This is a genomic window from Vibrio sp. 10N.222.49.A3 (assembly GCF_041475145.1).
In the GTDB taxonomy this organism is placed as follows: Bacteria; Pseudomonadota; Gammaproteobacteria; order Enterobacterales; family Vibrionaceae; genus Vibrio; species Vibrio tasmaniensis_A.
Map to the genome: position 1 here is coordinate 1 of NZ_JBFRVM010000038.1, position 90,944 is coordinate 90,944.

General features: G+C 43.4%; 88 protein-coding genes, 1 tRNA gene and 1 pseudogene. 61 read left to right on the forward strand and 29 right to left on the reverse strand.

The window, feature by feature from the left end; translation table 11 throughout:
- Positions 1-365: 365 nt before the first annotated feature.
- Positions 366-767, forward strand: a complete 402-nt coding sequence (locus AB4589_RS07830) for an ACT domain-containing protein (RefSeq protein ID WP_012604152.1) — start codon at positions 366-368, stop codon at positions 765-767.
- 106 nt (positions 768-873) lie between these two features.
- On the opposite strand, the gene AB4589_RS07835 is transcribed toward AB4589_RS07830, so the two are convergent.
- The 3 genes from AB4589_RS07835 to AB4589_RS07845 all read right to left on the reverse strand — a co-directional run bounded on the left by AB4589_RS07835 (position 874) and on the right by AB4589_RS07845 (position 3,981).
- Positions 874-2,760 carry a methyl-accepting chemotaxis protein gene (locus tag AB4589_RS07835; RefSeq protein WP_122046683.1) on the reverse strand — a complete coding sequence of 629 codons (1,887 nt, stop codon included), beginning with the start codon at positions 2,758-2,760 and terminating at the stop codon, positions 874-876.
- A 477-nt stretch (positions 2,761-3,237) separates the two neighbouring features.
- On the reverse strand, positions 3,238-3,381 hold the full coding sequence (locus AB4589_RS07840) for a hypothetical protein (RefSeq protein ID WP_017096974.1): 144 nt from the start codon (positions 3,379-3,381) through the stop codon (positions 3,238-3,240).
- A gap of 84 nt (positions 3,382-3,465) precedes the next feature.
- The gene (locus AB4589_RS07845; RefSeq protein ID WP_017096975.1) at positions 3,466-3,981 is read right to left on the reverse strand and encodes a cytochrome c; all 516 of its coding nucleotides are present in this window, start codon (positions 3,979-3,981) and stop codon (positions 3,466-3,468) included.
- Positions 3,982-4,149: 168 nt separating this feature from the next.
- Between AB4589_RS07845 and AB4589_RS07850 the strand changes: the two are divergent.
- A pseudogene (locus AB4589_RS07850) lies at positions 4,150-4,772 on the forward strand (cytochrome b/b6 domain-containing protein).
- Between the two features lie 86 nt (positions 4,773-4,858).
- Here AB4589_RS07850 and AB4589_RS07855 read toward each other — a convergent pair.
- On the reverse strand, positions 4,859-5,575 hold the full coding sequence (locus AB4589_RS07855) for a DUF1826 domain-containing protein (RefSeq protein WP_102258556.1): 717 nt from the start codon (positions 5,573-5,575) through the stop codon (positions 4,859-4,861).
- A gap of 435 nt (positions 5,576-6,010) precedes the next feature.
- Between AB4589_RS07855 and AB4589_RS07860 the strand changes: the two genes are divergently transcribed.
- The 4 genes from AB4589_RS07860 (at position 6,011) to AB4589_RS07875 (ending at position 8,065) form a co-directional block, all read left to right on the forward strand.
- Positions 6,011-6,706 (forward strand): VC0807 family protein, encoded by a 696-nt coding sequence (locus AB4589_RS07860; RefSeq protein ID WP_017096977.1) that lies wholly within the window; start codon positions 6,011-6,013, stop codon positions 6,704-6,706.
- Positions 6,707-7,098: 392 nt separating this feature from the next.
- The gene (locus AB4589_RS07865; protein ID WP_009846966.1) at positions 7,099-7,374 is read left to right on the forward strand and encodes an HU family DNA-binding protein; all 276 of its coding nucleotides are present in this window, start codon (positions 7,099-7,101) and stop codon (positions 7,372-7,374) included.
- A gap of 26 nt (positions 7,375-7,400) precedes the next feature.
- Complete coding sequence (locus AB4589_RS07870) at positions 7,401-7,544, forward strand: hypothetical protein (RefSeq protein ID WP_009846967.1); 144 nt, start codon at positions 7,401-7,403, stop codon at positions 7,542-7,544.
- Between the two features lie 317 nt (positions 7,545-7,861).
- Positions 7,862-8,065 (forward strand): hypothetical protein, encoded by a 204-nt coding sequence (locus tag AB4589_RS07875; protein WP_012604160.1) that lies wholly within the window; start codon positions 7,862-7,864, stop codon positions 8,063-8,065.
- Here the strand turns inward: AB4589_RS07875 and AB4589_RS07880 are convergent.
- Positions 8,046-8,537, reverse strand: coding sequence for a PaaI family thioesterase (locus AB4589_RS07880; RefSeq protein WP_017099735.1), 492 nt, complete (start codon positions 8,535-8,537; stop codon positions 8,046-8,048). The genes AB4589_RS07875 and AB4589_RS07880 overlap by 20 nt on opposite strands.
- Before the next feature lie 44 nt (positions 8,538-8,581).
- On the opposite strand from AB4589_RS07880, the gene AB4589_RS07885 reads away from it, so the two are divergent.
- Entirely contained in the window at positions 8,582-8,860 is a 279-nt protein-coding gene (locus tag AB4589_RS07885; protein ID WP_009846970.1) for a DUF134 domain-containing protein, read from the forward strand.
- Between the two features lie 64 nt (positions 8,861-8,924).
- Here the strand turns inward: AB4589_RS07885 and nqrM are convergent, their stop codons facing one another.
- Positions 8,925-9,122 (reverse strand): (Na+)-NQR maturation NqrM, encoded by a 198-nt coding sequence (gene nqrM, locus AB4589_RS07890; protein WP_009846971.1) that lies wholly within the window; start codon positions 9,120-9,122, stop codon positions 8,925-8,927.
- On the reverse strand, positions 9,119-9,565 hold the full coding sequence (locus AB4589_RS07895; protein WP_017088152.1) for a NifB/NifX family molybdenum-iron cluster-binding protein: 447 nt from the start codon (positions 9,563-9,565) through the stop codon (positions 9,119-9,121). The genes nqrM and AB4589_RS07895 overlap by 4 nt, the downstream gene beginning before the upstream one ends.
- Before the next feature lie 279 nt (positions 9,566-9,844).
- Between AB4589_RS07895 and AB4589_RS07900 the strand changes: the two genes are divergently transcribed.
- Positions 9,845-10,348, forward strand: a complete 504-nt coding sequence (locus AB4589_RS07900) for a YcxB family protein (RefSeq protein ID WP_371704787.1) — start codon at positions 9,845-9,847, stop codon at positions 10,346-10,348.
- Between the two features lie 158 nt (positions 10,349-10,506).
- Here the strand turns inward: AB4589_RS07900 and AB4589_RS07905 are convergent, their stop codons facing one another.
- Complete coding sequence (locus AB4589_RS07905) at positions 10,507-12,318, reverse strand: PLP-dependent transferase (protein WP_372100035.1); 1,812 nt, start codon at positions 12,316-12,318, stop codon at positions 10,507-10,509.
- A 142-nt stretch (positions 12,319-12,460) separates the two neighbouring features.
- Here AB4589_RS07905 and AB4589_RS07910 point away from each other — a divergent pair, with 142 nt between their 5' ends.
- Positions 12,461-12,916, forward strand: coding sequence for an Lrp/AsnC family transcriptional regulator (locus tag AB4589_RS07910; protein WP_012604166.1), 456 nt, complete (start codon positions 12,461-12,463; stop codon positions 12,914-12,916).
- A gap of 285 nt (positions 12,917-13,201) precedes the next feature.
- Positions 13,202-14,209, forward strand: coding sequence for a tetratricopeptide repeat protein (locus AB4589_RS07915; RefSeq protein ID WP_372100037.1), 1,008 nt, complete (start codon positions 13,202-13,204; stop codon positions 14,207-14,209).
- A gap of 191 nt (positions 14,210-14,400) precedes the next feature.
- Here AB4589_RS07915 and AB4589_RS07920 read toward each other — a convergent pair whose 3' ends face one another.
- On the reverse strand, positions 14,401-14,739 hold the full coding sequence (locus AB4589_RS07920) for a hypothetical protein (protein ID WP_009846986.1): 339 nt from the start codon (positions 14,737-14,739) through the stop codon (positions 14,401-14,403).
- Positions 14,740-14,908: 169 nt separating this feature from the next.
- On the opposite strand from AB4589_RS07920, the gene folK reads away from it, so the two are divergent.
- The 4 genes from folK (at position 14,909) to folM (ending at position 17,289) form a co-directional block, all read left to right on the forward strand.
- Positions 14,909-15,406 (forward strand): 2-amino-4-hydroxy-6-hydroxymethyldihydropteridine diphosphokinase, encoded by a 498-nt coding sequence (gene folK / locus AB4589_RS07925; protein WP_372100039.1) that lies wholly within the window; start codon positions 14,909-14,911, stop codon positions 15,404-15,406.
- 142 nt (positions 15,407-15,548) lie between these two features.
- Complete coding sequence (gene folX / locus AB4589_RS07930; protein WP_372100040.1) at positions 15,549-15,920, forward strand: dihydroneopterin triphosphate 2'-epimerase; 372 nt, start codon at positions 15,549-15,551, stop codon at positions 15,918-15,920.
- A gap of 17 nt (positions 15,921-15,937) precedes the next feature.
- Entirely contained in the window at positions 15,938-16,576 is a 639-nt protein-coding gene (gene folE / locus AB4589_RS07935) for a GTP cyclohydrolase I FolE (RefSeq protein ID WP_009846989.1), read from the forward strand.
- Entirely contained in the window at positions 16,573-17,289 is a 717-nt protein-coding gene (folM, locus tag AB4589_RS07940) for a dihydromonapterin reductase (RefSeq protein WP_009846990.1), read from the forward strand. Before folE ends, folM begins: the two co-directional genes overlap by 4 nt.
- A gap of 88 nt (positions 17,290-17,377) precedes the next feature.
- On the opposite strand, the gene AB4589_RS07945 is transcribed toward folM, so the two are convergent.
- A complete protein-coding gene (locus AB4589_RS07945) occupies positions 17,378-17,734 on the reverse strand; it encodes a hypothetical protein (RefSeq protein ID WP_372100042.1) in 357 nt (118 codons plus the stop codon).
- Between the two features lie 525 nt (positions 17,735-18,259).
- On the opposite strand from AB4589_RS07945, the gene aspS reads away from it, so the two are divergent.
- The 18 genes from aspS (at position 18,260) to AB4589_RS08035 (ending at position 36,053) form a co-directional block, all read left to right on the forward strand.
- The gene (gene aspS, locus AB4589_RS07950; RefSeq protein ID WP_372100044.1) at positions 18,260-20,038 is read left to right on the forward strand and encodes an aspartate--tRNA ligase; all 1,779 of its coding nucleotides are present in this window, start codon (positions 18,260-18,262) and stop codon (positions 20,036-20,038) included.
- A gap of 169 nt (positions 20,039-20,207) precedes the next feature.
- Positions 20,208-20,729, forward strand: a complete 522-nt coding sequence (ruvC, locus tag AB4589_RS07955) for a crossover junction endodeoxyribonuclease RuvC (protein ID WP_009846369.1) — start codon at positions 20,208-20,210, stop codon at positions 20,727-20,729.
- Positions 20,730-20,924: 195 nt separating this feature from the next.
- Positions 20,925-22,385: a methyl-accepting chemotaxis protein gene (locus tag AB4589_RS07960; RefSeq protein WP_372100046.1), complete on the forward strand. Its 1,461-nt coding sequence runs from the start codon at positions 20,925-20,927 to the stop codon at positions 22,383-22,385.
- A 92-nt stretch (positions 22,386-22,477) separates the two neighbouring features.
- Complete coding sequence (ruvA, locus tag AB4589_RS07965) at positions 22,478-23,089, forward strand: Holliday junction branch migration protein RuvA (protein WP_009846371.1); 612 nt, start codon at positions 22,478-22,480, stop codon at positions 23,087-23,089.
- A gap of 103 nt (positions 23,090-23,192) precedes the next feature.
- A complete protein-coding gene (gene ruvB, locus AB4589_RS07970) occupies positions 23,193-24,209 on the forward strand; it encodes a Holliday junction branch migration DNA helicase RuvB (protein WP_009846372.1) in 1,017 nt (338 codons plus the stop codon).
- 551 nt (positions 24,210-24,760) lie between these two features.
- The gene (gene cydA / locus AB4589_RS07975) at positions 24,761-26,347 is read left to right on the forward strand and encodes a cytochrome ubiquinol oxidase subunit I (protein WP_009846373.1); all 1,587 of its coding nucleotides are present in this window, start codon (positions 24,761-24,763) and stop codon (positions 26,345-26,347) included.
- Positions 26,348-26,360: 13 nt separating this feature from the next.
- Positions 26,361-27,497 carry a cytochrome d ubiquinol oxidase subunit II gene (gene cydB / locus AB4589_RS07980; RefSeq protein ID WP_372100048.1) on the forward strand — a complete coding sequence of 379 codons (1,137 nt, stop codon included), beginning with the start codon at positions 26,361-26,363 and terminating at the stop codon, positions 27,495-27,497.
- Positions 27,498-27,528: 31 nt separating this feature from the next.
- Positions 27,529-27,636, forward strand: a complete 108-nt coding sequence (gene cydX, locus AB4589_RS07985; RefSeq protein ID WP_000270284.1) for a cytochrome bd-I oxidase subunit CydX — start codon at positions 27,529-27,531, stop codon at positions 27,634-27,636.
- The gene (ybgE, locus tag AB4589_RS07990; RefSeq protein ID WP_102250075.1) at positions 27,629-27,931 is read left to right on the forward strand and encodes a cyd operon protein YbgE; all 303 of its coding nucleotides are present in this window, start codon (positions 27,629-27,631) and stop codon (positions 27,929-27,931) included. Before cydX ends, ybgE begins: the two co-directional genes overlap by 8 nt.
- 172 nt (positions 27,932-28,103) lie before the next feature.
- Entirely contained in the window at positions 28,104-28,541 is a 438-nt protein-coding gene (ybgC, locus tag AB4589_RS07995; RefSeq protein ID WP_372100050.1) for a tol-pal system-associated acyl-CoA thioesterase, read from the forward strand.
- The gene (gene tolQ / locus AB4589_RS08000; protein ID WP_009846377.1) at positions 28,531-29,214 is read left to right on the forward strand and encodes a protein TolQ; all 684 of its coding nucleotides are present in this window, start codon (positions 28,531-28,533) and stop codon (positions 29,212-29,214) included. Before ybgC ends, tolQ begins: the two co-directional genes overlap by 11 nt.
- 3 nt (positions 29,215-29,217) lie before the next feature.
- Positions 29,218-29,661 carry a protein TolR gene (tolR, locus tag AB4589_RS08005; RefSeq protein ID WP_372100052.1) on the forward strand — a complete coding sequence of 148 codons (444 nt, stop codon included), beginning with the start codon at positions 29,218-29,220 and terminating at the stop codon, positions 29,659-29,661.
- 13 nt (positions 29,662-29,674) lie between these two features.
- Positions 29,675-30,742, forward strand: a complete 1,068-nt coding sequence (gene tolA, locus AB4589_RS08010; protein WP_372100053.1) for a cell envelope integrity protein TolA — start codon at positions 29,675-29,677, stop codon at positions 30,740-30,742.
- Between the two features lie 12 nt (positions 30,743-30,754).
- Complete coding sequence (gene tolB / locus AB4589_RS08015) at positions 30,755-32,107, forward strand: Tol-Pal system beta propeller repeat protein TolB (protein ID WP_372100055.1); 1,353 nt, start codon at positions 30,755-30,757, stop codon at positions 32,105-32,107.
- Positions 32,108-32,218: 111 nt separating this feature from the next.
- Positions 32,219-32,761 (forward strand): peptidoglycan-associated lipoprotein Pal, encoded by a 543-nt coding sequence (pal, locus tag AB4589_RS08020; RefSeq protein ID WP_009846381.1) that lies wholly within the window; start codon positions 32,219-32,221, stop codon positions 32,759-32,761.
- Positions 32,762-32,794: 33 nt separating this feature from the next.
- Positions 32,795-33,577, forward strand: coding sequence for a tol-pal system protein YbgF (gene ybgF, locus AB4589_RS08025; protein ID WP_009846383.1), 783 nt, complete (start codon positions 32,795-32,797; stop codon positions 33,575-33,577).
- A gap of 208 nt (positions 33,578-33,785) precedes the next feature.
- Positions 33,786-34,847 (forward strand): quinolinate synthase NadA, encoded by a 1,062-nt coding sequence (nadA, locus tag AB4589_RS08030; protein ID WP_372100057.1) that lies wholly within the window; start codon positions 33,786-33,788, stop codon positions 34,845-34,847.
- A 174-nt stretch (positions 34,848-35,021) separates the two neighbouring features.
- Positions 35,022-36,053 (forward strand): potassium channel family protein, encoded by a 1,032-nt coding sequence (locus AB4589_RS08035; RefSeq protein WP_004736489.1) that lies wholly within the window; start codon positions 35,022-35,024, stop codon positions 36,051-36,053.
- Positions 36,054-36,128: 75 nt separating this feature from the next.
- On the opposite strand, the gene AB4589_RS08040 is transcribed toward AB4589_RS08035, so the two are convergent.
- Positions 36,129-36,698 (reverse strand): UPF0149 family protein, encoded by a 570-nt coding sequence (locus AB4589_RS08040; RefSeq protein WP_372100059.1) that lies wholly within the window; start codon positions 36,696-36,698, stop codon positions 36,129-36,131.
- A 171-nt stretch (positions 36,699-36,869) separates the two neighbouring features.
- Here AB4589_RS08040 and AB4589_RS08045 point away from each other — a divergent pair, with 171 nt between their 5' ends.
- The 15 genes from AB4589_RS08045 (at position 36,870) to AB4589_RS08115 (ending at position 53,978) form a co-directional block, all read left to right on the forward strand.
- Complete coding sequence (locus AB4589_RS08045; protein ID WP_372100061.1) at positions 36,870-39,323, forward strand: ATP-binding protein; 2,454 nt, start codon at positions 36,870-36,872, stop codon at positions 39,321-39,323.
- A 248-nt stretch (positions 39,324-39,571) separates the two neighbouring features.
- Complete coding sequence (locus AB4589_RS08050) at positions 39,572-40,021, forward strand: L-alanine exporter AlaE (RefSeq protein ID WP_004736492.1); 450 nt, start codon at positions 39,572-39,574, stop codon at positions 40,019-40,021.
- Positions 40,022-40,201: 180 nt separating this feature from the next.
- Positions 40,202-40,292, forward strand: a tRNA-Ser gene (locus tag AB4589_RS08055).
- 254 nt (positions 40,293-40,546) lie between these two features.
- Positions 40,547-41,761 (forward strand): sodium/glutamate symporter, encoded by a 1,215-nt coding sequence (gltS, locus tag AB4589_RS08060; RefSeq protein ID WP_372100063.1) that lies wholly within the window; start codon positions 40,547-40,549, stop codon positions 41,759-41,761.
- Between the two features lie 974 nt (positions 41,762-42,735).
- Entirely contained in the window at positions 42,736-43,677 is a 942-nt protein-coding gene (locus AB4589_RS08065) for a hypothetical protein (RefSeq protein WP_372100065.1), read from the forward strand.
- Positions 43,678-43,688: 11 nt separating this feature from the next.
- On the forward strand, positions 43,689-44,405 hold the full coding sequence (locus AB4589_RS08070; RefSeq protein WP_372100067.1) for a hypothetical protein: 717 nt from the start codon (positions 43,689-43,691) through the stop codon (positions 44,403-44,405).
- Positions 44,405-45,583: a hypothetical protein gene (locus AB4589_RS08075; RefSeq protein ID WP_372100069.1), complete on the forward strand. Its 1,179-nt coding sequence runs from the start codon at positions 44,405-44,407 to the stop codon at positions 45,581-45,583. Before AB4589_RS08070 ends, AB4589_RS08075 begins: the two co-directional genes overlap by 1 nt.
- Positions 45,565-46,965, forward strand: a complete 1,401-nt coding sequence (locus tag AB4589_RS08080) for a hypothetical protein (protein ID WP_372100071.1) — start codon at positions 45,565-45,567, stop codon at positions 46,963-46,965. The genes AB4589_RS08075 and AB4589_RS08080 overlap by 19 nt, the downstream gene beginning before the upstream one ends.
- Positions 46,966-47,112: 147 nt before the next feature.
- Entirely contained in the window at positions 47,113-47,724 is a 612-nt protein-coding gene (locus AB4589_RS08085; protein WP_128160030.1) for an LPP20 family lipoprotein, read from the forward strand.
- A gap of 78 nt (positions 47,725-47,802) precedes the next feature.
- Positions 47,803-49,269, forward strand: coding sequence for a transglycosylase SLT domain-containing protein (locus tag AB4589_RS08090; RefSeq protein ID WP_372100073.1), 1,467 nt, complete (start codon positions 47,803-47,805; stop codon positions 49,267-49,269).
- A gap of 64 nt (positions 49,270-49,333) precedes the next feature.
- A complete protein-coding gene (locus AB4589_RS08095; protein ID WP_086713668.1) occupies positions 49,334-49,504 on the forward strand; it encodes a hypothetical protein in 171 nt (56 codons plus the stop codon).
- 2 nt (positions 49,505-49,506) lie between these two features.
- On the forward strand, positions 49,507-50,313 hold the full coding sequence (locus AB4589_RS08100) for an ETEC_3214 domain-containing protein (protein ID WP_372100076.1): 807 nt from the start codon (positions 49,507-49,509) through the stop codon (positions 50,311-50,313).
- A 58-nt stretch (positions 50,314-50,371) separates the two neighbouring features.
- Entirely contained in the window at positions 50,372-51,349 is a 978-nt protein-coding gene (locus tag AB4589_RS08105) for a bifunctional oligoribonuclease/PAP phosphatase NrnA (protein WP_372100078.1), read from the forward strand.
- A 223-nt stretch (positions 51,350-51,572) separates the two neighbouring features.
- Entirely contained in the window at positions 51,573-52,499 is a 927-nt protein-coding gene (locus tag AB4589_RS08110; protein ID WP_372100079.1) for a LysR family transcriptional regulator, read from the forward strand.
- A gap of 225 nt (positions 52,500-52,724) precedes the next feature.
- Positions 52,725-53,978 carry a D-amino acid dehydrogenase gene (locus AB4589_RS08115; protein WP_372100081.1) on the forward strand — a complete coding sequence of 418 codons (1,254 nt, stop codon included), beginning with the start codon at positions 52,725-52,727 and terminating at the stop codon, positions 53,976-53,978.
- 80 nt (positions 53,979-54,058) lie between these two features.
- Here AB4589_RS08115 and AB4589_RS08120 read toward each other — a convergent pair whose 3' ends face one another.
- The 4 genes from AB4589_RS08120 to AB4589_RS08135 all read right to left on the reverse strand — a co-directional run bounded on the left by AB4589_RS08120 (position 54,059) and on the right by AB4589_RS08135 (position 57,943).
- A complete protein-coding gene (locus AB4589_RS08120) occupies positions 54,059-54,796 on the reverse strand; it encodes a dienelactone hydrolase family protein (RefSeq protein WP_009846412.1) in 738 nt (245 codons plus the stop codon).
- Between the two features lie 117 nt (positions 54,797-54,913).
- Complete coding sequence (locus AB4589_RS08125; protein WP_371702739.1) at positions 54,914-55,843, reverse strand: 1-aminocyclopropane-1-carboxylate deaminase/D-cysteine desulfhydrase; 930 nt, start codon at positions 55,841-55,843, stop codon at positions 54,914-54,916.
- 127 nt (positions 55,844-55,970) lie between these two features.
- Positions 55,971-57,269 carry a HAMP domain-containing sensor histidine kinase gene (locus AB4589_RS08130; protein WP_009846414.1) on the reverse strand — a complete coding sequence of 433 codons (1,299 nt, stop codon included), beginning with the start codon at positions 57,267-57,269 and terminating at the stop codon, positions 55,971-55,973.
- Positions 57,266-57,943 (reverse strand): response regulator transcription factor, encoded by a 678-nt coding sequence (locus AB4589_RS08135; protein ID WP_009846415.1) that lies wholly within the window; start codon positions 57,941-57,943, stop codon positions 57,266-57,268. Before AB4589_RS08135 ends, AB4589_RS08130 begins: the two co-directional genes overlap by 4 nt.
- A gap of 125 nt (positions 57,944-58,068) precedes the next feature.
- Between AB4589_RS08135 and AB4589_RS08140 the strand changes: the two genes are divergently transcribed.
- Genes AB4589_RS08140 through AB4589_RS08150 form a run of 3 tightly spaced genes read left to right on the forward strand, consistent with a single transcriptional unit; the run spans position 58,069 to position 61,023 of the window.
- Positions 58,069-59,088, forward strand: coding sequence for a glycosyltransferase family 2 protein (locus tag AB4589_RS08140; RefSeq protein ID WP_017098516.1), 1,020 nt, complete (start codon positions 58,069-58,071; stop codon positions 59,086-59,088).
- On the forward strand, positions 59,085-60,572 hold the full coding sequence (locus tag AB4589_RS08145; RefSeq protein ID WP_372100083.1) for an ArnT family glycosyltransferase: 1,488 nt from the start codon (positions 59,085-59,087) through the stop codon (positions 60,570-60,572). The genes AB4589_RS08140 and AB4589_RS08145 overlap by 4 nt, the downstream gene beginning before the upstream one ends.
- Positions 60,559-61,023, forward strand: coding sequence for a GtrA family protein (locus AB4589_RS08150; RefSeq protein WP_371710648.1), 465 nt, complete (start codon positions 60,559-60,561; stop codon positions 61,021-61,023). The genes AB4589_RS08145 and AB4589_RS08150 overlap by 14 nt, the downstream gene beginning before the upstream one ends.
- 125 nt (positions 61,024-61,148) lie before the next feature.
- Here the strand turns inward: AB4589_RS08150 and AB4589_RS08155 are convergent, their stop codons facing one another.
- Positions 61,149-63,554, reverse strand: coding sequence for a YgiQ family radical SAM protein (locus AB4589_RS08155; protein ID WP_408063589.1), 2,406 nt, complete (start codon positions 63,552-63,554; stop codon positions 61,149-61,151).
- 237 nt (positions 63,555-63,791) lie between these two features.
- Between AB4589_RS08155 and AB4589_RS08160 the strand changes: the two genes are divergently transcribed.
- Entirely contained in the window at positions 63,792-64,472 is a 681-nt protein-coding gene (locus AB4589_RS08160) for a hypothetical protein (RefSeq protein WP_009846420.1), read from the forward strand.
- A 121-nt stretch (positions 64,473-64,593) separates the two neighbouring features.
- Positions 64,594-64,794: a DUF4250 domain-containing protein gene (locus tag AB4589_RS08165; RefSeq protein WP_004736508.1), complete on the forward strand. Its 201-nt coding sequence runs from the start codon at positions 64,594-64,596 to the stop codon at positions 64,792-64,794.
- A 154-nt stretch (positions 64,795-64,948) separates the two neighbouring features.
- Here AB4589_RS08165 and AB4589_RS08170 read toward each other — a convergent pair whose 3' ends face one another.
- Positions 64,949-65,860: a LysR substrate-binding domain-containing protein gene (locus tag AB4589_RS08170; RefSeq protein ID WP_086049155.1), complete on the reverse strand. Its 912-nt coding sequence runs from the start codon at positions 65,858-65,860 to the stop codon at positions 64,949-64,951.
- A 278-nt stretch (positions 65,861-66,138) separates the two neighbouring features.
- Between AB4589_RS08170 and metE the strand changes: the two genes are divergently transcribed.
- Positions 66,139-68,487, forward strand: coding sequence for a 5-methyltetrahydropteroyltriglutamate--homocysteine S-methyltransferase (gene metE, locus AB4589_RS08175; RefSeq protein ID WP_372100086.1), 2,349 nt, complete (start codon positions 66,139-66,141; stop codon positions 68,485-68,487).
- Positions 68,488-68,588: 101 nt separating this feature from the next.
- Here metE and AB4589_RS08180 read toward each other — a convergent pair whose 3' ends face one another.
- From AB4589_RS08180 to AB4589_RS08205, 6 genes are all read right to left on the reverse strand, one after another.
- On the reverse strand, positions 68,589-68,987 hold the full coding sequence (locus AB4589_RS08180) for a GspS/AspS pilotin family protein (RefSeq protein ID WP_029223165.1): 399 nt from the start codon (positions 68,985-68,987) through the stop codon (positions 68,589-68,591).
- 1 nt (position 68,988) lies between these two features.
- Positions 68,989-69,285: a YciI family protein gene (locus AB4589_RS08185; protein WP_012603655.1), complete on the reverse strand. Its 297-nt coding sequence runs from the start codon at positions 69,283-69,285 to the stop codon at positions 68,989-68,991.
- Positions 69,286-69,479: 194 nt separating this feature from the next.
- On the reverse strand, positions 69,480-69,878 hold the full coding sequence (yciA, locus tag AB4589_RS08190; RefSeq protein ID WP_009846426.1) for an acyl-CoA thioester hydrolase YciA: 399 nt from the start codon (positions 69,876-69,878) through the stop codon (positions 69,480-69,482).
- A gap of 195 nt (positions 69,879-70,073) precedes the next feature.
- Positions 70,074-70,694, reverse strand: coding sequence for a septation protein A (locus AB4589_RS08195; RefSeq protein ID WP_009846427.1), 621 nt, complete (start codon positions 70,692-70,694; stop codon positions 70,074-70,076).
- Positions 70,695-70,855: 161 nt separating this feature from the next.
- Positions 70,856-71,104 (reverse strand): hypothetical protein, encoded by a 249-nt coding sequence (locus AB4589_RS08200; protein ID WP_372100089.1) that lies wholly within the window; start codon positions 71,102-71,104, stop codon positions 70,856-70,858.
- A gap of 285 nt (positions 71,105-71,389) precedes the next feature.
- The gene (locus AB4589_RS08205; RefSeq protein ID WP_372100091.1) at positions 71,390-72,277 is read right to left on the reverse strand and encodes a LysR substrate-binding domain-containing protein; all 888 of its coding nucleotides are present in this window, start codon (positions 72,275-72,277) and stop codon (positions 71,390-71,392) included.
- 181 nt (positions 72,278-72,458) lie between these two features.
- Between AB4589_RS08205 and hisC the strand changes: the two genes are divergently transcribed.
- Entirely contained in the window at positions 72,459-73,592 is a 1,134-nt protein-coding gene (gene hisC, locus AB4589_RS08210; RefSeq protein ID WP_017104259.1) for a histidinol-phosphate transaminase, read from the forward strand.
- Between the two features lie 10 nt (positions 73,593-73,602).
- Positions 73,603-74,376: an ABC transporter substrate-binding protein gene (locus AB4589_RS08215; RefSeq protein WP_372100093.1), complete on the forward strand. Its 774-nt coding sequence runs from the start codon at positions 73,603-73,605 to the stop codon at positions 74,374-74,376.
- A 225-nt stretch (positions 74,377-74,601) separates the two neighbouring features.
- Here the strand turns inward: AB4589_RS08215 and AB4589_RS08220 are convergent, their stop codons facing one another.
- Entirely contained in the window at positions 74,602-75,966 is a 1,365-nt protein-coding gene (locus tag AB4589_RS08220) for a hypothetical protein (RefSeq protein ID WP_372100095.1), read from the reverse strand.
- 19 nt (positions 75,967-75,985) lie between these two features.
- Entirely contained in the window at positions 75,986-76,258 is a 273-nt protein-coding gene (locus AB4589_RS08225) for a hypothetical protein (protein ID WP_009846433.1), read from the reverse strand.
- 370 nt (positions 76,259-76,628) lie between these two features.
- Between AB4589_RS08225 and AB4589_RS08230 the strand changes: the two genes are divergently transcribed.
- The 6 genes from AB4589_RS08230 (at position 76,629) to AB4589_RS08255 (ending at position 86,282) form a co-directional block, all read left to right on the forward strand.
- Positions 76,629-80,771: an ATP-binding protein gene (locus AB4589_RS08230; RefSeq protein ID WP_372100097.1), complete on the forward strand. Its 4,143-nt coding sequence runs from the start codon at positions 76,629-76,631 to the stop codon at positions 80,769-80,771.
- A complete protein-coding gene (locus AB4589_RS08235) occupies positions 80,768-81,973 on the forward strand; it encodes an EAL domain-containing protein (RefSeq protein ID WP_012603664.1) in 1,206 nt (401 codons plus the stop codon). The genes AB4589_RS08230 and AB4589_RS08235 overlap by 4 nt, the downstream gene beginning before the upstream one ends.
- A 103-nt stretch (positions 81,974-82,076) precedes the next feature.
- Entirely contained in the window at positions 82,077-83,696 is a 1,620-nt protein-coding gene (locus AB4589_RS08240) for a methyl-accepting chemotaxis protein (protein WP_009846436.1), read from the forward strand.
- A gap of 12 nt (positions 83,697-83,708) precedes the next feature.
- The gene (locus tag AB4589_RS08245; protein WP_372100099.1) at positions 83,709-84,974 is read left to right on the forward strand and encodes a hypothetical protein; all 1,266 of its coding nucleotides are present in this window, start codon (positions 83,709-83,711) and stop codon (positions 84,972-84,974) included.
- 11 nt (positions 84,975-84,985) lie between these two features.
- Positions 84,986-85,381: a phosphate ABC transporter substrate-binding protein gene (locus AB4589_RS08250; protein ID WP_017104256.1), complete on the forward strand. Its 396-nt coding sequence runs from the start codon at positions 84,986-84,988 to the stop codon at positions 85,379-85,381.
- Between the two features lie 319 nt (positions 85,382-85,700).
- Complete coding sequence (locus AB4589_RS08255; protein ID WP_017104255.1) at positions 85,701-86,282, forward strand: TetR/AcrR family transcriptional regulator; 582 nt, start codon at positions 85,701-85,703, stop codon at positions 86,280-86,282.
- Positions 86,283-86,688: 406 nt separating this feature from the next.
- On the opposite strand, the gene AB4589_RS08260 is transcribed toward AB4589_RS08255, so the two are convergent.
- Genes AB4589_RS08260 through AB4589_RS08275 form a run of 4 tightly spaced genes read right to left on the reverse strand, consistent with a single transcriptional unit; the run spans position 86,689 to position 90,784 of the window.
- On the reverse strand, positions 86,689-87,306 hold the full coding sequence (locus AB4589_RS08260) for a CDP-alcohol phosphatidyltransferase family protein (RefSeq protein ID WP_371710357.1): 618 nt from the start codon (positions 87,304-87,306) through the stop codon (positions 86,689-86,691).
- Positions 87,296-87,946, reverse strand: coding sequence for an ATP-binding cassette domain-containing protein (locus AB4589_RS08265; RefSeq protein WP_371710358.1), 651 nt, complete (start codon positions 87,944-87,946; stop codon positions 87,296-87,298). Before AB4589_RS08265 ends, AB4589_RS08260 begins: the two co-directional genes overlap by 11 nt.
- Positions 87,912-89,612, reverse strand: a complete 1,701-nt coding sequence (locus AB4589_RS08270) for an ABC transporter permease (protein ID WP_371710359.1) — start codon at positions 89,610-89,612, stop codon at positions 87,912-87,914. Before AB4589_RS08270 ends, AB4589_RS08265 begins: the two co-directional genes overlap by 35 nt.
- Positions 89,613-89,617: 5 nt before the next feature.
- On the reverse strand, positions 89,618-90,784 hold the full coding sequence (locus AB4589_RS08275) for an ABC transporter substrate-binding protein (RefSeq protein ID WP_372100102.1): 1,167 nt from the start codon (positions 90,782-90,784) through the stop codon (positions 89,618-89,620).
- Between the last annotated feature and the right edge of the window lie 160 nt (positions 90,785-90,944).

Below are 90,944 nucleotides of genomic sequence, written 5' to 3' on the forward strand. Positions count from 1 at the left end.
TAAGTGAACGGCATTACCCTACATAGGAGCTCTTTTCGTTTTTTGATACTTCCTGTATCCATAGACAAGTCCAATCTGTAGTACTTTCACTGAAAGCCAGATCATCGATATCTCCAGTTGTGTATCAACTTAAATGTAACACACAATCTCCAGGCTGTTCTAAAACACAGCCGAGATAATGAGTTTAGTGCCACTCCATCTCAACACTCAGCACTTGTTCGATGCCATCAAGATGGAAGGAATCTCGACATTAATAATACTGATGTGGAATAAGTATTATTAATTTTACTTATGCAGAACTAAATTCTATCTTGGCTGCATTATACAACACCATAAACAAACGCAATTACGCAGGGAAAAAGACGATGACCGCCATTACCGATTTAGACATTCTGCTAAAGTCCATGTCACCAGAGCTCATTGAAGGTGATTATGTTTTTTGTACTGTAGACGGGGGATTGGGAGATTATGTTCAACTCGAACCAATCGCGACCTTTCGTGAAAAGGAAAGTTTAACACTGGTTCTTGAAGAAGGCGTTGCGACCAAAGCTCAGTTAGACTTCGACGGTGTATTTAGCCTGATAACTTTATCGGTCCACTCGAGTCTTGAAGCGGTTGGATTAACAGCGGCTTTTGCCACCAAGCTAGGTTCATACGGCATTAGCGCCAACGTAATTGCTGGTTATTACCATGACCATATCTTCGTTCAGAAAGAGAAAGCAGAAGCTGCAATGAGTGCGCTGAAAGAGTTTTCAGAAACTGATTAATAAATAATTTGATTACTCACAAATACAAAAAAAGCGACGTAATCTACGTCGCTTTGACTTATTGCTTAACAATCACTCACTGATCAGGCATCAGTGAGTGAAACAGTTAAGCAAGCTTAAAAGTCGCCACTTTGTCACTTAAACCAGCGGCTTGGCTCTTAAGTTCGTTCGACTCAGTTAAGCTGTCCTGTGCGCCCACAACTAAGTGGTCCGTAACATCTTTAATGGTCGTAATGTTCTGAGTAATTTCACCCGTCACGTGCGTTTGCTCTTCTGCTGCGGTAGCAATTTGAGTCGCCATATCACTAATCAAAGCCACCGCTGTGTTGATCTCTTCTAGCGCATGTGAAGCTCGGTCGGCATCTTCGACGGAATGTATTGCCAGTTTCGAGCTGCTCTCCATAAGATCAACCGCTTGAGCCGTTGTGCGTTGTAAAACATCAATCGTTGACTTTATCTCTTCTGTTGAAGAGTGAGTTCGTTGAGAAAGCACACGTACTTCATCTGCAACTACAGCAAAACCACGACCTTGTTCACCAGCACGCGCCGCTTCAATCGCAGCATTCAAAGCAAGCAAGTTAGTTTGCTCTGCAATACCTTGAATCGTAGCAAGTACCGTCGAAATCTCTTGAGCATGCTTGTTTAGCTCACTGATCACATTACCTGCTTCATTCACTTCATTGGCAAGGTTATTGATAGAACCTTTGGTATCGACAACCAGGGCGTGACCGCTATTAGTGCTTGTCGCAGAGTCTTGTGCCGCTTTTGCTGTTTGCTCAGCATGCGATGCAATCTCTTGCGTTGCACTCGCCATTTCCGTTACAGCCGTCGCCACCATGGTGATCTCTTGCTGTTGATGATTAAGCTCATCCACCGAACGATTCGCTCGCTGAGTACTTTTCTCTGACTGGCTGTTAAGCTGCTCTGATTGCCCACGAATATGACCAATCAACTGCTGTAAACTTCCTACAAAAGTGTTGAAGTTCTGTGCTAGTTCTCCTACTTCATCTTGGTTCTCAACATGAATACGCTGAGTTAAATCACCACTACCATTAGCGATCTGCGCCAGTGCTTGAGACACATGGTTCAACGGACGGAACAGAATAGTACACAGCAGGTTAAACAATATGGTACATACAATCACAACCAACAGTGTCACCAACACTTGACCGATCACCGCATCAAATAACGGTGCAACCAAAGAGTCATGATTAACAACACTGATAGTAATCAGGCTTGTACCATCAATCGCACGTGCGTACAGAACATAGTCGCTGCCATTTAACTCGATAGCCGTGTCTTTACCGCTAGTCAGTGCCTTCTGTACATCAGAAAAATCTAGCCCTAGCGAGCTAATGTTCTCATTCAGCAACTTTGTATCAGCGTGCGTGTATACCGTGCCTTTGTTGGTCGCGATAAACATGTAGCCTTCGCCTGGAAGAATCACTTTTTCAAGGCTGTTTAGAATGTCGGTAATTTCTACATCGGCCCCCAAAACGACCTGCTGGCCATGCAGTTGCATTGCAGTACCCAACGACACAACGTTCGCCCCAGTTGCCGCGGCAACCGTTGGGTTATCCATGAACACCTTACTTGGGTTCGCAACCGCATTGGTGTACCAACCCCATACGCGTGGATCATCATTGCCCGGTGGCAACACTACGCCATTCGCATTTTTTTGCGAGCCATCTGGGAACGCTAAGAACACATTATCAAACGCCCCTGAATCACGAACCTGCTTCAGGTGAGTCACCAAGCTTTCTTGTGTTGACTCCTTCGAAAGTGAAGTAAGCGCACGTTCTTTGGATAAGATCCAATCCGATACATATTGATTGTAAGAAGCTGATGCACCTTCTAAGCGCTGTTCAACTTCAATATCTAACCGTTGCAATGAAGCACGAAAAGACAATACCTCGACCAAAATCCCCCCCAGGATAATGGCCATGCTGGCAGAGATCGCCAGCTTATTTTTAAGCGAGAGTTTCTTGAACATAGGAAACCTATAATTTGGAAGTAAAAACCGCGGTGACAAATTTGTCACCAATGCGGTTTGCAAGCACCATTTATTTTACGCTTTAAAATAAATTAATAAACCATCCAAGGTTAATATCAGCAATATATGTGAGTAGGGGCACGTATAGCGAGACATTCACCAATCAAATCATTGATTGTATGAGAAATCATACCGAGCAGCCTGTTGAAGGGTAATTAAGTTAAATACGCTCAACATAGTGTTGTTACCTAGACGAAAAATAGAAAAGGACCCAACACATAACGTTCAGCCCTTTATTTCTCGTCATTTAAACCCAACGGCATTCTTATTTCCATCAGATCAATATTTATATTCGATTACTTAGATTTCACCGAAGTTGGGGTTAGTTAATAATCGCTTTAATTACTTTACTAACTATTAGTTTTGTCAGTTATTGTATTTTCACTTACCCAATACTAACTCAACAACCAACGACTACTAGTTGTTCGTCACAGAAAGTTTGTAGCCCAAATGTTGAACATTCACATCAGCGTAGCCTAGAGCAACGGCATAGTCTGCTGCGTTTGTGAAAGCAGAAAACATGATTGAAACGGCTAGTGTTATAAACACACTCATTTTCATATTTTGTTCCTTTTTGGCTAAATAGTTTTAACTGGTTAAATGGGGTTAGTTAGTTAGTTAGTTAATTGAGCGAACTGAATGTTATTACCAACGTGAGCGATATGAACGATGGCAGCTTTTGCAAGTCGCCTGCGCTGCTTTTAATCCTGATTCCACCAGTGATACATCACCTTGTTGGCTACCTTGATAGAGTTCTTGGAACCCTTGATTCATTTGACTTAGTAGTCGTTCGAATTTTTCAGGCTCACTCCACACACTCTCTTTAGCTTTACTTCCCTCTTGGCTGCCCACCGGAAATGACGTCAGTAACAATTCGCTATGAGCTGTTAACTCTAAACTCGTTTCTTCTAATACCTGCCAACTCGTATCGTTGCCATCTAATAAGTCTTTGGCTTGCTCAATCAAGGTTTCAACTTGTGTAAATGCGTATTGGCGCTGTTCAATTTGGTTCGAATGATCTTGTGATGCCCAAGCGTGGGTACTAAGTAAAACGGTTGTAGTGCACAGTAGGCTCACCAATCTCTTGTGAATCATTCTCTTGTTCATATTGATCTCTCCTCGCTTCATATAGCTTTTGTTGTCTGGTTTCGATACAGACATCGATGATTCGTTTCGGTGTTCCGTTTTGCTCTGATGTCTGTGTTTCTTTGATGCCTGTGTTTCCTTGATAAAGTCAATTTACACAGCAATAGTTGCAATTGCAACTATTGCTGTGTAAATTACTGTAAAGCGAACAGAGATTAAATAAACAAAAGAGAGAGTGAAACTATGAAGATTTGGGATCTATCAACTCGCCTATACCATTGGACGCAAGCGGCGCTTTTCATGGGGTTAATGGCATCGGGCATTTCAGGTAATGGACCCCACGTTCAACTTGGGCTAGCACTTATGACATTAATCGTTTGGCGATTGGTCTGGGGTTGGGTGGGTAGCGAAACGAGCCGGTTCAGACAGTTTTTACGATCACCTAAATCAGTAGTTCGTTATTTATTAGGAAAAGAAAAAGAAAAGCCAGGCCATAATCCTGCTGGCGGTTGGATGGTTGTTACACTGTTACAGCTTTAACTATTCAGTGTGTTTCTGGTTTAGCCTTAGCTGGGCTTCTTGATCACTTACCCTATGCAAATATCTGGTTGAATGACTCCGTGTTTTCATTATTAGAAAACATTCACCTCACTATGATAAAAGTACTTCCAACTCTGATTGCGGTACACGTCCTTGCCGTTTTGTTCTATAAATTACGCTCAAAACCATTAACTTGGGCAATGGTCACTGGCTTCCAAAGAAAAATCGAACTTAATGGCAGTGTTGCGTTTGTTTCTCAATGGCGTGCGTTAGGCGTACTAGCTTTAGCGGCGCTGCTCATCATTATGCTGACAGTGTTGGCGTAAATTAATAGGTTTGACGAGTATAAAACCGGATGTACAAAAGGGGTAAGCCGACGACTTCTAAAAATCGTCTCGCGAATAGAGCGCGACTAACCAAAATCTAACGTCAGCAACAATCGCGTCTCGTTAAATGAAGTTACGGGTGAGCAATGCACCAGACCCGCGTTTTCGTTGCCACTCCATCGCTCCCCTTTAAGCAATGCCACATCACCACTCGAAAGTTGCTCGATATCCGACTCATGACTGTACAAGCCTGACTCTGAATCTGGCTTTCCGTTACTCCCTCTTCCTAGCTTCGTACGGTCGACCAAGTCGTTTGGCAGCCATTGAGTGGCAACACCATGATAGGTAGTCACTAAACGGCAAGGGACTTGGTCAACATGGAAGCGTGGACACATCGCTTTATTCAGAACCGCTAAACGGAGCCCTACTTCTTCAAGATCAAACAAACAACAGAACATATCCACCAGCTCTACCATGTTTTCTAGTAGTGCTTTAGATGCGGTTTCGTCGGTAGCAAACTCCAATTTCTCATAGGCGTTGTCTGGAGACAGGCTCATAGATTTACTGAAGTTTGGATTCAAGGCGATAAATTCACTGATTGCCATTGTTAAATCTTCATCAAATGTACGCTGCCAAATCGCAATATTGACATTGCTTTGATAGATGTCTGCCAGTACCGTTGGCTGCTCAGAAGCGCTATAGCATGGAGCATGATTCGCATGAACCTTGATACTTGCAGCAGAACCAATGTTAAGTGGCTGATTATTATCGGTTGTCACAGGTTTCGTTAACACGGCATTCATTACGTCATCTCCTTGATACATGCTTGTTGTTTTCCTCTTACCGATACGAACGTTATTCTCAGTAAGAGTGATATTTGGGTTATGTTATAACATAACCCAAATATCACAAGCAACTTGGCATACATGTTTCCAATTATATGGATATGCGTTTGCAGCCTTAGGTAACTTGATGAATGTGGATCACTGCAGAAAAACGCGAAAGCTTAGCTATGGCGTTCATATAAATTGACTCAGCAAGCAACGGCTTTCACACCATAAGCCCCAAGTTAATCGAGAACTCAGACACGAAAGTGTTGAATTACGCGTTCTATAAGTTCAGAGATGTCGTTGATGTCACATGTCGTTACACAGCATGACGTCTTAAGGCTTTACATCTTGAGCGAGGTAAACAACAATCCCTGAGAATAAATCCATAACATAATGTATTTAGAAATTATGAGCAGCACAGAAAACAAAAAATCGAGTCCTCTTTTCGAAGTCGTATTTAACGTCTTTCTTCCTTCATTCATCTTAATGAAGTTCAGTGGAGAGGAACACCTAGGAACTGGCTTAGCACTACTTGTCGCGCTTGCCTTCCCTATTGCTTACGGTGGTATGGAGTTAGTCCGCAACAAGAAGTTTAACTTCATCGCGGCACTTGGCTTTGTCAGCGTATTATTAACCGGCGGTATCGGCTTCTTCGAACTTGATACTCGTTGGTTAGCATTAAAAGAAGCATTAATACCCGGCCTAATTGGTTTAGCGGTTCTTGGCTCAACCTTCACTCGCTACCCGTTTATCCAAAAAGTTATCTTCACGCCTGCACTGTTAAACATATCTCTAATCGAAGAGCGTTTAAGAGAGTTTGGTAACCAAGCAGAGTTTAATCGTTGCCTAATGAAGTCAAACTACCTATTCGCTAGTACCTTCGCATTTTCTTCTGCGATGAACTACTTTCTAGCGACTTGGATTGTGACTAGCCCAGCAGGTACTGCAGCTTTTAATGAAGAATTGGGGAAGTTGACACTTTACAGCTACCCGGCCATCGCTATACCAAGTATGTTGATGATGTTAGGTATCTTCTACTACATTTGGCGCCAAGTTCGCTCGATGACTTCGCTAAAAACGGAACAGATCTTTATTACTAAATAATTTTCGTTGCGTTAGCTCCGAGTACAAAACCACTTCAAATACTCGATTGCTTTAAAAAACAGATTGCTTCAAAAAAGCATGAGCCCAGCACACACGCTGGGCTTTTTTGTCTGTTCTACATACAGCAAAATATTAACTTTCAATTGATATCATGAATTAATTTAAACAAAACGATGTTCATTTTCATGACTCACTGTCCATAACTGGCCGAAAACAAGTAATAGTCAATGATTTGCATTGAATGAGGCGTGATATGTTTTTATAATCAACTTCGTTTGTTACTTTACAAAGTTCAATCCTAGCAATGACATAACTTCAGTTCATATTGGTCATATTTAACCAATAGTTTGCAAAAACCAAACGCCAGACGAACTCGACAAGGAATTTAAAACATGAACAAATCTCAATTAGTTGAACACATCGCAACTTCTGCTGACATCTCAAAAGAGCAAGCAGGCACAGCACTCAATGCGCTCGTTGAAGGCATCTCGACTACGCTTGCTAATGGCGACGATGTATCTATCCTTGGATTTGGTAGCTTTAAAGTGAATAGCCGCGCTGCTCGCACTGGTCGCAATCCAAGAACTGGAGAAGAGATTCAAATCTCAGCGTCAAAAACACCAGCATTTAAAGCAGGTAAAGCACTAAAAGAGACATGCAACCTGTAAGATAGAAAATACAAGGAAGGTTACCGATGACAACTAAGGAAAAAACAAAAACGAGCCGCAGTAAAAAAGCCGGCAAGTCAACCAAAGCACAAGCAGAAGGGCCTAAGGCTCGTCAACGCATTGAAGAGCTGCTCGAAGAGCGTGAATTAGCCAAACTGTTAGAGCTGTAGTATGTGTTAGAGCTGTAATTAAAGATTTACATGATGGTTTGTTGTCATTCAAATGCCACTGCAGATTTGCGGTGGCATTTTAGTTTGAAGAACAAGCCCTAGCGGATCACTCTTCTTCCCCCTTTCAATCCCCTCTTCACTTGCAATCCCCCTCGCTTTCAAAAACGAAACTTTAGCTTACTGGCTTTAAGCTGATATCGCGTTGACGACCAAGCTTGAGAAGCGCATGATTTTATTTCGAGCAGAATAGTTTTTTGGCCGTGTAACCCACCCCATAACTGTTTCTGTGCAACGTACCCTATTGAACGGCAGGTCACATGAATAAAATTGTTATGTTAGTAATGGGGCTGCTTTTTACCAGTCGATTGTTCGCTAGTATTGTGCCGCATGTTAGTCAACTTGAGCATGATGCACCTATTCTACTCCGCTCAGCGTTGATCGTAGGTGTTTCGGCTTATGCCGTCTGGACAGCGTTCAAATACTTCAAAAAGAACAAAGCTTCTAGTTCAGATCAAATCTAGGCGGTGCTGACATGAACTGGCTCTTTGCCGACGAACATAACTTCCCGCACTGCGTAATTTGGCTTTCGAGGAAATAAAGATTACGTCTGCTTTTCACCCATTGAGCGCGAATTTCGAGTTCCTGACCAATGGCGATTGGATGGTGAAAGCGAGAAGTTAAACTCACCGTCATCGCATTGATATTGTTATGGAACAAGCAATACAACATCGCGCTGTCGTGTAACGCAGTAACAATGCCCCCCTGCATAATACCGTCGTAGCCCTCAGCTTTATCTGTTGGTACAATCTTGGCTATAGCTTCATACTTAGCTAAATTTTCATGCTTAACTGGCGTTTCATGCTTAGCTAGCGTTTCGTACTGAGCCAAAGTCTCACCTTCGCCAATAGCTTCAAAACAAATGGGACTGTCTGTGAAAAAACCTTGGCTGCACACTTGGCAACGGCGATGGTTGTGAGGAATGAAAACCTTCATACTTACCCTTATTCCTGTGAACCCTTAGATTCCTAGAGATAGATATGGCTCGACCAAAAAAACATCGTCAATTATGTACCCGTGCGGCTTACTCATGTTTTAAGCCTAATGGCGTTCCTATGGACGAGCTTCATAAAGAAGAATTGCTATTAGAAGAGTTAGAAGCCTTACGCTTAGCTGATCAAGAAGGATTGAGCCAGCTTGAAGCCGCCGAGCAGATGCAGGTGTCTCGCCAAACGTTCGGCAACATCATCAAGCGTGCAAGAGCCAAAGTCGCCAAGTGCATCGTCAACGGCCATGCGTTGGTGATTCAAGGCAGTTAATTCACGTGTTAGCCAGAAGTTATTTAACTCAGCGAGCGAGAACTCTTGATACTTAACTTGATACTTAGCTTGATGGCTCAGTAATCTGATACAACTTTCGGCTTTGCCCTTCACACACATCCTTGCAATTGCATTCGCGCTCAATGTCTAACTGTGCGAGTCCTCCACAACTGCCTTTGATTGGCTTGCGCGAAAAAATCACGCCTATCGCCATCAGTGTAACGACTCCGACAAACCCCAATAGCGTCAACAAAAAGGTCATTTACGGAACCCTCGAATAGCGCCTAGCTGATTAGGCTGTGCCATTAAAATCGAAGCTTGTTTTTTGTGCCCTTTCTCGCCGCACGTTTTATTGCTACACCCGCTATTTCGCGACTCGCGACCATAATCGAGGTCGGTTACTTCTTGTAGATTGCTAAAATCCAGAGTGGTAACTTCGGCTTTTCCTTTAGATGTAAAAACGCGAACATCATGATTGAACAAGTGCGACAGCATTTTCTTCCCGATGTGACGAACCACAACAGCTTTCACATCATAAGATTTAACGACGGACATCCATTGCTTCTTCTTATTGCACGGGCTGTCTGACTCAACCAAAGGAATAAGATGCTTTATTTGTTGTTGCTCATCGACAATCGCGATCTGTGGAGAACGGGCAAAATGGTTGCCGACATGAAGGTCACGACAAGGTATTGCGTATAACATAGTAACTTCCTGTTATTGATAATCAGGAATTCAGAATACGCCCCATTACTAGCATATGCCAATAACCATCGTATGAGAAATAAGATTTACAGAATGGATACTTAAGTTAAGAAGTAAATCCTCAACAACATCATTTAACACCAATTGAAATAACAACTGACTCTGGCATGAACAAGCGCATTCAGTATTATTGATTTACAAAAGGGAATGAAACCGCTAAGACAAACCAGCGTGAAGCGATATAATGCGCCTCAACAAAGAACTACAAAGTAGCCACACATGCCTAAAGATCCCGGTTTCACCACAGAATACATCCTCGACAAAACGTTTTTCGCAGAGTGTTATGATCAAACGAGCCTTCCGACGCAATTTCCAAAAGCCTATTTAAAGGCATTTTTGTTTCTTATTTTTGGTTGGGTTCTATTGGAGTTTGAACTGTTACCTAGTGGCTACGTAGGCTGGTTTTTTATCGTTTTGAGTGTGATTGAAGCGTTCAGTGTATATTGCAAGAGAACCTGGTGGTTATGGCGACAAAAAATCAGCTCAGGTGCTGGAAGCAAAGTGGTCTTTTCAGGGGATACTGATGGTGTGAGTTATAAAAACCGTAAAGCCACCAATACTATCGCTTGGCGTGACATCGACCAACTTGAACAGACCGATCTCGGCTTTATCCTTCATATTGGAAAGCAGCGCCAATATGTGAGTAAATCTTGTTTAAGCGATGAAGCCATTGCCTTCATGATTGAACAACACGAAGTTTCCAAAACATCCAAAGCTTCCTAAGCTTCCTAAGCTTTCTAAGCTTTCTATGCAAATTAGCATCAATTAATGCCTGCCAACTTGGTGGGCATTTTTACATCACCCTAAGTGTCATGACTGGACTACAACAATGGCCACCGTATACCAAATAAGTGATTGTCACCTTTCCTTAATAACTCAGCTTACTGAGTAAGTTGCTCAAACTTCGGTAAACTCTTCACAAACATCTGATGCACATCCATGTAGGTTTGCATATAAATTTCATCGATACTGTCACCACAGGGGAAACTAGATGAGAAGTCGAGATGTTTACGGTCAATCGACAATTTGGCGGCCTCGATAATGTGAGCGATGAACATTCGCGGATCTTCCAAGCCGATAGAGATACGCATTGTGGTTGGCTTGATGCCTGCTTCATTTAACGCTTCATCGCTGAGCTCTGAGTGCGTGGTCAGTGCTGGGCACAAGGCCACGGTGTTGGTTTGCCCTAAGCTCACTTGCATGCCGATTGCTGGCTCAAGCATGTCGAAGAACTGTTTAAACCCATCTCGATTGATTGGTGCACGGTCGCCGTTACCTTCCATATCGATTGTGAAAAGCGCCGCTGGTAAACCCAAGTACATGTTGTTCTGGCAGTGTTCATAGTTATCGCTGTCTGGCAAAGCTGGACATGACACATTGATGTCTGGGTGGGCATCGAAGATCTTCGCCAGAGCCAGGGTATTAATCGTTTTTTGCACCACTCGCATCTCATACGTTTTCATACCATTGAGCACTTCAAACGCTTTGTCTGCGTCTAGGAATGCGCCCTTAATGTAGTACACATTCCAAAACAGCGTTTCGTTCCATGGAATGGTGACCTCATCGCCGTTAGGTTTGGTGAAAGTGACCTCCTCTCCTTTTGGAATAAACATGGTCTCGTTACGGCCAATCACAACCCCAGCAGTTGTGGTGCCAGAACCCGCCAGTTCTTTGGTGTAAGAGTGAATAACATAATCGGGTCTTTCCATCACATCATCACGTTTCAGTACTGGGTGTAATAAAGGCGTGCCCACTGTCGAGTCAACAATCACATCCCAACCACGAGAGTGACCTGCTTTACTGATACTAGCAACATCTAACACGTGTCCATGCGGGTTACACGGTGACTCTAGGTAGACGTAGATTTTCTTACCCGCAGCGATGCGATCTGCGTATTTATCGGCAACCTCATCAAGTCGCGTCGCAAACTCATCCCCGGAGTAACCATCCACCCACTCTACCGCGACATTCAGGTTCGAAGGCTTGCCAAACCAATCTTCCAACAGTTGGTAAGAACCGCCGTAGATATTGCGTGAAGCTAAGACAATGTCTTCATACCCAAGTAGATGGCTCAACAACCCATCAATAGCGGCCATCCCCGAGTTAAAGTTCCATGCGAGGTACTCATTGGCTCTAGAGCCTGCCTCAATATCAACCATGTGGTTAGCCAGTGAAATCGATGTTGGGTTAAGCAGTCGAGAGTAAATATCGTGCAGCGGCTCCTTACCATTAAACGCATCTTCAATCCATTCTGTACACGCAAACAAATAGGTCGCGGTACGTGTAATCACAGGGCTCGCAGAGAAAATAGCAGCGACATTATCGAAGATAGGATACGCACCTTTGGATGCAAAATTACCATTATTGGTGGCAATAGACTGGTAAGTGGCGCGCATTGGGTTTTGCAGATTGTCGAGGATCTTAGCGATCTGGAATGACAAAAAACGTTTGGCGTTAAACCAAGCGATTCGGTCGCTCTTATCGAGCTCTGAAAGGCCATCAACCGTCAATGCCCAAAGATCGTGTGTCTTGGTATTGGCTTTGTACAGTGTCGTCGCCAGTTCGATAAGCGTGACGCCGTAATCACTGTTTGGGTCGATACCAAAATGCTTGGCTTGCTCAATGGCAAGGGCTTCTGCTTGTTCGTGTTTGGTAGTTTTACGCAGCGGGCTAAGTTGAGTTGAAGTATTCATAGTTCCTAAGTCATTCCATGCTGGTTGTTCCTCCTTTAATTTTAGCTTTGTGCAGATGCTAAAAATTGCTATTTACGAAGTAAGACATACACTTTGAGCAATAATATTGCCAAACTAAATTCAATATTGATGGAATATGCCAATGGATGAGATCGATAAGAAAATACTGGCTGAACTGCAAAGCAACGCTCGGCTGACTAATCAAGAGTTGGCCGACCGAGTAGCACTGTCGCCCTCTCCTTGCTTACGCCGAGTTCGAGCATTAGAGAAACAAGGGATTATTCGCGGCTATCACGCCAGTGTTGACCAAGAAGCGTGTGGCCTGCCAGTCAATGTGTTTGTGTTGGTGAAACTTGAAAAGCCGACAGAAGAGAACATGCGAGACTTTGAACAGCACATCGAAGTGATTGATGAAGTGTTAGAGTGCTTTCTAATGACGGGCAATCACGACTACCTATTGCATGTAGTCAGCGAGTCGCTCAAAAGCTACGAGCAGTTCATCCGTAAACAACTAACTCGCCTGCCCAATATTGCTTCTATTGAATCCAGCTTCGCCTTCGGTCAGGTAAAAACTAAGACCAAGCTGCCAGTCAGGTAATGAGTGTCACGATAACTTGGGTTTAAAGACCTCTAGATCATTATCGGCACATATAGAGCTCTGTCCATTGCTACTGAGTCAGTGCCACCTAGTTTCCGCGCCTAAGCCATAGAGTTAATCGCTTGGGTCAACGTTTATTAACCAGTCTTGGTTGCTTCCAGTATATTGAGATGCCCTAGGTCTCATTGTCGTGAATTCGGTTTTCGATATCCCGAAATTTCCTTTATTTTCAAAGCTGTTTTGTTATATTCATGTGAAACATTACTAATATAAGAAATGGCTTAAATGATAAAACAAAGTTGTACTTTTTTAACGTCACTGTCGCTGCTGCTATCCGCTAGCACTTTTGCATACGATCTTGAGATAGAAGCTTTTGAAGGCGAAGAACTCGCACTTTTAAAGAACGCAGAAACGTCTAGCGATAACGAATTGCTAATGCAGGCTGCTAACCTTTTAATTGAAGATTCAATGTATGAAGAGAACTTACAACGCGGATATGAGTACATGAATCAAGTAGCGGAATCTGGTGAGGTAAAAGCGATGATTACCTTGGCAGATAATTATTACTACGAAGAGCAATACGAAAAAGCACTGGCTTGGTACCACAAAGCTGAAACCAGCAAAGACCCTTATGTGCTCTACTCATTAGGCGTAATGTATTTTGATGGTGAAGGTACACCTGTCGACCTAAAGAAAGGCAACGATTATTACCTAGCTTCTGCAAAAGCGGGGTATTCTGACGCTATGTATCAACTCGCATTTTCATACGATGAAGGTCAAGGCGTCACTCAAGACTTCTCCAAATCTGCGTATTGGTTTGAGCAATCGGCTAACTTAGGCGATGCAAGTGCTATGTACAATTTGGGTATTTCTTACCTAAATGGACAAGGCGTTGAAAAGAGTTGCTCTAAAGCGATGCAATTATTTAGCAAAGCCATTGAAGAAGATGAACATACACTTTCTTATGTGAAGATGGGTGATATTTACTCTTCTACGCGATACAAAAAACCGTGTGGTTTCAAAACTACAGACGCAAAAAAAGCATTAGAGTATTACACTCACGCCGCAATGCAGGGCAACGATTATGGTCAATATTCCGTTGGTTACGCCTACCGTAATGGTCACGGTACATGGAGCGATTTTGTTAAAGCGCTAGCATGGTTTGAAGTCGCACAGGAATACGGTAACTCGGATGCAGAGAAAGAGATAATAGACGTGAAACAGTACATGTCGAAAGAAAACATTGCCGCAGCTGAGCAGCTTAAAGACTCTTTAATCGAAGATATCTGGTAAGGACAGTAACGACTCTAATTGTCATGGACTAGAACACTTCTATCCAATTATCTGTTAGAGATCGGTTTATTGTAATAGCCTCAAAACTAAGGCCTCGCACACGCGAGGCCTTAGTTTTATCTACAGAGCAGCTTATTCGCAATCAATTAATCAATTAACCAATCAACCGCTCCAAACCCACTGAATCACTCTCAGTCCATTCGAGTAATGAAGGTTTGCTCGTCATCGACAAAAGCCACATAGTCGCCGTGATAGATAAACACTCGACCTCTCCCTTCAACGATGCACGCAAGCTGTGGGTTCAAATCTTCGTCAAGATTTTCACTTTGATACGTGCCGGTATCGGTGATCACACCGCGGAGTTTAGGTAAAAATCCATAGCTGCGCTTGGCTTGATCAATCAGGCTCAATTCACTGGCGGTCGAGAAGTAAGATGGGATTGGGCCTGCATCTTCGATAAACATAGTTTTCAGTTCTTCAAAAGCTGTAATCACCAGCCAGTCGATGCCGTTAACGTGATGGATAAACATTGTCTATAAATACCTAGATTCTCGATAATTCTGATGCAGGGATTCTATCACTATCAGACGCGATTTGCGGCAGAACCGTATTTTCTTTTGTCCTCCAACCTCTAAGAGGATACATAGCTGATCTTCCTCGCGAGTTGGACGTATAGGCTCCTTAAAAGGAAGGAAAACTATGGCCAACGTCTACGTCAGCATCGGAAGCAACATTAACCGCGAACACCACGTCACAGAGTCTCTCAAAGCATTGAATGACCGCTTTGCACCGCTGCACATTTCTAATTTCTACGATTGCGAGCCTGTCGGTTTCGAGGGGGACAACTTCCTAAACCTTGTCGTTGGGTTTGAATGTGACCTCCCTGTCGCTGAACTGGTTCAGGTTCTACATCAAATCGAAGCAAAGAATGATCGCAAGCGTCAGACCAAAGCCTATGCTTCACGCACGATGGATATCGACATCCTTCTTTATGGTAATCAAGTCGGCATTATTGATGGCGTAGAGCTGCCTAGAGGCGAAATCACCGAGTACGCATTTGTACTCAGACCGTTAGTCGATATTGCCGCGCAAGAACGCCACCCCACTCTAGACATCTCATTTCAGCAGCTCTGGGAAAGCTTCGATCAATTGAGCCAAAAAACCGAACCCATCCCTTTCCAGGTCAGTTTCACTTAGCCTTTCCATGACTGAAAAAAGAACGGCTACAAAATGAACAACGGCTAAAGGAACGACTGAACTCTTAATCACCTGAGCTTTACTGATCTTTTCTTAAAACAAGCACGTAACTGACTTCACTTTCTAAGGATTGGACACTGTTATGAATCACAACGCCATTATCACTATTACGAACCTCAGACTAAGAACCTTCATCGGCTTCAACGAAGAAGAAAAGTCTAAGCAGCAAGACATCGTTATCAACGCAGAAATCCACTACCCCGCTAACAACCTTTGCCTCTCTGATGATGTGGAGAACGCACTCAACTACAAAAATATCTGCAAGAAGATCATTCAACACGTCGAATCCGGAAGGTTTCTGCTTTTGGAAAAATTGACCAGCGACGTACTCGGCATTTGTATCGATCACTCATGGGTGAAATACGCTCAAGTGAGAATTGACAAGCCTCATGCTCTTCGCTTCGCTGATTCCGTTTCGCTCACCCTGAGCTATGAAGCAGAACTCGAAAACTAATTAATAAGGAGTGCGTCATGCTGAATACAGAAGCCGAAAAAGTAAGAGAAGCTTTGCTCGCAAGAGGACTTGAAACTCCAATGACAGAGAGCGAAATGAACCCCAACCAGAAGTACAACCGCATCAAAGGACTGTTGACGGAAGTGGTCAGTACGCTTGGACTGGATTTAACCGATGACAGCCTTGCTGAAACACCTCATCGCATTGCAAAGATGTACGTCCATGAGATATTTTCAGGGCTCGATTACGATAACTTCCCGAAAATCAGTGTTATAGAAAACAAAATGTCGGTTGATGAAATGGTCAAGGTATCGGATATCGATTTAACGTCGACGTGCGAACACCACTTCATTACCATCGATGGTTTAGCGGAAGTGGCTTATATACCTGAAAACAAGATTCTTGGGCTGTCTAAAATAAACCGTATCGTTCGATTCTTTGCTCAGCGTCCTCAGGTACAAGAACGCCTTACTCAGCAAATCCTAGTCGCGATACAGACTCTAGTAGAGACAGAAAACGTGGCCGTGACGATTAAAGCCACGCACTATTGCGTTAAATCCAGAGGCGTCATGGATGCAAACTCTGAAACCTCAACAACCGCTCTCGGTGGTATTTTCAAAACTAACCCTCAAACCAGAGCTGAGTTTTTACGATGAGTGAAACGATATTGATAACCGGCGTGGGAAAGCGACTCGGATTCGCATTGGCGCAGCAACTTATAGCGGATGGATACAAAGTGGTTGGCACTTACCGCAGCGACTATCCTCAACTGCAACGGTTGCGCGACAATGGAGCCGACTTGCAGCAAGTAGACTTTTATCAACAAAGCAGCTTAGAGGGCTTTCTTGATTATGTTGGTCAAGAATATAAGACACTCAGAGCCGTCATACACAACGCTTCGGACTGGAAACCTGAGAGCAAGAAAGATCCCAGTGAAAATGCATCACACATCATGCACCAGATGATGACGATTCACGCTACCGTGCCTTATCTGTTCAATTTAACACTCAAAGACCAACTGATATCTGGCGATCAAACTTCAGACATCATCCACATCAGTGACTACGTTGCAGAAAAAGGCAGTAAAAAACACATTGCTTACGCGGCCAGTAAAGCGGCGCTCAACAACCTAACGCTATCGTTTTCAGCGATGCTGGCTCCCAAGGTCAAAGTAAATACCCTCTCTCCAGCCATGATTAAGTTTAATGAGCATGACGATGAGGCATACAAGACCAAAGCGCTGCAGAAAGCTCTGATTCCCACAGAAGCGGGCTTTGAGGAAATAATAGATGGCATCAAGTTTGTGTTGGCCAGTCACTACATGACAGGAAGAACTTTGCACCTTGATGGCGGCAGACATTTGAAGTAATGCGCTTACATTGTCTGCTACCTAAAACTGCTGCTATATAGCGAATGCGGTTAACTAGAAACCGTTATAAGCTAGAAACTGCTATGACCTAGAAACTAGTATAAGACTGAGGAAGGCGAGTCTCTTCATCCCAGCCTAACAACTCAATATTGATTAGTGATTTACGCTTCTCATTACACAGTGAAGCGATATTGATAATAGGAAGCTGGCTACGAAACTGCGCGGTGAGGATGACCTTTTTACTTTCACTCAGGCAGTCTCGGCATTGCGCCAAAACCGCTTCAGTATCTAGCTGGTGTGCGCTCTCGATAATCTGGATATCGGCGTTCTCTTGATAACACTCTATCAACCAAGATACGGCAGTTGCTTCTGAGCTGGTGAGCACGATGACATCTTTTGTTGCCATAAGCTCGTTGAGTTCAAGCTCTTTTAGTTCAGTTTCCATAATTAGGGCGTGTTGATCTTTCGAGCTGATTTTTGCAGCGAGTTGCTGGGTATTTATACAAGGCAGAGGCATCGATGTGTAGCTAGCCTACATGAGAAGCCGATAACGTAGTAGAAATGACCAGCAAACGCTGCCCGAAGGGTTCGGCTAAAAGCGTTTTACTCTTTGTTGAGGGAGATTTGCTTAGAATGACTAGGCTACTTCTCCCTCGCCGCGATTAAAACGCTTTTATCTCGAACAAAATTTAACCACGAAAGGTCAACGCGCCCTAAAATCTACTTTACGAGAGTTTTGCTGATTAAGGTACTTTCGAGATATAATTATCGCAATTTTTTCGGTTTTGATGAATCTTTGCGCACTTGATGGGCTAAAAATCAGCAAAGCCAGATAAAACACAATAAATTCGAATGTGGAAGGTCGATTTTAAGCGAGTTTCCGCGTATAAATGTTCCTTTGCTCTGTTGTGTGGAATGACCACTGACAGCTTGGAAATTAGTAAATAATTAAGAGATTGGGAAATTCATTATGCGTACCCATTACTGTGGTAACCTGAACAAGTCCCTGGCGGGACAAACTGTAGAGTTGTGCGGCTGGGTAAACCGTCGCCGTGATTTAGGCGGTCTTATCTTTATCGATATGCGAGATCGTGAAGGCGTCGTTCAGGTTGTTGTCGATCCAGATATGAAAGATATCTTCCCGATCGCTAACCAACTGCGTAATGAATTCTGTATCAAGTTTACTGGTGAAGTACGCGTTCGTCCGGACAGCCAAGTAAATAAAGATATGGCGACGGGTGAAGTTGAGCTTTACGCAACTGGCCTTGAGATCATCAACCGTTCAGAAGCGCTTCCACTAGACTTCAACCAAACGAACTCTGAAGAGCAGCGTCTTAAGTACCGTTACATCGATCTTCGTCGTCCAGAAATGAGCGACCGTATCAAGCTTCGTGCGCGTGCTTCTAGCTTCGTTCGTCGTTTCCTAGACGAGAACCTATTCCTAGACATCGAAACGCCAGTACTAACGAAAGCGACACCTGAAGGCGCTCGTGACTACCTAGTACCAAGCCGTGTTCACAAAGGTAGCTTCTACGCACTTCCTCAATCTCCTCAGCTGTTCAAGCAACTGCTGATGATGTCTGGTTTTGACCGTTACTACCAAATCGTTAAATGTTTCCGTGATGAAGATTTACGTGCTGACCGTCAGCCTGAATTTACTCAAATCGATATCGAAACATCTTTCATGACTTCTCAAGAAGTACGTAACGTAACTGAGAAGCTTGTTCACGATATGTGGAAAGAACTTCTAGATGTTGAACTAGGTCAATTCCCAGTAATGCCTTTCTCTGAAGCGATTCGTCGTTTCGGTTCTGATAAGCCAGATCTACGTAACCCACTAGAGCTAGTGGACGTTGCTGACTTGGTTAAAGACGTTGAATTCAAGGTGTTCTCTGGCCCAGCTAACGACGAAAAAGGTCGCGTAGCAGTTATCCGTGTTCCAGGTGGTGCTAAGCTAACTCGTAAGCAAATTGACGGTTACGCTGAACACGTAAACATCTACGGCGCGAAAGGCCTAGCTTGGATGAAGGTTAACGACCGTGCTGCAGGCATGGAAGGTATTCAATCTCCAGTTGCTAAGTTCCTAAGCGAAGACGTAATCAACGGTATTTTAGATCGCACTCAAGCTGAATCTGGCGATATCATTCTGTTTGGCGCAGACAAAGCGGGCATCGTTGCTGAAGCAATGGGCGCACTTCGTATCAAGCTAGGTGATGACTTAGAGCTAACAGACAAGAAAGCGTGGGCTCCACTGTGGGTTATTGATTTCCCAATGTTCGAAGAAGACGGCGAAGGTAACCTACACGCAATGCACCACCCATTCACATCACCACTAGGTGTGAGCGCGGAAGAGCTAATAGCGAATCCAGCAGCAGCAAACTCTGATGCATACGACATGGTAATCAACGGCTACGAAGTAGGCGGCGGTTCGGTACGTATTCACAGCGCAGAAATGCAAACGGCTGTATTCGCTATCCTAGGTATCGAAGCTAAAGAGCAACAAGAGAAGTTCGGCTTCCTACTTGAAGCTCTTAAGTACGGTACGCCACCACACGCAGGTCTAGCATTCGGTCTTGACCGTCTAGCTATGCTTCTTTGTGGTACAGAGAACATCCGTGATGTTATCGCATTCCCGAAAACAACAGCTGCAGCATGTCTGCTAACAGATGCGCCAAGCCTAGCAAACCCAGCATCACTGGAAGAGCTAGCAATCGCTGTTAAATTGGCAGAGAAGAAAGAGCAAGCGTAAGCCTGTTATCTTTCTTGTTGATGAAGAGATCCTAGTTGATAGAGAGCTCTTAATTAATTAGCCAAGATTTGTGAGTAAATTAGAAAATGCCCGTTAATTTGACGGGCATTTTTTTTTGCGTTCGATATACTAAGCTGAAAAGCATGTATAAATAATCAGTATTGAAGTTATGTCTATTATCTTAGGGATTGATCCTGGCTCTCGCATTACCGGCTATGGCGTGATTCGTCAAAATGGTCGCCATCTATATTACTTAGGTAGTGGTTGTATTCGTACTTCCGAAAAAGAATTGCCGGGTCGACTAAAACAGATTTATGCCGGTGTGAGCGAAATCATCACTCAGTTCCAACCGGATGTGTTTGCGATCGAGCAGGTTTTCATGTCGAAGAACGCTGACTCTGCACTTAAGCTTGGACAAGCTCGAGGTAGCGCGATTGTGGCAGCGGTGAATGCAGATTTACCTGTTCATGAATATGCGGCTCGTTTGATCAAACAAGCGGTGACAGGTAATGGTGGCGCTGACAAGTCTATGGTTCAGAACATGGTGATGAGCATGCTCAAGCTACCTGCCAAACCACAGGCTGATGCTGCCGATGCTCTCGGCGTAGCGATCACTCACGCTAACACCAATAAAACCTTGGTTGCACTGGCAGGTAAAGCGACAGGTGCGAGAAAAGGACGCTACCGTTAATCCCCCTATCGCTTTCTAGAAGTTTTCTTTCGATGAGCCTTACGCCCCCGTTTGGCTCATATCAAAACAATACGCACCTAAATCCTTGATGAAATGAGATCTTTCGAACAGAACCCAGATAATAACATTGCGTATCATTTAACATGTTATTAACATTGGTCAGAGGTCTTACAAGTTAATCAAGGATGATCGCTGATGAACCCAATCAAGCTGTGGCGCGCGCTGTTTCTACCTAAAAGCAATGGCTGGAGTAACAACGAAGTCAGACAAGCCGATATCTTATTACTCTTCACTTTTATCGCATTCTTCGTGGGTGTCTATAGCTTAATCAAGTGGACTAAGCACGAAGAGCAACTTCTGATCGCCACATCTGTATTTCTTATCGTATTCGAACTGATCTCTGCACTGCTACTTCGTGTGACGAGTAAGCCGAGCTTTGCACTTAACTTTGGTTTTGTCGGCATGGCGGTACACGCGTTGAACATCATTTATCAAAGTGGTGGGGTTGTGGCTTCCACTCAAGCTTATTGGGTGCCGTTGTTAGTAGTCGCTTTTTTCTTGTCAGGAACACGAATTGTGGCTTTGGTGTGGAGTGGACTGGTGATTGGCGTTTCATTGGTGATGACGTCTGCTCACCTTAACGGCTTTGAATTTCCGCAGTTAATACTTACTCCGGAAGCGGTGGTGGTAGAAACGTGGTCTGGTGTGATTATGCCGTTGGTGGTGATCTGCATTGCCCAAGCATTTACTGCGAAACAGAAAGAGGTGGCGATCGAAATGGCAGAGGATGCGATTTCAGAAAGCCAACAGATTGCCAATCAAGCGACGCAAAGTGAAGGGCGACTCTCGGTGGTGCTTGATCAAGCTAATTCGAATTCAGAGAGTCTACAAGGTGTTTCGGTTCATTTAGAACAGCAGTCACAAGACTTGCATGCTCAAGTCGAAGTGTTGAATGTCAATTGTGAATCTCAAGCGAGCGCTGCAGAAGAGATGAGCCAACAACTCCATCAAATGACTCAAGGCATCGAAGAATCCAATTCATTTGTAGGTGAACTGAAAGAGCGTAGCGAAGCGGTTGGCACAAAAGCGCAAAAGAGTTCAGAGTCACTAGAAGCCTCAACCAGTGCAATCAGCCAGATCATTCAAAGTAATCAAGAAATCATGAAAGTCGCTGATTTGATCACTTCGGTTGCTGAGCAAACCAACCTGTTAGCACTCAACGCGGCAATCGAAGCTGCGCGTGCAGGTGAAGAGGGACGAGGCTTTGCTGTCGTCGCTGATCAAGTGCGAGAATTATCGGCGAAAAGCAGCCATTCCGCGATAGAGATTCGAACTTTGTTAGACCGCAGTAAAGAAGAAGTTGAACACGGAAGAGCGATCATCGAAACCACGGCGAGCGAGATGAACGGCATCATCTCAGAGGTGCAAACCATATCAACAGATGTTAATCAGCTCACCAATATTATGGCGATGCAGATGAATTCATTGAAAGAGCTCGATCTCGCCAGTTCAGAAGTTGCCCAAAGTGTGGCGGAAACTAAATCGGTGTCAGGCTTAGTCGCTAATTATGGTTCTGAGCTAACAGGTCATGTGACTTCGGTTAAAGAACTGGTCGCGAGCTTGAACAGCGTGGTCTCGCAAGCCAAGCAAGTCTAAATAATTCACTTCAAAAAACACAAAGAACTGGATAAGTATCCAGTTCTTTTATATTCTGTCCTCCAAATTAAATTCCATCAAGAGAGTGAATTGTGATCGGACGTCTCCGCGGTACATTAATAGAAAAACAGCCACCAGAGTTATTGATTGAAGTCAGTGGTGTTGGTTATGAAGTTCAAATGCCAATGAGCTGTTTTTATGAGTTACCAAACGTAGGCGAAGAAGCAATTATCTACACTCATTTTGTGGTACGTGAAGATGCTCAGCTACTTTATGGTTTTAACACGGTTAAAGAGCGTGCCTTGTTCCGTGAAGTGATTAAAGCGAATGGTGTCGGTCCTAAACTTGGTCTTGGGATTCTTTCAGGCATGACCGCTAGCCAATTCGTTCAAAGTGTTGAACGAGAAGATATCTCAACGCTGGTTAAACTGCCGGGTGTTGGTAAGAAAACCGCAGAACGTCTGGTCGTTGAAATGAAAGACCGCCTGAAAGGGTGGGGCGCAGGTGACCTGTTTACACCTGCAACAGATGCAGCGCCAATGGACTCTATGCCAACGGTGCACGACGCGGAAGAAGAAGCGGTAAGTGCACTACTTGCATTAGGCTACAAGCCGACCCAAGCTTCTAAGGTGGTTTCTCAAGTGGCTAAAGATGGCATGACCAGCGAACAGTTGATTCGCGAAGCTCTGAAATCGATGGTTTAATACCCGATATACTTGTTCTACAAAATAGACTCATTCACTTTGCCTTTACACAGAATCAAGAAGCGCAGAGTCAACAAGAGCATAGTTAGGAATAGCAGAATTTATGATTGAAGCCGATCGCCTTATTGCACCGGACAACCCAGTATTCAAAGATGAAGATGTCATTGATCGTGCAATACGCCCTAAAGCACTGGCTGACTATCAAGGTCAGGATCACGTCCGTGGTCAGATGGAAATTTTCATCAAAGCAGCACAAATGCGTAATGAGGCGCTCGATCATCTGTTGATATTTGGTCCTCCAGGCTTGGGCAAAACTACATTGGCAAACATTGTTGCTAATGAAATGGATGTGAACATTCGTACCACTTCAGGACCTGTTCTAGAAAAAGCGGGTGACCTAGCGGCGTTGCTTACCAACCTTGAAGAAAATGATGTTCTATTCATTGATGAGATCCACCGTCTGAGCCCAGTGGTTGAAGAGGTGTTGTACCCGGCAATGGAAGATTACCAATTAGATATCATGATTGGTGAAGGCCCAGCGGCACGTTCTATCAAGATCGACCTTCCTCCTTTCACTTTGATTGGCGCAACCACTCGTGCTGGTTCACTGACATCGCCGTTGCGTGACCGTTTCGGTATTACTCAGCGTCTTGAGTACTATAAAGTTGAAGATTTACAAAACATCGTTCAACGAAGTGCTGATTGTCTTGGTCTTTCTATGGAATCGCAAGGGGCGTTAGAAGTTGCTCGTCGAGCTCGTGGTACGCCACGTATTGCTAACCGTTTGCTGCGCCGTGTTCGTGACTATGCGGAAGTGAAAGGCGATGGACATATTTGCCCAGAGGTTGCTGATAAAGCGCTAAACATGTTGGATGTCGATGCTAAAGGTTTCGACTACATGGATAGGAAGCTTTTGCTTGCGATTATGGAGAAGTTTGGTGGTGGGCCGGTTGGTATAGACAACATGGCTGCGGCGATTGGTGAAGAAAGAGATACCATTGAAGATGTGTTAGAACCTTACTTGATTCAACAAGGTTATCTACAAAGAACGCCAAGAGGTCGAATCGCGACCGACAGAGCGTATTTACACTTCGGCATCGATAAACCATCTAATCGTTAATTTATTCATTTTTAAAGATCCCAGTTGCATAAGCGCTGGGATTTTTTGCTTTCTATTGAATAACAACTCTTTGAGCGAGTCGATAAAAAAGCTGAATAGCTCCCTCAAAAATGAAAACTTTGATTTCACGTTTGAATTGAGTAACAAAAAATGAAATAAGCTGTTATGTTTTTTGTTAATACTTTATGGGTAGTTGTAATTCATATGTTGATGCAGTGCTGAGCTTTTGTCACAGATATCATATGCTGCTATTAATAGAGACATAATTGGTGTGATTTTAATCATAACTGTTCAAAAATAACTCTAATTTGCTTGAATAAAATTGATACAAATCAACGCAAGGTTCTCCTATAAACCTTTTGAAACATACTGATTTTACCAGTAATATTAGCGTCAGCTATATTAGCTCATGCTTAACAATAATCTAACTATAACGGTACGTTTTTACTACAAATTTCAATTTGTAATAACAATCTCACGAATTGTTTTAACACGGATTTTTGCGGTGAATAATCACACAAGTGTCATTCAGCCGACACAAAGGAGTTACCATGATTGATGTTGTTGATCTGTCGCGATTGCAATTTGCATTTACAGCGATGTATCACTTCCTATTTGTTCCACTGACTTTAGGTATGGCATTTCTACTTGCCATTATGGAGTCAGTTTATGTAATGACTGGCAAGCAAATTTACAAGGACATGACTAAGTTCTGGGGTAAATTGTTTGGTATTAACTTTGCTCTTGGTGTAGCGACAGGCTTAACCATGGAGTTCCAGTTCGGTACTAACTGGTCATACTATTCTCACTATGTTGGCGACATCTTTGGTGCTCCGCTGGCTATCGAAGCGCTTGTTGCATTCTTCCTAGAGTCTACTTTTGTTGGTCTTTTCTTCTTCGGTTGGGACAGATTGTCAAAGCGTCAACACTTAGCGGTAACGTGGTTAGTAGCACTTGGTTCTAACTTCTCTGCGCTTTGGATCTTGGTAGCTAACGGCTGGATGCAAAACCCAGTGGGTGCGGAATTTAACTTTGAAACCATGCGTATGGAAATGGTGAGCTTCGCTGAAGTTGTCCTAAACCCAGTAGCGCAGGTTAAATTCGTACACACAGTAGCGTCTGGTTACACAACGGGTGCAATGTTCATCCTTGGTATCAGCTCATACTACATTCTTAAAGGTCGTGACCTTGCCTTTGCTCGTCGCTCTTTTGCGATTGCAGCATCTTTCGGTATGGCGGCAATCTTGTCAGTAATCGTGCTAGGTGATGAATCTGGTTACGAGCTTGGTGAAGTTCAAAAAGTGAAGCTAGCAGCTATTGAAGCTGAATGGCACACTGAAGAAGCACCGGCCGCGTTCACTGTATTTGGTGTTCCAAACCAAGAAACCATGCACACAGACTACGCAATTAAGATCCCTTACGTTATGGGTATTATTGCAACACGTTCTTTTGATACAGAAGTAACAGGACTACGTGACTTGCGCGACGATCACGTTGATCGTATTCGTACCGGTATGTATGCGTATGAGTTGCTTGAAAAGCTACGTGGTGGTGACCGTTCAGAAGAGAACAAAGCGGCATTTGACGAAGTAAAAGGTGACCTAGGTTACGGTCTGCTTCTTAAGCGCTACACAGACGATGTTGTTGATGCAACAGAAGACCAAATCCAAATGGCTGCGGATGATTCTATCCCAACAGTTTGGCCTCTATTCTGGTCGTTCCGTCTGATGGTTGCTTGTGGCTTCATCATGCTGTTTGTATTCGGTGCGGCGTTTGTTCAAACGTGTCGTCAGAAGATCGAACAGAAACCATGGGTACTTAAAGCGGCGCTATTCTCAATCCCACTACCTTGGATTGCGATTGAAGCAGGTTGGTTTGTTGCTGAATTTGGTCGTCAACCATGGGCGGTGGGTGAAATCCTGCCGGTTAACGTTGCTGCATCAGCACTGACTATTGAACAGCTTTGGACTTCTCTATTTGCAATTCTTGCACTGTACACAGTGTTCTTGATTGCTGAAGTTTACCTAATGCTGAAATTCGCACGTAAAGGTCCAAGTAGCTTAAAGACAGGCCGTTACCACTTTGAACAAAACGATAACTCTGTTGAAGACAAAGTTAGCCGTTCAGTCGAAGTATAAGTGAGGGAATATTATGTTTGATTACGAAAGCTTACGACTTATTTGGTGGGTATTGATCGGTGTTCTACTGGTTGGTTTCGCCGTAACTGACGGCTTTGACATGGGTGTTGCTGCTCTTTCACCGGTTATCGGTAAGAGCGACACTGAACGTCGTATTATGCTGAATACTATTGCCCCTCACTGGGATGGCAACCAAGTATGGCTAATTACGGCTGGTGGTGCATTGTTCGCTGCATGGCCATTGGTTTACGCAACGTCGTTTTCTGGTTTCTACTTCGCAATGTACGTGACGCTAGCAGCACTTTGGCTACGTCCACTTGCGCTTGATTACCGCTCAAAGATTGAAGAGCCAAAATGGCGTAAGGCATGGGACTACGCACTTTGCTTTAGTGGCACAGTTCCGCCAATCATCTTCGGTGTAGCATTTGGTAATTTACTACAAGGTGTTCCATTCGAGCTGAACTACCTGATGATGTCTAAGTATCATGGTACGTTCTTCGCTCTGCTAAACCCGTTTGCATTGCTATGTGGCGTGTTGGCTCTGATGTTGTTCGTGATGCAAGGTGCAACATGGCTTCAAATGAAGACAACAGAAGAACTGCACAGCCGCGCACGTAACGTTGCTCAGATCACTGGCCTAATTGCTATTGCTCTGTTCGTTATCGGTGGTTTCTGGGTTCAATCTATCGAAGGCTATGTAATTACAAGCACGATAGACACGTTTGCTGATTCAAACCCACTAAATAAAGAAGTATCACTTCAAGTTGGTGCTTGGATGACAAACTTCGAAATGTATCCAGCAATGTGGGCTGCGCCGATTCTTGGTGTAGTAATGCCACTGCTTGCTGTGATTGCATCTCGCTTTGAGCGTGGTGGTTTCGCATTCTTGTTCTCAAGCCTATCTAACGCTGGTGTTATTCTAACGGCTGGTTTTGCAATGTTCCCATTCGTAATGCCATCAAGCCTGAACCCTAACCATAGTTTGACTATGTGGGATTCAACAGCAAGTGAGCTAACGCTTGGTCTTATGACTGGAGTTGCGGCGGTAATGGTTCCTGTGATTCTTGGCTACACAACGTGGACATACTACAAAATGTTCGGTCGTCTAGATAAGAAACACATCGAAGATAACGACGTTTCAGCTTACTAAGCTAGAAGTTAAATAACTTAGGAGAAATTTTATGTGGTATTTCGCATGGATTTTGGGTGTACTTCTAGCATGTGCATTCGGCATCATCAATGCTCTATGGTTAGAGCATTCAGAAATGATGGATAAAGATAGTGAGTAATCTCGCAGAGCAAATCGCTAAACTGCATCAACCAATGGATAAGACTCTGTTGAGAGCTTTATCTCTAGTATTGGGTTTCATGCATGTAGGTTTAGTGATGTGGGAACCTGAAGCGTATGCGACAAGCATCGGTGGCTTTAACGCGATCATCGGGCCAATGTTCATTTGGGCTGCATGTTCAAGCATGGTTTACGGTATCGGATTTAAGCCGAGAGCTTGGATGTGGCAGGTACTGTTCAGCCCATACGTTTCACTCACAATTTTGCTCTACTTAACGGTGCTGCGCCTTTTATAAAAGGCAAAGGATTTAGGTTCATAACGACGTGAACCTTTATACTTGTTGGGTTTTTAGCCAAAAAGAGGTCATCTTATACAGATGGCCTTTTTTTTCGTCTCTTAAATCAAAAAATTCACAGCGATATACTATTAATGATAAGGAGTTAGGTTATAGTGAGATCTTTATCGTTTTGAATTGTGGTATCAAATTGCAGGGATTATCTAAGCCATTTACGTGGCCAGTGACAGTGTATTGCGAAGACACCGATGCAGGTGGTGTTGTATACCATTCAAACTATCTTAAGTTTTTCGAACGCGCTCGAACTGAGATGTTGCGCTCAATTGGCGTCTCTCAGCAAGTCTTGTTAGAACAAAATATCGGTTTTGTAGTCCGACATATGGACATCGATTTTATTCAAGGTGCGCGCCTTGATGATTCTTTACAAGTCATTACAAATATTTACGAGTTGAAGCGAGCTACCTTGGTCTTCTGTCAAGAGATCGTAAATCCTGATGGCAAAGCATTGTGTAAAGCAATGGTTAAGGTAGCATGTATCGACAATCAAAAAATGAAACCCAAAGCAATGCCAACATTTATTCTCACGGAGCTAACGAATAGTGACTGCTGAAATCTCAATCTTAGGCCTAATTTTAGAAGCTAGCTTACTAGTTAAGATGGTCATGCTAATTCTCATGGGCATGTCTGTTGTTTCTTGGGCGATGATCATCAAACGAAGCAAAGTATTATCTCAAGCTACTAAACAAACTGACGTGTTTGAAGATAAGTTCTGGTCTGGTGTTGATCTCGCTAAATTGTATCAAGAGAGTAATAAGCGCAAAGACGAACTCTCTGGTACTGAAGAGATTTTTTACGCCGGCTTTACAGAGTTTGCTCGCCTTCGAAAATCAAATGCAGCGTCTCCAGACTTCATAATGGAAGGCACTGGTCGTGCAATGCGTGTTGCGGTTGCCCGCGAAGTTGATGAACTGGAAACGAACTTACCTTTTTTGGCGACTGTCGGTTCTATCAGCCCATACATCGGCCTATTTGGTACGGTTTGGGGCATCATGCACTCATTCATCGCATTAGGTGAAGTGAAGCAAGCGACATTAGCAATGGTTGCTCCTGGTATTGCAGAAGCACTGATCGCGACAGCAATGGGTCTATTCGCTGCGATTCCAGCAGTAATGGCGTACAACCGCTTCAGCAGCCGAGTAGGCAAGCTAGAGCACAACTACGCGACTTTCTCTGAAGAGTTTCACAGTATTCTTCACCGTCAAGCGATGGCTGGCAGGGAATAATAGATGGCCGGATACCAACCTAAAAAACGCAAAATGACAGCAGAGATTAACGTTGTACCTTACATCGACGTTATGCTTGTTTTGCTGATCATTTTTATGGTGACTTCGCCATTCGTTACTCAAGGCGTAGATGTTGAATTGCCTAAGGCTTCAACGGCTCAGTCTGCACAAGATCTATTGGGTGACGACAATGCGAGCTTTATTATCGTTGAAGTGAACAAAGACGGTGAGCTTGGTTTGAGTGTGAACAACGAAGAAGTACAGCGTGGTTTATCGATGGACGACATTATCGTCCGAGTGAAAGCTGAGCTGTCTCTTAAGCCAAACTCTCCAGTGGCTGTTGGTGGTGATGCCGCAACGCCTTACGCTGAAGTGGTTTTATTACTTGATGAATTAAGCCGTGCAGGTGTGCCAAAGGTTGGCCTATTAACGGATATAAGGGAATAGCTCCGTAGCATTCATGAAAGCGAATAATAAGAAATCCAATAATTTTAGATCACCGCTTCTTATCTCTCTTGGGCTGCACGTCATCTTATTCGTTGCGCTTATTTGGGGGGCGGATTTCACGATGTCGGAACCAAAGCCTACTGGGCAGATGGTTCAAGCCGTGGTGATTGATCCTCAGTTGGTTCGCCAACAAGCTCAACAGATTCGCCAACAAAGAGAAGCGGCGAGCAAAAAAGAGCAAGAGCGTTTAGATAAACTAAGACGTGAAAGCGAACGACTTGAAAAAAATCGTAAAGCTGAAGAAGAGAACATTCGAAAGCTGAAAGAAAAGCAAGCTAAAGAAGCCAAAGTGGCTCGCGACGCGGAAAAGCGTCGAGTTGAAAATGAAAAGCAACGTAAAGTTGAAGAGGCTCGCTTAAAACAAGAGAAAAAGAAAGCCGCTAAAGCAGAAGCTGATCGTAAGTTGAAAGAAGCCGCGGTTGTGAAAGCAGAGAAAGAACGCAAGGCAAAAGAAGCGGCCATTGCTAAAGCTGAACAAGAACGCGTGGCGAAAGAAAAAGCCGCGAAAGAGGCCGCTGAAAAAGCCCGTAAAGAAAAAGAAGCCGCTGAGCGTGCTGAGAAACAACGTATAGCGAAAGAGAAAGAAGCCGCAGCTGCAGCAGAGAAAGCCCGCAAGGCGAAGGAAGCGGCAGCAAGAGCGGAGAAAGAGCGTAAACAGCAAGAAGCGGCATTGAACGATATTTTTGCTGGGCTTGAAACTGAGGCGACTCAAAACTCTTCAGCAAGACAACGATTTATTAGTGATGAAGTGCAGCGTATTGGTGCTATCTATACCCAACTGATTCAGCAGAACCTCTTGTTAGAAGACAGCTATAGAGGGCGCTCATGTAGAGTGAATCTTAAGCTTATTCCTGCGGGTTCAAGCGCTATTTTGGGTAGTTTGAGTATCTTAGATGGCGACAACCGTTTATGTGCCGCAACGAAGCGTGCCGTAGCACAAGTGCAATCTTACCCATTGCCTAAAGACCCAGACATTGTGAACAAAATTAAAGACATCATTTTAACTGTATCACCAGAGTAAAAGGACGAACTTGTGTTAAAGAAACTATTACTGAGTTTTGTTTTCTTAATAGCTACAAGCAGCCAGTTTGCCCATGCGGCACTGGAGCTGGTTATTACAGACGGTATTAACTCTGCACGACCTATCGCTATTGTTCCTTTCCGTTGGGAAGGCGCAGGACCATTGCCACACGATGTATCAGCAGTGATCGCTTCTGACTTGCAACGCAGTGGTAAATTCAGCCCAGTTGCGACAAGTAAAATGCCTCAAACGCCTTACAGCGAAACAGAGGTGAATTTTGATGCTTGGACTAACCTAGGTGTTGATTCACTGCTAACGGGTAGCATCACTAAAAATGCCGAAGGGCAGTATGTGGTGAACTACCAACTGATCGACATTGTTCGTGGTCAACTGACTAAAGGGCAAAGCCGTGCACTAAGCGATGAAGGCCAATTAGTACTTTCTAAAGATCATGTGCTGTTCAACAAGAAAGCGACAGTGCCTGGTAAACGCTTGAGAGAGTACGCACACCGAATCTCTGATTTAGTGTATGAAGAGCTAACGGGTGAGAAAGGGGCGTTTCTAACGCGTATTTCTTACGTAGTTGTGAACGACAAAGACAAATACCCGTACCAGCTTCGTGTTGCTGACTACGACGGCTTTAACGAGCGTTTGGTGCTTCGTTCTAAGCAACCTCTTATGTCACCAGCATGGTCGCCAGACGGTAAGAAGCTTGCGTATGTGAGTTTCCAAAATGGCCAAGCTGAAATATTCATCATGAATATTTACACGGGTGAGCGCGAGACAGTGACGTCATACCCTCGTCATAATGGTGCACCAAGATTCTCGCCAGATGGTAAAACATTGGCGTTGGTATTGTCGAAAACAGGCAGTCTTCAGGTGTACACACTCGACCTTGCTAGCCGTAAGCTGACTCAAATTACCCGCGGTCGTTCTAACAATACTGAACCATTCTGGCACCCAGATGGCAAGTCTCTAATTTTCACATCTGATCGTGGTGGTAAACCACAGATTTATAATGTAAATTTGTCAAATAATTCGACATCTCGTATTACTTGGCAAGGTAGCCAAAACTTAGGTGGCCAGATCACCCCTGACGGACGATTCCTGATTATGGTTAATCGTAGCAATTCGGGTTTTAACTTGGCTAAACAAGATTTGGAAACCGGTGCGGTTCAGGTGCTAACAAAAACATTGTTAGATGAATCTCCAAGTATTGCACCGAATGGAGGTATGGTTATCTATAGCTCTATTTACAATAAAACAAACGTACTATCGATGGTTTCTATCGACGGTCGTTTTAAGGCTAGATTACCGGCAACGAACGGACGCGTAAGAGCGCCTTCGTGGTCACCGTTTCTCTAGTTGATTTGATACATTCTTTTAGCTATTGATAGTGTTAACTATTGTGGCATTTAACTATCTATAGCACTTAGTCGCTGTAGAAACTAAGTTTGATAACGTAAGGAAAAAAAGATGCAACTTAACAAAGTTCTTAAAGGCTTGATGATTGCACTACCAGTGATGGCAGTAACGGCATGTAGCTCAACTGATGAAGCAACTTCTGCAACATCTGGCACAGAAAGCAACCAAACAACTTCAGGTTCAGAAGGCAACGTAGATACAACTGTTGTAACGCCAATTGACGCTAACGGTCAACTGTCTGAGCAAGAGCTTAAAGAGCAAGCGCTACGCGAAACTCAAACAATCTACTTCGCATTCGATAACTCTACTATCGCTGGCGACTACGAAGAAATGCTTGCAGCTCACGCAGCATACCTAGTTAAGAACGTTGATATGAACGTTACTGTTGAAGGTCATGCTGATGAGCGCGGTACTCCTGAGTACAACATCGCACTTGGTGAGCGTCGTGCACAAGCTGTAGCGAAATACCTACAAGCTCTAGGTGTTCAAGCAGACCAAATCTCTATCGTAAGCTACGGTGAAGAGAAGCCACTTCTTCTAGGTCAATCTGAAGACGTGTACGCTAAAAACCGTCGTGCAGTACTAGTTTACTAATTTCAGTAGGCTATATAATTGAGGAATTGCCTCATGTTCAGTAACACAAAGCGAGTCATTTTGCTTTCGTTACTGGCAAGTGCAGCGAACACGACGTTCGCTGCACCAGCTCCAGTATCCGATCTCAATAGCACCGCAACAAATTCATCATCTTCCTCTCGATCAGCATCTAACGAATCAGATATTGAGCGTTTAGAGCGCTTGCTTCAAAATCGTAATCTCGTTCAGCTTCAAATGCAGCAACAAATCGACGATATGTCACTGGAGATCAGTGAACTTCGTGGTGAGTTGGAGCGAAACAGCTACGATATGAAACAAATGCTCGAGCGCCAACGTGAATTGTTCATTGAACTGGATCGTGTGAGAGGCGAGGTGAAAGCAGCAGGAACAGCAACGGTAGCAGTAGCAGCGAGCGAAGGCTCTAAGGATGCTTCTGGTACGTTCAGTACTGATGTTGATGAGCAAACCGCTTATCAAAATGCTGTAGATATGATTCTAAAGCAACGAGACTACACGGGTGCGATTGCAGCATTCCAAAAGTTTCAAAAAGACTTCCCAGACTCGACCTTCACGCCTAACACCCATTATTGGTTAGGTCAGCTTTATTTCGCTAAAAAGCAAGATAAGGAAGCTGTGAAGAGCTTTGCCGCTGTTGTGTCATACAAAGACTCTAACAAGCGCTCTGATGCTCTGGTTAAGCTTGGTGACATAGCTACGCGTAACAACAACGCGACGCAAGCTAAGAAATATTACCAGCAAGTTGTAACCGAGTACCCAAACAGTGCTTCGGCTAAAGTGGCTAAAACCCACTTATAAACAAAATAGGGGTGCTCAGGTACCTCTTTTTTATATCTGATCACTTTCGGTTTGTGCCTACTTTTCTTTTTTTGATGCCAACGCATCGCTTTGTTTATGCGTTTTAAGCATCAGTTAATCATCGCTTGAAACCAATCCTTTTTGATCCCAATCGCTGTCCTGTGTAGAATACTCTAATTCTCGGAAGAAGTTGCGTAGAGCAAGAGCAATGAGTCATATACTAGATAAAATCGATACAGTTTACCCGTTTCCGCCTAAGCCAGTTCCACTGAGCGACGCTCAGAAGCAGGCCCACATCGCAAACATCAAAACACTACTTCAAGAAAAAGATGCAGTTCTAATTGCACACTACTACACAGATCCTGAAATTCAGGCCCTGGCTGAAGCAACTGGTGGTTTTGTTGGCGATTCATTAGAAATGGCTAAGTTTGGTAACCGCCATTCTGCAAGCACTTTGATCATCGCTGGCGTTCGTTTTATGGGGGAGTCAGCAAAGATTCTTACACCTGAAAAACGCATTCTAATGCCAACACTAGAAGCTGAATGTTCTCTTGATCTTGGCTGTCCTGCAGACAAATTTACAGAATTTTGTGATGCTCACCCTGACCATACAGTGGTTGTATACGCGAATACCTCTGCGGCTGTTAAGGCTCGTGCAGACTGGGTAGTTACGTCGAGCATCGCTTTAGAAATCGTTGAAAGCCTAGACGCTGAAGGCAAACCCATTATTTGGGGCCCAGATCGTCACCTAGGTTCTTACATCGCAAATCAAACTGGCGCTGACATGTTGCTTTGGCAAGGTGAGTGTATTGTTCATGACGAGTTCTCAGCTGATGCTTTGAAGAAAATGAAATCAGTATACCCAGAAGCGGCTATTTTGGTTCACCCAGAATCACCAGCAAGCGTGGTTGAACTGGCTGACGCTGTTGGTTCAACAAGTCAACTGATCAAGAAAGCAAAAGAGCTGCCTCATCCACAGATGATTGTCGCGACAGACAAAGGTATCTTCTTCAAAATGCAGCATCTGGTTCCTGAAAAAGAGCTGATTGAAGCGCCGACAGCAGGTGCCGGTGCAACTTGTCGAAGCTGCGCGCATTGTCCTTGGATGGCAATGAACGGCCTTGAAGCGATTGAAAATGCGCTTGAGAATGGTGGCGAGCAACACGAGATCTTCGTTTCTGACGAACTGCGTGTTAAGTCTCTTATCCCATTGAACCGCATGCTAGATTTCGCTGAACAGCTTAATGTGCAGGTAAAAGGTAACGCGTAAGCCGTTCTTTTATCTAACCAACAAAAAACCAGCCGATAGTGCTGGTTTTTTTGTATCTGAAGATAGGTCTACAATATCAATTTTGTGGTCATGTATCTTTTTCTGATGATACATCTTGTTGATATCGCGTATTTTTTCTAGCATGTAACTAAGAGATTAAGATTTGAGGCTCGAATGATAATCTGGTTACAACTCAAACGCTGGATCAAAGCAAACATCTTTGTTTTGAATGGCAAAAACTTACTGTTCACTTTTCTTGGCTACATAGTTCTATCGTGGTCGATGCTGTATTTGGCGGGTGAAACAGATTTAACCAGTTCGGTTACCGTATTTGCTTACTACTTGGTGGTGACGGCTTCTACAGTTGGTTATGGTGATTTGTCACCGACCACGGCTGCGGGGCAGTGGATAGTCATTCTATTTGTGATTCCGGGTGGACTCAGCCTTTTTGCCGCATTACTCGGTAAAGTGGCAACAGAAGGTGTTGAATATTGGCGAGCGGGCTTGCTAGGGAAAAGGAGAGTTAGAGTGGACAACCACATTTTGATGTTGGGGTGGAATGAACAAAGAACTATTCACCTCATCCGCATGCTGCAACACGAAGAAACGGGTAAGCGACCAATCGTATTATGTACTCGTTCAGATATCGAAAACCCGTTACCCGGTGAAATCAATTTCGTGAAAGTAAACAGCTACACAGATGGCAAAGAGATGGAGAAAACGGGTATTGAGTCTGCGAGTTGCATCCTGATTGATAACCCAGAAGACGACATTACCCTGTCTGCAGCACTTTACTGTGCTAACCGAAATCCGAAAGCTCACTTACTGGTTTATTTTAAAGATGAAGCGCTGAGCGACCTGCTACATAAACATTGCCCAAACTCTGAATGTATTCCGGCTGTGGGTGCAGAGATGCTAGCAAAGGCTGCAGTAGACCCAGGTTCAAGTGCGCTTCATCAAGAGCTATTGAGCTCAACAAGAGGTATGACACAATATTCAACGTATTTCCCTGAAGACGCTGAGCCTGTCACCGTCGCGCCTATTTTCTCTGTGTTTAAAGAGAAGTACAAAGCAACGCTGATCGCGATTGATACGGGGAGTGGTATAGAACTTAACCCAGAACTAGACCAAGTTGTCAGCAGCGGTACTAAACTATTTTATATCGCCGACGAGCGAATTGATGACTTCGATTGGAAAGGCTTCTAGATCTACTATTTTAATCTCGTCCAAAAACGAAAAAAGGCCTCATTGTGAGGCCTTTGGGTATGTATACAGCTAACTTTATTGAGCTTCAGCCAGGGCAATACCACGCTGCGTTAATCCGCAAAGCATTACAGGAACAGCGTTAAAGATCTCTTCGAATTGCTCTAGGCCTTCGATGCCTTGCTCTGCAAGTGTCGCAATTGACGTTTCTGGGTCGTAAAGCATGCTCAGTGAAAGCAACACACCGCCCACGAGTGCGTTGTCTTCGCTTTCTTCAGGCATCAATGTTTCCCAGTCATCACGGGCGATCTGCCAGCCTTGAAGTAAGCCTTCACAGAAATCGCGAGCAGCGGTATTCACCACTTCTGCATCATCCAATTGGCAAGCTTCAGGCCAAACCCACGTTCCTTCAATTAGCTCAGGACGTGTTTTATTCCAAAGCGTGATGATAACTTCAATGTAGCTCTCTAGCTGCTCACCATCCCTAAAAGGCGCGACTTCTTCGCCACCCCATAAGAACGGTAGCCACTCATGAGGGGTTAACACATTAGGTGCCGCAGCCATTGCAGTGACAAATCCCATTGTTTTGTGTTCTGTGATTAGCTTTCCTTCCAACTCTGGAAGCGCAAGAATATCTTGTAAAGTCAAAGTGAGGTACCGTAAAAGGGAACATATTTGCGCTTATAGTACCAATGAACTTGTGCCAATCAAGCTTCAATCTAAAAAGGCTTGATGTCATGGATGATAAACACTAGGTTTAACAGAAAAGAAAACAATAAAAGAATTATGCAGATACGGTCGTCTTTAAAGAAAAAAAGTATGGTAGCGCTTGGGTTATACCTTGCGATGTTTATTGCCATTGTCGGTAGTGTGACGTATTACGTCGTAGAATCCCCTGTGCGCGCCAAATTACAACAAAACCTCGACTTGCGTACGCAACTTTTATCCGCATTGATTACAGAGCCGCTCAGCAGCTCTCAAGGCTTTGTTGATAGTCTAGTTGGCTTTGCTCAAGCGCATCGTAACGGTGATGATGTTATTCCGCTCTTTAAATTCATGTTGGCGGCGAGCGACGATACGATCGTCAGTGCTGGAATTTGGCCTGAACCTTATGCGCTTGACCCTAAAAAACTTCTTAACAGCAACTTTTTCAATAAAGCCGACGATGGAAAAATTGATCAGCTGTTTTCTTATAACAATCCTAAAAACACTCCTTATCAAGAAGAGTATTGGTACACCTCTGTAGTCAACAAAAAACAAGGAACGATCTCTTGGAGCGATGTGTATATCGACCCCTACACACACGTTCGGATGATTACTGCTTCATCGCCTTATTATTACGACGGCATTTTTGCTGGCGTTGCGACGGTGGATCTCTCACTTGAAGAGTTGCTAGGCTTTATCAAGAACCACGCCGAAGAATACAATCTTGGCATTATGCTCAGAGATAAGCTCAATCAAGTGTTGGTTTCGCATAACTTCAATCTTGTTGAAGGGATCTACATCAGTAGTAACCAATTTGGTGATTTCGGTTGGCAAGTGGATGTGGTTAATTCTAAGTCACGTGTAGCAGACGAAGTATTTCGTCAGGTGATGAGTATTGAGGGCGGTATTGTTCCGCTATTGCTACTTTGTGTGATGGCGGGCTATTACTTATTGAACCGTTATTTGATTAGTCCAATTACAACGATTGCCGCACAGCTAGATAGCTCGAAAGCCGGCGAAATCATAGATGTTGACTACTCAAGTGAAGACGAAATTGGTCACTTGATTAAAACGTTCAACGAAAAGACCATTTATCTTGAAGCGGAAAAGGTTAAAGCTCAGGCATCCACCAATGCAAAAACCGCTTTCCTTGCGACCCTGTCACATGAAATTCGTACCCCTATGAATGGGGTATTGGGTACTGCTCAGATCCTATTAAAAACGCCTCTAAATTCTGAACAAGAGAAGCATCTTAAGAGTTTGTATGAGTCAGGTGATCACATGATGACCTTACTTAACGAGATCTTAGACTTTTCGAAGATCGAGCAGGGGAGGTTGGATCTTGATGAGACTCGCTTCCCACTCGATTCGATCATCGGCAGTATCAACAGTGTCTACTACACACTCTCTTCAGAGAAAGGGCTGCAATTCAAAGTGTATTCTGAGGTGCCTTCTGGTCGTTGGTACTTCTCAGATAAAGCACGTCTACGACAAATCTTGTTTAATCTTTTGAACAACGCGGTGAAGTTTACTTCCAGAGGCTTTGTCGAGGTGTACTTGAAAGAAGTCATAGAGGGGAGTGACACCTATCTTAGTATTCGAGTTCGCGACACCGGAATTGGTATTTCTAAGGAAGCTCAAAAGCGTATTTTCAAACCTTTCGAACAAGCGGAGTCTTCCACAACAAGGCGTTTTGGCGGCACAGGCCTTGGCTTAGCGATAGTGAAGAAAATTGCCCAACTCATGGATGGCAGTATTACCGTCACCAGTGAAGAAGGGATAGGCACGAGCTTTGATGTTCGCTTGAAGATTCAGCCATGCCAGCCTGGTGAGATAGAGAGCTTGCCACATAAGAAGTTGGACTACTCAGGCTTAAAAGTATTGATTGTCGAGGATAACCGAACGAATACGGTGATCATTGAAACCTTCATGAGCAGCAAAGGTTTCACTTGTAAGAGCGTCGAAAATGGTGAACTTGCAATACAAGCCGTGGTTGCCGAGCGCTTTGATTTGGTACTCATGGATAACCATATGCCTGTGATGGATGGCGTTGAATCAACCACTGCGATTCGTGCTTTGATAGGTGATGTGTCATCGGTACTGGTATTTGGTTGTACGGCTGATGTCTTTAAAGAGACTCGCGAACGTATGCTGGGGGCGGGTGTGGACTACATTATCGCTAAGCCGATTGATGAGCGTGAACTGGATGACGCGTTGTTCCGCTATTCAAATAAGCTTTACCAATACCATGAAGTAAAAGCGGATGCTCTCGAAAGCCAAGATGTAAAAAAACACGACTCGAAAAGTAAAAGCGAGTCACTGCCTAAACCTGATCTGCGAAATAAAGATAACACCGAAGAGCTATTGGTGACTTTGTATGTGGCGCTAGAAGACAACAACCTAGAACTGATTCAATTTGCACTAGAGAGTCTACATGCCCACGTTGAACCTATGAACAACGCTGAACTTACTGAACAAGTCGATAAAGCGCTAGAGCAGGTTTCTTTAGGATCACCACCTACACAAGATGTCATTAATATCATTACCGTAAATCTACCGATGGCTTAAATGTTGTTTAATTACGGTAAGTAAATGACGAATTGTCCAATATTTGACCTTGGTTTGATTTTTCGGTGGAAGCTACTGCTTTTTAAGAGGTTTTTGGTTGTTAATTTACAACTTGATTTTCAATTTGGAATGTATGACTGCTAATCTTATGATTTAATAGCGACATTATCTGGTAGGGTGTAAATACACCTTGTTTATATGTTACTAATTCACTCAATAGGCAGTGATATATTTTAGGTTTGGCGTCGATGAAGTCTCGTGGTCCATTTTGTATTCGAAACGCAGCTGCGGATACATTTGCTATGGTCGTTTTCTGTTTTATTTCAGGCATGATCGTAGAAGTGTTTATTTCTGGTATGACATTTGAGCAGTCTCTCGCTTCTCGAACGTTATCTATCCCAGTGAACATTGCTATTGCTTGGCCTTATGGTCTTTTTCGTGATTGGTTTTTACGTAATGGTGCAAAGCTTTCACAAAGTTCGTTGATGAAGAATATTTCTGACCTTTTAGCTTACGTGTTGTTCCAGTCGCCTGTGTATGCCGGTATTTTATTGGCGGTGGGTGCTTCAAGCGACCAGATCGTTACGGCTGTAACCAGTAATGCGGTTATCTCGTGTGGTATGGGCGTACTTTATGGCTACTTCCTAGATATGTGCCGTAAATGGTTTCGAGTTCCGGGCTACTACCAACAAGCTTAAGAAAAGCAACAAGCGTAAGTGCAGCGAAAGAATGAAATTTGGTTTGTTTTTGATCTAATGAGTTAATTTGTAATCGAACAAACTGAAAAAGACACTTTTTTTGACAAAGCCCCTTGACCAAAGCAAGCAGAATCAATAAAGTAGCGCCTCGTTGAGTGACAAGCTCAACACACAATCTGTGGAAGGATGGCTGAGTGGCTTAAGGCGCTCGCCTGGAAAGCGAGTATACGTTTATAGCGTATCTGGGGTTCAAATCCCCATCCTTCCACCACTATTCAAAACCCTAGCAGAAATGCTGGGGTTTTCTCGTTTTAGAGCCCCTATATTTCACGTCATCTACATCCATCCCTAGTGTCAGTTCCTTTAATCATTTCTTTATAGTTATTTCCTCTATTAATGCCGTCGCAGATTGAACCATATTTGGTGTTTTTATCATCGATAAACGCTTGATCTTTTGCCATGAATCTAGATTATTAATAGTACGAAATATTATTAATAATCTAACTATTAGGAATCCATTACCCCATGACAGAAACCCTAGTTTCTCCAATGCTCTCTTTTACTATCGCGATTTCGTTACTGTTTATCGGTAAAGGTTTGATTGAACGATCTGAAGTATTAAGAAAGTATTCACTACCAGAGCCTGTGATTGGTGGCTTTGTTTGTGCTGCGACCGTAGCGGCGCTTTACTATATTTTTGAAATCCAAATCACCTTTAGCCTAGATGTCAGAGACTTTTTACTTCTCTACTTTTTTGCTGGTATCGGACTCCAAGCGGATATTAAGACACTGATTAAGGGTGGGCGACCGTTGTTCATTCTATTGTTTCTTGCTGCCGTTTTTATCGTTCTGCAAAACGTGGTAGGGATGGCTGTAGCTTCTGGCTTTGGAATGGATCCTAAAGCTGGTTTGTTATCGGGCTCTGTTAGCTTAATCGGTGGCGTAGGTACAACGTTAGCGTGGGCGCCAATGTTTGTGGAAGAGTTTGGTATCGCTAACGCGCTAGAGCTAGGTGTGGCGTCAAATACGGTTGGTTTGATAGCGGCGTGTGTGATTGGTGGTCCAATTGCCAACTACCTACTCAATAAGCACAAAGTGAGTCCATCCAATGAAGAAGACGTGACAGTTGGTGCATACCAAGAAAGTGAAACTCGCACTGAATTGAGCCATTACGGTGTCTTATGGGCGTGGTTGATTCTCAACTTAACACTGATGCTCGGTTACAGCTTAAGCGAAGTTATCGATTCGATGGGCCTAAAACTCCCGTTATTCGTAAGCTGCTTAATTGCCGGTATCCTCATAGGAAATATTGGTCGAGCATTGTTCAAGAAGCGCCGTACACAAGAGAAAATTGCTCAAGGCCGCAAAGGCTTAGCGATGATCTCTGACATCTGTTTAGGTATGTTCTTGACCATGGCCTTGATGGGGCTGCGTATCTGGGATCTCGATGGACTGTTTGGCTATATCTCTGTTGTCATGAGTATCCAGATCCTGCTTTCACTGCTGTTTACGATATTTGTCGTTTATTACCTAATGGGGCGGAACTATGATTCTGTGGTGATATGTTCAGGCTTCGGTGGTATCACTCTTGGCTCGACAGCAACTGCAATTGTTAACATGACCGCGGTAACTCACCGCTATGGCGCAAGCCCACAAGCATTCATTGTGGTGCCATTAGTGTGTGGTTTCTTTGTTGATTTGATTAACGCGTTAGTGATCAGTTTCTTTGTTGGTATGTAGCGAAGCCAGTGCTTCGCATGAGTTTATGATTAGTAGCTTGTTCAACAGAGTAAGCTACTAGTGATTTAATTTTTTGATCTGCTGCTTTTGTTGATAATGCTAGGTATACATAACTCTATTATTTTTTTGCTTTGATGAGCGATGTACTTACTTGAGTGCTGTGATTTTCAAAGCGAGTTGGCTACGTTCTTCTACTGCATCTTGCCATTGCTGTTTTAGACGTGAACGCTCGTGGTAATACTCGTTGGATTTATATATTTTCACCGCTCATTAGTAGCACCTTATAATACTCCTTAATTCCTTCACTGAGCTTCTCATCAACCCTAAAATAATGTCAAAGACATCAGATTACATTTAATGATTAAATTATTAACGGCTTATTATCTCCTTATTAATGTTAAATATTAACCTATTTTCATTAGTGCAGAAATCCCGCCTCACCATATTGATATCCATGTCAATATGATGTCTTTTTTAGTTTAACTCATCAAAGGGCTCTCTATTTTGTTTGTATGATTATCGAACTTATTTGTCTTGATGATTGGAAAACTTCAAGGTTAGAAGTCAGCGTTGTAGTCTAAATATTGCACAATATATATGGGGAGGATTAAATAAATTAGATTAGAAACCAATTATTTCCTCTACCTATAGATAATTTAAACAATATGAAAATGCTTTAAAACGGGTATTAGATCACAATTATGATAAATATTAAAACTCATTATAACCTATATATTTTTCGCAAATTGACGGTGTCATGATTTTGACTCTTAACCCAGGGTTACCATGCAGTAGCTCTTCAAGCATTGGGGTATATAGGAGTCGAAATGTTGACACTTGGGACTGGTATCACGTTTTCTTTGCCTAAAATGATGAGTATGAAGCACATGTCTTCACTTCAACCATATGTATATCTTATTGATTGAAAAAAACTAATTTTGTACCATACGACAACAAACTTTGGTGGACGGCACGTGAACACAAATAATATTATATTGAAAATGTTAATCACTTGTTGTTTTTTTTTCTTATTGAACCCAGCTTTCGCTCAATCTTATTGGGAGGTTGAAGGGGTTGGTGCAAATAAGTCAGAAGCAACAAGAAATGCGAAAGAAGAATTATCTAAAAGAATCTACAGCAAAATTGAATTGTCAGAAGAGTATAGGGACTATTGTAGGAAATCTATTAGAGATATAGGGGGAGTTACGGAGATAGACGAGGAATGTACTGATGTAGACATTATCGAATCAAGAATCTCCACTCTACCTATCAGTATTCGAAATATGGAAGAAGTGACATCAAGATGTGATGAGCTTGGGTGCACTTACCTATTTCGAGTTAATGTCGGTGCGTGGGTTGACTATTTGTCAATTGATATTGATAAACAGCACCAACTCGCCCAACAATATTTAAGCTCCCAAGGGAGCAACTGGAAGGATGTTGTGTTTACTCACAAAGCTCGCACCTTATTGAAGAGTAATAAACAATCGCTTTTGGTGTTGTCATCGTTAGATCATGATGTTGCGAAAACACTCAATGAACCACAACTGGTTCTCGAAAGAAATGTGATTAAACGTATTCAAAATTTCAGTGTTTCTATCCGTTCTGCTTCTGATATGTATTCCTCCCAAACAAAATCAATACTAGCTAGAAATGTAGCAACGACTTCGGAAGGCGACATCATTGTTTATATCAAAGGTAATGTAAGGCACGGTAAAAAAAATAACATTTACAAAGCTAAGCAAGACCTAATACTACAAGTCTTTGAAGCTAAAAGTCCCAATGTGGTCGTTAGTCAGAACATTTTATCGGAGATAGGAGAGTCTCCGATTAGTAAAGAGCTAGCACTTGATGATGCTCATAAAAAAATAACAGCAACACTTAATGAAAACTCAATTTATACACTCTTGAATTAAAGGCTTTGAAAATGCTTAAGAAAACAATCCTTGCAGGTTTAGTCGTATCAGTTATGGCTGGTTGTTCATCAATTTCAGGTATGGAATCAGCTACTGTAGACCGTGAAGCTACAAGTAAGGAACTTACTCAGAACTGTAAAAAACTAGGAACAGATTTCACCCCTGTATCATTCGCCGTTGATAAAGCATCAAAAGTAATGGTGTCACTGCAAGAACGCCAATGTTCAGTGTTTCATGACTACCGTACACTTACATCTAAACATGGTGATGTTGCCGGTTTCCTAGCAGTAAACGCAGACAAGTCTGATGAAGAACTTCGTGTTGCAATGAAGGAGTTCGATGAAGGCAAACCTGATAATAAAAAGATTACACCTCAAGTAGAAGCTTACAAAAAAGCATCTGACGAAATATTTCAGAAAAACTTAAAATTGGCGGCAGATATCGCAGTCCAAGCGGCTGAACTAACTTACATTGCATCTCAACATGCATCGGCACTTGCGCAAGATTCTGCTGGTGGCGCAATGGAAAGCATTATGGCGACGCTCTCAAGCGAGAAGGAAGGCGAAGCGAGCGAAGGGGAAACGGTACCTGTTGTTGAAGCTTACCACGAGATGGAAGCTCGCTCGCTACTTGCATTAGATGCCAACACACTTATTTCTATGGATAAAAACACTATCGAACAACTTGAGAACCTAGATAAAGTTGTTGCTGATAAAGTGAAATCATAATGAAATTTTCTCGAATTGCCGGTTTAGTTACTGCTGCTATTGCGCTGATGGGTTGCCAGAGTAACCAAGGTAGCCAAACGTATTCAGTTGAAAGTAATGCAGGAAACTCATCGCTGGTTATCGGTAAATCAGCACACGAATTTAGCAGTGAAGATATAGAAGTACCAGCGTACTTTAATACTCAAGGTCTTCAATTCTGTACCTATGAAGCAGAAGAAAAAGACACTCGCTGTCCACTCGCGAAAAAAACAATTCGTTTGTATTTTGGTGATGTAAAAACGGACGTGAACGAAAACCTTCAAGGTCAATCTGCTGACGTTTTCAATTCTATGCATTCAAGCATCAGTAAATTTCAAACCAAAGCGTTAGAAAACACATTGGAAAATCAGTTCGCAGGCGTCAACCGTTTCCGCATACTGACACGTGACACCGCTTCTGTTAACGCAGCAATGGCAGAAATCCTGTCTGATGAAGGTGCTCTAAACGTAGCAAAAAAAGCAAGCAGTCGCGGCAAGTTATCTACCGATTACATTATGAAAGTCGATGTACTCAAAACAGCTGACATGTTGTTTGGTTCAACTCAGTCTCTATTTCAAACATCGATGGAAATGACGACGGGTGTGATTAACCCATATACACGTGAAAAATTGAGCTATCCGAACATTGGTAAGATCCGTGTTTCTAACTTTGATGTCCGTGACAAAGACAGTTACACGACCGTGATAGCAAATGGCGATTATTATCGTGGTTTTAACTATACCAGTGGTAAAGATGTTGATGCAGTTCTTAATGAAATGTCATCACGTGGTTTCGATATTATGTTAACGCGTTTACTCAAAGAAATGCCAGCTACCGCGCAGGTTATGGGTATTAAAGGCGACCGAATTCAATTAGACCGTGGCCAAAATGCAGGCGTATTACCTAATGAGACCATGGTTGTATTCGAGTACAGCGCAGGCTTTGTTGAGCCTATCGGTGTTGCTACCGTTAACCCAAGCCAACAAAGTGCTCAAGGAAAAATTGTTCGCTGGAAAGACAGTAGCATAGCAGATGAAGTGAAAGACATTGCTGAGGATGGGATTTATCGCCCCGATCGACAGCGTCGTATCTTCGCTGTAAGTGTCGGGGTTCCTATGGAATTCATGAAGGAGCGCAGTACATGGGCGGCAAAAGGCTAAGTAAAAGCTTTGCCATTAGTACCTTATTTGTATGTATGTCCGTTCCTGCATTGGAATTAGATAAGAGCCAGCCTACGTTGGCTCTTATTGAACAAGGTTGTGCATATGGTCGTGGGGCAATGGCCATTGAGTCAGCAAAAGCTGACGGTTTAAATAATCTTCGTTTGTTTTTGCAAGGTAAAGTCTCAGTTTCTTTTTCAACTGAAGATAATGCGTTGATTGAGGAACAATTTGATCAAGAGAGCCGAGATTTACTGCTAACAAGCATTACTGCTAGTAATATCAATGCCGATTTCAGTGCACCTGAAATTCAAGGGGATGATACTTGTGTAACAGTGCGTCTAGCACCAGAGCTTAATACTGGGTTTACCAATATTGACGACGGTATTGAATGGGATGACTCACCGGTTATGTCTCTCGTGGTTGTTGGTGAAGGACGCGAAAGTAAAAAATTGGCATTGAGTGCAAGGCAAGCGGCGGAACAAGACGCTTTCAAACGCGCTATTAGCCAAGTATTTGGCGCTATGGTCAATTCTGGTTACATGCAAAAATCTTACGGTACTCTTTCGGGAACAGAAAGCAACAATGATTTCGACTTACAAGAAATCGCAATGCAATCACTTTCGATGGAACCTCAAGGCATGATTTCCAGTTGGAATGAAATTTCTTATCAGGAAAAACCTAACGGCTCTGTAACCGTTACTCTTGATGTGTTTGTTGAACGACAGAAGATGGAAGCGAAAATAGCAAGATTGATAAAAAGCCTTGGCCAACCTTCAATCTATGTTGATGCAGATCTCCCAGTCGTAAAAAATACATTTTCAAATGCACTCGCAGAGATGGGTTTTGAGCTTGCTTCGAACCCGGCGCAGTCTAGTGTCATTCTTGATGTTCAAGAAACCCAAAAAGTGACGTCTTCTGGTCTTCAGCTTGATCTATCGGCAACCGTGATCGATCGTGCTGGCAACCGTTATGGTAGTTGGCACAATGACCCGACTTTCATGACGCTACCGAACAAAGTAGGTATGCTCAATGAACTTGCAGCTGTTCACTTAGCTGTTGAAGGCAATCAAATTGCCCTAAAGCGCGAACTTCAATCGTCGGTGCAAATAATGGCAAGCCGCGGTGGGCCAATCCGAGAACTTATTTTTTCACAACAAGCGGCAGGCAAACAGGGGCAACTTTACCGTTTGATTGGTGACATGAGCGGGGTTTCTGATATTAAACCAAGCCAACAGGGCGGCAATATCGTTATTCAGCTAAGGTCACTTAGCGGTGCAAGTGAACTAGTCCAAGATATTGAACCCATGTTGCGTACCCATCAACCAAACTACCGTCCGAAAGTTGATGTACTGAATGAATATCAAATCAGAGTGCTTTAAGCGTCACTCCTAAAGAACTTGTTGTGTTTTAAAAATATGGTTTTTTAAAATAACAGGTGAGGTTGATGCATTAAATATCAAATGATTATTTGCAGATTTACTAATTGGAAATAATACACAAAAAACGTTATGGATAGCTTTTAAGATATGAAAAAACTAATTATTGCAACGTCACTAATTACCGCTCTCGTTGGCTGCCAAAGCAACAACGATACACTAGAGCAAGCTCAAAATTTTGCGTCATGTACGTTCCCAGATGCACCGACTGTCGAAGCCCCTGGTTGGATCTGTGATGTGGTCCCTACTGATGTAGCTATTGGTGCAACAGGTTACGCGAAGAAAAGTGCAGCAGGTATGAGCGTCATGCGTAAAATCGCGATGAGCGATGCTCGTGTAAACCTTGCTTCGGCTTTTGAATCAGATGTGAGTAATCTATTTCAATCTGCTACTGATGGTGCTACGTCAACATCCGCTGGGGAAGGCGTAACGCTGGTAACGGAAAATGTTCAAGAGGCATTTGAAGACATTACTAAATCGGTAGTGAGTAAAAGACTTACAAATAGCCGAGTTTTAGTAAGCCAAACAAGTCCAGCTGGTGGGCTGTATGTATTAGTTGGTATGGACCAAGCAGCTTATGATGCAAATATGAATAAAATTATCGACGAAGTTGGTGGCGAAGACTCAGCTCTTTGGAATCAATTTAACGACGAAAAAGCTGCCGCAGATCTTGCTGCCGTATTCGATTCTTTGAAAAAATAATCGTTGCTTGACGATTAGTTAAATTGAAAAAGGCCACTATAGAGTGGCCTTTGTTTCTATACTCTCTCGGAGTTAGTTATGTATAAAACGATCACCAAGACAGGGCTGGCTATTGCAATTTCAGCAGCTGTTAGCTTTCCAACACACGCAGTGTCAGATAGCCAAAAACAACAACTTAATAATGCGGTTGTAACAGCAAGTCAGTCCCAAGAAGAAAAACTTAAAGAATTTCATGCTTATGTAAATGCTTACTTGGACGAGTATGAACAATGGCGTGACGAATATACCAATAAACTTGATGAGCGCCGTACAGATCTTATTAAAAATTGGGGGGAAGGAGAGGTATCTTCTCAAACAAAACAGGTCGATTATTCACAAAACGATCAAGTTAAGACTGCAGTGGATTATGAAAGTAATACCGCTACGGTTTCTGTTTTAGTTGACGAAGACAGCAGCCCTGAAGAAATAGAAGCGCTTGTAAGAACAATCCCTGTTGAAGTTGAGGGGAAAACGGTTGATCTAGCCAATCTGAAAGCGGAAGACCATGCGGTTTTGTATTCTTTAGATAAAGAACAACAAGAAAAGAACTTTGTTATTGAACAAACACAGAGTCAAATGAATGAACTTGATGTTCAAGCGGAGCGATTGATTCAATCTGATACCGGAATTCCTGACTCGTTCATCTACCAGCGAGCTCACAATAAGAAACTAGCACTGCTTACTAAAGCACAAGAGCGTATTGCTGCTCAGACTAAGCTTTACAACGAAATGCGAGCCAAACATGGCATCGCGGTTGGTCAACCAGAGATGTTAGTAGCTGAAAAAACAAAAGTAGTTGAAAAGGTAGAGTCAACGCCAGTACAAGAAGATCCGAAAGTAGCTGAAAAACTGGTGAAGGTTACACCTAAAACTCAAGCTGTGAAGCCAAAACCAACTTCCGACATAGTATCTGTTCCTAGCCAGTCTAAGAAGGTGGTCAGCTATAAAGTGAAGCTTCCTGAGAATAGTTTGAAATCTCGTGCGAGCAAATATACACCTCTCGCAGAGAAAGAAAGCAAGAACTGGGAAATAGATGCGGCATTGATTATGGCGATCATGCACTCTGAGTCTGCTTTCCGCCCTGACGCTAAATCTCACGTACCGGCATTTGGTCTTATGCAAGTGGTTCCAACCAGTGCAGGGCATGATGTTAACAAACAAGTTCGAAATATAGATGCGCCAATGAAAGCTTCAGATCTATATCAACCCGTCATTAACGTTGAAACTGGTACTGCTTACTTAGATATCTTGAATAGCAAATATTTACGTAAGATCGAGAATGATCAAAGTCGCTTGTATTGCATGATTGCGGCTTACAACACTGGTGCAGGAAACGTTGCTCGTGCGTTTAATAAAGACCATTCAACTAGCATTGGTAAAGCATCTAAAGTTATCAATCAGATGACCCCGGAACAAGTGTATAACCAATTGGTTGCGAAGTTGCCATACGATGAAACAAAGAACTACTTGAAGAAAGTAAACAGCCGTATCGCACTATATAAATAATACTTGTAGTAAGTACATGGGAAGGCGTGTGCTTTAATTTCTTATAGAGTTTTTGAGAGTAACAATGTTTAAGATTTTTGCTTTATTTTTCATCGCCATTGGTATTTACCTAGGCCTTAATTACGACGATGAAATTAAAAATATAATGGATACAGATGCTTTTGAGCGAGTACAAGAACGAGCTGAAGACGGCAAAGAGGCATTGATGGATACAATAGACGATATTAAAGGTTGATGATGTCTGCAGAACAACAAAATGACGTTCCAAAAGAAATTCAAGATGAACTGAAAGAGCTCCAAGATAATCAAGAATCGTTGTTAGAATCCCAAAGTAAAGGAAACTTAGCGCGCACTATTGGTTTGTTGTCAGTCGTCTCAATTGCTTTGGGTGGGTTTAACGATAGTTTTGATGCGATCGAAAAGATGGTTGATTTTGGTCTTTCACAAATGACTGATATTCCATCACACAAAAAGCTTGAAAAATTGTATATCCGCTCATCAGCTGAAATATTAGATCAGACATTTGGTGCCCCCGTTTATATCAAGCGTTCAAGTGGTGATGACGTAATCAAATACTACAAAGACGATAACTTTATACTTTCATCGATTACGAGAGATAATGCCATTGTCGCTTATCTTGTATTTCCAGATGAAGGTTTTGCCCCTGAAACATTAGAACATGCAGGTGGTTCAGAGTTTTTCAATCAACCTTTTAATGCCATTGAAAGTGTCAATGAAATTCGAGCGTCGTTTGCTAGAACCGGCAATTATTACATTGAAGAAAATAATGGCGGTGAATTTGGCTACTTATATTCTTCAATCAGCGGTGCCAGTGAATTCATTGCACCTATGACAAAAAACAATAAGAAATTGCTTTCTGAAGTTGTTGACTCGCTGACTATGGATGAGCATGTAGTAAAGAGCGTACAGTCTTTACGTTTGAATGCGAAGCCTAATTTCTATGGTTACAGTACGTTAGGTGTGGGGGCTTTAGAAGAAGCTATTTTGTCTAACACAGAATATCGTTTAATTCATAAGAGTTAACCATTAACACATCAGTTCTAGCTTTTTATGAAGCTAGAACTTTATTAGTAGTTGGATTATGGCAAATTTAAAGTTCGAAAGCTTTCTAGAGCGGCTCAAGGGCGAAAAGAGGATCATTATTCAAGCTCATGACTTCCCTGACCATGATGCTATCTCTTCCGCATATGCGCTTGCATATTTATTAAAAAAGAAAGGGTTGTGCCCGTTTATTACGTTTCATGGTTACATAGATAGAGTGTCACTCAGAAACTTAATAGATTGGATAGATATCCCAATCTATGAGCCAAAAGATTTAAAATTGCAACCGGATGATAAGATTATTGTTGTTGATGGTTGTATTGGCGAGAAAAATGTTATCGACTTTCCAGGGATTGAGGTGGGAGTGATAGATCACCATCAAGTGAAAGCGCCTGATTTTGTATGGTATTCCGATATACGCTCAAACTATGGCTCAACTGCAACCATTATGGTTGAATATTACCGCTATTTTTCTTTGCCGATGCCACAGAATATCGCAACAGCATTACTGGTTGGTTTGAGCTTTGATACCGCAAACCTTACCCGAGGGGTAGGAACCGCAGATCTAAAAGCACTTTTGTATCTTCAGGCGAAGGCCAACAATGATATGGTTAACAAAATTTGTCGTAATCAAGTGGAGTTTCACGAATTAAAACTTTTCTATTCAATGCTCGATAGTTTACGTCGTGAAAAAAATGCAGCATTTGCCGTGCTTCCTGAGGGTTGCCCTAAAAATATGCTTGGCGTTTTAGGAGATTTCCTGCTGAGCGTTGATGAGCTCGATATTGTCGTCCTCACGGCTAGGAATAGAGAGAAAACTTTTATATCTCTTCGTTCAGAGTGTTCCAATAACAATGTCGCCAATATAGTTAAAAGGGCACTGAACGATAAAGGGATCGGCTTTGGAGGTGGGCATTCTCACATGGCTGGTGGCATCATCAACAATCAGTTTCAACTCAATGATGACCTTGATTATGTCTATGACTTGATTCGACCGAACCTAGTACTCAGCGTTTAAACGGTTTGCTAACAATACCGGGTACCTTGAAATCAGTTTGATAAAAGTAGTGCTGTGTCTAGAGTAAACGGTACTACGTGTATCAACGGTTGATGTGCAGGCTTGAAGTGACTCGGTGCACAAGTTAGTAAGTGTAAATACGTTCTTGATAAAATGGGATACATGTTCGCAGCCAATTTGTGAGACGCTTGATCTAGTGTCAGTCGAATCACAAGGAAGTTGAATGCATCACTTTAATATCCGCGCTCTTGAGTATTTAAACGCGTTGTCTAAGTATGGCTCATTGCGTAAGGCATCCAAGATGATGAATGTTGACCCTGCTGCAATGAGCAGAATGCTGACCCAGCTCGAAGCGCAAGCGGGAATGAAAGTTTGGGAACGCAACAACCGCCAATCACTGTTAACTGAGGCGGGTAATGAGCTGCTGCATTACTATCGTTCCATTGTTCGTGGAGAGGCTGCAGTGCTTACTCGACTAGCCAAGCTTAAAAACCTCAAAGGAGGCAGTGTCAGTATTGCCATCGGTGAAGGGTTTATTACCAACTTGGTGTCAAAGCCGATGCAAACCTTTATGACCCGTTATCCTGATATCAATCTTTCTATTGAGATCGCTGGGGCATTGGATGCAGTCAAGATGTTGGAAGATCAACAGATAGACTTTGCGATAACCTATGCGTCTGCACCGCACCCTAAACTGCACTCCCACGTTGAACGCAGCCATCCGCTCGAATTGATTGCTCCGAAGGGGCACTTTCTTACGATGAAAGAAGCACCAGTGGTAATGCAAGATATTCAAGACGCTTCTCTCGCCTTGATCGATAACTCGACCGGTATGGGGAGGCTAGTAAAGCAGGCTGAACAAATTTCCCATCTTACCTTGCAGCCAAAACTTCAAACTAACTCAGTTACGGCACTGACTAACTTCGTTTCAGCAGAGTTGGGCGTCACCTTTATGCCTAAGCTCACTGTGATCGATGAAATAAAGTCAGGGCAGATAGAAGTGGTTGCGACCGAGTTGGAGATGCTATCGAAGGCGACGGTTAAGGTTCAATCTTTGAAAGGTCGCGCACTTACGTTACAGGCCGAAACCTTGTTAGATTTCTTACTTGAAAACGCCACTTTCTTGAGTCATGACGCTTACAATATCTAAGAATAGTAGATTTACTTAGCGACTCCTCTTAAGCGACCAAATACCGCCAATATCACAGTTCCAAACTGCCGAATTCGTTTTTAAGTTGAATTGAGTTTTTGTCAACGCTCCCTCTATTGTTAAGTCAACATGCGCGGAATAAGTTACAAATTATTAACGAAACGAGTTTTAGACTGACAGCTGTGTTCGACAGATTTTGGCTTTGTCGGGCATTAGGAGAAGAGAATGGAAGTTATTGTAATTGGTAGCGGTGTTATTGGGTTAACCAGTGCTTGGTACCTGGCGAAGGAAGGTCACTCGGTCACAGTTATTGATCGTCAAGATAGCAGTGGCAAGGAAACCAGCTTTGCGAATGCAGGGCAAATTTCTTACGGATATTCTTCACCATGGGCGGCACCGGGGATTCCGTTGAAAGCAATGAAATGGCTTACCCAAGAGCATGCGCCTCTAAAAGTGAAGCCGTCACTTTCTCCTGAATTAGTTGCTTGGGCGACGAAGATGCTCGCCAACTGCAACGAAGCTAGATATGCACAGAACAAATCGCGGATGTTGAGAGTCGCAAACTACAGCCGAGATTGTCTGACTGAGCTAAGAACCAGTGAGCAATTGGCTTATGAAGGTAGGCAGAAAGGGACGCTACAAGTGTTTCGAAGCGAGAAGCAATTGGATTTCATTCAGCAAGACATGAAGTTGCTACAAGAGAGCGGGATAGAGCACTCGTTGTTTGATGTTGAGCAATGCCTATCCATCGAACCAGGTTTAGCGGACGTGAAAGATAAGCTGGTGGGTGGCCTGTATTTACCACATGATGAAACTGGTGATTGCCATCAATTCTGTTTAACCTTGACTGAGAAAGCCAAGCAACTCGGCGTTCAGTTTGTGTTTGATACTGAAGTGGTAAGTTTGAATCATCAGAATCAAGCCATTGAGACTATTACAACGACTCAAGGCGAGTTTAAAGCGGATGCTTACGTGGTCGCGTCAGGAAGCTATTCTCGAGAACTATTAAAGCAAGTCGACTTGTCTATACCGGTTTACCCAGTGAAAGGATATTCACTAACATTGCCTATCGTGAATGTAGATAAGTCACCGACTTCGACTGTTATGGATGAAACCTACAAGGTCGCGATGACGCGATTTGATGATCGTATTCGTATCGCGGGTACGGCAGAACTCGCTGGTTTTGACTACCTAATCCCAGAAAAACGTAAAGCCACGATTGATATGGTGATAAAAGATCTTTTCCCACAAGCGGGGGACTTTTCTAAGGCTGAATACTGGACTGGGCTAAGACCAATGACGCCAGATGGCACGCCTATCATCGGCAAGACACCTATCAAAAATTTATTTACCAATACAGGTCATGGAACATTAGGTTGGACAATGGCATGTGGCTCAGGAAAGATCCTAGCAAGCATAGTCAGTGGCTCTGCCAGTGATATTAAATCTGATGACTTAAGTATCCATCGTTATTTGTAACAACATGATGTAGTGATGGTGAAAGTAACCCCATTCTAAGTTTTAGAATGGGGTTGTTTTTTCTGGGTGGGTATCGAAAGTTATCTGGTGGTGGTTTCTAGTACATGGGTAAATCTATCCCACGATTTCTGGTCAGCTTCTTGTTGATAGTTGTTTGAGCCGAATACGGTAAAGGCATGTGGCGCACCACTGTAGGTGATCATTTCATGCGGAACCTTGCTTGATTCAAGTTGAGCTGCGAGGCTTCCAAAGTCGTGCATTGAGATCATGGCGTCTGCTGTACCATGGAACACGACAACTGGAGCTTTTGTCTCAGAGTAGTCTTGTCCTTTAGGTGTCGATAAACCGCCATGGAAGGTGACATAAGCTTTCGATGGGATGCCAGCACGAGCGGCTTCTAAAACGGCTGCGCCACCAAAACAGTAACCCATTATCACGTTGTTATCTAAGTTACCACCAAGCCTTTTCGCTTCCATCGCTCCCGCATTAAGTAGTGCACGCATTTTTTCTCTGTCTTTATACAACTCGCCTGTGTGTTGTTTTTTGTCTTTCACTTCGGTAGGGCGAATGCCTTTACCAAATAGGTCGATGGCGAACACGTTGTAACCGAGTTCGTTGAGCATCTCAGAACGTTTCTTTTCGTAATCAGTTAAGCCATCCCAATCGTGAATTAGCAGCACCAAAGGCGCTTGGTCACTGGCTTCACTCCAATAACCTTCGTAATCCATACCATCGACTTGGTAAGTGATGTTTTCTCCTGAAATCGCAGAGAAGGGCAGTAAAACTGAAAACAGGCCGAGCGTAGTGATTGTTCGCATGCGTGATTCCTTTCGATGACAATTGATGTTCCAATCGAAAGTATAGATAACGCGATGATTCTCGCCAGATTTCAGTTTATAACTTGAATAGCTAAACTGGAGAATAAAGGAAAAAAATTACCAAGATGTGTTGGTTTTGCTAATGCTCATCTCCGGATACTTCCGCTGATAGCGCGGCAACATCGATTCATTGCCTAAGATGCCGCCTTGATGAATATAGATGATGGTCTTAGTTGGGTTGTCTTGTTGCCACTGTACTAAGCATTGCCACATCAAAGGGTCATAGAGCAGGTCAAACTCAATGTCAGTTTGCTCTTGCAGGTCTAACCAAGTTTGATAATCCTGCTGATACAACTTACCAAAATGGTGTTTGGTTTTGAGCGGTAAAATCTGTGGGTGATCGGATTCGCCAAGTTCATCGAATTGCTGAGTTAAATAGTCATTACCACCTACACACGCACAGGTTAACACCGGGATATTGTGTACTTTTAAATGCTTATGTAGATACAGAGCCGTACTGCCTGTACCAGCGGGTAGTGCCACCACAAAATCGTGTTTGTTTTCGAAGCGCGTCCAGCTGAGTATTTCCATCGCCAGTTGCTTCACGCCATATTCAGAAAGCTGAGAACGTCCACCTTCAGGTAACACAATACAATCGGAACCTGGTTGCCTTATTTGTCCAATATACGCTTGTGGATGAAGCTCAGAGCCTGTTTCTTTGACTGAAATAACCTTAGCCCCAAGATCGATAGCGCCACGGTAGTTGCCGAGTGGGCGTTCTTGTAGCCATTGAGGAAGGTGGTCGACGTAAAACTCAAGCGTCCAGCCTTTGATTTTTGCAAGTGCGGCTAGCGAGAACAAGGAGTTAGCTTGAGCGGACCCATAGCTTATTAGAGTGGTGGTGTTTGGGTGATCGTCTTCCAGTAGCTTCATGAACTTTCTGGCTTTGTTGCCGCAAAAGTGGGAGTGAAGCTTATCGTCTCGCTTTAAGAAAAAGGTGTGATCGTTGTATTGATGCTGAGTTACAGGGCTATTATTTAGTTTCATCGCACTTAGACAAAATGCTGACTCAAGAGCCAGCATTTTTAAATCAAAAAGGACTACTGAGTATCTAGTAGCTAGCGAGCGCTGTAAACCAACTAAATCAAGTTTTCATAGGGTATTGAGCTTCGTATTACGAGTTTGCTTGCTTTAATGTGGATAAGGAGGAATCTGTCTGAAAGGCGATTCTTGCAGTACACCCTCCAGAGTTGCGATTGACCAACTCAAAGTCCCAATGGAAGCGCTGGCACAAGTCGTCGACAATCAATAAACCTAATCCATGACCATTCGGATTGTACTGTTCCTGAAGGCCTTCTCCTTGGTCTTCAATTACCAGGTTGTCTTGTGAGAGAGTGATGCTCACTGTGCCACTATTGGTCGCTGCAATCGCATTTCTCAACAAGTTGCCAACCAACATGTTCATGATCGCACTGGTGGCTTGAATTATAGGCTCAGATTGAACGAGTAGGGATATTTCGACTGCTTTCTCATTTGCTTGTAACGTATTTTTGGAAACGATGGTCTCTAATTCTTGCTGGCTAAACAAGCGCAGCGGTGCATCGTCACTATTTCTTTCGTAACGAACTAGGCCAAGCAGGGCATCGACCATCTCAGACATCTGAACAATGGCTTCATCAATGCGTTCAACCTGCCGAGATTGAAACTCGGTGGTTTCGCTTCTTAATAGCAATTTATTCGCACCACGAGCAACGGTTAGTGGTGTTCTTAACTCATGGCTTGAGTATCGAGCAAAGGCTTGTTCACGCTTGACCAAGGAATTGATTTCTCGACGATACTGATTCAGTTGATCGGTTAGCTGACGAAATTCAACTGCCGCATCATCACTCACACCGAACTCTTCGTTGAGATTGAGTTTATTCGACTCAAGTTGCTCAGACAGAGAGTTGAATGGTTCAATCAGTCGTTTTGACAGTCGATAGAGCAGAGCACCAAAACTAAAAATTAAGATAGAAAGTAACGTGAGCACAAAGGCGGTCGCGTACACAAGTTCAGAAATAGCAAATTCAACACGGTCTATTTCGGAAAGTAGGATTATTGGGTGGGTTTTTCCTTTGTCAGAATACTCGCCAACATAGACCATTCTTGACTCTGGCTCTTCGCCGATCTCTCCGAGAAAGCTCTCTTTATTTGCAATGAGCTTATAATATTCGGGAGGTACGAATGACGGGTCGTTATAGGCGACTGTCAGATCATCAATTCTTAACTCACCACTTTCTCCGGCTTGAAATAGCTCGACGGCGTAATTGCGGTCAATCAAGATGCGTCTTTCACCGACCCGGTCTTCAGACATGTAGAGCGCGACAATAAAAACGACATAGACGAACGCAGACACAATCACGGCCATTAGCCCAAAGAAAACAGCTAAGCGGCCGGTGAGGGTTTTAGTGCTTGTCAGAAAGTTGGAAATCAATTAGATGACTCCAAGCGGAATCCTATTTTAGGAACCGTAATCAACATTTGACTGTCAAAAGGCTTGTCGAGTTGATTTCGTAATTGATAGATGTGACTGCGCAGCACATCATTATTGGGTTCATCTTCTTCCCATAATTTGTAGGAGATATCTTCACGAGTCACCACTTCCGGTGCGTTTTGGCAGAGCATCTCAAGTATGGTGTAAGTGGTTGGGTTTAGCGCAAGAAGCTTATCTTGGCGGTAAGCTTTACGGGTTTTTTGGTCGATGGTGAGTTCACCGAACTGAAGTTTTGAAGAGGCTACTTTTCCGCGGTAACGACGAACTAGTGCGTTCATTCTTGCTTCTAAAATATCCAAATCAAAAGGCTTGGTTAGATAGTCATCGGCACCATGCTCAAACCCTTTCAACATATCATCGCGGCTATCTAGCGCGGTCAGCATCAAAATAGGTGTCGCGTTGCCTTGGTCTCGCAATTTATTACAAACCGTGAGGCCGTCCATTCTTGGCAACATCAGATCCAATATGATGATATCAAATGAGTTTTCCAACGCGAGTTGCAGGCCGAGTTCGCCGTTGTCCGCATAATCGAGTTCCATACCAATACACTCAAAATAATCAAACAAGACACCTGCGATTTCACGGTTATCTTCGACTAATAGAACTCGTTTCATTTTGATTCTCATACAGAAATAGACGGTAACATTATCCTGAGTGAGCGTGAAAAATATGTCAATAACATAACTTTCACTTATGGGAGGGTAGATTGGGTTCAGATTAAAAAATAGAAGAACGTATTATGTCTGAACTTCATATAAGCCGCCCTAAGATATCTACATCGCAGATCAACCCTGCGGTTTCTCTGTCTATCATTGTGCCTTTTTACGATGAACAAGAGGTATTGGAAGAGTTCCACTCTCGCCTTACCAAGGTGCTTGATAGCTTGCCCATCAAGAGTGAAATCGTTTATGTCGACGACGGTAGCAAAGACAGCAGCTTGGAGTTGGTGAGTTCATTCACTTCAATCAATAGCTCAATTTCTGTTATCGGTTTAAGCCGTAATTTTGGCAAAGAATCAGCGATGAGCGCAGGCCTTGAGCACTGTCGTGGACAAGCGGTGATTTTGCTAGACGCTGACTTACAAGATCCACCTGAGCTTATCCCGCAAATGATTGCCAAGTGGCGCGAAGGTTATGACGTCGTCAATATGCAGCGCAGCCAGCGTGATGGTGAAACATGGTTTAAGAAGTTTTCAGCAGCGAGCTTTTACAAAGTCATGAACGTGGCTGCGAAGATTGATGTTCCTGAGAATGTGGGTGATTTTCGACTGTTAAGCCGAGAGGTTGTCGACCATATCAATCAGCTTCCAGAACGTAACCGCTACATGAAAGGCATTTTTTCATGGCCGGGTTTCCGACAAGCGACACTCCAATTTAAGCGTGATGCTCGCTTCTGTGGTGAGACCAAGTGGAACTACCTCAAGTTAATCGGTTTGGCGATGGATGGGATTACCTCGTTCTCTATCCGACCTCTGCGTATTGCGACGGCCGTTGGTGGTTTAGTGGCTCTTACTGCTTTTGTATATGGCGTCTTCATCGTATTCAAAACCATGATGTTTGGCGAGCCAATTACGGGTTATCCGTCAATGATGGTCGTGCAACTTGCACTTGGCGGAATCCAACTGTTGAGTATTGGTTTAATGGGGGAGTACATAGGTCGTATTTTCATCGAAACCAAGAATCGCCCTCTTTATCTGATTCAATCGGTCGTTGATACACCCGCATTGAAAACACATTTTAAATTAGAGGAATCAGCATGAGTCTGAACAGAACGCATCTATGGTATTTGTTGGCTTTTGCACTAGTTTTAAGGCTTTTATCTTTGGCGACTTATCCGTTAATGGACACCACTGAAGCGCGCTATGGAGAAATGGCTCGCTTGATGGTAGAAACTGGCAATTGGTTAACCCCTCAGTTTGATTACGGTATTCCTTTTTGGGGTAAGCCACCGTTGTTCACATGGATGAGTGCTGCTGGTATTGAGTTGTTCGGCTTGAGTGAGTTTGCTGTGCGTGCTCCGCATTGGTTAGCTGGTTTCGCGACGATTCTATTGGTCGCGTATCTGGCGAAGCGTACGGGACAAAGTGCCTTAGTGGCGGCTGTTGTATTGGCAACATGTGGGATTTTCTCTATCGCCGCGGGTGCTGTGATGACCGACATGGCGCTAACGTTAGCCATGACCATCGCGATGCTGGGCTTTTACTTATGTTGGCTCGGTGGAGAAGATTGTAAAGGCGAAGGAAGTGAGAGAACCAACAAAACCTGGGGTTACGTTGGATTTGTAGGCTTGGCGTTGGGCTTGCTTGCAAAAGGTCCTGTTGCGATTGTGATCATGGGTATCGCAGTATTCCCTTGGTTGCTATTACAACATGGTATCTTTGGGGCTTTTAAAGTGTTGTGGCAACGCTTTCCACTGTTGTCTGGTTTAGGTGTCATGCTGGCGATTGCCTTGCCTTGGTACATTATGGCTGAAATGGCTACTCCGGGCTTTATTGATTATTTTATTGTTGGCGAACACTTTAAGCGTTTTGTTGTGAGTGGTTGGGAGGGCGACTTATACGGTTCTGCTCATGATGAAACCAGAGGCATGATCTGGGTGTTTTGGATTCAGGCCGCTGCGCCGTGGTCGATTGTATTACCTATTTTAACTTTCGCTCGTCGCAAGAAAATTGCGGAAATTAACGCTGAGAATCGTGGGTTGTTTTCATTCCTTGTCTGTTGGTTGATTTCGCCACTGATTCTTTTCACTATGGCGGGCAATATTCTCCCTGCGTACGTACTGCCGGGGATTCCAGCCCTTGGGATGCTGGTTGCTATACTTGTGGTGGAAAAAGATAAGAAGTGGTTTTCGAGTGTGGCTTTGGTGCTACCTGTGCTGTTAATTATTGCGATGGTTTACCTGAACTTAGGGAAGGCGAACGAGAAAAGTGACCGTATTATTTTTGAACAGATTACGAATTCTGCGCCAAGTTTTTATGTGGGTAAAAGACCATTCTCAGGGCAATTTTACAGTCATGGGCAAGCGAAAAAGCTTCTTGATATCGAGCAACTAAATGGCATCGATAAATTCTATTTGATCGGCCATAAAGCGGAAGTGGAAATTAAGATCAAAGAGAACGCATTAACGTGTATTTTGGAACCGACGGTCAAGATTAAGCGTGCTCTGTTCAGCTGCCATCACCAGAGCAACACACCAAATTTTTCGTTGAATCATATTGAAAGTGAAAATGATGTTCAGCGTTAACTCAAGGCTACGAATGTTCAATGACAAGCTTCAATCACATAGCCAAAGACTACAGTCCCACCACAAGATGGTTCGATTTGCTGTGGTTGGTGTTGGTGGGTTTGTTGTTGATTGTTTGGTTTTTGCATTGCTGCATTATGTTGTTGGGCTGCCTTTAATGATGGCGCGAATTAGCTCCTTTATTGCTGCTGCAACGACGACATGGTTGGGTAATCGTATACTGACTTTTGAATATAAAGGGCGAGGTCATTGGTCTGAGAAGCTGATTCAGTGGCAAAAGTTTATGTTTACCGCATCAATATCAGCGGTACCTAATTTGCTGTGCTTTAAGCTGATGACGGAATTGCTGCCTGCGTTTACTGGGGCAGTATTTATTGCCATGGCGGTTGGTATCTTGGTGGGCATGGTCACTAACTATTTGTTTAGTCAGTATTGGGTCTTTACCCGTTAGAATCCCTTGTAATCACATAACCAAGTGAAACTTTTGGGTAGTTCATTAGTAACAGACACAAAAAAGCGCAGCTAAATAGCTGCGCTTTGTATTTTTATGATAACCAAGTAAATGGGGTCGCTATATTAACGCTGTGTTGCGCGCTGGCGATTCTTTCCGTTACTCGCAGGTTTACCACCTTGACCATTACCCGCTTTGTTACGGTTTGGCTTGCCATTCCCGCCGCCATTGCCTTGAGATTGCTGACTAGCAGGGGCTTTTTTGATGAAGCCCGTCGCTGGTTTATGCGCGTTACCATTGCCGTTCTGCTTTCCGTTGCCCTGATTGCCATTACCTTGGCTACCCGTTGGCTTCTTACCGCCCGGTTTTGGCTTATTGCCGCCAGGCTTAGAATGGTTACGTGGGCTTTCGCCACCAAGACCTGGTTGAGACTTACTGTGCTTAGTCGCAAAGCGCTGTGAGCCGTGACGACCAGACTTACGACGCTGCGCCGGTGTCTGAGCTTCAAAATCTTCTTCTGGTACTAGACAGTTTGCTTTGTCACCAATTAGGTGCTTTTTACCCATGCTGATCAGCGCTTCACGGATGATCTTCCAGTTTTCAGGATCGTGGTAACGAAGCAGCGCTTTATGCAGACGACGTTGACGATCACCTTTCGGTACAGGAACATCTTCACGCTTCTTATATTTCACGCGTTTCAGAGGGTTGGTCTCTGAGTAGTACATCGACGTTGCATTACACATCGGCGATGGATAGAAGTTCTGTACTTGGTCACACTCGTAGTTGTGCTTTTTCAGCCACATTGCAAGGTTTAGCATGTCTTCATCTTCTGTGCCCGGGTGAGCAGAGATGAAGTAAGGAATTAGGTACTGTTTCTTACCGGCTTCAGCGCTGTATTTCTCGAACATCTCTTTGAAACGATCGTACGTGCCCATGCCCGGCTTCATCATCAGATCCAGTGGGCCTTTTTCAGTATGCTCTGGAGCAATCTTCAAGTAACCACCAACGTGGTGAGTCACAAGCTCACGCACGTATTCTGGAGATTCAATTGCTAAGTCGTAACGTACACCAGAAGCGATCATGATCTTCTTAACGCCCGGTACTTTTCTCGCAGAGCGGTACAGGTCGATGGTGTGTTGATGGTCTGTGTTTAGCTTTTCACAGATTTTCGGGAACACGCATGATGGACGACGACAGTTAATTTCTGCTTTAGGATCTGAACAACCTAAACGGTACATGTTCGCCGTTGGGCCGCCCAAATCAGAAATAGTACCTGTGAAGCCCGGCACTTTATCTTTAATGTCTTCGATTTCATCCAAGATAGATTCTTTCGAGCGGTTCTGAATGATACGACCTTCGTGCTCTGTGATTGAACAGAAAGAACAGCCACCAAAACAACCACGCATGATGTTAACCGAGGTTTTGATCATGTCGTATGCAGGGATTTTCGCTTTGCCGTACATAGGGTGCGGAACACGCTTATAAGCAAGGCCAAACACGTAGTCCATCTCTTCTGTGGCCAATGGAATCGGCGCTTGGTTAACCCAAAGTTCGCGATCACCGTGACGTTGAATCAGAGCTCGACCTGAGTACGGGTTTGTCTCAAGGTGCAGAATACGGCTAGCGTGAGCGTAAAGAATACGGTCATTGTTTAGCTTTTCGTAACCTGGGATACGAACCGCGGTTGTTTTTGCGTCGTGACGAGAAGGACGAATAGTAATAGGTTGCGCTTTTACTTCTTCTTTTTCGTCTTTCTTAGTATCACACTGGGTTTCAACTTCGTAAGGGTTAACAGGAACGTACGCTTTGTTCGGCTTTTCGATACGAGAAGAGTCAATGATCTTGAAGCCTTCTGGGGCAGCAGGAAGATTGATAGCAGTACCGCGGATATTGGTCAGCGTAGACATGTCTTCGCCATCGGCAATGCGGTGTGCCACTTCAACCAGTGCACGCTCAGCGTTACCAAAAAGAAGAATATCTGCTTTTGCGTCAAACAATACAGAGCGACGAACTTTATCTGACCAGTAGTCGTAGTGAGCCACACGGCGCAAACTTGCTTCGATACCACCAAGAACGATTGGCGTGCCTTTGTAGGCTTCGCGACAACGTTGGGAATAAACTAGAGTTGCACGGTCAGGACGCTTGCCACCTTCGTTGTTTGGCGTATAAGCATCATCGTGACGTAATTTGCGATCAGAGGTGTAGCGGTTGATCATGGAGTCCATGTTACCCGCTGTAATGCCGAAGAATAGGTTAGGTTTACCTAGCTTCATGAAGGCGTCTTTATTGTCCCACTTTGGTTGCGCAATAATGCCCACGCGGAATCCTTGAGCTTCAAGAAGGCGACCAATGATAGCCATGCCAAAGCTCGGGTGATCGACATAAGCGTCACCAGTTACAATAATAATGTCACAGCTATCCCATCCAAGAGCATCCATCTCCTTTCTACTGGTAGGCAAAAAAGGTGCAGTTCCGTAGCACTCGGCCCAGTATTTTTTGTGTTCGTGAATAGGAGTGATATCGCTGTACATATTTCAACCTCTGATTTTTGAGGCGGGAATTATAGCGGCATGAGCCTAGACTAGCCAGTAGAACATGCCCCTGTTAGTTTTGATGTCTTTCGTATTTTTACGGTAAATGGCGACAGAAGAGCCATACATCAGCATAGTTGAAGCCTTGAATCTCGTCTCTAATTTATGATTTTGATTAGTGTTCGCACCAGTTTTTGATATTATTCGCGAAAATAAGTTTGAAGAAGTAGATCCACAATGGTCGAAACGTTATTAGTACAATTTGCTCCGATGCTATTAGGAGCCCAACTGATCTTAACCCTCATCTTAGTGAAAGGGGATATTTGCCCGGGACAACGTGGCCGCATTCACAAGATGTTGCCTGCAATTGGCGTGCTTTGGCTTGCCGTTGCCTCATTAAGAATTGAAGCATTTCTTGTCGTGTTCGCGATCTTTTATTTCTATTCTCAAGTTCAAACCAAGAAGACTCGAGATTCTGGCCCTATTTGGGTGATGTATTTAGCTTGTGGTTTAGCACTGTCATACGTTGCTATACAAGCGACGGAGCAAGCAACCACAGTCGGTATTATTAGCACTTTATTACTCGTGGTTTTATTGGGGGCAGCGTTTGGTCATTTACTGCTGACGATTGCAAGAACACGCTTACAGGCTTTTCACCGTGTTCTGCCCGTTGTTGGTGTGCTGACGGGGATGTTGGTGGTTTTGGCGACGGTCATCAATGTTTACTCTCTGTCTGAAGCTCAATTAGAGCCAATGATTTCAACTCTGCTGTTTAGCTTTGCTTTGCTAATCTCAGCTATCGTGGTGTGGTGTTGGCATTTATTGTTCGTTAAAACCCCTGAAAAGCTTCAGCTGACTATTTCATTGTTGATGTTATTGGCGGCGGCTGTTGGTTTAACGCCAGTTTGGGCGATGTAGGCGGTTACTGATCTCACAAGCCTTTCGGTGTTGAATCGAAAAAGTGTGATCTGTTTTTTAGCGTGGTGTTGGTAAGCGTTCTAAACTTAAATCTAGTCGGTGTGTTCGTTAGGAGTACGGGATGGATTTAAGCAACGTCAAAGGTTTCGATAGCATTATTTTGCTGGGAATCGTGAATGAAAAACTTCGCTTAGAATGCGATAGCTTTGAAGAGCTGATCAGTATGTATGAAATGGATATAGAAAGTGTTGTAGGTAAGCTTGATATGTTGGGCTATCAATACGATCCATTAACTAACCAGTTTAAGTCTTATCCAAGATAAGCTCACAATGAGAGTTTCTTCTATCACGAATTAATACTCATTGCCTGTTGTCGGTATTGGTAATAAAAAGTCACAGATAATCTGTGACTTTTTTGTTTCTGGCGCATATCTATCAGGTTCAACGCAGGCATAAACTAACCCAACAACGAGTCTCTTAAACGACCTCAATGCCATCTAGGTGACTCTTACTTTGCTGTCTTGCCGTGCTAAAGAAAGCTTGTAGGTAACGTTTGTCTTTTTCTGAGTTTCTTACCGCTGCGAACAACCTTCTTGAAAGTCCTTTGCCCAATGGTTTACTGGCGATTAACCCTTGTCTTGAAAACTCACTGATTGCCCAATTAGGTAAGGCCGCAACACCTAAACCTGCCGATACCATTTGCACTAACATCAATGTGTTGTCTGCCTGTTTCCATTTCTTTGGTTCAACGCCTGCAGGTTGCAAAAAGTGTTTCACTACATCGAGACGCTGCTTTTGAACCGGATAAGAGAGCATCGTAATATCACTAAGATCTTGCGGTTCAATACTCGGCTTTTCGGCTAAAGGAGAGTTGATCGCGGTGATCAAACGCATCTCAAAATCGAAAAGCGGTTCGTAGTGAACTTCAGAACGGGGCTGTATATCAGAGGTGATCACCAAATCGAGTTCTCCAGCCATCAATGCCGGTAGAGGCTCGAACCCAAACCCTGACGAGAAATCTAAGGTCACGCTTGGCCAAGCAACTTGGTATTCCTTCAAAGCGGGCATTAGCCATTGGAAGCATGAGTGACACTCGATCGCCATGTGCAATCGGCCATTCACATCCTCTTTTAGGCTTGCGAGTTCGTTTTCAGCTTTGGCGATTTGTGGCTGTATCTCATCAGCCAGTTTTAACAAAATTTCGCCTTCCGAGGTAAATTTAACCGGCCTTGTTTTACGCAAAAAGAGCTGACCGCCAATACGGGCCTCAAGGTCTTTCAACTGGTGAGAAAGTGCCGACTGAGTCAGATGAAGAGAAGTTGCAGTCGCGGTTAGCGAGCCGCTGTCTCTCAAGGTGGTCAATGTTCGAAGGTGTTTAAGCTCTATCATGAGTATTCCTCATATTCCCTAAGCTAATTCAATATTTCTTAATAATCACCCTACGGTGTTTTCTTTCATTTGTAAACGTCTGGATGTCCAGATGGATTTAATAAATTAGCGGTTAGATTATTAAAGATGAAAATTATTAATAAACAAGATGAATATTTGAACCTTGTTCATCGTTCAGATTAGGGAGATAGTTTAGCCATCCAGACGCCTTTGTTGAAAATACAATCATTACAGGCAGTCTGACCGGAAATTAAAATTATCGAATAAGGAACAGACACATGACGACAACAACGCATATTCTTGGCTACCCACGTATCGGTGAAAAACGCGAACTCAAATTCACTCTCGAGAAGTACTGGCGCGGTGAGATCGATCAATCTGAGCTTAAGCAGATCGGCAGTGAATTAAGAAATCGTAACTGGAATGTACAAGCTGACGCGAATCTAAGCTTTGCAACTGCGGGTGACTTCGCATGGTATGACCATGTACTAACTACGACTCTACTTCTAGGTCACGTTCCCAAGCGCCATGCTGGTGGATCTGAAGATGAAAAATCCTTCCCAGATTTAGATACCTTGTTCCGTGTAGGTCGCGGTCAGTCTCAAGTTCAATCTACTTGCTGCGGTGGTTCGCATACGTCGAATGATGTCACTAAAGACAGTTCAGCTGCTTCTGACATGACCAAGTGGTTCAACACTAACTACCACTACATTGTTCCTGAGTTCAGCAAAGATGACTCTTTTGAAGTAAGTTGGCCTCAACTGTTTGATGAAGTGAATGAAGCGATTAAAGCAGGACACAAAGTTAAGCCTGTACTCCTTGGGCCACTCTCTTACTTATACCTAGGCAAAGAAGTGGAAGAAGGGTTTGACCGCTTATCTCTACTTCCTCGCCTTCTTACCGCGTATCAAGCCATTTTGGCAAAGCTCTCAAAGCTTGGCGTAGAGTGGGTCCAAATTGATGAGCCAATCCTGGCTTTGGAGCTTGATAATCAGTGGGTAGATTCATTCAAGCTGGCTTACCAAGTGATTCAAGGCGATGTAAAACTACTACTTACCACTTACTTTGATTCGGTCACAGATACATTAGATAAAATCGTAGATCTGCCTATCAACGGCTTACATATCGACTTAGTAGCAGCACCGCAGCAACTCGATGAAGTGGTTAATAAGTTACCGGAAGATTGGGTACTTTCTGCGGGTGCAATCAATGGACGCAATGTGTGGCGAGCTGACTTAGCCGCGCAGCTTGAGTTACTGCAACCTGTGAAAGACAAACTAGGAGATAAGCTTTGGATCGCAAGTTCATGTTCATTGCTGCATAGTCCTGTTGATTTGGAGTTAGAAGAAACGCTTAGCGAAGAAGTGAAGAGTTGGTTTGCCTTCGCAAAACAGAAAGTCACCGAGGTGAGCTTGTTGGGTGCGGCGTTAGACGGCGATCAAAATGCCATTTTGGCGTGTGAGACTTACAGCCAACCAATTGTTGCCCGTAAGAACGCGACTCATGTGAACAAGCCACAAGTTCAGGCTCGTATCAATACCATTACCAAAGCACTGGCAGAACGCAGTGCTCCATACGCAGAGCGCGCAGCGCATCAGTCTGAAGTTCTCGGCTTACCGCTGTTACCAACCACAACCATTGGTTCGTTCCCACAGACAGGAGAGATTCGTCTTCAGCGTAGTGCTTACCGAACTGGCAAACTGAATGAAGCGGAATACACAACCGCATTGAAAGGTCATATTGCTGATGCGGTTAAGCGCCAAGAAGCCTTAGATTTGGATGTGCTTGTGCATGGCGAGGCGGAACGCAATGACATGGTGGAGTACTTTGCAGAAAACCTAGCAGGCTTCCAAACCACTAAGTTTGGTTGGGTACAAAGTTATGGCTCTCGTTGCGTGAAACCGGCGATTGTGGTTGCGGATATCGAGCGTGAAAAACCAATGACGGTCGAGTGGTCGACTTATGCTCAATCTCTAACTTCAAAGCAGATGAAAGGCATGCTCACAGGGCCAGTGACTATCTTATGTTGGACATTCCCTCGTGAAGACATCTCACGCAAAGAGATCACTAACCAACTGGCGTTTGCTCTACGTGATGAAGTGTCTGATTTACAAGACGCAGGTATTAACATTATCCAAATCGATGAGCCTGCTATTCGCGAAGGTTTGCCTTTGAAAAAACGCGACCATGCAGAGTACTTAGAATGGGCAGTGGATGCCTTTAAGATCTCAGCGGCGAGTGCTAAACCAGAAACTCAGATTCATACCCATATGTGTTATAGCGAGTTCAACGAGATCATTGATTCAGTGGCCGCGCTAGATGCCGATGTGATTACCATTGAGACTTCTCGCTCGAACATGGAATTGCTGAAAGCGTTTGAAGAGTTTAACTATCCGAATGCGATTGGACCTGGCGTTTATGATATTCACTCGCCAAACATCCCTTCAGAAGAGTGGATTGTAGATTTACTTAAGAAAGCGGCAGAAAAAATACCTGCAGAACGTTTGTGGGCAAACCCTGATTGCGGATTAAAGACTCGTAACTGGGCAGAGACAGAAGCGGCACTTACTAACTTAGTTTCGGCGACGAAGACACTGCGTAAAGAGTGGGGATCCGCTGAGGCATAATTTAGTCTAAGATTTGATTGACCCTCTACTCCACGATGAACCACAAAAAAGGCCTCGCATTTGCGAGGCCTTCTGGTTTTATGCTTGTTCGAATATCGAATCTAGCTGCTGCTCTGGCAAGTCTCTTTGCTGATCAGCTTTTCAACCATCAGTTGTCCGCGTGTATTGCGAATTTTGATGTTGTAAGCTAAGCCCATGTCGAGGTTAGCTCTTACTTCAGAGTTGGTGCAGTAGCTATTCACACTCATATCTACAACTTGGTTTAAAGGCTTAGCACCTTTTGCATCTTGGTTGTAGATCATCATGATTTCGACGACAGTATTTTTTGCTAGCACACGCATGATAGAGAGTGGACCATACTCAATAGGTAGGCCGGCAGATAAAACGCCCGCACGATGGTGAGCCATCATCTCTAACTGTCTTTGTTTGTCTTGTTCACTTGATGAGCTACAGCCTGCGAGTAGGGCAATAGCCAGTGACCCAATAATCCATTTTTTCACGTTAAAATACTTTCTTGAATGGTTTAACAATTACATTCTGGTAGACACCAGCAGCGATGTACGGGTCTGCATCAGCCCATGCTTGTGCGTCTTCCAAAGAGTTGAATTCAGCAATAACAGTAGAACCAGTGAAGCCTGCTTCGCCAGGGTTATCGGAGTCAATTGCTGGCATTGGACCTGCTGTTAACAGTCGGCCTTCATCGTGAAGTGTTTGTAGGCGTTCTAGATGTTGTGGGCGAACACTTAGGCGTTTTTCTAATGAGTTTTCGACGTCTTGAGAAAAAATCACGTACCACATGTTGAGATATCCTTATGTTACTTCACTGAATTAGAGCGATTAAATTAGTTATCTGGCTAATTTACGCGAACTAATCGGTATTGGAAGAGTTAATGACAAGAAATTGTGAATTGGTGCGAGAGAGTTGTATGGTCTTTAGTAATTTCATTTGCTGAAACTAAAGACCATTTGCGTTAATGGCTTAATGAAAAACGTTATTTGTTGATTGAGCGAGGTTTACCGCTTTCGTCCACGGCAACGTAGTTGAATGTCGCGCCACATACCTTGTAACGATCGCCAATACCGTGATCAAGTACAGGCTTAACCCAGACTTCTAGGTCGATATTCATCGAGCTACGGCCAATCTTGGTGCAGTCGCCATAAACACAGACCACATCGCCAACCGACACTGGCTGTTTGAATTCGATGCTTGATACTGACACGGTGACTATCTTGCCGTTAGAGATCTCTTTCGCCAGTATCCCGCCAGCAAGGTCGAGCTGAGACATTATCCAACCACCGAAAATCTGGCCTGCTGCATTGGTATCAGAAGGCATCGCCAAAGTGCGAAGAAGTAAAGAACCAATCGGGTTCAAAGTTGATTGAATAGTCATTGTTGTACTCTTAATGGTATTGATTGTTTTAAATTTAAATAGATGTGTTTGCGGGGTTCGCGGTGGTCGTATTTTTAACGTATTCACCGAACACAAACAATCAGTGGCCAATGATCACGAGTATCATTGGCCACTGTTAAATCGCATATTGATAATAATTGTATCAAAAAGGGGGTGAGGACTCATCCCTAAGGGTTATTTCTCCTCGGTATTTTTACCTGAGAGCTCTTGTTGCGTATCGTTTTGTGTTTCTTGGTCTCTTTGCTGATGCTTATCTTTTGGCAAATGTTGGTCTTTTGGTAAATGTTTATAGATATAAACGCCCGTTAGTAAGGTAAATGCAAAAGTAGCGATCAGTAAGCCAAACACTTTGAAGTTGACCCACACATCCAATGGCAGGTTGAAAGCAACGTAAACATTGAGGATCGCACACAATGTGAAGAACAGAGTCCAAGCCCAGTTGATCTTGCCCCATACTGCTTCAGGAAGAGAGATCTCTTTACCCAACATGCCTTTAATCGCTGATTTGCCCATTAGGTGACTGACTGTAAGGCCGATAGCAAATAGCGCATAAACGATGGTCACTTTCCATTTTATGAAGTTGTCATCATGCAAAAAGATGGTCATGCCACCAAATACGGCAACCATTAGAAAGGTGATGATCTGCATTTTTTCTACTTTCTTGTAGATGATGTACGTCAAAATGATTTGTACTGCGGAAGCAACAATCAATGCACCTGTAGCCGTGTAGATGTCGTACATCTTGTAAAGCGCAAAGAAAATAATGAGAGGAATGAAATCAAGAATTTGCTTCATGTGGCACTGACTATCCAGTTAGTTGAGTTGCAGACAGTCTAACCAAAACTGTCTCGATGCTAAATAGCTCGAGACAATTGGATGCCAATTAATTACATCTAACCGTTTTGGCGAGTTTAACCCCAATAAAGGATTGAAGCGCCCAATCGAGATTAAGAACGTTATTGCATTGATGTGGTTTGGTAGCGAGGTACTAGCTTCTTGATATCTTCAAGGTAACCTTCGCTCTTTAAACTGTCTAAGGTATTCTCGAGCTCTTGTTCACTCATGGTAAAACACGTCGATTTGCCGGTCGTTAAGTCGAGATACTCGTGATATTCACGCTCTGTGAAGTGGCCAATTCTGTCCATTAATAGAGTTTTAATTCCATGGTGAATCAAGCCGTAATACGTGTGTCTTTGTAAGGTCATAGCCTATCCTCCGTGGCAAGCTGCAATGTTATTGGTGCAACCTGCTGTATATTGGTTGGGTTATCTATGACAAAGCAATTCGAATGCCATTTTATCCATTGGGATAGAATTTCTGACGTAAAAAGTTGAATTAATTTTCTTTTCAACTAGTTAAAGAAACGTCCGTTCTAAACTCTAAACACCAATACGTAGCTACCGGGAAATAGTTTCATTTTGAGAACGGTAAAATTCTCATTATGACGATCTATTAAAGCTACAGTGGGGGCTTTCCAAAGATGATTGCCGCTAATCGACGAGCCAATCAACCAGCGTAGATAAGGATGTATTTTGTCGATTCTTGGGTTGCAGTAAGAAGTAACCATTTCCAGAGAAGACACTGCCTTCACTCACTTTCACCAATCTACCCAAATCAATATCTTGCTTGGCCAGCGTGATGTCGCCTATGGCAATACCAAACCCTTGAATGGCTGCGTTCATCGCTTGATCGAGCGTCGCGAATTGTTGGTTGTTCTTGCTTGAAAGGTCGTGGCTGCCTATGTGTTCCAACCAAAGCCGCCAATCACTCTGCTCATTGTTGGCGTGCAACCAAGTGTATTGGGCGAGCTGATGTGGCTTGATGATAGTAGAAGCGCTACTTACAAGATGGCTTTGCGTAATGCTTTGAGCTTGGCAGACCGGAGCCAGTTGCTCGTTGAACAATAACTGGCTCACTATCGATTGTTGGCTTGGCTTCTTACCATAGGTGATTACGGCGTCAAACGGGTCAAAGCTTGGTTCAAAAACGTGCTTGATGGTCGACGTGAGTTCGACATCAATTTCAGGATAGGCTTGCTGAAAAGACATCAACTTTGGTAGCAGCCAAGAGGTAATACAACTTGGTGCGTTGAGCTTGATCTTCGATGGAGAGCTGGCAACTTGATTTAACGCCGATTGCAGTTGTTGGATGGTATCTTGAATCAGCGGAACCAGTTCTTCTCCCTTAGGTGTTAATGACAACCCGCGAGCATGTCGGTAGAAAAGATCGCACCCGAGACTTTCTTCAAACGACAATACCTGACGACTCACTGCACCTTGCGTAACATTCAGCTCATGTGCCGCTCGCGTAAAATTGAGGTGCCTTGCCGTCGACAAGAACGCGAGCAAGGTTTTAGTTGAAGGAAGTGTGCGATTCATATCTTTACCTATGATTTTTTATCATGGCTATTATGTGATTATTTCGATTCATTTATCAATAGTGTTCTGTTTGAATGTAAATACTTAATCATCATTTGTGATTCAATATGTGTATAGGTCACATTTATTGAATATGAAGGCAATGATGAAGACATTGTGATTTTGTGAAAGGGATAGCTTCTTGACATCTTTTATTGATAGCTTAGTACCTCAGGCTGTAAAAAAATTAATACCTTATCAATCGGCAAGAAGAATTGGTGGTGATGGACGTGTTTGGTTAAACGCCAATGAATTGGAAAGCTCGCTGTTTCAAGGAGAAGCAAGTCACAACCGATACCCAGACTTCTTACCACAAGATATTGCTAAGGCTTACCAAGATTACTGTGGCACTGATGCCGCGACGGTTGCTGTCCGTGGTGCAGATGAAGCGATTGATTTGCTGATTAGAACATTCTGTAAGCCGGCGAGCGACAACATACTTATCTGTTCTCCAACCTATGCGATGTATGAGTTTTGCGCCGATGCATTGGCGATTAATACTTTAGACTCTCCATTGCAGGAAGACTTCAGCCTTAACGTCGCTGATATAGTGAATAAAGCGGAATTGGCTAATATCGTGTTTCTTTGCTCACCAAACAACCCTACGGGCAATGTGATCCCTAAATTGGATTTGATTCAGGTACTGGAAGGCACGATTGGCAAGTCGCTAGTGGTAGTCGATGAAGCGTATATCGAATTTGAACCACAAACGTCAGCTGTGAGCCTTATTGCGCGTTATCCGCATTTGGTTGTGATTCGCACCTTGTCTAAGGCGTTTGGATTGGCTGCGGTTCGATGTGGCTTTATCTTAGCGAGTCAAAATGTGATGCAGTATGTCGCGAAACTGATTCCCCCTTATCCAATGCCAGATTGCTCATCTCAAATAGTGCTAGACGCATTGTCTGATGAACGAATTGCGTTGATGGAAAGCGCGACGTTAAAGTTGGTTGAATTGCGTAATCGGTTTGCTTGTGAGCTAACGCGGTTTGAATTTATAGAACAGGTTTACCCTTCATCGACTAATTTCGTTTTGCTACGTCAAAAACCGGGGCACCATGTGTTTAGCGTATTGGCGAAGGATGGCATTGTGACAAGAAACCAAAACCACGAACCTGCTTTGCGTAACTGTGTACGAATCAGTATTGGTAGCCAAGAGAGCATGCTAGAAGTGATAACGTCACTAACACGCTACCAAACCGAATTAGAAAAGAATCAACAAGGCAAACAATCTCAGCATAAAGAAACTCAATCTCAACTCGATAAAGATCATATCTAGGATGGCAATGATGAAAAAGATAATACTAGGACTCGCTTGTGCGGCCGCTTTACTTGGTACAACGGTACAGGCGAAAGAAATCCGTTTGGCGTCAGACTTTACGTATCCGCCATTCAACTATAAAAACAGTGACGGTGTGCCTGTCGGATTTGATATTGAGATAGCTGACGCTTTGTGTGAGCAAGCTAAATTAGACTGTACTTGGGTTTCACAAAGTTGGGACTCGCTAATTCCAAGCTTATTGGCAAGAAAGTCAGATGTGATTATGGCTTCGATGCGTATTACTGAAGAGCGTAAGCGCAAGATTTTGTTTACTGATAAGTACTACCAAACTCCAGCCGTGTTTGTTGCAGCTAAAAGCGTGGAGTTCAGCGTAGATGAGGCAGGCTTAACAGGAAAAAACATCGGTGTTCAGCAAGGTACGATTCACGATCGTTACGTAACCGACAAGTTTGGCGATGTGGCAAACATTAAGCGTTATACCGGCCAAGATGAAGTCTATCTGGATATGCAGAATGGGCGTCTAGATTTAACGTTTGGTAACTCTGATCAACTTTCATTGGCTTTCTTAGATAAGAAAGAAGGTGAGGGCTTTGAATTCAAGGGTAAAGCGGTAACAGACAAAGCCTACATTGGCGAAGGTACGGCTTTAGCACTAAGAAAGCAGGATTCAAAACTGGTGAAACAATTCAATGCCGCGATTGAAGAGATTAGAGCAAATGGCACCTATGATAAGATCGCAGCGAAGTACTTCACATTTGATATCTATGGCGCTGATTTGTAATTCGCCTAGCATCTGAAAGTAGAACACCAAAAACATCCGAAGGCTGTGAGGCTCTCGGATTTTTATTGGCTCCAAAAGACCATTGTTTAAGTGTTTAAGTGTTTAAGTGTTTAAGTGTGTAGTTGGGAAGGGGAGAAGAGACGTACAAAAAAAGCCACTCGACTGAGTGGCTTAGTGCAAGGAAAGTAGGCAGTGCCTTGCGAACAATCGTAACTAATGATCTGATTAGTATATTTTATTCCAATCAGCAATCGTCACATCGCTATTGTCGTAATTGATAGCTTCTGCTGTAACCTTAGATATCTCATTTAATAATTGAATATCTTCTGCGTCCGTCACGGTTACTGGAGCAACAATGACCGAGTTATTTGATTTTACCTGTAGTGAGTAAGAGTTATTCGTTAGAACACCGTTGGTTTCCACTACCGATAGCCCGTTTAAGCTTAGGGGATGAGCTAGGGAATATTCAGCAATTAAATTCGCGGTTTGTAACTCTTCAGCACTGAACTTCACACCTTTAAAACCATCGTAATAGTAACGGCCATGGATCAGGGAATCTTCGAATTTGAATGCATCAACGAATAGAGATGTAGCCTTGTTAGGGGCCTTTGGCTCATAGTTTACTTGAACAAAGTATTCGGTTTCGGTTGAATCTTCACTTACGAAACCAGGAATTAATTTGCCTCCAGATTCGACAGCACTTGAAGCGACTGACACTGTACCGTAGCCAGACTCGGCGCGGCTCTCAACTTTAAACTTCTCGTTGTCACTATTGCAGTCCTGACATGCCACGTTGATAAACTTTGAATACGCTTGCGTAGGGTCTGAGGAGTTTTTATTAACTTGAGTACGTCTAAACAGACCTGTTCCAGGAGTGTCATCGCTTGATGTTTGATAGAAAGTAAAAGACTCAAATTGCTCTTCGGGCTCGTCACTGAAGTTATAACTGTTTTCAAGAATGAAGACGAGTTCACCGCCAGTGTTACCTACGTTTGAGCTGTAAGCAATGATCTCTTGGGGAATTGAGGATTCAAATTCTGATTTTGCGGTGCTCTGATTTAACTTGGGTGCCCAATCATTTGGATCTTGGCATTCGCCTTTGGATGCGAAATAGATAATAGAGACGGGGAGCGTAGTGATACCATTTTTTGTGCCGTATTGATCGACAACATAATCAATACCCGGCCAATTCTTCGCTTCTACGTTTTCTGCAATACAGAAATCCATCACCTCTTTATCGACACCTTGTGTCTTAGGGTTTTTCTTCAAGTAGTCAACGACAAAGCCGACTTCTTGAGATGCGTCGATCAACTCCTGTCTAGTTTCCAACGGAAGCTCCGTGTTCTGCGAACCCGTAGTCAAAGATGTTAGCAATCCAGTTGGGGAGGTTTTTAATTGCTTAACATTTGTTGCGTCCATATAAAGCGCAGCAGAGTCAAAAAATGACGCTTTAAGCTTAGTTGTAATCATTTCATCAATGCTACTACGCATGTTCTCACCGACTTCATGAGCACCATTGTAGTGGGCGTTAACGATAGACGAAGAGAATAGGCTTATACAAATGGTTGAAGCTAAAACGGTTTTTTTCATAATACTAATCCTTCAATATCTATTGTTTAACTTGACTGAATTTGGTCGGTGTAGAGATAGATAGGCTCGTCTTTCCGACAGGCAAGTTCATAATCGTATTAACGCCTTCTGAGCTCAGTTTTTTTGATTGCAAATCTACCTTGTTCAGTTTTTGGTTTAGAGTAGATTTAGTCGCGGTAACTTGCTGGGTTTTAGGCTTTGAAGTGGTGGTTGATTTTTTTGAACTATCTCCCCCGCAGCCGATCAAAGCTATAGGTAATATAATTGCACTGATATGTAGAAATTTAATCATTGTTATGGGACCTCATATAACATCGGGGAGACCAACCTAGTAGCTGATTGGGTTATTAAGCTTTGTATCAACTGCTTACAATTCATTTTATAAGTCATACTGCCAAAACGGAGCAACCGATTGCGTTAAACAGAAGTTCCATATTGTTCAGTGCAAATTGGTGAGTCGAGACTGTGAATAAGATATAAGGTGCACTAATTAATAAAACTCTAGGTTATTCATGTTCCGCGCTTTTAATCTACTTTCTCTAATTATCCTGGCTTCTTCCGTATCTTTTTACGTTAAGGCTAGTGGTTCGATTACCATCGGAGTTCAAACCTCAGGATTTTCTCCGTACGTTGTTGTCCAAGAGGGGGAGGTTTCGGGATTATTGCCTGAATTGACCGGTTTCTATGCAGAGCGTGAGTTGAATGGCTTGGAGTTTGTCGGTTTTCATTCTCCGTCGGATCTAAATAACGTACTTAAAACTGAACAAGTTGATGCCATTATTACGGCTGAACAAAATGTTTCTAGTAGCGGTGTTATTTACTCTAAACCTATCTTATCTAGTCGAATGGTTAGCCTAAGTAGTGAGCCTATTGAAAGCCACTTATTAATGAAGGGACGAAACCTGGCTTATTTTGAAGACTCGAGTAACGCGTCTTCTGTGAAATCGCTTCTCCCATTTTCTTCTTTTAAGTCATATTCATCCTATCAAACCGCGATTGCTGCTGTAGCTCGAGAGAACGCGTTAGCCATTGTTGATGATGGAGTGTTACTGCACAACAAGTTAATGAATAGCCCCTATGAGTTATTTTTGTCGGTCAACTTACATGATGGTTTACCCTTAAATAATTATGTTATTGCCTTACTGGATACGCCTGAAAATAGGAAGTTGCTGGGTATTATCAATAACGCTATAAACCAAGATAACTCAAGCAAGCTTGTTAATATTCGCAAAAAGTGGTTGAACGAAATACAAAGGCGTCTTCTGTTAGTCGTTAGTAAAAACAAGCTGCTATTAACTGAAAAAGAACAGCAGTTCCTTCTTCTTAATCCGAACATATATGTATCATCGACGGCAGACTCTAAGCCTATATCTTTCATGAATAGTGAAGGTAAGCCTGATGGTATTTCGATTGATATATTGAGTGAAATATCCCGACTTACGGGGTTAAACTTTATTTACGACAACGACCTCGATTTACAGGGCAACCAAGCTCATCCAGTTTCTCTTCCAGTAATTCATACTAAGGCGACACCTTCTACTGGTGACGATGAGCATCACCTCTATTCTAAGCCTTTCATGGTTGAGCCGTGGGCACTGGTTGGTAAAAGTGATACGAGTAAATTGGCGGTATTCGGTGAGTTAACGAAGAGCTCCGTTATTGGAACTATAAACGACAGTGTCGGAATAGAGCTTGTGAAACGCTATTGTGAGGCTTGCCCAATTAAGACCTATAGCTCTGAGTTGCTTTTGCTCGATGCCGTGGATACAGGAGAGGTAGACTCAGCGATGCTTTCGCTCTATTTAGCGTCTCCTCTATTACAGGGCCAGTATTCAGGGTACTTACGCGTAACAAGCCTGCTATCTAAAGACAACGATATTCCAGTCGCCTACAGTGTTGAAGCCGACCAAGAAGTGCTGAACAATATTATTAACAAAGCGCTGTTCGCCATACCTCATCACAAGTATCAGCAGATCAAGAAGCATTGGTTGGATGTGTCTTATGAATCAGGCGTGGATACGGCAGATGTTATCTTGGGTGCTGCCATTTTAATCTCTGTAGCATCGGTGCTCATTATGCTTGTAATGGCATGGAGTTGGAAACTAAGACGTGAAGTTGAAGATCGAAAGCGAACTGAATCCGCTCTCAAACATCAAGTGGAGTTCGAGCGTTCATTGTTGGACGCAATGCCGTTTCCTATTGTTGTGCGTAACTTGGATAACCAGATAATCAGTCTGAACAGTGCCGCGCAGCAGCTTACTGGTTTTGAGTTAATCGAAGGAACTATCGTTAATAACTCCGATGAAGACACAATGATCCATCACGGGGTTGTTTTGCCTCGCTTAGAAAAAGAAGTCGTTTCGCCGCAAGGCAGTAAACACTACGCGTATTGGAAGTGCCCTTATATCTCCAACGGGAATATCGAAGGCTCAGTGACCATTCTTGATGATCTTACTGAGCTTTACGAAGCGAAAAAAATTGCAAAAAGTGCCGATGACCGAGTACAGAAACTGGCGAACAATTTGCATGGCGCGGTTATACAGCATATTCAGCCCAAACGAAGTCTTCACGATATTGAATTCGTCTTTATTAGTAATGGGGTAGAGGAGCTTTTAGGGCTTACTCCTGCTCAATTGCGCCGCTCTCCAATTAGTTTTTTCGCACCGCTTAATGCTCAGGATCGTCGAACCTTAATTAAGAAGGTACGTAGTGGAAATAAAGAGGGAAAACTAAGCCTCGATATTGGAGTGAATATTGATAACCAAAACCGCTGGCTCAATTTGCAGAGTAAGATTTCTGATCTTGGTGATTATTATGAATGGGACTCTGTTCTTACTGATATCACTGAGCTAAAACAACAGCAAGAAGAGCTAACACAAGCAAGACAAAGTGCTATCGCCGCAACTGAGGCCAAGTCTCGATTTTTGGCAAACATGAGTCATGAAATCCGCACTCCATTGGGAGGCATTGTTAGCTTGTTGGAATTGTCAGAGCAATATGAAGTTGGTTATGAAGTTCAAAAAATCCATACAACGCTGAGTCAATCGGCGAATAACCTACTGCATATTGTTAACGATATACTCGATTTCTCGAAAATTGAAGCCGGTAAGCTGACCCTAGATTATCAGCCAGCAAGTCTAGATACATTGACCCTTAGAGTGACTCAGTTGCAGGCGAGGCAAGCTCACGCTAAAGGGTTACAGTTCAAATTTTGGTTAGACCCTGAGTTGAATGATTCAGTCTTAATGGATGATATTCGTATTGGACAGGTTTTAAATAACTTGTTGAGCAATGCCATTAAATTTACAGAATATGGAACCGTTGGTTTAGCGGCAAAGTTACTCGACCTGGATGGTGAACAGCAACAAATTTGTTTCGAGGTGTTTGACAGTGGCATCGGTATCAGTGAAGAACACATTCGAAACCTATTCCAACCTTTTGTTCAAGCCGATGAAGGAACCACGAGGAAATATGGTGGTTCAGGCCTTGGTTTGACTATCTCGAAGCAACTTATTGAACAAATGGGTGGCAGTCTTAGCGTAACGAGTAAGATCAACATTGGTTCAACGTTCTCTATTACGCTGCCGCTTAAAACGCTCGCTGAAAATAACAGGGCGGACATGAATGGCAAGGTGGCGCTACTTACCAAAACGTTCATGCAGCAATCTGAATTAGAGAACTATCTAACATCTTGGGGTATTAAGGTTATCTCAAAGAATGTTCAGGTGACTAAAGAGCTCGCACACTGGGTCGATACCATTGAGCCTGATTTTGTGTTTATTCCTCATGAGCTAGATCAGAGCATTGATACGTTCGCCGAAAGCGTGCAGTTTATTTGTGTCAGTGAACAAGGAATGCTTTCGCCTGCGCCATGCAAATTGGGCTGGAATCTGTCAGCAAACCCATTGTTGCCTTCGCAGTTGATGCACTGTTTGCACAACTGTCCTGCGTTTGTGGAAGATGTTGTCCAAGATGATAATAATCTGAAATTGAGTACTGAGTCGCGCGAGTCTGCCAAACAGAATCAAAGACTTATCTTAATAGCGGAAGATCACCCAATCAATCAACAGATAATTCTTCAACAAATTGAGCAATTAGGTTTCCATGCCGACATGGTAGATAACGGCAAGGAAGCACTTGTTGCCTTAGATAATGAAGATTATGGGCTGCTAATTACTGATTGCCACATGCCAGAGATGGATGGGTATGAGTTAACAAGGCAGATCCGAGTAAAAGAGCAGAGCCAAAACCAACCTCGTCTTCCGATCATTGCGTTAACCGCAAACGCTGTGCAAGGTGAAAATGATAAGTGCTTTGAGATTGGTATGGATGACTTCTTATCAAAACCAACCAAATTAAGGGTGATTGGCGACACCATAATCAAACATCTTGATAAGGTGCAATCTGTTGTCGATAAGCCTTGTATTAGTTCCTCGGAGCCTAAAAGTGAGCCGAGCTCTGCTCCGATTGATCTCGCCAACTTAACTGAATTGTTTGGTGACCAAGAGCTCGTCATGCAGATCATCACTGACTTTATCAAGAGCCATCAAGCTGACATGCCTTTGCTTCAAGCTGCGTGTGAACAGCGAGATCTCGAAGCCATTAAACAGGTAGCTCATAAGATGAAGGGAGCTGCAAAAATGGTAGGCACAGAGGACATTGCCAATCAATTGCAAACAATGGAATTGGTCTCCTTAAGTGACTTAGATGGTATTCAAGCACATTACGATAACCTCGAACAGCTGACGAACCAATTGAAGACTTATTGTTCAGAATCAATCAAACCATTTAAGGAGCTACCATGAACCAGCATGTTGTAGTGATAGAAGATCACCCTTTTCAATTGAATGTAATGGGGATGGTTTTAAAAAGTTTGGGTATGGAAAATGTCCAACCTTTTGAATGTGGATATAAGGCTCTAGAGTTTATTGAAGCCTCTTCTGTCGATTTGATCTTATGTGATCTGAATATGCCGATGATCGATGGTATCGAACTCCTAAAACGCCTTGCTGAGGCCGATTTTCAAGGCAATATCATCATCACAAGTGCGGAAAGCAAAACAGTGCTCGATGCCGCAAGGAAGATGTGTAAAGCGTTTAACCTGAATTTGCTTGGTGTTCTTGAGAAGCCAATAGCAAAAGAGTCGCTGTCAAAGTTAATTAACCTTAACTCTACAAAAGAAGCGGCTGCTTCTAATTCTAATAGCGACATCGTTATTACGGATGAAGACATAGCAAAAGCGGTAAGCAACCAAGAGTTTATGTTCTATTACCAACCGATAGTGTGTATCCATAGTGGTGAATGGCGAGAAAGTGAATCGCTAATTCGATGGCAGCACCCTCGTTATGGCGTACTCAGCCCTTTTTTCTTTTTGTCTCGGTTACTTGAGTCAGGAAAAATGGGAGAGGTGATGAAGTATTTAATCAATCAAGCGATCAATGAGAAGTCATTTCTCGGAGAGCGGAGATTTGCAATAAACCTGACAGCTAAAGATATTATTGACGGTGATATTGTTGATTATATCTTCGCTTTGATCGACCAAGGTGAACTTGAGACAGAGCAGATAAAATTGGAATTAACAGAATCTGATTTAGTTGAAAGTGTCGCTCTTGCTTTAGCGTCCACCACGAGGATATGCATGCGCGGTATTCCCCTGGCGATTGACGACTTTGGAACAGGTTACTCTTCACTCAAGCAATTAGATGACCTGCCATTTTCAGCACTGAAACTGGATATCGACTTTGTGAAAAACATTCAAAGCAGTCGTTCAAGCCATGCCATTGTTCGCGCTACTCTCTACTTGGCTCACTTATTAGAACTGAGTACAGTTGCTGAAGGGGTTGAGGATCATTCTCTTTGGATGGACATTCGTGAAATCAGTAATGTCGACACATTGGTTCAGGGCTATTTTATCGCTCGTCCAATGCCTGCTCGTAAACTATTAGAGTGGAAAGAAGACTGGGACAGCAAAATTAAAGAGCTGAACTTAATTAAAGAAATTAAATAAGCGGGCTTTGAACATAACGGTAAATTTGTTTAGTGAATGTGTTCGCTATTAAATATGAACAAACGTTACCATCAGCCACAACCAGCGCTAATGAAAAAACCTTATGCTATTGTCTCGCTATATCAACATTAAAGTACAGTTTATTGTACTGCTCTCAATAATATCTCTTAGCCTAGCTGCCATTATCTCAATAAATGTCTTTATTCATAATGATAATAGTCAGCGCCTAAAGCAGTTAGAGTCAAGTTACTACCCTGCACTTGAGCATGCGACGAAAATATATTCTCTTTTACCTAACGTGAAGCAACAGTTCGAAGCTGCTGTCGTGATGGAAGATGAGCAAGCTCTCGATTTTGCACGTCAAATTTCTTCTGAACTGCAAGTTGAAGCGAGTCGTGGTGCCGATGTTTTACCTTCACAAGCGACAGCTTTTAATAAACTGTCACAACAACTAGCAAGGTACACGGATTCTGCGTACGCGCTGAGCGAAGATTTTATTAATCTCAATGACTCTTTCGAGAGCCTGACCTCCAGAGCGAACCAACTTAGCACTGAATATGATTCATTAGTTGCGTTAAGCGAGACGTTACGTGCATCCGCGAGTCAGAAGGTCGTAGACACTATCTTGCACTCTGAAAAAGCCGCAAACGACGCTGCGAATCAATCTATTTGGTTAGGTGTGTTCTTTTTGATCTCTGTGATTTCGGTTGGTTACGCAATATTCAAATCGGTTATTAGCTCAATATTGCTTGTGACAGAAAAGATGAAGGCGATTGCGACTGGGGATGGTGACTTAACGGTACGCATCGACTACGCAGGAAAAGATGAGATATCAACGCTTGTTGAGAGTTTCAATCAATTCATTGAAAAGCTACAAGGCATTATCGCGAGTACGTTAAGCATTGGACACGAGCTTGAGGTTGTCAGCGACAAGATTCGTAGCGAGTCGAATCAAACCTTGGCTCTAAATAGCACTCAACGTGATCACATCGAAGAGGTTACCGAGGCGGTCAATAACATCATCGACCTCATAGAACAAGTTGTTAACTTTGCATCGCATGCAGATTCTCAAGCTCAAAAAGCCAATTCTAGTGCTCAAACAGGAACACAAGTGGTTCTTAAAACGAGTAAAGAAATTGAAGAGCTTGCGACAAACATCCGTGATACGGCCTGTAAGTTGAAAGAACTCGATCAGAATGCAAGCAATGTTGGCTCAATACTAAACACAATACAAAGTGTCGCTGAGCAAACGAATTTGTTAGCACTAAATGCTGCAATTGAAGCTGCGCGAGCGGGTGAACATGGCCGAGGCTTTGCTGTTGTTTCCGATGAAGTGCGCGTGTTAGCGAACAATACTCAACAATCCGCAACAGAAATTAATGCCTTGTTGGTCGACCTTAAGTCCGGCTCGAACGCTGCTGTTGGCGCTATGGACCAAGGCTTAGCGAGCTCGTCACAGGCGGTTGGAGACGCGCAAAACGCGGGTGACTATCTATTAGAAATTAGTGGCCAGGTAGAAGAAATTACCGAGCTCAACAAACAAATTGCAAGTACTACAGAGCATCAAGCTCGTGCTTCAAAACAAATCCACACCCATATGGATGATTTTAGACAGTGCTCTCATCAAGTGTCTCAGTCGACAGATCAACTCGAAGCTCTAAGTCACCAACTGAGTGGCATCGTTACAGAGCTGAGTAAATCAACATCACAATTTAAAGTATAACGGAGAACAACAATGACTAACTCCTCTTTTCGCTTATTGCCGTTAGCGGTAGCACTTGCGACTTCATTCGCTGCACACGCTACAGATGAGCAAAAATTGGCTGAGCTTGAAAACAAGGTCGCTATTCTTGAAGCAAAAGAACTAAATTCAGTCGCTGATAAGTTTAACTTCAACGGTTTTGCGTCTTTGAACATGCAACTTGGTAACCATAGCCATGGTTTCATGAAGTCAGAAAACAAAGTACGCTTTGAAGAAGGTTCTCTAATTGGTTTGCAGGGTGAGTTTGAAGTTAACGACTCTACTTCAGCTGTAGTGCAAATGGTTGCTCGAGGCACTAAGAAAGAAAACTGGACACCGGATGTTGAGTGGGCATTTCTAAGCCATAAAGTAACACCAAACCTGACACTTCGTGGCGGTAAGCTGCGTCTTCCTCTTTTCATGTACTCTGACTACCTAGAGGTGGGTTACGCTCAAACAAGCGTTCGCGTACCTAGCGAAGTATACGGCCCAGTCGTTCTTACATCACTGACTGGTGGGGATTTCATTTACGATGTTGAGTTGGAAGATAGCACAGCATCATTCCAAGGTTTTGTAGGAGCACAAAAGCTTTCAGCTTCTAAGCATACCTATAGTGCCGATACTCAGTTCGATGATATCGTTGGTGGGGTGATCAACTGGACCGACGACACTTGGACATTACGTGCGGTTTACGCTCAAGCAACAGTTAGCTCAAGCACTAATTGGATCTTAGATAATGACCCACTAAACCCGGGGAATTCGTATGAAATGCAGAATACTAAATTCAATGATGAAAAAGCGAAATTTTACGGTATTGGTGGTCGATACGACAACGGTAACCTAGCGCTTGTTTCAGAAGTGACTCGCACAACAGTAGAAGGTTTTTACCAAGATGTAGATGCAGCTTACCTGACAGTATCTTACCGTGTGAACGAATTCACACCTTACGTGACTGCTGCGCATATGGAGACAACAGACGATGCTGAGCGCAATGGCCAAGTGAAAAGTACAGGTATGAAAGCGCTATTAGGCACCGGAAGCCCGAATGATTACAAGTCAGCAAAATACGTTGCAAGTGGCTTAAATGTTCAACGCACAACTTACAGCATCGGTACTCGTTGGGACTTTATGCCTAATATCGCGCTGAAAGGTGATGTTAGCTACCTAACCAACTTCGGTTCAACTAATGGTGGTGTTAACCCACTATACAAGAACGAAGACAACATCTTGTACACGGTTAAAGTCGACGCTGTATTTTAAGGAAGAGAATTATGTTTAAAAAAGCATTGGTAGCCGCTGCTCTTCTTAGCAGCATGAACGCTTTCGCTGGTTTGGTTGTTGTTGGTAATCCATCAATGAGTGAGCTGGACGCTTCAACAGTTAAAAAACTGTATCTAGGTAAAGCAAAGTCTCTACAGATTGAAGCGGTAGACTTGGAAGACGGTCACCCACTTAAGGGTACTTTTCACCAAGCAATTACAAAGAAGACAGAAGCACAGCTTCAAGCTTACTGGGCAAAGCGAGTATTTACGGGTAAAGGTCAACCACCTAAAGCTGTAGGTCAAGAAAGCTTAGCGAAAGACATGGTCGCTAGCTCTTCAAACAAAATTGCTTATATCGATGACTCTTTAGTTGATAGTTCAGTTAAGGTTCTTCTAAAGCTTTAATCTTGAGCTTTAAAATAAAAGCTTGAGCTGCAAAGTAAAGGCTTTTCGTGTGGCGCTCTAATAGGGCGCCACTCTTACATTGGCTTACATACTGCTCGAACTCTCTTACTTACCGCTTACACTCGCTTGTTAATTCCCTATCTTATTGTTTTATAAGGCAATCTTACTGGTTGTTTTTTGTTCTATTTTCTAAAAAATCCAAATTTTTTATATTTTTATGCATTTAGTTTGTTTGATATAAAAGTGGGCATGTTGAGATTATCTGCTTGGGTTATAGAATGCGCGGGTAATATAAACAAATAGGTGAGGATACAATCTGATGCTAAATGACAAAAGAACGAAAATCTTGAGCTCAGCAGAAAAGCTATTTATTTCTCAGCCTTATAGTAAAGTTTCAATTCGGTCTATTGCTAAGTCTGCGGGTGTAAGCCCCGCGTTAATTCTTTATTACTTTAATAACAAAGAGCAATTGTTTGATCAGCTCATCGAAGAGCATACAAGTCGTTTTCAAGATCAGTTCTCAAAGTATCAGAGAGTGGATGGAATACAACTACAACACTTACTTTCTGAACTTATCGAGTTTTGGGAAGCTTCGCCTAACATCTTTTTACTATTCACTTTTGGCGGAAGTTCATACAATTACGAAAATGTTCAACGCCTTAAAGAGTCTAAGTTTGGTTACACCTACAATAAGACTCTTGAAAATCTTCTTTATTTAGTTGATGGCTGTAACGAGTCAAACTTTCATTATTACCAGATGCTGGTTACGTCGTTAGTGTCTCAACCATATCTAGCAAACAAGCAACAAAAATATAACAATGACAACTCTACGTTTAACCTTATGCAATACCAAGAGGTTATAGCTAGCTTATTTAAAGAAGAGACTCGCTTTGCTTATTAAATAACTGCTTATTAAATGAATTATTCGTAAGTTACATTTTGGATTTTTAAGTCTTAACTCCTAATTCCTCAAAAACTGACACGAAAAAACGCCGCTCATTTGAGCGGCGTTTTTATTTATGAGAAATACAGAAACTAATACTAGGGCGTGTTGACCTTTCGTGGTTAAATTTTGTTCGATATAAAAGCGTTTTAATCGCGGCGAGGGATATGTAGCCTAGTCATTCTAAGCAAATCTCCCTCAACAAAGAGTAAAACGCTTTTAGTCGAACCCTCCGGGCAGCGTTTACTGGTTATTTCTACTACGTTATCGGCTTCTCATGTAGGCTAGCTACACATCAAAGCCTCTGTCTTGTATAAATATCCAGTAACTCGCTGCAAAAATCAGCTCGAAAGATCAACACGCCCTAGCTAGTTTGAGCCTTGAGTGTCTGGAACCCAAAATAAATACGCATGAACGTGGTTAGCCAACAAGCTGCACCAAAGGTGTAAGCGATAACCGCAAAGTGTTGAGGCCAAATACAGAACGCGATGAAACAAGCGATGGTTTCAGTGCCTTCGGTTAGCCCTGACATGTAGTACAGAGACTTATGCTTATAGACTGGGTTTTCGATGCCTCGTTTGCCTGCCATCACGGCAAACGCCAAAAAGCTGCTGCCAGTACCGATAAAAGAGAAGATCAAAAACGCACCGGCAATGGCGTTGTGTTCTGGGTTCGCAATAACAAAGCCAAAAGGAATTAACGAATAGAAAAGGAAATCGAGGCTGATGTCGAGAAAACCGCCAGCGTCACTAATGCCTTGGATTCGAGCCAAAGCCCCATCAAGCCCATCACATACTCGGTTGAACACAATGAAGCCTAGCGCCCATTCGTAATGTTGAAATGCCAACGCCGGAAACGCTAAACACCCGACCAGAAAGCCAAATAAGGTGGTTTGATTTGCCGTGATACCGAATTGACTCAGTAACTTAGCTGATTGGTTTAATGGCCACTTAATGACCTTGATGGAGTACTTATCCAGCATGATGACTCCTCCATGGCCAAGACAGCACTTGCGCCCCTTGAGGTACGTCAGCTTCGTCGTGCGTGACCATTAATGTTGGGATATTTGCTTTTGTCAGCTGTTCGAAGACCCAATCGCGAAATTGTGCTCTTAACTCTTGGTCTAACTTACTAAACGGTTCGTCGAGTAGGGCGAGCTTCGGCTTCGCCAATAACATACGAGTTAAGCTGATTCTTGCACGTTGACCGCCAGATATTTGATCCGGGAAAGACTCTGCCAAGTGAGTTAGCTCTATGTCTTTTAGTGCAGCCATCGCTTGCTGTTGACGAGCGGAGCCCTTAATTGAATTAGGCAGAGAGAACGCCAAGTTTTCCCATACCTTGAGGTGAGGGAACAACAAGTCATCTTGAAAAAGAATACCGACTTCACGCTGATGTGATGGAAGGTCATCCAGCTGAATGTCGTTCAAAATAACGGTGCCAGAATACGAAAACTCATCATTTAAGTGCCCAGCTACGGCGTCCAACAAGGTCGACTTTCCGCAGCCACTCGGCCCCATCAAAGCCAATACTTGGCCTGATTCTAATGTTACGTTTAGCGCTGAGAACAGCGAATCTCCATCGGTTTTACGGATGGCGAGGTCGTTGAGATGCAGACTCATTCGTTAGAAAACCTTTAAAAGTAAGACGGCGATATCTGAGTTGAAGTCGGCTGACTAATATCGCTAAAGAGAAAAAGAACAGAGGCAATAGGGCCTGCCAAATGGCATAGATAGCTGTCACTCTGCGGTCGAAACCACTGGTAAGGGCAACGGCTTCTGTGGTGATTGTGCTAATACGGCCCGCGCCGAGCATCAAGGTGGGTAAGTACTGAGCCAAACTTACGCTGATCCCGACCGCCCAAGCAAAGGCAATAGCGGGTAACAAGATAGGCAGCTTGATGGAGTACCAGCTTTGAAATGGCGATTTACCCAAGCTCAACGAGGCTTTTATCAGGCCGTCATTGAAGCTTTTCCAAGGGCCATCCAAAGACAGATACACAAACGGGAAAGCAAAGAAAACATGCGCCCAAATTACCCAAAATTCATAGGCGCTGCTGCCGATATAAAGCGTGGTCACTTGCATGCCGAACAATACCGAGAGTTGAGGTATCAACATGGGAATCGCGATAATAAAGCCCGGAACTTGCCACTTGTATTTGATTCGGTACTCATGAGCTACCAGCGCGAGTAATAAAGCAACGGAAGCGGCAATAAGGCCAATCCACAAGCTTTGCCCGACGGTGCTCATGATGCCATCCCACTCAAACTCCCAGAAACGCATGCTGTAGCGACTTGGAAGTAAATCAGGGAAACGCCAACGTTGGGCAACACTCCAAATCCCCATTAGTGGAATGAACAGCAGTGACAATGCAGCAAGCACTGCGAAGGCCGTTTTTCCTGGAAGGTTAATACCTGTTCTTCCTGAATATTGCCAAGTTCTAAAGTACTTGAGAATTGCCCATTCGATTAGACGCGCTAGGGCGATGATCAACGAAGCCAAACCGAATAAAACGATGGCGCCAGCGGCAGCTCGTGGCAATAGATTAAGGTCTGGGTCGTTAAACCATTGCCATACCAAAACGGCAAAGGTCGGCGGATTGGTTGGGCCAATGATCAGAGCGATGTCGACAACCGATACGCTGTAAGCAAGCACCGCCAACATAGGGAAGCGAAGCTTGGTAAACCATTGTGGGAAAATACACTTCCACCAGATCTGAGCACGGCTATAACCCAGAGAGGCACTGACCTTAGTGATGCGTTCAACATCGATTTGTTGAAGTATCGAAATGCTCATCAGCAATAAGAAGGGCACTTCTTTGAGTGCGAGCATAATGATTAGGCCAAACGCGTAAGGATCTTTTATCAGCAAAGCCAATTCAGAGCTTGTAGCCGATTCACCAAGTAAGTGATGCACGGCTCTTGCGCCAAGCCCTGTTGGGCTAAACAGAAAAGCAAAGCCGATAGCGAAAGCCACATGCGGAATGGCAAGCATTGGCGATAGCGTTAGCTCAATCTTTCTCCAAAACTTGTTTCCCCAAGAAGCCTGAAGAATACAAAAGGTCAGGAAGCAGGCAATGTAGCTGCTGGCGACCGCTGAACCGAGGCTCAAACCAATAGAGTGCCAAGCCCCTTCCCATTGAAAGACTTGGTTAAAACCGTTGAGTGTTGGTTCCTCTAAACCTAGGGGCGGGATGAAACTCAGTGACGAGGCTACTACTCCCGCTACCCCAGGAATCGTAGGGACAATGCACACAGCTATAACAACAAAATATAGAGCGCGTAGCATGAATTTTAGTTACCGTATCGCTTAAGCCACTCTTTCTCGAGCGCGTTTTGCCAGCTAGGGTGTGGTTCATCAATCGATTTAAATTGCTGGGTATTTTTAGCGCTACCGGTCAGGTATTTGCTGCTCAACACTGAAGGATCGCCCCAAACATTGAGGTCGCCTTTGCGTGATTGTGCTTCTGGGCTCAACAAGAAGTTGATGGTTACCTGAGCGCCAGCACTTGCATTAGCATTCCAAGGAATCGCAAGGAAGTGAATGTTAGACAGAGCACCGCTTTCTAGAGCATAGGCCTTGGTAGTTTCAGCTAGGCGGCCACTTGATTGTGCTGAATAGACAGAATTTGGGTTAAAGGTAATCGCTAAATCGAGCTGACCATCATCCAGAAGTTGGATACTTTCCGATGTGCCCGCTGGGAATTGTTTACCACCGCGCCATGCCACTTTATGGAATTTATCTAAGTAAGCCCAAAGTGGTGCAGTAACTTCTTGGAAGTTGTCTTCCGAAACAGGTTGAGCCAGTGCAGGGTTGTTGCCTGTTAGCTCAATCAGTAGAGACTTGATGAAGCTGGTGCCATGAAATTCAGGTGGGCGAGGGTAGCTTAAGCGGTTAGGGAAAGCTTGAGCGTAGCTCAACATCTCTGAAAACGATTGTGGCGGATTGTTTAGTGTCTCTTGGTCGTGGATGAACACAAGTTGTCCGACGCCCCAAGGTGCTTCTAAGCCTTCGGTTGGCTCCGAGAAATCGACATCAATTGGTAAAGATTTATCAACGTACTGCCAGTTTGGAAGTGATTCTGTGAATGGTCCAAATAACAGCGCATTGTCTTTCATCGAGCGAAAGTTCTCACCATTAATCCAAACGATATCGACACTGCCTTCGCTGTTCTTGCCTGCGGCTTTTTCTGCAAGTAGTCGAGTAGTCGTTTCAGCAATGTCGGTTACTTTTACATGCTTTAAGGTCACACCGTAGTCACTTTGTAACTCCTTGCCTGCCCATTGTAGGTAACGATTAATTTCTTGGCTTCCGCCCCAAGCGTGAAAGTAGACAGTTTGTCCCTCTGCCTGCTGTTCTATTTGGTTCCAGCTATTGGTTGATGTTGCTTCATCAGCGTAAATGGCTGCGCTGTATGCAACGGTTGCCATGATTCCTAACGTACTTACTATCTTGTTCATAAACTTTTCCATTTGGTAGTGAACGGGCAAGAGCATTGTATTTTCAAACTCCCTAGGGCGTGTTGACCTTTCGAGGTTAAATTTTGTTCGAGATAAAAGCGTTTTAATCGCGGCGAGGGGGAAGTAGCCTAGTCACTCTAAGCAAATCTCCCTCAACAAA

Bases quoted from the DNA above. Each gene is read 5' to 3' on its own strand.
- AB4589_RS07830 (WP_012604152.1), top strand. From the start codon at position 366: ATGACCGCCATTACCGATTTAGACATTCTGCTAAAGTCCATGTCACCA.
- AB4589_RS07835 (WP_122046683.1), bottom strand. From the start codon at position 2,760: ATGTTCAAGAAACTCTCGCTTAAAAATAAGCTGGCGATCTCTGCCAGC.
- AB4589_RS07840 (WP_017096974.1), bottom strand. From the start codon at position 3,381: ATGAAAATGAGTGTGTTTATAACACTAGCCGTTTCAATCATGTTTTCT.
- AB4589_RS07845 (WP_017096975.1), bottom strand. From the start codon at position 3,981: ATGTCTGTATCGAAACCAGACAACAAAAGCTATATGAAGCGAGGAGAG.
- AB4589_RS07855 (WP_102258556.1), bottom strand. From the start codon at position 5,575: ATGAATGCCGTGTTAACGAAACCTGTGACAACCGATAATAATCAGCCA.
- AB4589_RS07860 (WP_017096977.1), top strand. From the start codon at position 6,011: ATGAGCAGCACAGAAAACAAAAAATCGAGTCCTCTTTTCGAAGTCGTA.
- AB4589_RS07865 (WP_009846966.1), top strand. From the start codon at position 7,099: ATGAACAAATCTCAATTAGTTGAACACATCGCAACTTCTGCTGACATC.
- AB4589_RS07870 (WP_009846967.1), top strand. From the start codon at position 7,401: ATGACAACTAAGGAAAAAACAAAAACGAGCCGCAGTAAAAAAGCCGGC.
- AB4589_RS07875 (WP_012604160.1), top strand. From the start codon at position 7,862: ATGAATAAAATTGTTATGTTAGTAATGGGGCTGCTTTTTACCAGTCGA.
- AB4589_RS07880 (WP_017099735.1), bottom strand. From the start codon at position 8,537: ATGAAGGTTTTCATTCCTCACAACCATCGCCGTTGCCAAGTGTGCAGC.
- AB4589_RS07885 (WP_009846970.1), top strand. From the start codon at position 8,582: ATGGCTCGACCAAAAAAACATCGTCAATTATGTACCCGTGCGGCTTAC.
- nqrM (WP_009846971.1), bottom strand. From the start codon at position 9,122: ATGACCTTTTTGTTGACGCTATTGGGGTTTGTCGGAGTCGTTACACTG.
- AB4589_RS07895 (WP_017088152.1), bottom strand. From the start codon at position 9,565: ATGTTATACGCAATACCTTGTCGTGACCTTCATGTCGGCAACCATTTT.
- AB4589_RS07900 (WP_371704787.1), top strand. From the start codon at position 9,845: ATGCCTAAAGATCCCGGTTTCACCACAGAATACATCCTCGACAAAACG.
- AB4589_RS07905 (WP_372100035.1), bottom strand. From the start codon at position 12,318: ATGAATACTTCAACTCAACTTAGCCCGCTGCGTAAAACTACCAAACAC.
- AB4589_RS07910 (WP_012604166.1), top strand. From the start codon at position 12,461: ATGGATGAGATCGATAAGAAAATACTGGCTGAACTGCAAAGCAACGCT.
- AB4589_RS07915 (WP_372100037.1), top strand. From the start codon at position 13,202: ATGATAAAACAAAGTTGTACTTTTTTAACGTCACTGTCGCTGCTGCTA.
- AB4589_RS07920 (WP_009846986.1), bottom strand. From the start codon at position 14,739: ATGTTTATCCATCACGTTAACGGCATCGACTGGCTGGTGATTACAGCT.
- folK (WP_372100039.1), top strand. From the start codon at position 14,909: ATGGCCAACGTCTACGTCAGCATCGGAAGCAACATTAACCGCGAACAC.
- folX (WP_372100040.1), top strand. From the start codon at position 15,549: ATGAATCACAACGCCATTATCACTATTACGAACCTCAGACTAAGAACC.
- folE (WP_009846989.1), top strand. From the start codon at position 15,938: ATGCTGAATACAGAAGCCGAAAAAGTAAGAGAAGCTTTGCTCGCAAGA.
- folM (WP_009846990.1), top strand. From the start codon at position 16,573: ATGAGTGAAACGATATTGATAACCGGCGTGGGAAAGCGACTCGGATTC.
- AB4589_RS07945 (WP_372100042.1), bottom strand. From the start codon at position 17,734: ATGGAAACTGAACTAAAAGAGCTTGAACTCAACGAGCTTATGGCAACA.
- aspS (WP_372100044.1), top strand. From the start codon at position 18,260: ATGCGTACCCATTACTGTGGTAACCTGAACAAGTCCCTGGCGGGACAA.
- ruvC (WP_009846369.1), top strand. From the start codon at position 20,208: ATGTCTATTATCTTAGGGATTGATCCTGGCTCTCGCATTACCGGCTAT.
- AB4589_RS07960 (WP_372100046.1), top strand. From the start codon at position 20,925: ATGAACCCAATCAAGCTGTGGCGCGCGCTGTTTCTACCTAAAAGCAAT.
- ruvB (WP_009846372.1), top strand. From the start codon at position 23,193: ATGATTGAAGCCGATCGCCTTATTGCACCGGACAACCCAGTATTCAAA.
- cydA (WP_009846373.1), top strand. From the start codon at position 24,761: ATGATTGATGTTGTTGATCTGTCGCGATTGCAATTTGCATTTACAGCG.
- cydB (WP_372100048.1), top strand. From the start codon at position 26,361: ATGTTTGATTACGAAAGCTTACGACTTATTTGGTGGGTATTGATCGGT.
- cydX (WP_000270284.1), top strand. From the start codon at position 27,529: ATGTGGTATTTCGCATGGATTTTGGGTGTACTTCTAGCATGTGCATTC.
- tolR (WP_372100052.1), top strand. From the start codon at position 29,218: ATGGCCGGATACCAACCTAAAAAACGCAAAATGACAGCAGAGATTAAC.
- tolA (WP_372100053.1), top strand. From the start codon at position 29,675: ATGAAAGCGAATAATAAGAAATCCAATAATTTTAGATCACCGCTTCTT.
- pal (WP_009846381.1), top strand. From the start codon at position 32,219: ATGCAACTTAACAAAGTTCTTAAAGGCTTGATGATTGCACTACCAGTG.
- ybgF (WP_009846383.1), top strand. From the start codon at position 32,795: ATGTTCAGTAACACAAAGCGAGTCATTTTGCTTTCGTTACTGGCAAGT.
- nadA (WP_372100057.1), top strand. From the start codon at position 33,786: ATGAGTCATATACTAGATAAAATCGATACAGTTTACCCGTTTCCGCCT.
- AB4589_RS08035 (WP_004736489.1), top strand. From the start codon at position 35,022: ATGATAATCTGGTTACAACTCAAACGCTGGATCAAAGCAAACATCTTT.
- AB4589_RS08045 (WP_372100061.1), top strand. From the start codon at position 36,870: ATGGTAGCGCTTGGGTTATACCTTGCGATGTTTATTGCCATTGTCGGT.
- AB4589_RS08050 (WP_004736492.1), top strand. From the start codon at position 39,572: ATGAAGTCTCGTGGTCCATTTTGTATTCGAAACGCAGCTGCGGATACA.
- gltS (WP_372100063.1), top strand. From the start codon at position 40,547: ATGACAGAAACCCTAGTTTCTCCAATGCTCTCTTTTACTATCGCGATT.
- AB4589_RS08070 (WP_372100067.1), top strand. From the start codon at position 43,689: ATGCTTAAGAAAACAATCCTTGCAGGTTTAGTCGTATCAGTTATGGCT.
- AB4589_RS08075 (WP_372100069.1), top strand. From the start codon at position 44,405: ATGAAATTTTCTCGAATTGCCGGTTTAGTTACTGCTGCTATTGCGCTG.
- AB4589_RS08080 (WP_372100071.1), top strand. From the start codon at position 45,565: ATGGGCGGCAAAAGGCTAAGTAAAAGCTTTGCCATTAGTACCTTATTT.
- AB4589_RS08085 (WP_128160030.1), top strand. From the start codon at position 47,113: ATGAAAAAACTAATTATTGCAACGTCACTAATTACCGCTCTCGTTGGC.
- AB4589_RS08090 (WP_372100073.1), top strand. From the start codon at position 47,803: ATGTATAAAACGATCACCAAGACAGGGCTGGCTATTGCAATTTCAGCA.
- AB4589_RS08095 (WP_086713668.1), top strand. From the start codon at position 49,334: ATGTTTAAGATTTTTGCTTTATTTTTCATCGCCATTGGTATTTACCTA.
- AB4589_RS08100 (WP_372100076.1), top strand. From the start codon at position 49,507: ATGTCTGCAGAACAACAAAATGACGTTCCAAAAGAAATTCAAGATGAA.
- AB4589_RS08105 (WP_372100078.1), top strand. From the start codon at position 50,372: ATGGCAAATTTAAAGTTCGAAAGCTTTCTAGAGCGGCTCAAGGGCGAA.
- AB4589_RS08110 (WP_372100079.1), top strand. From the start codon at position 51,573: ATGCATCACTTTAATATCCGCGCTCTTGAGTATTTAAACGCGTTGTCT.
- AB4589_RS08115 (WP_372100081.1), top strand. From the start codon at position 52,725: ATGGAAGTTATTGTAATTGGTAGCGGTGTTATTGGGTTAACCAGTGCT.
- AB4589_RS08120 (WP_009846412.1), bottom strand. From the start codon at position 54,796: ATGCGAACAATCACTACGCTCGGCCTGTTTTCAGTTTTACTGCCCTTC.
- AB4589_RS08125 (WP_371702739.1), bottom strand. From the start codon at position 55,843: ATGAAACTAAATAATAGCCCTGTAACTCAGCATCAATACAACGATCAC.
- AB4589_RS08135 (WP_009846415.1), bottom strand. From the start codon at position 57,943: ATGAAACGAGTTCTATTAGTCGAAGATAACCGTGAAATCGCAGGTGTC.
- AB4589_RS08140 (WP_017098516.1), top strand. From the start codon at position 58,069: ATGTCTGAACTTCATATAAGCCGCCCTAAGATATCTACATCGCAGATC.
- AB4589_RS08145 (WP_372100083.1), top strand. From the start codon at position 59,085: ATGAGTCTGAACAGAACGCATCTATGGTATTTGTTGGCTTTTGCACTA.
- AB4589_RS08150 (WP_371710648.1), top strand. From the start codon at position 60,559: ATGTTCAGCGTTAACTCAAGGCTACGAATGTTCAATGACAAGCTTCAA.
- AB4589_RS08155 (WP_408063589.1), bottom strand. From the start codon at position 63,554: ATGTACAGCGATATCACTCCTATTCACGAACACAAAAAATACTGGGCC.
- AB4589_RS08160 (WP_009846420.1), top strand. From the start codon at position 63,792: ATGGTCGAAACGTTATTAGTACAATTTGCTCCGATGCTATTAGGAGCC.
- AB4589_RS08165 (WP_004736508.1), top strand. From the start codon at position 64,594: ATGGATTTAAGCAACGTCAAAGGTTTCGATAGCATTATTTTGCTGGGA.
- AB4589_RS08170 (WP_086049155.1), bottom strand. From the start codon at position 65,860: ATGATAGAGCTTAAACACCTTCGAACATTGACCACCTTGAGAGACAGC.
- metE (WP_372100086.1), top strand. From the start codon at position 66,139: ATGACGACAACAACGCATATTCTTGGCTACCCACGTATCGGTGAAAAA.
- AB4589_RS08185 (WP_012603655.1), bottom strand. From the start codon at position 69,285: ATGTGGTACGTGATTTTTTCTCAAGACGTCGAAAACTCATTAGAAAAA.
- yciA (WP_009846426.1), bottom strand. From the start codon at position 69,878: ATGACTATTCAATCAACTTTGAACCCGATTGGTTCTTTACTTCTTCGC.
- AB4589_RS08195 (WP_009846427.1), bottom strand. From the start codon at position 70,694: ATGAAGCAAATTCTTGATTTCATTCCTCTCATTATTTTCTTTGCGCTT.
- AB4589_RS08200 (WP_372100089.1), bottom strand. From the start codon at position 71,104: ATGACCTTACAAAGACACACGTATTACGGCTTGATTCACCATGGAATT.
- AB4589_RS08205 (WP_372100091.1), bottom strand. From the start codon at position 72,277: ATGAATCGCACACTTCCTTCAACTAAAACCTTGCTCGCGTTCTTGTCG.
- AB4589_RS08215 (WP_372100093.1), top strand. From the start codon at position 73,603: ATGAAAAAGATAATACTAGGACTCGCTTGTGCGGCCGCTTTACTTGGT.
- AB4589_RS08220 (WP_372100095.1), bottom strand. From the start codon at position 75,966: ATGAAAAAAACCGTTTTAGCTTCAACCATTTGTATAAGCCTATTCTCT.
- AB4589_RS08225 (WP_009846433.1), bottom strand. From the start codon at position 76,258: ATGATTAAATTTCTACATATCAGTGCAATTATATTACCTATAGCTTTG.
- AB4589_RS08235 (WP_012603664.1), top strand. From the start codon at position 80,768: ATGAACCAGCATGTTGTAGTGATAGAAGATCACCCTTTTCAATTGAAT.
- AB4589_RS08240 (WP_009846436.1), top strand. From the start codon at position 82,077: ATGCTATTGTCTCGCTATATCAACATTAAAGTACAGTTTATTGTACTG.
- AB4589_RS08245 (WP_372100099.1), top strand. From the start codon at position 83,709: ATGACTAACTCCTCTTTTCGCTTATTGCCGTTAGCGGTAGCACTTGCG.
- AB4589_RS08250 (WP_017104256.1), top strand. From the start codon at position 84,986: ATGTTTAAAAAAGCATTGGTAGCCGCTGCTCTTCTTAGCAGCATGAAC.
- AB4589_RS08255 (WP_017104255.1), top strand. From the start codon at position 85,701: ATGCTAAATGACAAAAGAACGAAAATCTTGAGCTCAGCAGAAAAGCTA.
- AB4589_RS08260 (WP_371710357.1), bottom strand. From the start codon at position 87,306: ATGCTGGATAAGTACTCCATCAAGGTCATTAAGTGGCCATTAAACCAA.
- AB4589_RS08265 (WP_371710358.1), bottom strand. From the start codon at position 87,946: ATGAGTCTGCATCTCAACGACCTCGCCATCCGTAAAACCGATGGAGAT.
- AB4589_RS08270 (WP_371710359.1), bottom strand. From the start codon at position 89,612: ATGCTACGCGCTCTATATTTTGTTGTTATAGCTGTGTGCATTGTCCCT.
- AB4589_RS08275 (WP_372100102.1), bottom strand. From the start codon at position 90,784: ATGAACAAGATAGTAAGTACGTTAGGAATCATGGCAACCGTTGCATAC.